The sequence below is a fragment of the Lentzea sp. NPDC036949 genome, assembly GCF_055608075.1.
In genome coordinates this window covers 112,089-221,578 of the sequence record NZ_JBVJRA010000012.1, presented here as the reverse complement: position 1 = coordinate 221,578, position 109,490 = coordinate 112,089, and the positions used below count along the sequence as shown (strand labels likewise).

Sequence of the window (109,490 nt, the reverse complement as noted above, 5' to 3'; positions counted from 1 at the left end):
CACCCGACGTGGATCACCGCCGACGAGGCCATGATCACGCCGGAGCACCGGAAGCTGGAGCTGCGGCTGACGCTGCCGGGCAAGTTCAACCAGGCGAACGCCGTCATGGCCACGGCGGCCGCGCACACGCTCGGTGTGCCGGTCGACGAGGCGGTGCGCCGTTTGCGTGGCGTGAGCAACGTCAGCGGCCGGTACCGCACGATCCAGCGCAACGGCCGCAGTGCGCGGCTGCTGCTGAGCAAGAACCCGGCGGGCTGGAGCGAGACGCTCACCGTGGTCAGGGAGGCGCACCACCCGGCCGTCCTGGTCATCAACGCCCAGGAGGCCGACGGCCGCGACCTGAGCTGGCTGTGGGACGTCCCGTTCGAGAAGCTGCGCGGCCGCCAGGTGATCGCGTCCGGTGAGCGCGCCAGCGACCTGGCCGTGCGCCTGACGTACGCCGAGGTCGAGCACACGATCGTCAAAGACCCGCTGAGGGCCCTCGACCAGCTGCCCGCCGGCGCGGTCGAGGTCATCGCCAACTACACCGCGTTCCGCGACTTGAATGCCAGGGCTGCCGCTGATGAGTGAGTCGACCGTTCAGATCGCCCTCGTGCTGCCGGACCTCCTCGGCACCTACGGGGACTTCGGCAACGCCGTCGTGCTGGAGAAGCGCATGGCGTGGCGCGGGATCAAGGCCGAGGTCGTGCCGATCAACTACGGCCAGCCGGTGCCGGACTCGTGCGACATCTACGTCGTCGGCGGTGGCGAGGACACCGCGCAGACGCTCGCGGTGAAGCACCTGCGCGAGCACCCCGGTCTGCAGCGCGCGGTCACGAAGGGCGCCGTGGTGCTCGGGGTGTGCGCGGGCATCCAGATCTTCGGCGAGAGCTTCACCCGCGCCGACAACGTGACGCACCCCGGCATGGGCCTGATCGATTCGACCTCGCACGCCGGGGGCAGCCGTGCCATCGGCGAGGTGCTGGCCGAGCCGGCGGACGGCCTGTTCTCCGGTGTGCTGACCGGGTTCGAGAACCACCAGGGCCGCACGGTGCTGGGCCCGTCCGCGCGTCCGCTGGCGCACGTGAAGGTCGGCACCGGCAACGACGGCAGCGTCGAGGGCGCGGTGCAGGGCCGGATCGTCTGCACCTACCTGCACGGCCCGGTGCTGCCGCGCAACCCGCAGCTCGCCGACATGCTGATCGAGTGGGCCACCGGCACGAAGGTGGCGCCGCTGGACCTGCCCGCCGTCACGCAGATGCGCGCGGAACGGGTCAAGGCAGCTTCGTGAGCCGGTCGGCGACGCCCGGCCAGACCACGGCCATCACGTAGTCGGTCGCGAGCGCGGGTCCCACACCGGGCCTGCGCTCGCACCACACGGCGAGCCGTTCGCACGCGCCGACGACGATCTCCGCGAACGCCTCCGCCTCCAGCGGGTCGATCTCCGGCGCGAACGACACCAGCACGGACCCGATCATGTCCGTCTGCTGCTGCCGGATCCCCTCGACCTCCTCCTGCGCCGACGGCACCGCGATCGCCGCCTCCTGCCGCAGCAGGGCCCAGGACCGCTGGTGGTCGACGATGAACTCGAAGAACGCGAGCAGCCCCAGCCGCAGGAACTGCTCGGGGTCCTGCGCGCCCGCGATGGCCGCGGCCGTCTTCTCCCGCAGCTCGGCGCGCGCCCGGTGGATGCAGCCGATCAGCAGGCCCTCCTTGGACCCGAAGTACTCGTAGATCATCGGCTTGGAGACGCCGCAGCGTTCGGCGATCTCGTCCATGGAGGTGGCGAGGTAGCCCTGCTCCGCGAAGACCTCCTCGGCGACGGTGAGCATCTGGGCCATGCGCTGCGCCCTGGGCATGCGGCGCCGTGGCGCTGGAGCGGTCACGAATGGAGTCTACCGCTCGTAACTTACTTCGAGTAACCTACTGTGAAGTAGCCAAGCGAGTGGGAGGGTGTCCCCATGCACCGAGAGACGAAAGTGCTCGTCATCGGCACCGGCTTCTCCGGCCTCGGGATGGCCGTCGAGCTGAAGCGCCGCGGTGAGCACGACTTCGTGGTCCTCGAAAAGGCGAGCGACCTCGGTGGCACGTGGCGGGACAACTCCTACCCCGGTTGCGCGTGCGACGTGCCGTCGCACATGTACTCGTTCTCGTTCGAGCTGAACCCGGGGTGGTCGCGGATGTTCGCCCAGCAAGGCGAGATCTGGGAGTACCTGCGCAAGGTCGCCGACAAGCACCGGCTGCGACCGCACATCCGCTTCAACACCAAGGTCTCCGGCGCGCGGTGGGACGACGAGGCCAAGCGCTGGCACGTCACCACCGAGCAGGGCGACACCTACACCGCCACGGCGCTGGTCGCGGGCGTCGGCGCGCTGCACATCCCGAACGTCCCCGAACTGCCGGGCATCGAGAACTTCACCGGCAAGACGTTCCACAGCGCGCAGTGGGACCACGACTACGACCTGACCGGCAAGCGGGTCGCCGTCGTCGGCACGGGCGCGTCGGCGATCCAGTTCGTGCCGAAGATCGCCGGGCAGGTCGGGTCGCTCAAGGTCTTCCAGCGCACGCCGCCGTGGATCATGCCCAAGGCCGACCGCGAGATCACCGGCTGGGAGCGAAAGCTGTTCCGCGCCCTGCCGTTCACGCAGCGGCTCTACCGCGACTTCGTCTACTGGACCCGCGAGTCGTCGGCGCTGGGCTTCGCGGTCAACCCGAAGATCATGCAGTTCGCGCAGGGGATCGCGGTGCGGCACCTGAAGAAGCAGGTGCCGGACCCGGAGCTGCGCAAGGCGCTGAAGCCCGACTACACCATGGGCTGCAAGCGCGTGCTGATCTCCAACGACTACTACCCCGCGCTGTCGCGGTCCAACGTGGACCTGGTGACGGACAAGATCTCCGAGGTGCGCGAGAGGTCCGTCGTGGACAGCGCGGGCGTCGAGCACGAGGTCGACGCCATCATCTACGGCACCGGGTTCCACGTCGTCGACTCGTTCGACTACCTGGACATCCAGGGCAAGGGCGGGGTCGACCTCGCCAAGAAGTGGCGCGAGCAGGGCATCGAGACCTACTACGGCATCACGGTGTCCGGCTTCCCCAACCTGTTCTTCCTGCTGGGCCCCAACACCGGACTCGGGCACAACTCGGTCGTGTTCATGATCGAGTCGCAGATCCGGTACATCTCGCAGTGCCTCCGGCTCCTCGACCGGCACCGCGCGGCGGAGCTGGACGTGCGGCGGGAGGCCCAGCAGGAGTTCAACCGCGAGATCCAGGGCAAGCTGACCAAGGGCGTGTGGACCCAGGGCGGCTGCAAGAGCTGGTACCTCGACGCGCAGGGCGTCAACCGCACCGTGTGGCCGGGCTTCACCTGGCGGTACTGGATGCGGACGAAGCGCGTGCGCGCCGAGGACTACGTGCTCACCGCCGCCGCGCGGACGCCGGCGCCGTGAGTCACGGCTTGACGATGACCTTGAGGGCGGTCCGCTCGTCCATCGCCTGGTAGCCCTGGGCGACATCGGCGAGCGCGACCGTCCGGTCGAACACGGGACCGGGGTCGATCCGCCCGGCGAGCACGTCGGCGAGCAGCTCGGGCAGGTAGGCGCGCGCGGGTGCGACGCCGCCGCCGATGGCGATGTTGCGGCCGAACAGCTTGCCCAGCGGCAGCCCCGGCATCTCGTGCGGCACGCCGACGTACCCGATGCGGCCGCCGTCGCGCACGATGCCCATGGCGGTCTGCCACGACTGCTCCGTGCCCACGCACTCCAGCACCGCGGCCGCCCCGAGCCCGCCGGTCATCTCCTTGATCCGCTCGACGGCGGCGTCACCGCGTTCGGCCACCTGGTCGGTCGCGCCGAACAGGGTCGCGATCTTGGCGCGGTCCTCGTGGCGGCCCAGCGCGATGATCCGCTCGGCGCCGAGGCGCTTGGCCGCGAGCACACCGCACAGGCCCACGGCGCCGTCACCGACGACCGCGACGGTGCTGCCGGGTTGCACGCCCGCGCCCAGTGCCGCGTGGTGCCCGGTGCCCATGACGTCGCTCAGGCTCAGGAACGCGGGCAGCAGCTCCGCCGGCGCGTCGGCCGGGACGCGCACCAGCGTGCCGTCGGCCTGCGGCACCCGCACGGCCTCGCCCTGGCCGCCGTCGCTGCCCTTGCCGCCCCAGAACCCGCCGTTGAGGCACGACGTCTGCAACCCGGCCTGGCAGTAGGCGCAGGTGCCGTCGCTCCACACGAACGGCGCAATGACCCGGTCGCCGGCCTGGACGCTGCGCACGTCCGCGCCGACCTCCTCGACGACGCCGAGGAACTCGTGGCCGATCCGCTGCCCGCTCTCGCGCTTGGCGACACCCCGGTACGCCCACAGGTCGCTGCCGCAGATGCAGGCGAGCTCGACCCGGACGACGACGTCACCCGGCTCCTGGACGCGCGCGTCGGGCACCTCCTCGACGCGGATGTCACGGGTGCCGTAGATCGTCGTAGCCCGCACCTGGGTTCCTCCTCTGCCTCGTGGTCCAACCGGTCCATCGTGCTCCGGGCAGGCCGGTCGCGCCCACTCGGGAGGCTGTGGAGTTGACCACCCGCGCCTACCATCGGGGGCGTGCTGAACACTGCGGAAGGCCTCGTGCGGGCACGTGCGATCCGTTACGCGACGGCGGCCCGGTTCGCCGCGCCCGAGCCGCTCACCTGGGACGGTGTGGTGGACGACACCCGCCGCGGCCCGGCCTGCCCGCAGTCGCCGTCGGCGCTGGCCGCGGTGGTCGGCAACTCGGTCGAGGGGCTGTCGTTCGACGAGCACTGCCAGGTGCTGAGCGTGACGGCACCGGCCGACGCCGACGGCCTGCCGGTGATGGTGTGGTTCCACGGCGGCGCGTACGTGACCGGCAGCGGCGAGTCGGCGAAGTACGACGCAGGGCTCTTGGCCGCGCAGGGCGTCGTGGTCGTGAGCGTCAGCTACCGGCTCGGGATCTTCGGTTACCTGCGGGACGACCTGGGGCTGCTGGACCAGCTGGCGGCGTTGCGGTGGGTGCGCGACACCATCGCGGAGTTCGGTGGCGACCCGGCGAACGTGACGGCGTTCGGCCAGTCCGCGGGCGCTGACTCCGTGTACGCGCTGCTGCTCACCGACACCGAGGGCCTGTTCCAGCGCGCGATCCTGCAGAGCGCGCCGCTGGGCACCCGCAGCCCCGACCGCCCGGCCATGACGGCGGCGCTGCGCGAACACGTCTCCGCCTCCGTCGACGCCGGCACCCCCGTGGCGGACGTGCTGGCCGCCCAGCAGCGCGTCACCGCCGAGCTGGGGCCGAGGTTCACGCCGTCGGGCAGCATGCCGTTCGGCCCGGAGCTGCCGGGCGAGCCCGACCTGACCGCGGTGGCGCCGCGGGTGGAGCTGCTCGTCGGACACACGCGGGACGACGGCAGCCCGTACGTCGCGAACCACCCGGAGGCCTGGGCCGTCGCCACCGAGCTCGTCTTCGCGGGCCCCGCGCGCCGGCTGGCCGCCGACTGGGCCAAGGCCGGTGGCCAGGCCGCCACCTACGACTTCCGCTGGCGGCCGGAGGGCGCTCCGCTGGGGGCCTGCCACTGCATGGAGCTGCCGTTCCTGTTCGACCCGGACGCCTGGACCGGTGCGGGCATGCTGGCCGGGCAGGAGCCGGACCCGGCGCTGGCCGCGGTCGTGCGGCGGACGTGGACCGACTTCGCCCGGAAGGGGATCGACGCGCTGCCCTCGCGCGAGCTCGAGCTCGGCGCATGACCGAACGCGAGCGCCTGCGCGCCACCTTCGGCACGGACGCGGCCCGCTACCACCGGGCCCGTCCGACCTACCCCGCCGAGCTCTTCGCCGCGCTGCACGGCGACCGCATCCTGGAGATCGGCCCTGGCACCGGCCAGGCCACGCTGCCGCTGACCGCGCTCGGTTCCGTGACCGCCGTGGAGCTGAGCCCGGACCTCGCCGCGATCGCCCGCACCCACGCGCCGCGCGCGCACGTCGTGGTGGCGGACTTCGACGAGTGGGAGCCGGACGGGGAGTTCGACCTCGTGGTGTCCGCGACGGCGTTCCACTGGCTGGACCCGGACACCCGCATGGCCCGGTGCGCACGCGCGTTGCGGAACGGCGGGACGCTCGCCGTGATCTCCACGCACCACGTCGCGGGCGGCACCGAGCAGTTCTTCGCCGACGTGCAGGAGCTCTACGAGCGCTGGGACCCGGGCACGCCGCAGGGCTTCCGGCAGCCGGCGGCCGGCACCGTGCCGTTCGAGCTCGACGACAGCCCGTTCTTCGAGCCGCCGGAGTTCCGCAGGTACGAGTGGGAGCGCGACTACACCGCGGAAACCTACGTCGACCTGCTGCTCACGTACTCGAACCACATCACGCTGCCCACCCGCGACGAGCTGGTCGCCGGCATCGGCAGGCTCATCGGCACCCGCTACGGCGGCCGGATCACCAAGCGGTACCTGACCCAGCTGGCCACGGCCGTGAAGGCACCGGCGGACTGACCATCCGATGTGGACTGTCCAGCTCCCTGGCACGATCTTCAGGTTCTCGACAGGTGCCGGAACGGAGTTCCCGGTCCTCTTCCCGGTACCGGCCGCACAGGAGTCGACCGACCACAACACGATCCAACAACCGGGTGCTGCTGCCCCTGCGAGTAGGGCGAGACGCCTAGGATGTCCCGCCAAAGGGGCGGGGAGAACACGCACGAGCCGTGCCCTTGCACTAGGAGGTGGCATGGCCGTGCCGACAGCGGCGCTCAACGAGGGAAGGGCCCCACAGCGGGGCCGGCCTCGCGACGCCAGCAGGGACGACGCATTACGTCAGGCAGCGCTCGAAGTGATGGCCGAGGTCGGATACCGGGCCCTCACCATGGACGCGGTGGCAGCGCGCGCGAGAGCGGGCAAGGCCACGATCTACCGGCGCTGGGAGTCGAAGCTCGATCTGGTGATCGACACGTGCACGCAGCTCGCCACGCAGAACCTCGGCGCACCGGACACCGGCTCGCTCGCCGGTGACCTGCGCGAGTTCCTGTCGTCGTTCGCCGCGTTCCTGTCCGGTCCGATCGGCAAGGCCGCTCAGGCGCTGGTGGGCGAGCTGCCGCACGAGCCGGAGCTGGCGGCGGCGTTCCGGGAGACGTTCCTGATCTCGCAGCGCGACGTGCTGCGCGGAATCCTCGACCGGGCCGCCGACCGGGGTGAGCTGAGGGCCGACGCCCCGCGCGGCATGGCCGTGGAGATCGCGGGCGCGGCGTTGATCTACCGGCTGATGCTCACCGGTGACCCGCTCGACGAGCCGTTCGTGGAGAAGGTCGTCGAGCAGGTCCTACTACCGTTGGTGCACGCCTAGCGCCCCCCGGCTTTGCCGGCATCTGCAAGTACCACCGACTCAACATCACCAAGCACTTTTCTACTGCCAACAGCTCCGCCGGCCGTCCGCGGACCTGGAATCCGGTTCGACGGGCGGCGACCATGTTGGTGGTACTTGCAGACGCCTGATCAGCAACGAGGGGGCGGACGAGACTTCTGGCCAGGTGCTCAGCGGAAGAGCTTGCGCACGAGCGCGAAGCCGACCACGGCACCGACCGCGATCAAGGTGTACTTGACCTTGGGCTGGCTCAGCGTGGCCAGCACGGACGAGCGGCCCTGTTCGACGAGCTTCTGCGGGTTCGCGCGCTCGCTGAGCTCGTCCAGGGTGTTGGCCAGCGCGGCACGAGCCTGTTCGATCTCGCGCTGGATGGTGTCGGGATCGCGTGCCACATGTCCTCCTAGCAGCGGTTCTGGCAGTCACCGTAGTGGACGGCCGTGGGCGGGGCCGCACACGACCCACGTGCGCCCCGGGAGAGCGTGTACATGGCCGCGCTATAGGCTTCCACCCGAGGGGTCGTAGCCCAATTGGCAGAGGCACTGGGTTTAGGTCCCAGCCAGTGGGGGTTCGAGTCCCCCCGACCTCACGATCGTCCTGGGCGCGGTGTGCTCACGGGGCACGTTCGCCCAGGTCAGATCGCATGTTCCTGCGTTCGACCCAGTCCGCGATCTGGGTGCGGCTGGTCAGGTCGAGCTTGCGCCGGACCCGTTGCAGGTGCGTCTCCACCATCCGCTGCGAGATGTGCAGCTCCGTGCCGATGCCACCGTTCGTCCGCCCCGCGGCCACCAGCGCGACGACCTGCCGCTCGCGTGCGCTGAGCTCCTGCTGCTCGATCCGGCCCTCCAGCGCGTAGGCGACCGCTTGCTCACGCGTCATCTGCCGGCCGTCGGCGAGACACGAGTTCCCCACGGCGACCCGTGCGGCCCGCACGACCTCGACGACCTCCCGCTGCCACACGAGGTCGTCGGTGGGCCCGCCTTCCCTCAGGCACGAGGCCGCGCCGACCAGCCTGAGCGCGCGCCTCGGGTCACGGCGCCGGTACGCGATCACGGCCAGCCCCTCCAGCACGTCCGCCACCCAGAAACCCGTGCAGGACGCACGAAGCGACTGCTCGAACCAGTCCGTGGCCTCGTCTGTCTCGCCGCGCTGCAACGCGCGCACGCCGACCGTGTGCAGGAAGACCGCTAGTCGGCGTGGTGGAGCGAACCGCCGGTAGACCGGCAGCACGTCGGCGAGCAGGGCGTCCGCGAACTCCTCGTCACCCGCCCGCAGCGTCGACCAGGCCAGGTTGTGCTCGATGATCGCGAGGTCCAGCGGCCCGGCGACCGGCACCAGCAACGCCAGCGCCTCCTCGTAGTGCTTGCGCGCCTCGCTGGTCCGGCCCGCGCGCACCAGCTCGCCCGCGACCGCGTTCAGGGCCTGGGCGAGCAGCACCGGTGCGCCGAGCTCGCGGGCCAGCGCGACGGCCTGCTCGGCCGTGGGCAGACCGGTGTCGTCGTCGGTGCCGGCCAGGTAGGCGAGGTGGCACAGGGCGAGGCAGCGCACGGCGGGTTCGCTGGGCACCGTGGACCGCACCGCCGCGTGCAGCGACCGGCGCCCCTGCGACACCTGCCCCTGGTCGCGCCAGGCCGTGGCGAGCATCGTCGCGAGCCGCAGGTGGCTCCGATCACCGGTGCGGGCCGCCCAGTCGACGGCGCTCTGCAGCGCGGCGCACTCGGCGATCAGCGGTTCGACGACGGCCGGTGCGCTGAACACGGTCGCCGTGAACGCGGTCCAGCGGCCGGCAAACCAGTGCGCGACCCGCGCCAGCACGACGTCCCGCAGCTCGCCGAGCTTCTCCCTGCCGTACAACCGGAGCGTCTCCAGCTGCTCGAACCGCCCCGCGCCCGTGAACGTGAGCAGCGACTTCGACACGAGCCCCGACAGCAGCGCCAGCACCCGGTCCGTGCGCAGCGCACACGCCGCGACCGCCACCTCCAGCCCGAACCCGCCGGGGAACACCGACAGGCAGCGGAACACGTGCTGCTCGTCGGCGCCGAGGTGGTCGTAGCTCCACTCGACGGCCGCGCGCAGGCTCTGGTGCCGCACGGCTGCGGTCCGGTTGCCGCGGTTGAGCAGCTCCAACCGGTCGTCCAGACGGGCCAGCAACTCGCTGACCGGCAGCACCGTCACCAGCCGCGCGGCCAGCTCGACCGCCAACGGCAACCGGTCCAGCCGCGCACACAGCCCGGCGAGCACCTCCCGCCCCGGCAACCGCACCCCGAGCTGGCTGGCCTCCGCACGGTCGGCGAACAACGCGACCGCCCCCTCGACCGGCAACGGCGGCACCGGCACCAGCACCTCCCCCGGCACCCGCAACGGCTCCCGGCTCGTCGCCACCACCCGCACCCCGGGACAGCCGATCAGCAACGGCTCCAGCAACGCCGCGCACTCCCCGGCGACCCGCTCGCAGTTGTCCAGCACCAGCACCACCGTCCGCCCGGCCAACGCGTGCACCACCGTGCTCAGCACCGTCTCACCGGTGACCTCGCCGATGCCCAAACTCGTCGCACACGCCCGCGGCACGTGGTCGCCTCCCGCGACCGAGGCGAGCTCCACCCAGGCGACCTCGGGCAGGCGGGCGGTGAACTCCTTGGCGAGCCTGGTCTTGCCGACACCGACCGGGCCGGTGAGGGTGAGGACGCGGGCGGTGCCGGTGGTGTGGAGGGCTGCCAGGCGGTTCAGGTCCTCGGTGCGGCCGATGAAGCTGTCAAGGGCTGGGTGGCGGTGGGCGGGCTTGTTCGTCGGGTGGTTCTTGGGCTGGTTCGCTGGGTGGTTCGGCGGCTGGTTGGTGCGTTGGTCGGCTTGGACGTTGGTGGCGCGGTGGATGGTGTGGCCAGTGCTCTGGTGGTTCGCGCGGCCGTTGCTCGGCTGGCCGTTGCTTCGCTGACTGTTGCTTGGTTGGCTGCTGCCTGGCTGGTTGCCGCCCGCCTGCCAGCCGTTGGTCGTTTGCCAGCCGTTGCCGGTCTGCCAGCCGCCGGTCGGCTGCCGGTTGGTGGCCCGCCGCCGGTACGCGCGCTGCCGGCACGCGTTCGAGCAGTACCGGGCCTGACTCCGCCGGGAGGTAGCGGTCGCGGCGCCACACGTCGCACACGTCCCCGCCTGGTCGGTCATCGCACGGAGCCTAACGACCCTGTTCAGCCCCGGAAAGGCCTTTCCACCAGATGTGGCCCAATGGACGTACCCGCACACCGTCCCGCTCCAGTCCACTGTGGACCGCTCGACCCGCCGAACCTCGCCCTCGGTCCGCCCACCGCACCCGGTCGCGTGAGCACTCTCACGCGACATTTCGGACACCACTGTGACCCTCGGAGGCCTCCCGCGTTTCCCCGTCCGCGGCAACGACTTCCCAGCTCACCCCCGGCAGACCCCGACCCCTGGGTGGGGTCACCCCCACCCAGGACCTCGGGTTTCCCCCAATGTCACCGGCCACCCGAATCCGTACCGTCGATCCCATGAACCTCGTCGACTGGGTCACCGACCTGATGCAATCGGCCGGCGCACCCGGAGCGGCACTGGCGATCGCGCTGGAGAACCTCTTCCCGCCCCTGCCCAGCGAGGTCTTCCTCCCCCTGGCCGGTTTCACCGCGGCCCAGGGCAAGATGTCCCTGCTCGACGCGATCCTCTGGACCACCGCGGGTTCGGTGGCCGGCGCCCTGCTCCTCTACTGGCTCGGCCACCTGCTGGGCCGCGACCGGGTCCGGCGCATCGCCGCCCGCATGCCGCTGGTGCGCGTGTCCGACGTGGACAAGACCGAGGCCTGGTTCCTCCGCAACGGCTACCGCGCGGTCTTCTTCGGCCGGATGATCCCGGTGTTCCGCAGCCTGATCTCCATCCCGGCCGGCGTGGAGCGGATGCGACTGGCACCGTTCCTCGGCTACACCGCCGCCGGCAGCCTCCTCTGGAACACCGCGCTGATCCTCGCGGGCTACCTCCTCGGCGACAACTGGCACCTCGTCGAGCAGTACGTCGGCCTGGCCTCCACGGGTGTGCTGGCGCTGGCCGGTGTCGCGCTGGCCGTCTTCATCACCACCCGGCTCGTCACCACCCGGCGCGCCGCCTCCCGACTCGCCACCACCCGGCTCGCCAAGCCCAAGCGCCGGACTCACTCGGACTCCTGACCCGGTCCGGCACCCACGCGTTCCGACACGTTCCGTCCCGCCTCCCCGCGTTCCTCTCCCCCCACGGGGCGAGCGAGCGGCCGATTCCGGACACAAGCCACCCGATCGAGCGACACCACACGAAGTCACCCGGTAAGACGGGCGAACCGCCGGATCAGGACACGCGCCACCCGATCGAGCGACAACGCGAGACCGCCGCAACGCCGCTACCAGCGCCTTCACCCCGCCAAAGCACCCTCAACCCCCGAGCGCCCAACCCCCGAACCCTCAGCCCCCGAGCCCCCAGCCTCAAGACCGAGAAACCGCACCAACTCCCGCACCGCACTCCGCCCCGCCCGGTTCGCCCCGATGGTGCTGGCCGAAGGCCCGTACCCGACGAGGTGGATCCGCGGATCACGCACGACCCGCGTCCCGTCCACCTGCACCCCACCCCCGGCCGCACGCAGACGCAGCGGCGCCAGGTGGTCGAGGTCGTGCCGGAAGCCGGTGGCCCACAGGATCACGTCGGCGGCGTACCGCTCGCCCGACTCCCATTCGACGCCGTCGGGGACGACGCGGGAGAACATCGGCCAGCGCTGGAGCACGCCGTCGGCCAGCGCGGCGAGGGTCCGGTCGTTCAGGGGGAGGCCGGTCACGCTCACCACGCTGCGCGGGATCAGGCCGGCGCGGACGCGTTCCTCCACCAGGGCGACGACCTGGCGGCCGTAGTCCTCGGTGAACGGGCCCTCGTGCCACACCGGTTCGTGGCGGGTGACCCAGCGGGTCGAGGCGGCGAGCGGGGCGATTTCCATCAGCAGTTGGGTGGCTGAGGCGCCGCCGCCGACCACGACCACGCGTTTGCCGGCGAAGGCGGTGGGGCCCTGGTAGTCGGCGGTGTGCAGGTGCAGGCCGCGGAACGTGGACTGGCCGGGGTAGTGCGGCCAGAACGGGCGGCGCCACGTGCCGGTCGCGTTGATCAGGCCGCGGGTGGTCCAGGTGCCCGCGGAGGTCTCGACCCGCAGCAGGGGCGAGTCGGAGGTGACCGCGGAGACGGTCACCGGGCGCAGCACCGGCAGGTCGAACAGGCGCTCGTAGCGCGCGAAGTACGACGGGATCGCCTCGCGGGCGGGGGCGTCCGGGGGTGGTTGTTCGAAGGGCATGCCGGGGAGCTCGTGGATGCCGTGCACGGTGCGCATGCGCAGGCTCGGCCACCGGTGCTGCCACGCGCCGCCGGGTGCGGGGTTCGCGTCCAGCACGACGTGGTCGACGTTCCGCCTGCGCAGGAAGTAGGAGGCCGAGAGGCCCGCCTGGCCCGCTCCGATCACCACGACATCCGTCACACCCACGTCAACCCGCGACCGCCACCGGGTGATTTCGGATGTGACCGAGCAGTCACCAGCACCGCGCGCAGGCTCGGACCGGCGGACGCCCGACGAGTTACCCGGCTCACGGAAGAAGTCGCGAAGTATCGGTGTTGATCGATGTATGAGCCGCCTCAGTGAGATCCCGCTGTCCGTCCTCGACCTCGCCCCGATCGGTTCGGGCTCGGATGCGACGGCCGCGCTGCAGAACTCCAGGGAGCTCGCCCAGCAGGCCGAACGCCTCGGCTACCACCGCTACTGGTTCGCCGAGCACCACAACATGCCCGGTATCGCGAGCTCGGCGCCCGCGGTGTTGATCGGGCACGTCGCGTCGGCGACCGAGCGGATTCGCGTCGGGTCAGGTGGCGTCATGCTGCCCAACCACGCGCCGCTCGTGGTCGCCGAGCAGTTCGGCATGCTGGAGGCGCTGCACCCCGGCCGCATCGACCTGGGCATCGGGCGCGCGCCCGGTACCGACCAGAAGACGGCGCGGGCGCTGCGGCGGACCGAGGCCGGGCTGTCCGCGGAGAACTTCCCGCAGGAGCTGACCGAGCTCATCGGCTACTTCGACGGCACCGCCGAGCTCAACGCCGTGCCCGCCGCGGGCAACAAGCCGCCGATCTGGCTGCTCGGCTCGTCCGGCTACAGCGCGCAGGCCGCGGGGCTGCTGGGGCTGCCGTTCGCGTTCGCCCACCACTTCAGCGCGCAGAACACGCTGCCGGCGCTCGCGTTGTACCGCAAGCACTTCCGGCCCTCGGAGGTCCTCAGCGAGCCGTACGCGATGGTGTGCGCCTCGGTGGTCGTGGCCGACACCGACGAGCGCGCCCGCTACCTCGCGGGTCCGGGTGCGCTGTCGTTCGTGAAGCTGCGCCAGGGCCGGCCGGCTCCGCTGGCCACGCCGGAGGAGGCCGCCGCCTACCCGTACACCGAGATCGACGAGCTCGTGATCGAGGACCGGATGGCCACCCAGGTCATCGGTTCGCCGCAGACGGTCGCCGCCGGGCTGGGCGAGCTGCTGGAGTCGACGGCGGCCGACGAGCTCATGGTGACGACCATCGTGCACGGGCAGCAGGACCGGTTGCGGTCGTTCGAACTGCTGAGCGAGCTTGCCGAACGGACGCCCGCGCTGGGCCGTTCAGCCGCACATACGTGAGTCGGTCACGCCTGAGCTTCACGTTTCGTACGACTGACGTTGGTCTGAACGGGTGATAATCGGCTCCGCTTGTAGCGCGAGGCACACCCTGCGCGATGATCGGTGTGAGCGCGCACGCCCCCCGACGCGCTCCCTAGCTTCACCCGACGGACGGCGTGGGGCCGGCGCTCTCTTGTGGCGCCGCCCACGCCGCCCATCACGAGTCGGCATCGTCCCGGCACCAGGTCCGCTTCAAGGGCCCCTTTCCTCCCCCGCTCGCCCCGCGGCACCGTCACAGTTGACGGGAGTCGTCCACACCCACCGCCGGGGTGGGAAAGGGGAGTTCGTGAAGTTCGCCAAATCGGCAGCGGGTCTCTGCCTGCTGCTGGCCGTGGCGGGATGTGCGGGCCCCAGTGTCGCCGTCACCACGGACGAGAGCCTGACCGTCGAGCAACGGGCCGAGACGCCCGACGCAGCCACCAACGCCGCCTTCGGCACCCAGCGGGTGTGGGGCTCCGGTCTCTCCGTCGTGGTGTCGGCCCCGAGATCGCTCTCACCGTCGGACACGGCCACCCCGCGCGCCGCGCGCACGGCCGTCTTCACGCTCACCGTCTACAACGGCTCGAAGAACGCCTACAAGCCGTCCCAGCTCGCCGTGAAGGCGACGGCGAACGGTGCCGCGGCTCCCGAGCTGGTCGACTCGGTGCAGGGCCTCAACGGCCTCGCCGCGGCCGTCGCCGAGCTGCCGCCCGGCAAGGACACCCAGGTGGTGCTCGCGTTCGCCGTGGCGGAGGGGCCGGTGCAGATGCAGCTGACCGTGCAGCCCGGCGGCCAGGGCCAGGACGCACCGACCGTGTTCGAGGGCCAGGCCTAGTCTCAAGGCCATGAGCACCCGTCTCGAACCAGGGGACACCGCACCCGCCTTCACGCTGCCCGACAGCGACGGCAAGCCGGTGTCGCTGTCCGACTACCTCGGCAGGTCAGTGGTCGTGTACTTCTACCCGGCCGCGAGCACCCCGGGCTGCACCAAGCAGGCCTGCGACTTCCGCGACAGCCTCGCCCAGCTGAACGACCTGGGCTACGCCGTCGTCGGCATCTCGCCGGACAAGCAGGAGAAGCTCGCGAAGTTCCGCGACGCGGAGGGCCTCACCTTCCCGCTGCTCGGTGACACCGAGAAGACCGTCCTCACCGAGTGGGGCGCGTTCGGCGAGAAGCAGAACTACGGGCGCACCGTGCAGGGCGTCATCCGCTCCACGTTCCTCGTCGGCCCGGACGGCAAGGTCGTGAAGGCGATGTACAACGTGCGCGCCACCGGTCACGTCGCGAAGCTGCTGCGCGAGCTCCCGGCCTGAAAAATCACCTGGAAATGTGACACCGCCGCCGCAGGACTTGCGGCGGCGGCCCCTTCTTCGGGTATGGTCGAGGTGAGGGCGTGCAACAACTGCCGCCCCTGTTCCGGTGAGGGTGATACACCGTGTGTCGCTTGACGGCACCTCGCGGCCCCGACATCCCGTCTGATTTCGTCTTGCGCGTCCACTTCCCCACGCGCGGCGGTTGACCAGGGCGTTCTGCCCTCAGTCCACCGTTCGCAAGCAAACACGCATGCCTGGTGCTGCGTGCATTTCGTGCTGGGAAAATTCAATGCTCAAGTGGGTGCTGCTCACCATCGCCGTGGCAGCGGAAGTTTTCGCGACCCTTTGTCTGAAGTACTCCGACGGTTTCACGAAACCGTGGCCCGTCGTCGGTCTCGGCGCCGGGTTCCTCACCGCTCTCTACCTGGAGTCGGTGGTGATCCGGATGGGGCTGCCGGTCGCCATCACGTACGCGATCTGGGCGGGCGCGGGCATCGCGCTGGTCACCCTCACCAGCCGCGTGCTGTTCTCCGACCCGCTGAACCTCGCCATGCTCGGCGGCATGGCGCTCATCGCGGCCGGCGTGTGCGTGGTGTCGGTCGCCTCGCACGCACACGCCGTCACGGCCTAACGCAGCTTGCGCAGGTGCGGGACCAGCAGCTTCAGCGCCCTGCCCCGGTGGGACTGGGCGTCCTTCTCCTCGGCGCTCAGCTCCGCCGAGGTGACCATGTAGCCCTCGGGCAGGAAGATCGGGTCGTAGCCGAAGCCGTTCGTCCCGCGCCGCTCGCGCAGCAGGGAACCCCGCCACTCGCCGCGGACCACGACCTCCTCGCCGCCGGGCACGACCAGCGCGACCACCGACACGAACGCCGCGCCACGGCGTTCGTCCGGCACGTCGCCGAGCTGGCCCAGGAGCAGGTCGAGGTTCGCGTCGTCGTCACCGTGGCGGCCGGACCAGCGCGCGGACAGCACGCCGGGCATGCCGTTCAGCTCGTCGACGGCCAGGCCGGAGTCGTCGGCCACGGACACCAGACCGGTGGCCGCGGCGGCGTCACGGGCCTTGGCCAGCGCGTTGCCCTCGAAGTCCGGCGCGGTCTCCGGTGCCTCGGGGAACTCCGGCACGTCGGCGAGCGACAGCACCTCGATGCCCGACAGCTCCTCGGCCACGACGATGCGCTGCAGCTCGCGGAGCTTCTTGGCGTTGCGGGAGGCGAGCAGGAGCTTCACCGGCGACCACCGGACTTCGGCTCGGGCAGCACGCCGGGGTACGGGGCGGACAGGGCCTCGGCCTGCAGGCGGTTGAGCTGCGCGCAGCCCTCCAGGGCCACGTCCAGCATGCGGTCCAGGGTGGACCGGGCGAACGTGGCGCCCTCACCGGTGCCCTGCACCTCGATCAGCGTGCCCGCGTCGGTGGCGACGACGTTCATGTCGACCTCGGCGCGCGAGTCCTCCTCGTAGGGCAGGTCCAGGCGCACGCGGCCGTCGACCACGCCCACCGACACCGCGGACACCGCGCACGACAGCGGCGACGGGTCGGCCAGGCGACCGGCCGCGCCCAGGTACGTCACCGCGTCGGCCAGCGCCACGTAGGCGCCGGTGATCGCCGCCGTGCGGGTGCCGCCGTCGGCCTGGATCACGTCGCAGTCGATGACGATGGTGTTCTCGCCCAGCGCCGCCAGGTCGATGCACGCGCGCAACGAGCGGCCGATCAGCCGGGAGATCTCGTGCGTGCGCCCGCCGATGCGGCCCTTCACGGACTCCCGGTCGCTGCGGGAGTGCGTGGCGGACGGGAGCATCGCGTACTCGGCGGTCACCCAGCCGAGACCCGAGCCCGACCGCCAGCGGGGAACGCCTTCGGTGACACTCGCGGCGCACAGCACGCGGGTGTTCCCGAACTCGATCAGGACCGAGCCGGCCGGCCAGGTCTGATATCCACGCGTGATCCGGATGTCACGCAACACGTCGTCGTTTCGGCCGTCGCTTCGCACCACGGCCCATACCCTAATGAACCCCGCGGGGCGCACTGGCGTAGGGAGAGACATGCTGACGATCGACGGTATTCCGATCCACCCGTTGCTCGTGCACGCCGTGGTCGTGCTGCTGCCCCTGGCGGCGCTCGGCTCGATCGCGATCGCACTGGTCCCGGCCTGGCGGCGCAGGTACGCCTGGCCCGTTCTCGGGGTCACCCTGGCCGGTGTCGCCGCCGTGCCGGTCGCGAAGCAGGCGGGCGAGGACCTCCAGGCCGCACTCGAACGCGCCACCGGTGCGGCGAACCCGGTCATCCAGGCGCACGCGGACCTGGGCGACCTGCTGCTGCCCGTCGCGCTCGGCTTCGGCGTCGCGGTGATCGCGCTGCTGGTCGCCGGGCGCCTCGCCGACCGGGAACGCGAGGCGGAGGCACCCACCACGAGGACGTGGCGGGTGGTCTCAGTCGTCGTGTCGGTGCTGGTCGTCGTGCTCGCGGCCGGGACCGTGGTGCAGACGGTCAGGGCCGGTCACAGCGGGTCGGAGGCGGTCTGGAGCGGCGTCGGGAGCTGAAGCGGCGCAGTCGCGGACTGCTTCAGCGTGCGGGTGACCGTGCAGAACTGCTCCACGGCCCGCCGCACGACGACCTCCAGGGCCTCCGGGTCGTCCACCGCGGACAGGTCGTAGGACAGCGCCACCGGGATCGACACGACCTCGTTGCCGCTCTCGGACTGGACGGCGTCCGCGACCGCCGACAGCTCCTCACCGCCGGTGCGGCGCAGGATCAGCGTCTCCGACGTCACCAGCGCGCAGCCCGCGGCGGCCGCGACGAGCAACTCCACCGGGCTGAACGAGCCCTCCTGCCCCTTGCGCCCGATCCGCACCGACGCGCCGCGGTCGTTCGTCGCGACGAACTCGTGCTCGCCCACCCGTTCCAGCTCGATCACGCCATCTCCCCCACTTCGTACCGGCCGCCCTCTACGACCAGTTCGCTCGGCCCGGCGAAGGCCGACCTGGCCTCCGCGAGCACGACGTCCCGCGACGTCCACGGCGGAACGTGCGTCACCAGCAACCGTCCCGCGCCGGCCCGCGCGGCCAGCTGTCCCGCTTCGAGCCCGGACAGGTGCAGGTCCGCGACCCGGTCGGGCGCGTGCGTCCAGCTGGCCTCCGCGAGCAGCACGTCCACCCCGTCGGCCAGCGCGTCCAGCGCCGCGCACGGTCCGCTGTCACCGGTGTAGGCCAGTGTCGCGCCACCGCAGGAGATCCGGAACCCGTACGCCTCGCAAGGATGCGCGACCACAGCGGACTCCACGGTGAACGGTCCGATGTGGACGGTGGAGCCCAGCGGGTGGAACTCGAAGACGTCCGTGAGGTCCAGCGACGCGCGTTCCTCCTCGGAAGGCGCGTAGGCGGCGGCGAACCGCGCGTGGGCCTGGGAAGGCGCGTAGACCGGCAGGACGGCGGACGGCGGGCTGGGGTGGTACTTGCGCGCCACGTACAGCGACGACACGTCGATGCAGTGGTCGGGGTGCAGGTGCGACAGCACCAGCGCGTCCATCGAGAACAGCGGGCGCTCCTGCTGGAACCGCCCCAGCACGCCGTTGCCGAGCTCCAGCACCAGCGTGAAGCCGTCCGCCTCCAGCAGGTACCCCGACGCCGCCGCGCCAGGTCCCGGAATGCTGCCGGAGCAGCCCAGCACGGTCAGCAGCACCGTTACCCCCACTGTTCGAACGTCGGCAGGAACCTGGCGGCCAGCTTGGCGAAGCGCTCCGGCGGACCGGTGCACGTCACCCGGTGCACGGGCGGGTCGGCGGCGAAGTCGTCGCGTTCGGTCAGCAGCCGCACCACGTCCTTCACGGTCTCCTCGGCACTGGACACCAGCGTCACGTGCTCGCCCATGACGATCTGGATCACGCCGGTCAGCAGCGGGTAGTGGGTGCACCCCAGCACCACGGTGTCGACCTCGGCGCGCTGCAACGGTTCCAGGTAGGCCTGGGCGAGACCCAGCACCTGCCGGCCGGAGGTGACGCCGCGTTCCACGAAGTCGACGAACCGCGGGCAGGCCGCCGCCGTGACGGTGACGTCCCGCGCGGCCTGGAAGGAGTCCTGGTAGGCGTGCGAGTTGATCGTGCCGACCGTGGCGATCACACCGACCCGGCCGGACCGCGTCGACCTCACCGCGCGGCGCACCGCGGGCAGGATCACCTCGACCACCGGCACGTCGTAGCGTTCCCGCGCATCGCGGAAGCAGGCGGCGGAGGCGGTGTTGCAGGCGATCACGAGCATCTTGGCGCCCTCGTCGACCAGCCGGTCGCACACCTCCAGGGCGTGCTTGCGGGCCTGCGCGATGGGCAGCGGCCCGTAGGGACCGTTCGCGGTGTCACCGATGTAGTGGATCGACTCGCCGGGCAGCTGTTCCATGACGGCTCTGGCGACCGTCAAGCCGCCGACGCCCGAGTCCATGATCCCGATCGTCACGCCGTGAATGTAGCCGGTGCGGCCACCCTGCGGTTGTCGCGAGAAACACCCCACGCGGCCAGGACTCCACCCATTGCGCCGAACAGGTGGCCTTCCCACGACACGCCCGGCTGGCCCGGCAGCACACCCCACAGCGCCGCGCCGTACAGGGCGAACACGCCGACGGCGATCACGAGCTGCAGCCACGACCGCGCGAAGACACCGCGCACCAGCAGGAAGGTGAGGAACCCGAACACGAGCCCGGACGCGCCGATGTGGCTGCCCTCGCTGCCGAACACCCAGACGCCGAGCGTGCTCGTCAACCAGATGACCGCGGTGACCTGGAAGAACTGCTTCAACCCACCGGAGGAGGCCAGGAACCCCAGCAGCAGCAACGGAACCGCGTTGCCGGTGAGGTGGCTCCAGTCGCCGTGGATCAGCGGCATCCACGCCAGGTTGTCCCACTGGCTGAAGTCGCGCGGCCGCACGCCGTCGTCCTCCAGCGAGCCACCGGTGGCGACGTCGAAGGCCTCGACGACGTAGAGGAAGCCGACGAACCCGGCCACCACCAGCAGCGACAGCACGGGGTGCGGCGGTATGACCCGTTTCGCGAGCGCAGTGCGGTCCACGTGTCCAGCCTACGTGCACCTAAGGTGGTCGGGTGTCGATCGAGGTAGCGGTGCGCGTATCGGCCCAGCTCGGCGAGGGGCCGACCTGGGACCACAGCAGCTCCACCCTGCTGTGGGTGGACATCCTGGCGTCCGAGGTGCACCGGTACGCGCCGGCGCGTGACGACGACGCGGTGCTCGCGCTCCCCCAGCACGTGGGCGCCGCGAAGCCGCGTGCGCAGGGCGGCCTCGTCTGCAACCTGCGCGACGGCATCGCGCTGGTCGACCGCGACGGCACCAAGAGCTGGCTCGTCTACTGGGCGCGCGACGGGGTGCGCGGCAACGACGCGGGCGTCGACCCGTCCGGCCGGCTGTGGGCCGGGACGATGCGCTACGACCAGGCGGCGAACGAGGGCTGGCTCGCGCGGGTCTCCGGTGACGGCGCGGCGAAGGTCGTGGTCAGCGAGGTCAACACGAGCAACGGCGTGGGCTGGAGCCCGGACGGCACGCTCATGTACTTCATCGACACGCCCACCCGCCGCATCGACGTGTTCGACTTCGACAACGCCGCGGGCACGGTCTCGAACCGCCGCCCGCTCGCCCACGTCGGCGGCACCGACGGCTCACCGGACGGGCTGACGGTGGACGCCGACGGGTGCGTGTGGGTCGCGCTGTGGGGTGGTCACGCGGTGCGCCGCTACACCCCGGGCGGCGAGCTGGACCGGGAGGTGGCGCTGCCGGTGGACCAGCCGACGGCGTGCTGCTTCGGCGGCAGCGACTTCACCGACCTCTACGTCACCTCGGCCCGCGTCGGGCTGTCCGACGAGACGTTGGTGCAGCGGCAGCTCAACGGGTCCGTGCTCGTGCTGCCCGGGATCGGCGCCGGACTGCCGGGAGTCGCGTTCGCGGGCTGAGGTGCGGTGACCGGAGTGGTCACCGCACAACCGGTCAGGCCCAGAGGTGCCCGTCGAGCCGCGCCGCCGCCTCGTCCAGGGTGCCCGAGTACGCGCCCGTGGACAGGTACTTCCAGCCGGCGTCGCAGACGATGAACACGATCTCGGCGGACTTGCCTGCGACCTCGGCCTTCTGCGCCACGGCCAGCGCGGCGTGCAGGATCGCACCGGTCGAGATGCCCGCGAAGATGCCCTCGGACTCCAGCAGCTGCCGGGTGCGGCGCAACGCGTCGTAGGAGCCGACCGAGTACCGCCCGGTCAGCACCGACTCGTCGTACAGCTCCGGAACGAAGCCCTCGTCGAGGTTGCGCAGGCCGTACACCAGCTCGCCGTAACGGGGTTCCGCGGCGATGATCTGCACGTCCGGCTTGGCCTCGCGCAGGTACCGCCCGACACCGACGAGCGTGCCCGTCGTGCCCAGGCCGGCCACGAAGTGCGTGATCTCCGGCAGGTCGGCGAGGATCTCCGGCCCGGTGCCGCGGAAGTGCGCGTCGGCGTTGGCCGGGTTGCCGTACTGGTAGAGCATCACCCAGTCCGGGTTCTGCTTGGCGAGCTCCTTGGCCGTGGCGACGGCCTGGTTCGACCCGCCGGCCGCCGGGGAGAACACGATCCGCGCGCCGTAGGCCTGCAGCAGCTGGCGGCGTTCGGTCGAGGTGTTCTCCGGCATCACGCACACCAGGCCGTAGCCCTTGAGCTTCGCGGCCATGGCCAGCGCGATGCCGGTGTTGCCCGAGGTCGGCTCCAGGATCGTGGCACCGGGGCGCAGCACGCCGTCCCGCTCCGCCGCCTCGATCATGGCCAGCGCGGGCCGGTCCTTGATCGAGCCGGTCGGGTTGCGGTCCTCGAGCTTCGCCCAGATGCGCACGTTCTCCGACGGGGACAGCCTCGGCAGGCCCACCAGCGGGGTCCCGCCGAGCGCGTCCAGCAGCGAGTCGTAGCGCGCCATGGTGTGGCTCAGCCGCCCGCGACGGCCGGGAGGATGGTGACGTTGTCGCCGTCCTTCACCGCGGCGTCGAGGCCACCGGCGAAGCGCACGTCCTCGTCGTTGACGTAGACGTTGACGAAGCGGTGCAGCGCACCCTCCTTGACCAGGCGGGCCTTGAGGCCGCCGTGGTTGTTCTCCAGGTCGTCGATGACCTCGGCGAGCGTCGCGCCGGTGGCGGACACCGACTTCTCGCCCCCGGTGTGGGTGCGCAGGATGGTCGGGATCGACACGGTGACGGCCATGGTGGTTCTACCTCCGGGAGAAACTTCAGGATTCGATGATCTTGACCGGTTCCTCGGTCACGACGCCGTCGACGATGCGGTACGACCGCAGCTCGTGCTCGATCGGGTCACGCGTGGAGACCAGCACGTAGTGCGCCTCCGGCTCGCCCGCGAACGAGATGTCGGTGCGGGACGGGTACGCCTCGGTGGCGGTGTGCGAGTGGTAGACGACCACCGGCACCTCGTCGTTGGCGTCCATCTCCCGCCACACCTTGAGCTGCTCACCCGCGTCGAAACGGTAGAAGGTGGGCGACCTCTCGGCGTTCTCCATCTCGATGAAGCGCTCGGGGCGGTCCGAGCCCGCGGGCCCGGCGATCACCCCGCACGCCTCGTCGGGGTGGTCACGGCGGGCGTGGGCCACCATCGCGTCCACCAGGTCACGGCGAATCACCAGCACGCAGTCAATCCTACGGGCTGGCGGAAGTTGTCTCGGTATGCGAGATAACACCTCCCGCACCTGGCCTTGCCTGCGCAGATGCGGGCTCCGGGACGGTCACCGCCGCCGGCTGAGCACCACCACGAGGTAGAGCGCCAGCAACGCCACACCGCGCCGCCGCTGCCCCTGGTCCAGGGTGCGCCACGCGGCCAGCTCCGCCCAGGCGGCGAGCGGGGTGGTGAGCACGCCCAGCTTCATCAGCACCTTCCCGACCCCCGGCGGGACCAGGAAGGACGCCACGAAGAGCCCGGCGGGCGCGACCGCCACCAGCTCCCTCCCGGGCACCTCGCGGCCCGCCACGGAGGGCGGTACGAGCTCGGACACGACACCGGCTGCCTGATCGATCACATCGGCCATGCCGGCGGGTTACCCACTCAGAGGTCGCGGAACGCCTGCACGCCGTTCGCGGTCGTCGCCTCGCGCGCACCGGACACCACGGCCTCGGCGAACGCGTCCGCGGCGGCCGCGCAGAGCGCGTCCAACGCGAACGCGCGCGGTTCCGCGAGCGGGCGGGCGCCGGTGGCCAGTGCGAACACCGTGTCACCGTCGAACATGGAGTGCGCGGGGCGCACCGCCCGCGCGAGCCCGTCCTGGGCGGCCATCGCGAGGCGCTGGCACTCCGCTTTGGACAGTTCCGCGTCGACGGCGACCACGCCGATCGTGGTGTTCAGCCCGTCCGGTTTGCGCTGCGGCAGCACCACCGGTGACGTGCCGAGTGACGGCAGCCACGGCAGGCCCGTCGCGCGGTCCACGACCTCACCGGCCGCGTTGACCACGGCGAGCGCCCCGATGTGGTGGTCACCGACCCGGCCGGTGAACGCGCCGATGCCGCCCTTGAGCGACCCGACCCGCGCACCGGCACCCGCGCCGACGCAGCCCAGGGCGAACTCCGCGGCGGCAGCGGCACAGGCTTCGTAGCCGAACGAGGCGTCCGGCCGGTTGCCCCACTCGGACATCGGCAGGTCGAAGATCACCGCACCGGGCACGATCGGCACCACGTGGTGCGGCTGCGCGCCGACCTGGAAGCCGATCGAGCGTTCGGAGAGCCAGCGCATCACGCCGTCCGCCGCCGCGAGCCCGTACGCCGACCCGCCGGACAGGCAGATCGCGTGCACCTGCTGCACCAGGTTCGCCGGGTCCAGCAGGTCGGTCTCGCGGGTGCCGGGGGCGCCGCCGCGGCCGTCGACCGCGCCCACCGCGCCGGCGGGCACCAGCACGACCGTCGTGCCGGTGTTCCAGCCGGGTTCGACGCGGTGGTGGTGCCCGACCAGCACGCCGGGGATCACGCCAGCATCGCCTCGACCAGCGTCTCCTGCACCCAGGTGAGCCAGTGGTAGACGCCCAGGTGCGGCGAGCGCGGGTCCTCCGGGGGCAGCTCGTCCGGCATGTCCTCCTGGACGTCCAGCGCCGTCCCGAGGGCCAGACGCACGTCGTTGAGCGACGCGAGCCAGGCCTCCGCCTCACCGATCGTCAGCCTGATCTCCCCGCCGTCGGGAGAGCAGGTCCGCAGCACGGTCTCGGCGGCACCGGTCTTCTGGTCCAGCAGCTCCGGCTCGTGCAACGACCGCAGAGCCGCCGCGGAGTCCACCTCCGCGGGGTCGGGCGCGTCGTCGTCGAGCCGGTGGAAGTCCGGCAGCAACCGGCCCAGGATCGGGTCGTCGGGTGCCTGCGAGGGTCCGGTCCTGATCCCGGTCAGCTCGGCGAGCTCGTCCTGGGGCGCTTCCTCGGCGCGGGCCATCAGCATGTCCTGGATCTGGCTGACCAGACCCCGCACGACCGCCGCCTCCTGGCGGTCGAGCCTGCCGACGACGACGTCACCGTCGCGGATCCACCGCTTCACGAGGCCCGCTGCATGGTCGCCCAGAGCCCTGCCGCGTGGAGCTTCGCCACGTCGGCCTCCACCTTGTCCTTGGTGCCCGATGTCACGATCGCCTTGCCCTTGTGGTGCACGTCGAGCATCAGCTTGGTCGCTTTGTCCCTGCTGAACCCGAACAGCTTCTGGAAGACGTACGTCACGTACGACATGAGGTTGACCGGGTCGTTCCAGACCACGGTCTGCCATGGCCGGTCCTCGGCTGCGATCTCCGCGCCAATGGGCTCGGCATGCGTCCGTTCCTGTTCGACGGGCGTGGTCATACCGCCAATGGTGTCATGTTCGCCGCAGTCGCGGAGACGGCATGCGGCTAAACCGGATGCGACCTTAGGGTGGGTGACCATGAACTCCACGGCCTTGCTGACCGACCACTACGAGCTGACGATGCTCGCGGCCGCGCTGCGTGACGGCACCGGTGACCGTCCGTGCGTGTTCGAGGTGTTCGCGCGCAGGCTCCCGGACGGCCGCCGCTACGGCGTGGTCGCGGGGGTGAACCGGCTGCTCGACGCCATCGAGGACTTCCGCTTCGGCGAGGAGGAGATCGACCAGCTGCGCCGCAACGCCGTGGTCGACGACGCCACGCTGGAGTGGCTCGCGAACTACCGGTTCTCCGGTGAGGTCGACGGCTACCCGGAGGGCGAGCTCTACTTCCCCGGCTCCCCGGTGCTGACCGTGCGCGCCTCGTTCGCCGAGGGCGTGGTGCTGGAGACGCTGGCGCTGTCGATCCTCAACCACGACAGCGCCATCGCCTCGGCCGCCGCCCGCATGGTCACCGCCGCGAACGGCCGGCACATGATCGAGATGGGCTCCCGCCGCACGCACGAGGAAGCCGCCGTGGCGTGTGCCCGCGCGGCCTACCTGGCGGGCTTCCACGCGACCTCCAACCTGGAGGCGGGCCGCAGGCACGGCATCCCGACGGCCGGCACGTGCGCGCACGCGTTCACGTTGCTGCACGACACCGAGGAAGAGGCGTTCCGCAGCCAGGTCGAGGCGCTGGGCGTCGGCACGACGCTGCTGGTCGACACCTACGACATCACCGAGGGCATCAAGACGGCCGTGGCCGTCGCGGGCCCCGAGCTGGGCGCGATCCGGATCGACTCCGGTGACCTCGGCGTGATGGCCAGGCAGGCGCGCGACCAGCTCGACGCGCTGGGTGCGAAGAACACCCGGATCGTCGTGTCCAGCGACCTCGACGAGTACGCCATCGCCGCCCTGCGCGCGGAGCCCGTGGACGCCTACGGCGTGGGCACCTCGGTCGTGACCGGGTCCGGCGCGCCGACCGCGGGCATGGTCTACAAGCTCGTCGAGGTCGACGGGCGGCACGTGGAGAAGCGCAGCACGTCGAAGCAGTCGCGCGGCGGCTGGAAGAAGGCGCTGCGCCGGCACAAGGACACCGGCACGGCGCTGGAGGAGGTCGTGTTCCAGGCCACCGCGGAACCCGAGCTGGGCCCGCACGACCGGCTCGTGCAGGTCCCGCTGATGCGGGCGGGCAAGCTCGCCGACGGCGTCCCCGGGCTGGAGCAGAACCGCGAACGCCTGCGGGCCGCGCTGGTCAGCGTGCCGTGGGAGGGCCTGAAGCTCTCGCGCGGCGAGCCCGCGATCCCGACGGTCTACCTGGAGGAGTCGAAGTGACCAAGGCACTGATCGTCGTCGACGTGCAGAACGACTTCTGCGAGGGCGGGTCCCTCGCGGTCGCCGGTGGCGCGGCCGTGGCGGAGGCCATCTCGCGGCACATCGCGGCCTCGTCCTACGACCACGTCGTGGCGACCCGCGACTACCACGTGGACCCCGGTGAGCACTTCAGCGAGACGCCGGACTTCGTCGACAGCTGGCCGGTGCACTGCGTGGCCGGCACGGCCGGTGCGTCGTTCCACCCCGAGCTCGACGTCGCCGGGATCGAGCAGGTGTTCTCGAAGGGCCGGTTCGCCGCGGCGTACTCCGGGTTCGAGGCGGAGAACGACCTCGCGGGCTGGCTCACCGCCAAGGGCGTGACCGAGGTGGACGTCGTGGGCATCGCGACGGACCACTGCGTGCGGGCCACGGCGCTCGACGCGCATCGCAACGGGTTCCGCACGACGGTGCTGGCCGGGCTGACCGCGGCCGTGGCGCAGAACACCCGCGACGCCGCTCTGGACGAGCTGCGCGCCGCGGGTGTCGTGGTGTCCTGAGCTGCCCCGACCGCTACGGGGTGGGCGAGCAGGCCGCCGTGCCGAGGGTGATGCTGCCCGTGTAGCCGGACGACGGCTCGAACGTGATCCGCAGCAGGGTCGTGCTGAGGCTGCCGTCGTTCGGCTCCGGGAACGCGGTGTCGGTGAACTTCGCCTTGGCCAGCACGGTTCCGGTGCTGGACTTGACGTCGTGGACGTACCCGGCGGGGATCTGCGCGGGCAGCCCCGGCCAGCCGGACAGGCCCTTGAGCCCCCAGGCCGCCTGCGTGCCCTCCGCGTCGGCGGAGCAGGTGATCGTCCACTCGGCGATCTTGAGCCGCGGGCCCTTCTGCGCCATCAGCGCCGACAGCTCGAAGGCGGTGCCCTTGGCCGTCGACGTCGTCGTGGTGGTGAACTCCGCCTCGTTGACCACGGTGGTCGTGCAGGTGGAGGACGTCGCACCGATCTTGAGCCCGGTCCCGCTCACCGCGGGGCTCGCCCCGGTGACCGTGCCCGCCTGCTCCGGGTTCACGTCGCACACGGCGAGCGGGCCGACCTCGACCGTCTGGCCGCCCTGCTGCGCGAAGTCCGCGGACCCGGACGACGCGCGGCCGGGCGGGTTCGCCGCCAGCGCGGGCGCGGCCGTGGCGAAGGTCAACGCGACCACGACACCGGCGATCACACTCTTGCGCACTTCGGTCCCCTCGGGCTCGGTCATGTTCGGTTCCTGACCCCGATCCTCTCCGCGTCGCACGGCTGAGCCGACGGTTCGCCCCGTACATCACCCGTTCGTGGAAGCCGGACCAACCGACCTGGTGACGCACGAGCTGCTAATACACGCCCGCGAGGGTGGCGAACGGCTCCCGGCGCGGCAGTGCGGTCGGCAGGCCGGCCAGCCGCTCGATCGCCGCGCAGACCCGCACGGCGGCACGCCCGTCGCCGAACGGGTTGCGCCCCGGCGGGAGCCGCAACCGGGAGCCGAGCACCCAGCCCGCCTCGGCGAGGATGCGGGTGGTGTCGGTGCCGACGAGCCAGGCGCACCCGGCGTCGACGGCCAGCACGCGCTCGGTCGTCTCGCGCAGCACCAGCACGGGCACGCCGAACGACGGCGCCTCCTCCTGGAGGCCGCCGGAGTCGGTGAGCACCAGTGCGGCGCGCTTGAGCACCCGCACCAGGTCCGGGTAGTCGAGCGGGCCGGTGATGACGACCCGCTCGTGCCCGCCGAGCAGGGAGACGACCTGTTCGCGCACACCGGGGTTCGGGTGCGCGGGGACCAGCACGTGCAGGTCGGGGTGGCGGTCGGCGAGGGACCGCACGGCGTTGAGCACGCGCATCAACGGCCGGCCCCACGACTCGCGCCGGTGCACGGTGAGCAGCAGCAGCCGGCCGCCGGTGGCGTCCAGGCCGCGTTCCAGCGCGGCGAGGTCGGCGCTGCGGGCAGGGAGGTCGAGGGCGGCGACCCGCTGCACGGCGTCCACGACCGTGTTGCCGGTGACCACGACGTGGCTGTCCGGCAAGGACTCCGCGTGGAGGGCGTTGGCCGCGTCGTCGGTCGGCGCCAGGTGCAGCGAGGTGACGCGGGAGATCATCTGCCGGTTCCCCTCCTCGGGGAACGGGCCGTACAGGTCGCCGGTGCGCAGACCGGCCTCCAGGTGCGCCACGGGGATGCCGCGCCAGTACGAGGCGAGTGCCGCGGCGAGGGCGGTGGTCGTGTCGCCCTGCACCAGCGTGACCGCCGGGTCGCGGCCGGCCAGCACGGCGTCGAACTCGGGCAGCAGCCGGGAGACCAGCTCGGCCTGGGTGCCGCTGGTCCTGGGCACGTCCAGGCGCAGGTCGGGGACGAGGTCGAACGCGCTGAGGGCCTGCTCGACCATGCCGGAGTGCTGTCCGCTGTGGACGATCGTGGGGCGGAGGCCGGGGTGCCCCCTCAACGCGATCGCGACGGGGGCGATCTTCACGGCTTCCGGGCGGGTGCCCGCGACCAGCAGAACTTCCTTGCTCACACCGTTGTCCTCTCGGGGGAGGCGGGCCGGTCCGCCCGGGTGCGGGGGCATCCCCGGGCGGACCGGTGATCAGCCCGCTCGATTCGGTCTGGTTGTGGCCGGGACGGGGACCGCGCGCCGCTTCCTGCGCGCCGAGCGCAGGAGGAACGCGCCCGCGACGAGCAGCACGACTCCCGCGGCGATCCACCACGTCACGTCCGCGCCGGTGACCGCGAGGGCACCGACACCCGTGCCGACGCCCACGCCGGTTCCGGGGACCTTGTACATCGGCCGCTCTCCTAGACCGCGGTGAGCGACGCGCGCCTGCGCAGCGCCACGAACGCGACCGGGACGGCGACGAGACCGAGCAGGCCGAGGCCGATCCACAGGCCGGCGCCCGACGCCATCGGGATGGGCAGGCCGGCGGGGCCGCAGGTGGCGGACGAGATGATCACGTCACCGGTGCCGATCGAGCCGAGCACGCCCTGCAGCAGCCTGATGTGGATCGCGTTGACCGTGAGGCTGCCGTCGGCGTTCTTCAGCTGCTCGTTGAAGACCACCTCGGCGATCTTGACCCCGGCGAGCGCGACGTCGAGCACGGTGTTCGGCGCCGGGTCGGCGTTGACCTGGCCGAGCTCGCCCAGGTCGACGCCCGTGAGCTTCGCCTTGCCGGCCAGGCCCTTCTGGGTGGCCGCGCACTCCGCCTCCACCAGCTCGGCGGAGACCTTGCCGGTGACCCCGGACAGCAGGTCGACCCGGACGTCCGCGGTGCTCGCCCGCGAGGACACGCCGCCGGACCTCTCGTCGCGCGACGCGGAAGCGTTGATCACACCGGTCTTGAGGATGCCGGTGAGGTCGACGCCCAGGAACGTGTTCTGCGTCGGCCCGTTCGCGGTGGCGGCGGCGAACGGCTCGGCGTTGACCGCCGGGCTGCCGAGCAGGGTCACGGTGAGCTTCGCGCCGTGGGCCGAGGCGTCCCCCGGAGCGGCCGAAGCGGGTGCGGCACCGGCCAGAAGTGCTGCGATGGCAGCAACTCCGGCCAGTCCCGTCAGTCGGAAACGCATGAAACTCCCTCCGTCATTCCTCCGGCCCCAGGGCGCGTTCGAACCAAGCTGGTTCACGCTTTCCGGGGGCAGTTACCGGCATCGGCGTTATTCCGGGGGAACTGAGGGTTACTCCCCGTATCGGGCGACATGATCACTCGACTCGCCCAGTCGGTGCCACGGATCGTGGGACTTTTGATCAATTTCCGGTCACGGCATCACTCGATCCGGGGATGAGGGCTGACGTTCCGTCAACCGATGGAAGGTCAAGTAGCCCGTCTGGGCGCTCCCTCATCGGTGGAAAGGATTCTCGGGTGACGCTTGCCCTGCGCCGCGCCGCATTCCCGAGCCGGGTGACGGTGGTCGTCCTGCTCGCACTCGCCGCCGGACTCGTGTTCGCGCACCGCCTCTACCGCACGGTGGAGATCTCGCTGTCCGGTGCGGTGCTGAGCGCCGTCAGCTCCTACGGCGTGGAGGTCGTCGCCGACCGCCAGACCGTCTACTTCGGACTGGGCTCGGACACGCCGCTGGGCCTGCGCATGACGCCCGAGTGCACGTCGGCGTTCCTGGTGCTGCCGCTGGTGGTCGTGGGCGCGGTGATGATCGCGCTGCGGCCGCGGGTCCAGTCGCGCGTGCTGGTCGCGCTGGGCGTGGCCGCGCTGGCGGTCGTGGTGGTCAACCAGTTCCGGGTGCTCACGCTGGTGGGGCTGGTGGACTGGCTGGGCGTGGACACCGGCTACTACTGGGGGCACACGCTGCTGGGGTCGATGGTGAGCGTGTTCGGTGGCGCGGCGGCACTCGTCGCGTTCGTGTGGCTGGCGACGCGGAAGTGAGCCTCGACCTCGTCCTCGGGTTCACGCAGGCGCTCGCCCTGACCATGAGCGTCGCCTTCGTGACGTACGTGTTCGTGATCGTGGTGCCGTACCTGCGGCGCAAGCCCGCGCCCGTCGGTGAGCCGTCGTCGTTGGAGTGGCACTTCTTCGTGCCGTGCCGTGACGAAGAGGCCGTCATCGGTGACACGATCCGCTATCTGCGCGGGACGTTCCCCATCGCGCACGTGTGGGTCATCGACGACGACTCCGACGACCGCACCGCGGGAGTCGTGCGCGCGTTGAAGCGCAACGGTGGCGTTCGCGACCCGAACATCCATCTCGTGCAACGCCAACGCCCGTACGCGCGCACCGGCAAGGGCAACGCGTTGAACGACGCCTACCGCACGGTGAAGCTGTGGATGGGCCGGCGCGCGGACACCGAGAGCGCGATCATCGTCGTGGTCGACGCGGACGGCCGGCCGGCGCCGAACTTCCTGGAGGTGTGCGCGGCCCACCACCTCTTCGGCAACCCGCGGATCGGCGCGGTGCAGGTGGACGTGCGGATGATCAACGCGGGCCAGCGCCAGCCGGGGGTGTCGCGGTGGCGGCGCGCGTTCGGTGCCGGGCTGGTGCGCATGCAGGACCTGGAGTTCCGCACGGCCATCGCGGCGATCCAGCTGTCGCGCGGCGCGACCGGCACGATCTCCATGGGCGGCAACGGACAGGCCACGCGACTGTCCGCTTTGGACTCGATCGCCGGACCGGCGGGCAGCCCGTGGCGCGGGTCGCTGCTGGAGGACTTCGAGCTCGGCGTGCACCTGCTGACCGAGGGCTGGCACACCGGGTTCACGCTCGACACGCACGTGAACCAGGAGGCGCTGTACTCGTTGCGCCGGTTCCTCGCGCAACGCACCCGGTGGGGTCAGGGGACGATGCAGTGCACGCGCTACCTGCGGCGCATCTGGGACTCCGACCACCTGACCACGCTGGGCGCTGCCGAGATGACGTACTACCTCGCCCAGCCGTGGATGCAGCTGCTCGGCACGCTGATCTACCCGATCCCGGTGGCGCTCATGGCCTACCGGTTCGCCGTGTCGCCGTCGGAGGTCGTGTTCTGGTTCTTCGACGGCGCGTGGGTCCTGTTCACCGTGTACGGCGCGTTCGGGCTGTTGCCGTTCGTGCTGTGGGGACCGGTGTACCGCGCGCGTTGCGAACCCGTGGGTTTCTGGAGGTCCATCGGGTACGGGTTCGGTTACGCGTTGTACATCTACACCTTCTACATCACGTCGTGGCGCGCGGTGGTCAGGCTGGCCCGAGGCCACAACGGATGGGCCAAGACCAGGCGCAACACCGAACGCGTGGGCGGCAAGGTCGCACTCGATGTGTGACCGGTCACTTTGTGGAGACCAGACAAAGACGTTCTCGAGTTCCCCTGGTTAATCTCAGGCCCTCTTGCCATTCCGCCTGGGAGGGAACGCTCGTGGCCGCTCTCGCACTCGCGCCCCGTCGCACCGTGCTCGCCGACTTCGTCCCGGGCGCACTCGCCCGCGACCTCACCCTCGTGGTGGCCGGTGCCGCCCTCACCGGTCTCGCCGCGCAGGTGGCGCTGCCGATCCCGGGCAGCCCGGTGCCGCTGACCGGTCAGACGTTCGCCGCGCTGCTGGTCGGTGCCGCGCTGGGCTGGCAGCGCGGCGCGATCTCGATGCTGCTGTACCTGATCGCCGGTGTCGCCGGTGTGCCGTGGTTCCAGGGCGGTTCGTCCGGCGTCCCGGTGTCGCTGGGCTACGTGGTGGGCTTCGTGTTCGCCGGTGCCCTGGTCGGCGCGCTCGCCGCCCGCGGTGGTGACCGCACGCCGGTGCGCACGGCCGGCACGATGGTGCTGGGCAACCTCGCGATCTACGCGGTCGGCGTGCCGTGGCTGATGGCGATGACCGGCATGGGCCTGGTGAAGGCGCTGTCGGTGGGCGTGCTGCCGTTCCTGCTCGGTGACCTGCTGAAGGTCGCACTGGCCGCCGGTCTGCTGCCGGGCGCCTGGGCCCTCGTCCGCCGCCGGTAGCGTGGACCGGGTGGTGACGCCCGGGGAGTACCTGGACCTGCTGGATGCGCGCCTGCCCGGTCTTGTGGCAGGCGCGCATCTTCACGGCTCGCGCGTGCTGGACGACGTGGTCTTCGACTCCGATCTGGACGTCGTCGTCGAGCTCGCCGCTGCTGCTGATGTGCCCGCCGTGGACGGTGTGGACGTTTCCGTGGTGATGGCGGGCGACCTCTCTCGTCCCGTTTCTTCGGTGACGCCTCTTTTCGGCGAAGTCACGCCCGTGTTGTGGCAACAGTTGCGGACCGTCGGTCAGACCGTGCGCGGCACACGGCCCGCATGCCCGGTCACTGCTGCTGAGGTGGCGGCGTACTGCCGTGGGAACCTCGTGTCGTACTGGAAGCCTCAGCTCGACGCCGGCCGTGCCGCGCTGAGGACCGTCGACCAGCGCATCCCGGTGTTCCGCGAGGCCGTGCTGTGGGTCGGTCTGGGTCCCGCGCGCCTGTGGCACACCATCCGCACGGGTGAGATCGTCAGCAAGTCCCGCGCCGGCGTCCTGGCCGCCGAGCAGTGGCCCGACCTCGGCCCGTTGCTCCTGGACCTGGTCGCGGCTCGCCGGGACGCCACCGCCGTGCTGACGCCGGACCACCTCGCGGCGGCACTCGACCTGGGTGACCGCGTCCTCGCCGACGTGACCGCTTGATCTCGTTCGGTGACCGGCGTAACACCGTGCCCCGGCCCGTCGAGAACTCCGTGACGTCCCCTGCTCACGGAGATCCCCCAGTGCAGACCACCCCCGAGGAACTCGCCTGCCTCGCCGGCGGCCCCCGCCGCGCCGCCGAGGTCGCCGTCGCCCGCCTCGCCGACGCGGGTCAGCTGCGCCTGTCCCGTGAAGGCTTCGCCACGGCCACCTCCCGCCACGGCGCCGCCACCCCGCTGGAGGCCCGCGTCCTCGGCGAGCTCCGCCGCTCCGGCCGCTACCTGCCGGACCTGCTGTCCGCGGTGGCCGAGAGCCAGGAGGCCGCAGGCCTGCGCGCCCACCTGGTGGACCGCGGTCTGCTGCGCGCCCGCCGTTCCCTGCGCCCGCGCCTGTACCCGTGGCTGTTCCTGCTGGGCTTCGCCCTGGTCGGTGCGGGTGTTGTGGCGTTCGTGGCACCGGACGTGCTGTCGTTCGTGCCGGTGACCGTGCCGGGCTGGGCGTACTTCCCCGCGGCGGTGGCCCTGATCGCGCTGGCCGCCGTGCTCGGTGCCCGTGACCCCGGCCGCCTGCGCACACGGGCGGCGATGCGGATCGTGCGCCGCGCCGAGGCCCAGGTGTCGTCCGCGCGCAGCACCGAACGCCACACCCCGCACTACCGCCTGCGCGCGGTCGCCGTGGCCGGTCTGGGCGGGCAGGCGGCGTTGTTCGGGCTCACCCCGGCCGTGGTGGGTGCGCGGACCAAGTCGTCGGACGGCGGCAGCAGCTGCGGCGGCGGTTGCTCGTCGAGCAGTTGCAGCAGCAGCGACGGCGGCAGCAGCTGCGGCGGCGGCGGTTGCGGCGGCGGAGGCGGCGACTGACCCAGTCGGTAGTGGAAAAGTGCCTGTTGATGTTGAGTTGGCGGTACTCGCAGATGCGGGTGGAGCAGGAGTGTCGGGGGTGGCGGGTACGGTCTTCCCCGTGCCTGAAGTTCCCCCCACCCTGAGCCTGCTGGAAACCGCCGTCCACGCCGTCGGCGGCGCCGAGCGCCCCGGTCAGGTGGAGATGGCCGAGGCCGTCGACCGCTCCATCCGCACCGGTGAGCACCTGGCCGTGCAGGCGGGGACCGGCACCGGCAAGTCGCTCGCCTACCTGGTGCCGAGCATCCGGCACGCGGTCGCCGAGAGCGAGACCGTGGTGGTGTCGACGGCCACGATCGCGTTGCAGCGGCAGCTGGTGGACCGGGACCTGCCGCGGCTCGCGAAGGCGTTGAAGAAGGAGCTGGGGCGCGAGCCCACGTACGCCATCCTCAAGGGGCGGCGGAACTACCTGTGCATGCACCGGGTGCACAACGGCGCGCCGGAGGAGCCGGAGGACGCGCTGTTCGACCCGTTCGCCGTGTCGAAGCTCGGGCGTGAGGTGAAGCGGCTGCACGAGTGGTCGTCGGACACCGAGACGGGCGACCGGGACGAGCTGGTGCCCGGTGTCAGCGAGCACGCGTGGCGGCAGGTGAGCGTCACGGCCAGGGAGTGCCTCGGGGTGTCGAAGTGCCCGATCGGGTCCGACTGCTTCGCCGAACGGGCACGGGCGCAGGCCGGCAAGGCCGATGTCGTGGTCACGAACCACGCGATGCTCGCCATCGACGCCCTTGAGGGCTACCAGGTGCTGCCGGAGCACGACGTGGTGGTGATCGACGAGGCGCACGACCTGGTCGACCGGGTCACGTCGGTGGCCACGGAGGAGCTCACCGGGGCGTCGATCTCGATCGCGGCACGGCGCTGCGGGCGGCTGATCGACCAGGACGTCGCCGACCGGCTGGCGGAGGCGAGCGACGGGCTCGCGATGATCCTGGAGGACCTGCCCGCCGGCCGGCTGGACGAGCTGCCGCGGGCCTTGGCCGGTGCGCTGGCGGCGACGAGGGACGCGGCGCACATGTGCATGTCGTCGCTCGGGCCGGAGCGCAAGGAGGACGTGGACGGCGCCACGGACCGCAAGCTCGCGATGTCGTTGCTGGAGGAGGTCCACGACTGCGCGGTGCGCATCCTCGACGCGTTCGGCGAGGAGCGCGACGTGGTGTGGGTGTCGGGCGACTTCAACCAGAAGACGCCGGCGTTGCGCGTCGCCCCGCTCGGGGTCGGCGGGCTGTTGCGGGAGCGGTTGTTCGGCAAGCGCACCACGGTTCTCACGTCGGCGACGCTCACGCTGGGTGGCGCGTTCGACGCGATGGCGCGGCAGTGGGGGCTGCCGCCGTCGGAGCAGGTCCGCAAGATCGAGGGTGCGGCCACCGACAAGGAGGTCAGGGACGTCGACGGTCCGAAGTGGAGCGGTCTCGACGTCGGCTCGCCGTTCGAGCACCGGTCGAGCGGCATCCTCTACGTGGCACGGCACCTGCCGCAGCCGGGCCGGGACGGGCTGCCGAAGGAGTACCTCGACGAGATCGAGGGGCTGGTGAACGCCGCCGGCGGTCGCGCGCTGGGGCTGTTCTCCTCGACGCGGGCGGCCAAGGCGGCTGCGGAGGCGTTGCGGGACAAGATCGAGTACCCGATCCTCTGCCAGGGCGACGACGCGACCGGCCTGCTGGTGAAGAAGTTCGCCGAGGACGAGCGCACGTGCCTGTTCGGCACGCTGTCGCTGTGGCAGGGCGTGGACGTGCCGGGGCCGAGCCTGCAGCTGGTGATCATGGACCGCATCCCGTTCCCGCGCCCGGACGACCCGCTGGCCTCCGCGCGCCAGAAAGCCGTCAACTCCCGGGGAGGCAACGGCTTCCTGACGGTCGCGGCGACGCACGCGGCCCTGCTGCTCGCCCAGGGCGCCGGCCGCCTGCTGCGGTCGATGTCGGACAAGGGCGTGGTCGCGATCCTCGACCCGCGCCTCGCCACCGCCCGTTACGGCGGCTTCCTGCGCGCCTCGCTGCCTCCGTTCTGGACGACCTACGACCCGGACGTGGTCAGGGCCGCTCTCCAGCGCCTGGACGCGGCGCAGACCCGGTGACGCGCTCGACCAGCTCGTCGCGGTAGGCCTCCGCCGCCGCCCGTTCCGGATCGTCGGCGGAGGCCCGCTTCAGCGCACCCTCCAGGATCTTCAACGCCTGGCGCTCATCTCCGCGCGCGTCCCCCTGGCGTGCGGCGTTCTCCATCGCCCTGGCCAGCGCGGTCCGTGCCTCGGGTGCGGTGCCGGGCGTGCTGATCCGGATCCAGTTGCCGCCGGGGTCGACGACGGCGAACCCGGTGTACCGGTCGTTGCGCAGCCGGGGCCGGGTCATCCGCGGGATGCCGGAGATGAGCAGTTTTCCGTGCACGGCACGCATTCCCGCCGCGAACGCTTCGAACAACTCGTTGATGTCCGGCACGATGACCACGCACGTGCTGTACGACTGCTCCGGGTCGTAGCCGTCCATGCCGAAGAAGTGCAGGTTGATGTCTTCGCGCCGCAACCCCACATAGGGGTTCGGCTTCGTCTGCCGGTACGTGATCTCGAACCCGAGCATCTCGTAGAACGGCGCGATCTCGTCAATGGAGGGACAGGGCAGAAGTGGAATCGTCAGTTCGTTCGCCACTGCCCGAAGCTAAGCCCGGTCCCGCCGGAACGACACCGAGCTATTTGCTCATGCGAACAGCATGACCACGCCGGCCAGCACGAACAACGCCGACACCACCGCGATCGCCAGCACACGGCCACGCGGCGTCTGCGCGTGCCGCAACGCCATCCCCAACGGTCCGATCCCAGCCACAACAGCTCCCTTCGACGGCATGACGACAACAGTGAGCAAAGCCCCGAACGCCACGCGCACCGGCGACATGCCTAGTTCGCGCGCCCCGGCAACATCCGCTTCCCATTGCTCGCGATAGCGCTCATCGCCCACAACGGCAGCCGCGAGGCGCACCAACAACAACGCGACTCTCATTGCGCCGCCCTCGGCACGAAACGCGGTTCCGGAGCACGCGCCGCGACCACGCGACGAGCCTCCGCCGCACCGTCGGGCGTCAGCACGTACATCCGCCGCCGCGGCCCCTTGCGCGTGTCGTCGTCCTCCCACGACGACGTCACCCAGCCGGCCCGCTCCAACCGGTCCAGCAACGGGTACACACTGCCCGACGGCCGCCCGGTCAGCTTGATGATCTCCAGGCCCCAGCGGGGTCCGGAGGCGCCGAGCAGCACCTCCAGCACGTCCACCGTGGCCTTGCCGATGCGGCGCAGTGGCTCCACGCCAGTAATACTACCTATGTAGATTAAGCCGTTCAAGCAGCTCTTCGCGGAACTCCAGCGCCGACGCCAGGTCGTCCTCCGACGCGTCCCGCTCGCGGGCCAGCGCCCCTTCGAGGATGCGCAACGCCTGCCGTTCCGCCCCGTGCGACCCGGCCAGCGTCTCCGCGCTGTGCAGCGCCCGCGCCAGCCCGTTGCGCGCGGGCTCGCTCTCCTCCACCGCCGGCACGACGCGGATCCAGTTGCCGCCGGGGTCGACCACGAGGAACCCGTCGCGCCGGGGCCGGGTCATCCGCGGGATGCCGGACGACAGCACCTTCCCGTACACCGCCCGCATGCCGTGGGCGAACGCGTCGAACACCTCACGCGTGTCCTCCACCTGCACCAGGCACGAGCTGTACGACGTGGCCGGGTCGAAGCCGCGGATGCCGAAGAAGTGGAGCTGGACGTCCTCGCGCCGCACCGACAGGTAGGGCGTCGGCCGGTACTGCCGGTGCGTGATCGTGAACCCGAGCATCACGTAGAACTCGGCCACCTCGTCGATGGAGGCGCACGGCAGCAGCGGGATCGTCACCTCGTTGGCCACGCAGGCCACGCTAGACCCGGAGATCAGCCGTCGACCAGCAATCCGCGCAACGGTCCTTGCAGCCTTCCAGCCCGTCGCGACACCCCGGGCAGCGGCATCACCCGTGACGGCCGCTTCAGCGCCGGGCGCCAGATCTCGTCCACGACCTCGTGCGCGGGCCCGGACACGTCGGCGTCCAGGTGCTCCGCCCACAGCCGCAGCCGGGTCGAGCGGGCCACCTCGGCGTCGTCGGTCACGACGTTCACCTCGGTGTCGTTGAACAGCGAGTGCTCGTTCAGGTTCGCCGAGCCGATCGACAGCCACTCGTCGTCCACAATGGACAACTTGGCGTGCACGTACACCGGTGCATCGCCGTGGGAGACGAGGGTCGCGGCGATCAGCCGGCCGCCCTCGGGGTCGGCGTCGAGCAGCCTGCCCAGCTGCCCGCGGGTGGTGTCGGCGCCGTTGCTGGGCTTCTGCGGCAGCAGCAGCACCATCCGGAACTCGTCCGACGGCGGGTTGCTCAGCTTCTCCAGCAGCACCTCGGTGATCTCCGGCGACCACAGGAACTGGTTCTCGATGTAGATCAGCGACTTGGCCGCGCGGAACGCCCGCAGGTACGAGTCGAGCAGCGTGAAGTCGCCGTGCGGCGCGAAGTCGTAGGTGCCCTCGGGGATCGTCCGCACCAGCTGCACCGACGACGAGCCCGCCTCCGGTGGCACCTCCGGCGCGGGCAGGGTCTCCCCCGCGATCTCCAGCCACCGGGCGGCGAAGTGGGCGGCCACCTCGGACACCGCCGGGCCGGAGACCTTCGCGATGTGGTCGTGCCAGCCGAGGTCGCGCGGCGGGTGCTCGGGCGAGTCGTGCCGGTCGCCCTCCACCGCGGTCATGTCGAGGCCGCCGACGAACGCCACGTCGTCGACGATCACGACCTTCTCGTGGTGGCAGTGCAACGTCCGCTCACGCGCGTCCAGCTCGCACCGGACCGCACCGCACTCCAGGAACGCGCGCTTCGCGGCCTCCGCGCGTTTGCGGGTCGGCTCGAAGAACGGCACCGGCGGCCCCGCCCACAGCAGCACCCGCACCGGCACCCGTTCCGCGGCGGCGGCCAGCAGCTCGCGCAACTGCGGCGCACCCGGCTCACGGGTCAGCCGGAAGTCCGGCGAGGCGTGCCAGTTCGCGATGTGCACGTACTTCTGGGCGTTCTCGATGGCCTCGGCGATGGCGGGGAACGCCTCGGCGCCGTCGACGAGGACCTGGATCTTGTTGCCGTGCTGGACCGGACGGCGCGGGGTGAACCACCCGGCGCCGTCGCCGTCCAGCACCTCGCCCCAGCCGAGCCGGCGGAGCCTGCGCGTGTGGTGCGAGCACAGCAGGTTCTCCAGGCCGTCACCCAGCCTGGAGTCGAGCACGTCGAGTAGGCCCACAGAACGTGGATTTACCCGAATTACGCGGTTCTAACCCGAAATGTCAGCCCAGAGGTGCGATCACAGTTGTCGTCCCCGGCTCCACCTCGGTGAAACCGGCGTCCCGCACCGCCATGACGTCCGCGCTGTGCACCAGCGCGTCCCACTCGGCCACCGACGGTGTGCGCACGGCGCAGCGGTAGTCGATCGCCGCCCACGCCTTCAGCTCGTCGTCGGACAGGTGCGGTGCGAGCAGCATCGACGCGTGGCCGACCTGGGCCGCGAGCTTGCCGGCGGACATCTCCACGCGAGGGTTCGTGTACAGCACGTGGGCCCCCTCGGGCACCGCACCCGGCTCGTCGAGGGGCAGGTCCGACCCGGAGATCTGCAGCTTGGCGACCTCGCGGGGCGTCTCGGAGACCAGCACCGGCAGCAGCGAGCGGACCGACGCGCCCTCCACGGTGACCGTCACCCCCGGCAGCGCCTGCACGGCCTCCCACTGCACGCCACGGGCCCGCCGCGACACCTTCCGGATCCGCCCGGCCACCCACGCCCGCACGGCCTCGTGCCACTCCCCGCCCTCGTCGGCACGCGGGTCGAGGCACACCGCGACCGCCGACGCGGCCGCGGCCTCCAGCAACGCGGTGCGGCCCGGCGGGTCGACGCGTTCGATGCGCATGACCATCGGCATCGCGCGGACTTCCGACTCCTCGGCGTAGTTCCGGGAGGCGATCAGGTCGAGGATCGTCACAGCCGGGTCGACTCCAGGCCGTCCGCGGCGTCCGCGGCCTCCACCTCGGCGCGGGTGACGCCCAGGATGAACAGCACGGCGTCCAGGAACGGGTGCGACAGCGCCGTGTCGGCCACCTCGCGCAGCGCGGGCTTGGCGTTGAACGCGATGCCCAGGCCCGCCGCGTTCAGCATGTCGATGTCGTTCGCGCCGTCACCGACCGCCACGCACTGGGCCAGCGACACGCCGGCCTCCTCGGCGAACCGGCGCAGCGCCACGGCCTTGCCCGGCCGGTCGACGATCTCGCCGACGACCTTGCCGGTCAGCTTGCCGTCGACGACCTCCAGCGTGTTCGCCGCGCAGAAGTCCAGCTGCAGCTCGTCCGCGAGGCCGGTGATCACCGACGTGAACCCGCCGGACACCACACCGCAGTAGAAGCCGAGGCGCTTGAGCGTCCGGATCGTCGTGCGGGCACCGGCCGTGAGCTCCAGCGACGCCCCGACCTCGTCCAGCACCGTCGCGTCGAGGCCCTCCAGCAGCGCCACCCGCCGCCGCAGCGACTCGGCGAAGTCGAGCTCGCCGCGCATCGCGGCCTCGGTGATCTCGCGGACCTGCTCCTCGCACCCGACGTGCGCGGCCAGCATCTCGATCACCTCGCCCTGGATCAGCGTGGAGTCGACGTCGAACACGACGAGCCGCTTCGCCCGGCGGGTGAGCCCGGCCCGTTCGACCGCGATGTCGAGGCCGACCCGCACGGAGACGTCCGCGAGCGCCGACCGCAGCTCCGAGTCGTTCTCCAGCGTGTCGTCCGCGACGGACACGCGCAGCTCCAGGCCCGTGACCGGGTAGTCGGCCACACCGCGGATCGCGTCGATGTTGACGCCCAGCGAGGCGAGCCGGCGGGCGACCTCGGTGAACGCCTTGGCGGTCACCGGGCGGCCCAGGACGATCAGCACGTGCGAGGACTCCAGGCGCGCGCTGCGCTTCGAGTCGGCGCCGACCTCGATCTCCACCTGCATCGAGACGGTCGCCATGGCCTGCTCGACGGCCTCCTGCAGGCCCTCCGGGTCGTGGTCGGTCGACACCAGCGCACCCAGCACCAGCCGGCCCCGGATCACGACCTGCTCGACGTCGAGCACCTCGACCCCGTGCCTGGTCAGCACGGCGAACAGCACCGAGGAGACACCGGGCTTGTCGGGACCGGTCACGGTGATCAGCACGGGCGTTTTCACGTCGTCGTCTCCTCGCAGCACGCGTAGTACGCGACGAGCCCCGGCCGCACGCGGCGGCCGGGGCTCGTCGTTGAACCTGTGACGTGCAGGTTACTTGTGGTCGGAGTCGTCCTTCTCGGAGGCCGTCCCCGACTTCAGCGCGGAGGCCGCCAGCTCCGACAGGGCGGGCGGCGCGTCCTCGTGCCGGATCGCCTTGCCGGTGAAGGTCACGTGACCCTCGTTGCGGATGCGCTCCACCATGTGCGGGTAGTGCAGCTCGAACGCCGGGCGCTCCGAACGGATACGGGGCAGCTCGGTGAAGTTGTGCCGCGGCGGCGGGGACGAGGTCGCCCACTCCAGCGAGTTGCCGTAGCCCCACGGGTCGTCCACGGTCACGACCTCGCCGTACCGGTACGACTTGAAGACGTTCCAGATGAACGGCAGCGTCGACGCGCCCAGGATGTAGGCACCGATCGTGGAGATCATGTTGAGCGTGGTGAAGCCGTCGGACGCCAGGTAGTCGGCGTACCGGCGCGGCATGCCCTCGTTGCCCAGCCAGTGCTGGACGAGGAACGTCGCGTGGAAGCCGAGGAACGTCGTCCAGAAGTGCAGCTTGCCCAGCGGCTCGTCCATGAAGCGACCGGTGATCTTCGGGAACCAGAAGTAGATGCCCGCGAAGGTCGCGAAGACGATCGTGCCGTAGAGCACGTAGTGGAAGTGCGCCACGACGAAGTACGTGTCGGACACGTGGAAGTCGATCGCGGGCGCGGCCAGCAGGATGCCGGAGAGACCACCGAAGAGGAACGTGACGATGAAGCCGATGCTGAACAGCATGGGCGTCTCGAACGTCAGCTGGCCCTTCCACATCGTGCCGATCCAGTTGAAGAACTTCACACCGGTCGGGACCGCGATGAGGAACGTCATGAAGGCGAAGAACGGCAGCAGCACGGCGCCGGTCGCATACATGTGGTGCGCCCACACGGCCACCGACAGGGCGGCGATGCCGAGCGTCGCGTAGACCAGGCCGTTGTAACCGAAGATCGGCTTGCGGCTGAACACCGGGAAGATCTCCGACACGATGCCGAAGAACGGCAGCGCGACGATGTAGACCTCGGGGTGGCCGAAGAACCAGAAGAGGTGCTGCCACAGGATCACGCCGCCGTTGGCGGTGTCGAACACGTGGGCACCGAGGTGGCGGTCGGCCAGCAGGCCGAGCAGTGCCGCGGTGAGGATCGGGAACGCGAGCAGCACCAGCACCGACGTCACCAGGATGTTCCAGGTGAAGATCGGCATCCGGAACATCGTCATGCCGGGCGCGCGCAGGCAGACCACGGTGGTGATCATGTTCACCGCGCCGAGGATCGTGCCGAGACCACCGATCACCAGACCGGCGATCCACAGGTCGGCGCCGACACCGGGCGAGTGGATGGCGTTGCTCAGCGGCGTGTACGCGAACCAGCCGAAGTCGGCGGCACCACCGGGGGTGATGAAGCCCGACATCACGATCAGGCCGCCGAAGAGGTACAGCCAGTACGAGAACGCGTTCAACCGCGGGAACGCCACGTCGGGCGAACCGATCTGCAACGGGAGGACGAAGTTCGCGAAGCCGAACACGATCGGCGTCGCGTACAGCAGCAGCATCACGGTGCCGTGCATCGTGAAGAGCTGGTTGAACTGCTCCTGCGAGAGGAACTGCATGCCGGGCCTAGCCAGCTCGGTCCGCATCAGCATGGCCATCGCGCCGCCGACCATGAAGAAGGCGAACGAGGTGACCAGGTACATGATGCCGATTTGCTTGTGGTCCGTGGTGCGGAACATCCGCAGCAGGAAGGACCCCTTGACCGCAGTGCGCGTCGGAAAAGGACGCGTTGCGATCGGCTGCGGGGCTACGGCCGTCACGGTGCCTCCAGGCCTTGGTGGGACCAGTCGTTCGGGAAACTCCCCGGATATTAGACGCAGCCGATCAGCTCCACTCGGGTGGGCCATGGCCCGTGGCCAGCGGCGTAGCGCAGGTCACACGTAAGGTGACCCCCGTGCTTCGTACGTTCGCCGTAGCCGCGACCCTTCTGCTGGGTATGTCCCCTTTGGCCGCGTGCGGCTCGCCCGCCACGCACAACTCGGCGGACGTCGCGTTCGCGCAGGGCATGGTCCCGCACCACGAGCAGGCCGTGGAGATGACCGGTCTGGTGGCCGAGCGCACGGACAGCGCGCACGTCGTCGACCTGGCCGAGCGCATCGCGCGGCACCAGCAGCCGGAGATCGACCGCATGAACGGCTGGCTCAAGGCGTGGGGCGCCCCGGTGAAGGCCTCCTCGCACGCGGACCACGGGCACGCCGCCGACCACGGCATGGTCGACCTCGGCACCCTCGCCGACCTGCGCGGGACCGACTTCGACCGGCAGTGGCTGTCGCTGATGATCCAGCACCACCGCGGCGCCGTGGAGATGGCGCGCAAGCACCTCGACGCCGGTACCGACCCGGGCGCGCGCTCGCTCGCGCAGGACGTCGTCGCAGCTCAGGAGAAGGAGATCGCGGAAATGGAGTCGCTCCTGCCCCAGGGGTGATGTGACCCTCGTCCCATGAGCGCCTCCGCCGCCGTGAGGGCCGCCGTGTCACTGGCCGCCGCGCACGGCATCACCGCCACGGACCCGGCCGTGCTGAAGGACGGCAGCAACGTCATCGTCCACCTGCGCCCGGCACCGGTGGTGGCCCGTGTCGCCGCCCGCACGGCCCTGGTGCGCCCGTCCGTGGCCGATCACTTCGCGCGTGACCTGGCGATTTCCGCGTTCCTGGCCGCTCGTGGCGTGCCGGTCGTGATGCCCTCGGCGGAGCTTCCCGCGGGGCCGCATCCGTACGACGGGTTCGTGGTGTCGTTCAGCACGTTCGTGCCGCACGACCCCGGCTACGAGTTCTCACGCCTTGACGTGCTCAAGCTGCTGCCCGCCCTGCACGCCGAGCTGCGGTCCTATGACGGCCCTCTGCCCGTGCGCGGCCCTGTGGACGACGTCGACAACACGCTGGCCTATCTGAATGGCATAGGCGTGCCGGATCTTGAACCGTTCCGTGAACGTCGTGCCGAGCTCATGGCGTCGTGGGACGCCCACTACCGCGATGTCCAGCCTCTGCACGGCGACCCGCACTGCGGCAACCTGCTGATGGGCCCGCACGGTCCCGTGTGGCTCGATTTCGAGGACACCTGGCGCGGCCCGGTCGCCTGGGACCTCGCCTGCCTGGCCGGTGCCGAAGGCGCGGAAGCCGCCCGGCGCACCGTGGAGACCTACGGCGGCGGGGCGGCTCCCGAGGACGTGGAGTTCCACGTCCGCACACGCATCCTGTTCGGCACGCTCTGGGGCGTGCTGATGCAGAACTCCTAGGCGCGGCGCCTGCGCAGCACGAACAGCACGGCGGCACCGGCGGCGAGCAGGGCGGCGCCCAGGCCGATCAGCCAGGCGGACCCGAAGCCCGTGGAGGCCAGGTCGTCGTCCTCGTTCACCGGCACGACGGCGGCGTTGGTGGTGGTGACGGCCGGCGCGGACGTGACGGCGCCGGAGGACGAGGTGGTCGTGGTCGTCACCGGCGAGGTCGTCGTCGTGGTGGTGCCACTGCTCGACGTGGTCGTGACCGTCGTGGTCGTCGTGGTGGTCGAGCTGCTGCTGCTCGACTGCTGCGTGGTGGTCCCGCACGCGTACCAGTGGCTGATCGCCGGCACCTGCCCGCCGTTGTTCTGCGGCGCCCGCAGGTCGTTCCACGGCAGCGAAGCGAGCTTGGGGGCCAGGTAGACGTTGTAGGCGTCCCCGCCCTTGACCACGACACCCGTGATCGTGGTGCCGGCCGGGACGGCGGTGATGTCGACGTCCTGCTGGTTCGCGCCACCGGTGAAGGTGAACTGGCCGGGCGCGATCGGCGTGCCGCTGAGCCCACCGACGGTGCAGGCGTCCCTGTGGTTGATGTCGACGTTGCCGTCGTAGGCGACCGCACGCTCGTCACCGGACACCGGCGCCGGCGCCGGCTTGGCAGTGGCGGCGGTCGTGAGCGCGAACAGGGCCGCCACGGCGGAGGCGGCGAGGCCGGCGGTTCTCAGGGGCGTCATGCGCATCGGGTTGCTCCATTGGGGTCGGCGGGTTGCCGAGATCTAAGACCATCGGCGTGCGCTTGACGGACCAGTAACCAACTCACAGTAGGCCTTGTGGCCCAGTTGTTATACGACCACGAGGAGGTGTGCACCCGAACGAGGAAAGGGCCGGCTGGTGGCCGGCCCTCCTCCGTCGATCACGACTCAGTCGTTCTGCGCGCCCTCGGAGGGCCTCAGGAACACGGTGCCACCGTTCGGCATCCGCCTGAACCAGTCGACCGGGGTGACGGGCTGACCGATCACCGGACCCGCACCGGTCGGGAGGTGCGGAACAGGGACGCCGGGAGTCTGCGGCCGGCGAAGAGGCTGGTTCGGGGTGGTCATCGTTCCTTCTCGAGAAGTGAAGCGGAACCCTGTGATGATCTTCAGATGGTGCCGCACCGCACCGGTGCGGAACTCGAACCGGAACGTGCGTCGCCGAAAACTAGCGGACCGGGCTTCGTGGGCCGTCAACCGCCGCTTCCCGCGGAACGGGATTCGGCAGCCTACATCGGACCGCAAACCCCTTTCACCAGCAGTTTTCCCGACACGGACGAGCCCGGCGCGAGCAGCTTTGCATTCTCACCCGATCGGGTTCGCGCGGCGGAACCTTCGGTAAGCCGCACCGCTTCACCGGGACGAACGGCACCCGGCGGGAGCGCCAGCCGCGGACCGCTCAGGACACCCGTTCGACGATCGAGCTCGCCAGGAGCGAGGCCAGCGCGGCCCTCGAACGCCGCGCCGCGGTCTCCCCGTCCACCGTCCACGACCTGCTCGCCCCCGCAACGATGTCGTCGTACGCCACCGGACCGCCGTCGTGCGGCAGCCGGCCGATCACCCGGCCCGCGTCCTCGTCCAGGAAGAAGATCTCCGGCAGCGGGGCCACCCGGCCCACCACCGCGCGTCCCGACGCGGCACGCCGGTGGCGGACGCCCGCGCCGAGGCGGAACCGGTCGCCGGCGCCGATCCCGGCACCGCCGTCGTCCACAACGGACGGAGCGCCGCCCGGCTCGCCCGCGAGAGCGCGCAACAGCCAGCGCGCGTCCGGACGCAGGTCCTGTTCATGGGTGAGCAGCCACGCGCCGATCTCCTCGGCCCGCTCGCGCGCCTTCGGCAGCAGCGAGTCGGGGCCGGGCTCGACGCCCGCGCAGGCCTGCGCGAACTGGGCGAGGCAGCTGTAGGCGTGCCAGGCCGCGAACGTCTGCTCCAGCGGCCACCGCGCGTGCGACCAGGACGTCTCGAAGAGCTCGACGTCCTCGGCGTGCGCGTCGAGGAACTCGCGAGTGATCGCCAGGTCGAAGAACTTCTCGTGCGCGCCCTCGTGCACGAGGGCCTCGGCCACCTCGATCGGCAGCGCGGGCTCGTCGACCAGCACGATGCCGGGCACGTACCGCGACGACGCGGAGACGACTCCCCCGGACGTCTCCCGCTTGAGCACGGCGAGCATCGACACGTGGGCGAGCAGGTCGCCGGCGGTGTCGGGGGCGAGGGCGCGGAACAGCCGGACGCCGTCGGTGACGACCCGCAGCGCCGCCGAGAAGCGCTCCCCGTCCGCCTCGGTCAGCGGCTCCACGACCACACCGGGCGGCGCGATGATCCGCAGCGGTGCTTCGAGCAGCACGGCCGACCTCGGGTCCGCGGCCACCGGCACACCGGCGTCCCGCACGCGCAGGCCGGCCGCCTCGTGCAGGCGAGCGAGGTCCAGGTCGCCGGCACCGGCGAGGGCGCGGCCGATCTCGTAGCGGACGACCGGGTGGTCGGCGAGGTTGTCCGACAACTCGGTGCCCGGCGCGAACAGGTCGGCCGCGAGGCGGTAGAGCGTGCGCCGTTCGTCGACCAGGACGGCTGCGGGCGCGATGCGCGCGTGCAGCGTGTGAGCAGTGGCCACCGCCGAGACCCTAGAGCACCCGGTGGCCCTTTCCCGAAACGGCGCCCGGAAGAGGAGGTGCCCGGCCTGCGGGCGGCGCAGACCGGGCACCCTGGTTCTGCTCATCAGCCGAACATGATGCTGGTGACGTTCACGAAGCCGACGACGGCCAGCGCGACGACCGAGACGGCGACCATCGTGAGCACGGTGCGCCATCCGATCGCGGTGACGGCGACTGCGACGGCTGCTGCGATTCCGAGTGCACTCCCTGCGGACATCTCGTTCCCCTCCCGACTGGGCGAGCCGGGGCTCCTCGGTGTGGGCGGTCCGAGGCCTCTCGCCCCAGTGCAAGGATCGCCTAGTTGTAGGTTGTCTGTCAACTGCGGACAGGTTGCCAGACAAGTTGCAACCAGACCGCCAGCGCCCTACGCTGGGCCAATGCCCGCCGACGACTCCCATCTGGGCGAGAGCTGGGCGCTCTCGCCCGACTCGCGACGGCCGCTTCCGGAGCTCATCGAGCAGAAGCTCCGGGAGCAGATCATCGGCGGCACCCTCAGGGCGGGTGATCGACTGCCCACCGAGCCGGAGCTGGCCCGCAAACTGGACGTCGCCCGCTCGTCGTTGCGCACGGCTCTGCAGCGCCTCCAGCTCCAGGGCATCGTCGAGGTCCGCCGCGGCCTGGGCTGGTACGTCCGCCGCACCGACCTGACCGCTGTCGAGGAGCACCTGGAGGGCCGCCTCGCCGCCCGCCAGTTCACGCACACCGACCTGCTGGAGGTGCGCATCGCCCTGGAGACCACGGCCGCCTCGCTGGCCGCGGTCCGCGCGGGTGACGGCGAGCTGGACGAGCTCGCGAAGCTCAACCACCGCTACCAGCGCGCCGAGGTGGAGGACGTGCAGGAGGTGATCGAGGCGGACGAGGAGTTCCACTCGGCACTGATCCGCGCGGCGCACAACGAGCTGCTGGAGCAGATGTACCAGGCCCTCGTGCCCGGTCTGCAGGACTGCAAGCGCCACGCGCACCCGTCCCGCGAGGTGCACAACCGCTCGGCGAACGAGCACGAGCAGGTCATCTGGTTCCTGCGCCGCCACGACGAGGTGGGCGCGAAGAGCGCGATGACCACGCACCTGCTCGGGTTGTACGACGACCTGACGTCCGACGACACCAAGCCCCGCGCCGGCCTGAGCACCTACGTCGGCGTGCACGACGAGCCGATGTGGGACCGCTCCCGCTAGTACGGCGTCCACCGAACGGGTCTGGTGCCGCTGCCCCGTCACTCCCACCATGTATGGACGAGCCGGTGGAGTGAGGGGGCGGCGGGAAGGTGGCGCACAGGCGGGTACAGGCGCTGGCCCTCGCACTTTTCTTGGTCCTGCTGGCCGCCCTCGACCTGAGCGTCGTCCTGCTCTGGCAACCCGCCACCCGCTCGGTGCTGCACGACGTGCTCGTCGTCGCCTGGCCGCTGCCCGCGCTGGCCGGGTTCCTGCTCGGCGCCTACGAGCTCTTCTTGCACCAGCGCCTGGTCGCCGAGGTCGGCCGGCTGACCGGTCCCGTCTTCCTGGAGCACCTGCTCCCCTCCGAGGTGCTGCGCACGTTCCTGGCCTCCGTCTACGGCCCGAACGTCGCCAACGACGACGTGGTCGCCGGCGTCCTGGGCGGCAGCGGCATGCTCCCCCGCGGCGACGACCTCACGATCAGCACCGGCACCACCGTGAAGCTGGAGCTGCAGGGCATCGACACCAAGACCTACCACCTGATGACGACGCAGCGGTACCAGTTCCGCAACAGCGTCCCCGTCGACCGCTTCGTCATCTTCGCGACCTCCAACGCCCTGCTGCGCGACACCATCAGCGCCGCCTGCCGCTACCCGCTCTTCGAGCTGTACTTCATCCCCGACTCGTCGCTGTTCCTGGAGTCCGTCGACGACCTGCGCCGCTCCACCCAGATCGCCATCGACTACCTCGACCACGAGGGCCAGCGCCGTTCGGCGGAACCGAGCCAGATCCCGCCGGTCGAGGTGAGGTTCGGCGAGTGGGCCACCTACCTGACGTTCTTCCGCGAGGCGATGGGCCCGCTGCCCAAGCTCAGCCCGATGAGCCACATGAGCGACCTGCGGATCTTCGAGTGCGACCTCTCCGGCATCGCCGACGACCACGTGGTGCGCGCGATCTGCGGCCTGACGGTGTGGTCGCGCACCTTGCAGCGCACCAACGACGGGTTCTGCTACTGGCAGTCGCCCTACCCGTCCTTCGTGGACACCATCAGCTTCGACGCGACGGGGCTCGCGGTCGCCGAGTCGCCGCCGCACGAGTTCCGGGTCATGCCGTTCACGTTCCGGTCGGCGACGGCGTCCGCGCAGTGGCTGCAGGCCGGGGAGCTGCGGGACCTGGACGTGCGGTCGTGGTTGTTGCCGGGGCACGGGGTGGCGTTGCTGTGGCGGGAGGCGCTGGGCTGACCGCCGGCCGCGGTCACCAGATGGCCGCGATGCCCTGCCGCCCTTGGTGTCGAGGATGAGCGAGCCGACGCCGTCGAGGAACGGCTGCACCCACACCTGCAGCTCACCGTCCTGCGTGAGCTCGCGCAGGACCATCGCGACCGTCCGGACGAACATCGGCCTGACAGCGGACCAGAACAGGAAGTGGTCGGCGAGCGTCTGCGACCACCGGTAGTGGTGCCGCACGCGAACGAGCTCCGACGTCTCCCGGCTCAGGTCGGCGATGAAGAGCACAACGTCGGCGTCCGTCATCCCGACCGGCAACGAGATGTGCCGGCGCAGAGCGCTGGCCGGCACCCTGCGGAACTCGGCTTTGCGCACCGCGCCGTGCTCCGGTCCCGCATAGCACTCGAGCCGCTCCTCGAACGCGTTCGCCGCCTCCCGGAAGGTGTCGAGCGCGCGGGATCTCTTGCAAGGGTCAGGGACGCCGGTAGACCGTGCCGCCGCCGTTCGGCATCCGCCGGAACCAGTCCACGCCGCTCACCTTCGGCTGCGGCCGGCCGAACCGGTCCGGCTCGGCCGGCGCGGGCACCATCGGCGCGGGCACGCTCGGAACAGGTTCGGAAGCCATGACGTCTCCCCTCGCCCGGGAACGGCCCTCCAGCGTAGCCACGAGCCACCCCGGCGGCCTCCCGCCAGCCGGGTGAGCGTGGCGCGCAAATGAACGCAAGAACTTGCGTACACTTGCGCCATGACGCAACGGAGGCTGGCCGAGGTCGCGGCCAAGGTCGGGGTCAGCGAGGCCACCGTCAGCCGGGTGCTGAACGGCAAGCCCGGCGTGTCGGACGCCACCCGGTCGGCGGTGCTGACAGCGCTGGACGTGCTGGGGTACGAGCGGCCCACCCAGCTGCGGGGTGAGCGGGCGCGGTTGGTCGGGCTGGTGCTGCCGGAGCTGCAGAACCCGATCTTCCCGGCGTTCGCGGACGTGGTGGGCAACGCGTTGGCCCAACGGGGCTTCACGCCCGTGCTGTGCACGCGGACGGCCGGTGGGGTCACGGAGGCGGAGTACCTGGAGCTGCTCCTCGAACAGCACGTCAGCGGGATCGTGTTCGCCGGCGGGCTGTACGCGCAAAGGGATGCAAGCCACGGGCACTACCAGCAGATGATGGCCAGGAAGCTGCCCGCGGTGCTGGTCAACGCCGCCATAGACGACCTGGCGTTCCCGCGGGTCAGCTGCGACGACACGGTGGCGGTGGAGCAGGCGTACGGGCACCTGACCTCGTTGGGGCACAAGCGGATCGGTGCGGTGCTGGGGCCGCCGGACCACATGCCGAGCCAGCGCAAGCTGGAGACGATCCAGCGGTGTGGCGGGGCGGACGTCGAGCACGCCATGTTCAGCCTCGAAGGCGGGCAGGCGGCGGCGACCAAGCTGGTGCAGCGCGGCGTCACGGCGATCATCTGCGCCAGTGACCCGCTGGCGCTCGGCGCCATCAGGGCCGTCCGGCGGGCGGGGCTGGACGTGCCCAAGGATGTGTCGATCATCGGGTACGACGACAGCGCCTTCATGACCTGCACCGATCCGCCCCTCACCACGGTGCGGCAGCCGATCGAGGCCATGGGGCGGGCGGCCGTGGAGCTGCTGGCGAACCAGATCAGCGGCAACGCCGTCGCGCCCGACGAGCTGCTGTTCGAGCCGGAACTGGTGGTGAGGGCCTCCACGGCACCGGCCAGGTAGGTCAGTCAACTTCTTGCGAGTTTCAGTCTGGATATTGCGTTCAGATGTAACGGAGACTTATGGTCGCCGTCACATCGACGCGCTCGCGAGAAGGGCGGCCCCACCATGAAGAAGTCCGCTGCCGTGTTGTTGGGCTGCGTGCTCGTTGCCGGCTGTGGGAGCGGTACCACGGCTGACACGGGCGGCAAGGTCGTGATCAACATCAACGGTCAGCCGCCGCAGACGCAGGCGTTCGACCGCAAGGTGTTCGACGAGGACGTCGCGGAGTTCGAGCAGCAGAACCCCGACGTCGACCTCGTGCCGCACGAGGGGTTCATGGACCCGAAGACGTTCTCCGCCAAGCTCGCCGGCGGGCAGCTGGAGGACGTCTTCTACGTCTACTTCACCGATCCGGCGGCGCTCATCGCGCGCAAGCAGGCCGCCGACATCACCGACCACGTCAAGGACGTCCCGCATTACGGCGACCTCAAGCAGGAGCTCAAGGACGTCTTCACGGTCGACGGCAAGGTCTACGGGCTGCCCACCGCCAACTACACGATGGGTCTGCTCTACAGCCGCGCGAACTTCACCAAGGCGGGCCTCGACCCGAACACGCCGCCGCGGACGTGGGACGAGGTCCGCGCGGCCGCCAAGAAGCTCAAGGACGCCGGTGTCACCGGGTTCGCCGAGTACAGCAAGAGCAACCAGGGCGGCTGGCACTTCACCACGTGGATGAAGTCCGTCGGCGGGGACGTCGCGCGCAAGGACGGCGAGAAGTACAGGGCCGACTTCAACAACGACAAGGGCAAGGAAGTCCTGCGCCGGCTCAAGGAGATGCGCTGGGACGACGGCTCCATGGGCGAGAAGCAGCTCCTGGAGATCGGCGACGTGCAGAACATGATGGGCGCCGGGCAGCTCGGCATGTACCTGGCCGCGCCGGACAACGTCGCCGCGATCGTCAACCAGTTCAAGGGCAAGTACGACGACTACGGCCTCGCCGCGATCCCCGGTCAGCAGGGCACGCTGCTCGGCGGCGAGGGCTACATGATCAACCCGAAGGCCACGCCGGAGAAGATCAAGGCCGGTCTCAAGTGGGTGCAGTGGAAGTACCTCAACCCGGACCGGCTCGAAGCGAACCTGCAGAAGTACAAGGACCGCGGCCAGCCCGTCGGCCTGCCGATCCCGCCGATCGCCGACATCTGGACCGGTGAGCCGCGCAAGCGGCAGGAGGAGCTCAAGGGCAGGTACGCCACCATGCCGGTGCAGAACTTCCAGGCCTACGTGGACGGTTCGGAGAAGACCAGGGGCAGCCTCGAACCGCCGCAGGCGCAGCAGGTCTACGCGATCCTCGACAACGTCGTGCAGGCGGCCCTCACGAACAGGGACGCCGACCACGCGCAGCTGCTCGCGGACGCGGAGACCAAGGTCAACGCCGTTCTGGCGCAGGTGAAGTAGGTTGCGGCGGCACGTCACCGCGTACGGCTTCCTCAGCCTCGCGCTCGTCGTCTTCGCGGTGTTCTCCTGGTACCCGATCGTGCGCGGGGTGGTCCTGAGCTTCCAGCAGGTCAACTTCGTCTCCGACCCCGAGTGGGTCGGCTGGGAGAACTTCCGGCGCCTGTTCGACGACCCGCTGTTCGCGGTGGCGTGGCGCAACACGGCCTACTACACGGTCCTCGCGCTGCTGATCGGTTTCGGCGTCCCGTTCCTCACCGCCGTGGTGCTCAACGAGCTGCGGCACGCCAAGGGCTACTTCCGGCTGCTGGTCTACCTGCCGGTGATGCTGCCGCCGGTCGTCACGGCCCTGCTGTGGAAGTGGTTCTACGACCCGGGACCCGGCCTGTTCAACTCGGTCCTGCGCGGAGCCGGGCTGCCGGGCCTGCAGTGGCTCGACTCGGCGGACACCAGCCTGATCAGCATCGTCCTGCTCACCACGTGGGCGAACATGGGCGCGGCGACGCTGATCTACCTGGCCGCGCTGCAGACGATCCCCGGCGAGCTGTACGAGGCCGCGGAGCTCGACGGCGCGGGGATCTTCAGGAAGGTCTGGAACGTCACGATCCCCCAGACCAAGTTCGTGCTGCTGATGTTGTTGCTGCTGCAGGTCGTCGCGACCATGCAGGTCTTCACCGAGCCGTTCATCATGACCGGCGGCGGCCCGGAGGACTCGACCGTCACGGTCCTGCTCCTGCTCTACCGCTACGCCTTCGTCTACAACGACTTCGGCACCGCCAGCGCGCTCAGCCTCATCCTGTTCGCGGTGCTCGGCGTCTTCTCCTTCCTCTACCTCAAGCTCACCAGGAGGGCGGACGCGTGAGGACCCTCACCAAACCCGGCGGCAAGCTCTACTGGGTCGTCCTCGCGCTCACCCTCGTCCTGTTCACGGTCGCGTTCCTCGTGCCGCTGGTGTGGGTGCTGCTCGGTGCGTTCAAACCACCGGCCGAGCTCGCCCAGCAGCCGCCGACGGTCCTGCCGCGGACGTGGGAGCCGGGTGCGTACGCCGACGCCTGGAACTACATGGACCTCGGCAAGTTCTTCCTGAACACCGTCGTCGTCGCGTTCGGGGCGTGGGCGGTGCAGATGGTCGTGATCATCCCGGCCGCGTACGCGCTGTCGAAGCTGAAGCCGTTGTTCGGCAACGTGGTCCTCGGCCTGATGCTGGCCACGATGATGCTGCCCGCCACGGCCTTGCTGGTGCCGGTCTACCTCACGCTCACCGACCTGGGCCTGCTGAACAACCCGGCCGGCATCTGGCTGCCGGCCGCGGCGAACGCGCTGAACGTCTACCTGCTCAAGCGCTTCTTCGACCAGATCCCCGAGGAGCTGCTGGAGGCGGCCAGGATGGACGGTGCGAGCACCTGGACGGTCCTCACCCGCATCGTCCTGCCGATCTCGCGCCCGATCCTCGCCGTCGTCTCCATCTTCACGGTCGTGGCGGCGTGGAAGGACTTCATCTGGCCGCTGCTCGTGTTCCCCGACCCGGCGAAGCAGACGCTCAGCGTCGCGTTGCAGCGCTTCGCACCGGACACCCCGATCAACCTCCTGCTCGCCGGGCTGGTGCTGGCGAGCCTGCCGATGGTGGCGCTGTTCCTGGCGTTCCAGCGGCACATCCTCGCGGGGCTCACCGCGGGATCTATCAAGGGCTGAAAGGACACCGCGCATGAGCTGGTGGCGCAACGCATCCATCTACCAGGTCTACCTCCGCAGCTTCGCCGACGGCAACGGTGACGGCGTCGGCGACCTCGCCGGCCTCAGGCAGCGTCTCCAGCACATCGCCGGACTCGGGTTCGACGCGATCTGGCTCAACCCCTGGTACCCCAGCCCGCTGGCCGACGGCGGGTACGACGTGGCCGACTACCGCGACATCGAGCCGGTGTTCGGCACGCTGGCCGATGCCGAGGAGCTCATCGCCGACGCGCACGACCTCGGCATCCGGATCATCATCGACCTGGTGCCGAACCACTGCAGCGACCAGCACCCGTGGTTCAGGGACGGGTTGTGGGACCGCTTCCACATCCGGGACGGCGAGGAGCTGCCGAACGACTGGAAGTCGCGGTTCGGCGGGCCCGCGTGGAGCAAGCTCGACGACGGGCGGTGGTACCTGCACCTCTACGCCGCCGAGCAGCCGGACTTCAACTGGGAGAACCCGGTGGTCCACGCCGAGTTCGAGGACATCCTGCGGTTCTGGCTCGACCGGGGTGTCGACGGGTTCCGCATCGACGTGGCCGACGGGCTGGTCAAGGACTTCTCGAAACCGGACGCGGACCTGCCCTACTCCGACCAGGACGGCGTGCACGAGATCTACCGGCACTGGCGCAAGGTCGTCGACGAGTACGACGGCGACCGGATCCTCGTCGGGGAGATGTGGCTGCCGGACCCGGAGCGGTTCGCGCGGTACCTGCGCAACGACGAGATGCACAGCGCGTTCAACTTCGACTTCCTGTGCTGCCCGTGGAACGCGGCCGAGCTGCGCAAGGTCGTCGACAGCACGCTCGCGGCGCACGAACCCGTGGGCGCGCCGCCGACCTGGGTGCTGTCCAACCACGACGTCACGCGGCACGTCACGCGGTACGGGCGGGAGAAGACCGGGTTCTCGTTCGCGGACCGGCAGCACAGGGCGCCCACGGACTTCGAACTGGGCACGAAACGGGCCCGCGCGGCGATCATGCTCACGGCGGCGCTGCCCGGTGGGGTGTACGTCTACCAGGGCGAGGAACTGGGGTTGTGGGAGGTCGAGGACCTGCCGGACGAGCTGAGGGAGGACCCGGTGTGGCACCGGTCGGGGTTCACCGACCGCGGGCGCGACGGGTGCCGGGTGCCGCTGCCCTGGTCCGCTGACGACGGTCCGAGCTGGTTGCCGCAGCCGGAGAACTGGCAGGAGTTCTCGGTCAGCGCGCAGACCGGCGAGCCGGGGTCCATGCTGGAGCTGTACCGGCGGGTCTTCGCCCTGCGCAAGGCCGTCGAGGGCGACCTGGAGTGGCTCGACCTGGGCGAGGACGTGCTGGCGTTCCGGCGCGGCGACCACACCTGTGTCGTCAACCTGTCCGGCCACCCGGTCGCGCTGCCCGGGACACCGGTGGTGACCAGCGTGCCGCTCGACGACGACGGCAGGCTGCCGGTCGACGCGGCTGCCTGGTTGGGCTAGAAACGGGCCATTCGGATACCCGAAACGGGCATGCCCGAAAGCCGCGTCCCAGGTGGGCGCGGCTTTTGCCATGTGAAACGGGCTGAAACCGGGCAAGATGTCACTCTGTTGTGGTACCGACCACAACGTTTCAGGGGTGTTTCATCTATGCACAGCCCGAACGGGCATCAGCAGATCCGAACGGGCAGGTGACATGCGAGCCGAGGACCGCAAGCGCCGCATCCTGGCCAGGGCTCGCGCCGACGGGCGCGTCGACGTGGTGGAGATGGCCCAGGAGCTCCAGGTCGCACCGGAGACCGTCCGGCGTGACCTGCGGTTGCTCGACGAGCACGGGCTGGTGCGGCGCACGCACGGTGGCGCGGTTCCGGTCGAGAGCGCCGGCTTCGAGACCGGTCTGCGGTTCCGGGCCGGGTCGCACGTGCCGGAGAAGCGGCGCATCGCGAAGGCCGCGGCCGAACGGCTCGACGACGCCGAGACGGTCTTCATCGACGAGGGTTTCACGCCGCAGCTCGTCGCGGAAGCGTTGCCGACCACCAACCCGCTCACGGTCATCACCGCGTCGCTGCCGACCGCGGCGGCGATGTCGGAGCACCCGTCGTGCGTCGTCCTGCTGCTGGGCGGCCGGGTCCGCGGCCACACGCTGGCCACCGTGGACCACTGGGTGCTGCGGATGCTCGGCGAGATGGTGATCGACCTGGCTTACATCGGTGCGAACGGGATCTCCCGCGAGCACGGTCTGACCACGCCCGACCCGGTGGTCGGCGCGGTGAAGGCCAAGGCGCTCAGCGTGTCCCGGCGGAAGATCTTCGTCGGGGTGCACACGAAGTTCGGCGTGTCGAGCTTCAACCGGTTCGCCGAGATCGGCGACCTGGAGGCGATCGTCACGGACTCGGGCCTGTCCGCCCACGAGGCCCACCGCTACTCCTTGCTCGGCCCCAAAGTGATCAGAGCCTGAGGGCGTCTGCAAGTACTGCCAACAGCCAGTTGGCGGTACTTGCAGACGCCAGGACAAGCCCCCTGACGGGTACGCCTGGTGTCTTCGCCGTGCCCGAAATCCCCCGAAAGGAACCGACGATGTCGTCGATCCGCACGCTCGGCGCCGCGACCGCTGTGCTGCTCCTCGCTTCCGCCTGCGCGGGCGCCGGCGGTGGCGGAGGCGGCGGTGCCGACTCCGTGAACGTCCTGATGGTGAACAACCCGCAGATGCAGGACCTGCAGAAGCTCACCGCGGACAACTTCACCAAGGACACCGGCATCAAGGTGAACTTCACCGTGCTGCCCGAGAACGACGTCCGCGACAAGATCAGCCAGGACTTCTCCAGCCAGGCCGGTCAGTACGACGTCGCCACGATCTCCAACTACGAGACGCCGATGTTCGCCAAGAACGGCTGGCTGGCGCCGATGGACGACTTCGTGGCCAAGGACAGCGCCTTCGACCAGGCCGACATCCTGGAGCCGATCAAGCAGTCGCTGACCGCTGCGGACGGCAAGGTGTACGCGCAGCCGTTCTACGGCGAGTCGTCGTTCCTCATGTACCGCAAGGACATCTTCGAGGCCAAGGGCGTCACGCTGCCGGAGAAGCCGACCTGGCAGCAGGTCGCCGAGGCCGCGCAGAAGGTCGCGACGCCCGAGGTGCGCGGCATCTGCCTGCGCGGCCAGCCGGGCTGGGGCCAGGTCATGGCGCCGCTCACCACGGTCGTGAACACCTTCGGCGGCACGTGGTTCACCAAGGACTGGCAGGCGCAGGTCAACGCGCCGGAGTTCAAGGAGGCCACCAAGTTCTACGTGGACCTCGTCCGCAACTACGGTGAAGCGGGCGCCCCGCAGGCCGGGTTCGCCGAGTGCCTGAACAACATGACGCAGGGCAAGGTCGCGATGTGGTACGACGCCACGGTCGCCGCCGGTCTGCTGGAGGCCGCCGACTCGCCGGTCAAGGGCAAGCTCGGCTTCACCCAGGCGCCGGTCGTGAAGACCGACAGCTCCGGCTGGCTCTACACCTGGGCGTTCGGCATCCAGAAGGCCTCGAAGAAGCAGGACGCGGCCTGGAAGTTCGTCTCGTGGGCGTCCGGCAAGGGCTACGAGGAGCTGGTCGGCAAGAACCTCGGCTGGTCGAAGCTGCCCGACGGCAAGCGCGCGTCGACCTACCAGCGCGCCGAGTACAAGCAGTCGTCCGGCTCGTTCTCCGCGATGGCCGAGGCCGCGATCAAGAGCGCGAAGCCGCTCAACCCCGGTGTGCAGGAGCGCCCGGCGCCCGGCATCCAGTTCGTCGGCATCCCCGAGTTCACCGACCTGGGCACGCAGGTGTCGCAGCAGATCAGCTCCGCCATCGCGGGTGCGGTGAGCGTCGACGAGGCGCTGAACAACGGTCAGGGGCTCGCTGAGAAGGTCGCCGCGAAGTACAAGGGCCAGTGAAGGGGCCGTTGACATGGCAGTCATGACGCAGGCGCGGCCGGACACCGACGACCGGCCGCCGCCCGTCCCCCGCAAGAAGACCAACCGGTGGGTCACGCGGGCACCGCTGCTGCCCGCGCTGATCTTCCTGATCATCGTGACGCAGCTGCCGTTCGTCGCCACGCTGGTCATCTCGTTCATGAAGTGGAACTCGCTCGACCCCGCCAACCGCGGGTTCGCCGGGTTCGACAACTACGTCAACGTCTTCACCGACCCCGACCTGCGCTCGTCGGTCGTCAACACCATCGTGCTGACGGCGTCGGTCGTGCTCATCAGCCTCGTCCTCGGGCTGGGGCTGGCCCTGTTGCTGGACAAGAAGTTCGCCGGCCGCGGGCTGGTGCGCACGCTGCTGATCGCACCGTTCCTCGTGGTGCCGGTGGCGGCGGCGCTGATCTGGAAGCACGTGCTCTACAACCCGGAGTACGGCCTGTTCAACGGCATCCTGAACTGGCTGGGGTTCGACGCCCAGCCGGACTGGATCTCCAGCATGCCGATGACGGCGGTCGTGCTGTCGCTGGTGTGGCAGTGGACGCCGTTCATGATGCTGATCCTGCTGGCGGGCCTGCAGTCGAAGCCGGTCGAACCGGTCGAGGCCGCGACGATCGACGGCGCGTCGTCGTTCCAGATCTTCCGGTACCTGACGTTCCCGCACCTGCGGCAGTACCTGGAGCTCGGCGGTCTGCTCGGCTCGATCTACGTCGTGCAGAACTTCGACGCCGTCTTCACCATCACGTCCGGTGGTCTGGGCACGGCGAACCTGCCGTACATGATCTACCAGACCTTCTACCAGGCCCACGAGTACGGCGAGGCCTCCGCGGCCGGCGTGATCGTGGTGGCGGGGTCGATCATCATCGCGACGTTCGCGCTGCGCACGGTGTCCTCGCTGTTCAAGGAGGAGAAGCGATGACCGCCAAGTGGATCGGCCGCGCTTGGGGCGCGCTCGCCTGGTTCTGCGGCCTGGTGTTCTTCGCGCCGGTGGCGTGGATGTTCCTGACCTCGCTGCACAGCGAGTCGGACGCCGCGACCAACCCGCCGTCGCTGCTGGCGCCGCTGACGCTGGACGGGTACGGCGAGTTCTTCGACGCCGGCGCGTGGCCGCCGCTGCTGAACTCGTTCAGCGCGTCCATCGGCTCGACGATCATCGTGCTGCTGCTGGCGATCCCGGCCGCGTACGCGTTGTCGATCAGGCCGGTGGAGAAGTGGACGGACGTCCTGTTCTTCTTCCTGTCCACCAAGATGATGCCGGTCGTCGCGGCGCTGCTGCCGATCTACCTGTTCGCGCAGTTCTCCGGGATGCTCGACAACATCTCGTTCCTCACGCTGCTCTACACCTCGATGAACCTGCCGATCGCGGTGTGGCTGATGCGGTCGTTCCTGTCCGAGGTGCCGAAGGAGATCCTGGAGGCCGCGTCGATCGACGGTGCCGGCCTGCTGACGATCCTGCGCAGGGTCGTGGCGCCGATCGCGATGCCGGGCATCGCGGCGACGGCGTTGATCTGCTTCATCTTCAGCTGGAACGAACTGCTGTTCGCGCGGGTGCTGACCGGTGTCGTCGCCGGTACCGCGCCCGTCTACCTCACCGGGTTCGTCACCTCGCAGGGCCTGTTCCTCGCGAAGGTGTGCGCGGCCGCGGTCGTGGTGTCTCTGCCGGTGCTCATCGCCGGGTTCGCCGCCCAGGACAAGCTGGTCCAGGGCCTTTCGTTGGGAGCGGTCAAGTGAAAGCAGCAGTGATCACGGGCGTCGGGTCCGTCGAGGTGACCACTGTGGACGATCCCAGGTGCGGTCCGCGCGAAGTGGTCGTGGACGTGGCGGCGTGCGGCCTGTGCGGCACTGACCTGCACATCCTGCAGGGCGAGTTCGCACCCACCCTGCCGGTCGTGCCGGGCCACGAGTTCGCGGGCACGGTCGTGGAAATCGGTGCGCAGGTCAACGAGGTGAAGGTCGGCGACCGCGTGGCCGTCGACCCGTCGCTGTACTGCCACGAGTGCCGGATGTGCCGCAACGGCAAGAACAACCTGTGCGAGCGCTGGGCGGCCATCGGCGTCACGACGGCCGGTGGCGCGGCGGAGTACGCGGTGGCGCCGGTGGCGAACTGCGTGAAGCTGCCCGACCACGTGCGGACCGAGGACGCGGCGCTGATCGAGCCGCTGTCGTGCGCGGTGCGCGGCTACGACGTGCTGCGCTCGCAGATGGCGTCCCGGGTGCTGATCTACGGCTCGGGCACGATGGGCCTGATGATGCTCCAGCTCGGCAAGCTCACCGGCGCGTCGTCCATCGAGGTCGTCGACCTCAACGCCGATCGGCTCAAGACGGCGCAGCAGCTGGGCGTCACGGCCACGGCGGCGTCGCCGGACGAGCTGGACCGGCCGCAGGGCTGGGACCTCGTCATCGACGCGACCGGCAACGAGAAGGCCATCCAGGACGGGCTGGGCCGGGTCGCGAAGGGCGGCACGTTCCTCCAGTTCGGCGTCTCGGACTACTCGGCGCGGGTCACGATCGAGCCGTACAAGATCTACAACCAGGAGATCACGATCACCGGCTCGATGGCGGTGCTGCACTCCTTCGAACGGGCGGCCGACCTGTTCGCGACCGGGGTGCTCGACCCGGAGGTGTTCATCAGCGACCGGCTGCCGCTGGCCGACTACGCCGGCGCGCTCGACCAGTTCAAGGCCGGGAAGGGCCGCAAGATCCAGGTCCTGCCGTAGCAACCGCGGGTTCTGCCTGCTCTGCGCAGGCAGAACCCGTGCTCAGTCCTCGACCTCGTGCAGCGCGGCGAAGTCCGGTGGGATGAACCCGTCGTGTTCGAGATAGGCCGACAGCACAGCCCGCACTGCCGCAAGCGGCACGACGTGGCGCGACGGGATCTCCTGCACGTGACCCGCGTAGTCGAACAGGACGGTGCCGTCGGCGTCCGACGCGCCGATCGTCGCCCGCGGAACTCCACAGCTCGTAGACGAAACCGGACTCCGGCCCGATGCCCGCTTGAAGCGCGGGAAAGGCGTACGGGTTCTCGTCGTCGACTCCGATCTCCACGATCGAGGCGATCGATTCGCCTTCCGACAGCGCGATCACCTGAGCGATCAGCTCGGCCAGCTCGTCGTGAGTGCTGACGAGGAGCGGAGACATGCCGGTTTCGTGGTCGAAAACGGCTCTGAGTGTCACCACGGCGCCTTCTCACCTCCTGTGATCATCTGCTCATACCGTTGTTGCGCATGCGCACCGCGAGCTTCGTTTCAACATGCGAGGCCACGAACGGCACACCGCGACGGGGCATGTCGAGGCTCTTGAGGAACTCGGCGGCAGCATCAGCCTCCGCTCCCCCGCCACTCACGATTTCCTGATCAGGGGAATCTGGTGTGAACCACCGCCCGTACGTCTTCTGGCCTCGTTCCTGCCCAGGTGGTGGCAGCCGACCCCGAAGTCGTGCGATGTGTTCTGAGGTGAGCCCAACCGGCGACACCGACCAGGCGCCGGGCATCTTCGGCCAGGTCCGCCGCGGTGTGCGCCGCGCCGATCGCCTGGCTGATCTTGTCGAGCACCAACCGGAGCTTTTCCCCGACTTCGCCGAGTGTCGGCACGGCGCCACCTCCACCGCAGCCGATGATGGCACGGGGGGACAACCGGAAAAGCGGTCATCGCGATGCAGGTCCTACCCTGAGTCACCAGCGCAACCCCGCGTGGCCCCGATCGTCGCAACGATCGGGGCCACCCGTGTATCTGGGGTGCGCACGACGGCTCCTACTGGGCATGTCGAAGTCCGAGCAGAAAGCCGGGCAGGAAGTACAGCTGCCGCCCTACTTCTCGACCATGTCAGACGAAGAGCTCCTGTCCTGGTACGCGGAGCTTCAGGCGCGGGCGATGAGCCCGCAGCCTGGTGACGTCGATTTCGACCACGCCCATCGACCGGGCAAGCCGATGACCGTGGAGCAGCTGCGGCACCGACTGCTCACGTTCCAGGGCTGGCCGGGCGGGTCCGGGCTCAGCACGATGGACTCCGGTTCTCCGTTCCACAACCTGTGGCACTGGCTCAGCGCCTGACCCGCGGCGAGGTCGCCCTCGCCAGGGTCGTCGGCGCGCTGGTGGCCGCCTGTGTGCTCTACGCCGTGGTGCACACGGCGCTCACCGGCGCGGTCTCGCATCCCCGCAACTGGCTCGTGGCCTTCGCCTGCACCCTGCTCGGGGTGCGGGTGATCGGTCACGTGGAACGGTCGGCCGTCGGCTGGTTGCTGCTCGTCATGGGCCTGTTCGGCGGGATCACGGTCGCCGTGGCGGGCCAGCCGGTCGAGCACCCGGCGCGGTGGGTGGAGGCGTGGGTCTGGTGGCCGACCTACGCGCTGCTGCCCGCTGTGGCGCTGGTCTTCCCGAACGGCAGGCCGTTGGGGCACCGGTGGTGGTTCGCCATCGGCGCGAGCCTGGTGAGCGCCGTCCTCGGCACGGTCGGGCTCGCCTGGGGGTCGTGGGGTGACCCGGCGGGTTTCTGGGAGCACGCGGGTGGCGGGCTGGCCAAGGGCATCACGGTGGTCGCCGTGCTCGCGGCCGGGGTGTCGGTGGTCGCGGCGGTGGCGGCGTTGTTCCTGCGCTGGCGGCGGGCCGAGGGGGACGAACGCCGGCTGCTCGTGTGGGCGTTCGCGTTGCTGGCGCTGGCGGTCGTCGCGACGGCGCTGGAGACCACGGACGGGCACTTCGCGTGGGTCATCGGGGTGCTGGCGTTCCCGGCGGCCGCGGTGATCGCGATCGTGCGGTACGGGCTGTACGACATCAGCCTGCTCATCCACCGGTCGTTGCTCTACGGCACGCTCACGGTGGCGTTGCTGCTCATCTACCTGGGTGTGATGCTCGCGGCCGGGCAGCTGTTCAGCAGTGACGCCGAGGTCATCGGGGTCGTGGCGGCGGGGCTGGTGTTCGCGCCGTTCCGCAGCTGGGTGCAGAAGAAGCTCGACCGGTGGCTTTATGGCGAGCGGTCTGATCCCTATGCCGCGCTGTCGACGTTGAGCGAGAAGCTCGAACGGTCCCAGGACGTGCTGCCGACCGTCGCGCAGACGGTCGCCGAGTCGTTGAAGCTGCCGTACGTCGCGATCCGCGGCGGGTCGGTGCTGGCCGAGCACGGGCGCAGCCGCGGGTGGCCGCAGCTGCGGTTCCCCATGACCTACCGCGGTGCCGCGGTCGGTGACCTGGTGGTCGAGCCGCGTGCGCCGGACGAGCGGTTGAGCGACAAGGAGCTCAGCCTCCTGGTCGACCTGGCGCGGTCCACCGCCCCGGCCGCCCAGTCGATGAAGCTGACGGCCGATCTGCAACTCGCTCGCGAACGGCTCGTGCGTGCGCGCGAAGAAGAACGACTGCGGCTGCGGCGCGACCTGCACGACGGCGTGGGACCGGCGTTGGTGGGCATCCGGTTGCAGCTCAAGGCATTGCGGCGGTCGATGGGTGAGGCGCTGGACCCGGTGCTCGGTGACGTCGACTCCACGGCGGGCGAGGTGCGCAGGCTGGTGGACGGGTTGCGGCCACCGATCCTCGACCAGGGCTTGGCGCTGGCGGTGCGGGACGAGGCCGCGCGGTTCCACGGCGAGCTGGCGGTGCGCGTCGAGGCCGATGAGGTCGAGGGCCTGTCCGCCGCGGTCGAGGTCGCCGCCTACCGGATCGTCGCGGAGGCGTTGACGAACACCGCACGGCACTCGGGTGCACGGCACTGCGTCATCACGGTCCGGCACGACGGCGACCTGGTCGTGGAGATCACCGACGACGGCCGCGGCGTGGCACCGGACGCGACGCCCGGCGTCGGGCTGGACTCCATGCGAGAACGCTGCGCCGAACTGGGCGGATCGTGCACAGTGGGACCCGCACAACCACACGGCACTCGGGTGGTCGCGCGGCTTCCGCTGGAAGTCCGCTGACGCGGGAGGTTCTCGATGGCGCGGGTCGTGATCGCCGACGACCACCCGGTGTTCCGGCGCGGCATGAAGGCGTTGCTGGACGGCGAGGACGGCATCGCGGTGGTCGGCACGGCGGCCGACGGCGTCGAGGCCGTGGAGGTCGTGCTCGCCACCCGCCCGGACGTCGTCGTGCTCGACCTGCACATGCCGCGGCTGGGCGGTGTCGAGGCCGCGAAGCAGATGCTGGCGGCCCTGCCGGAGGTCGGCGTGCTCGTGCTGACGATGCACGAGGACGACGAACTCGTCTTCGCCGCGATGCGGGCCGGCGCACGCGGATACCTCGTCAAGACCACGGACGACGACGAGATCGTGCGCGCGGTGCAGGCCATAGGAGCCGGTGAGGCGATCTTCAGCGCGACCATCGCCCAGCGCATGATGGGCTACTTCACGGCGATCTCGTCGTCCAAGGCGGTGGCGTTCCCGCAGCTGACCGACCGCGAACGCGACGTGCTGGAGCTGATGGCCTCCGGCAAGGACAACGCCTCCATCGCGCACCGGCTCAGCCTCTCGCAGAAGACCGTCCGCAACCGGGTCTCCGCCATCTTCACGAAACTCCAGGTCGCGGACCGCGCGCAGGCCATCGTGGCGGCACGGGAAGCAGGCCTAGGCAGCTCGTGAGCAACCGCCGTCCCGGCCGGTTCGGGACACCGGTCACCTGACAGCGGGACACCTCCCCGGCTTCGATCGGCGCATCCGCCGAGCCTTCAGGGAGCCCTGCCCATGGACATCACCTGGGACGTCGCACACGCGCGGCTCAGCCACGACCGCATGCTGCACATCGCCAAGGCGCTCATCTCCATGCGCCCCGACGCGGTCACGCTCGGAGGGGGCGAACCCCTCGGCGTGCCCGGCCTGTTCGAGATCGTCGAGAAGTTCCGCCGAGCCGGCATCGACGTCGTCCTGCGCACGTCCGGCAAGTCGCTGCACCCGTCGATGGTGCGCACGCTCCTGGCGTCGTGCGCCCGCATCGAGGTGTGCGCGATGGCGTTCACCCACGCCCTGCACGCGTTGCACCTGCTCGACGTGGGCGCCGCCAAGCTCGACCGGCACGCCGTCTTCGGCCTCGACGCCACCGGCATCCGGCGCGGCTTCGACCGGCTGGAGGACTTCTGCGCCACCACGGCGTTCGACCTGCCGCGCCTCGCGTTCATCGCGCTCGGCGACACCATCGGCCGCGACCACGCCCAGTACCTGCAGTCGCTCGCCCCTCAGACCGTCCGCGTGACGGTCGAGACCGCGAACACCTCGGTCGCCGTCAGCCGATCCAGCTGACGAGCGCGCGCCACGCGGGAGTCGAGAACGTGAGCACGTCACCGCTCACGTTCTTGGTGTCCCGCACGAGCGCGTCCTGGGCCAACGACACCTCAACGCAGCTGCCGTTGCCGTTTCCTGTGCTGTAGCTGCTCTTACGCCAAGCCCGATCCGGGATCATGGAGGTCCTCTCGCAGTCCGCTGACGTACTCCATCAGCTTGCTCCGCGATTGTTCCTCATCCAAGGCAACGGCATCCAGCCGCTGAAAGAGCCTCCTGGCTCGTGCGACAGCGGTCTTCTCCTGGGCGAACACCTGTGCCATCTCGGTCTCGGTGAACACCACCGGAGCCGCCTTCGGGAACTCGTACAGCGTGCACGCCGAGCGGAAGCTGGTGATGTGCGCAGGCACGATGCGCAGGATGTGGGTGTTGAACAGGAGACGCAGGTATTGGTCCTCGCGAATCTCGGCGTTGCCCAGCCTCATCCGCAACGCGAGTTCGTGCACGTAGAACACGCACTCAGGGCGGTTGTGCCGCCTCATGATCGTCTGCCGTTCCATGCGCGCCTTGACGTACGCGTCGATGTCCGACGGGGCTTCGATGTGCGAGTCAACGAACAACTCCCGGGCATAGCGTTCCGTCTGCAGCAGACCGTGAATGACGATCAGGTCGTAGGACATGATCCGCGTGGCCATCGTCTCGGTCATCGCCAGCGTGCGCAGATTGCTGTTGTCCTGCGCGAAGTACAGGTCGAACGCGTGGTGGTACCGGCGGCGGAAGGACTCGACGAACTCCAGGTTCTTCCCGCAGGTCGCCAGGTACTGAACGAGGTCGATGTCGCTCGCGCGGGCTTTGCCCAGCTCGATGTCGGACACCTTGCTCGGGTCCCAGCCGAGGTGCAGTGCCATCGCGCGGCCGTGGAACGGCGTGCAGGACTCCCTTATCCGGCGGAGCTCGTCGCCGAGGTCCCGGCTGTACGGCGTGGAGGTGATCGCGGTCATTCCGGGGACGCTATGGCGTGGAATGAAACCAAGTAACTGGCTCGTTCGGGTGAAAACAGAGCTAGAAAACCCCGCCGCGAGCTGCGAATACGTCGTTGATAGGCACCATCGCGCCGAGGGCGAGCCGCAGCAGCACGCGTGCCTTACGGGGACATAGCCAGCCGGCCATCACCGCGCCGCGCTGGATGAGGTCGGACTCGGAGCCGGTGAAGCCGTAGGTGTTCTGGAACGTGGTGCCCGCGCCCGTCCGCGTGGCGACGACGACCGGGAACCGAGCCCGTGAGATCGCCGCGGCCATGCCTGCCGATACGTGCCCGACGCCCGTCGCGGCGATGACCACTCCCCCGACGTTGAGCCAGTCGAGCAGGGTGCCGTCGTCGTCGATCGTGGCCTCGACGAGCGGGACCGGTGGCACGGTGCGGGGCCGTGGCAGGGCGGGCAGCCGGTGGGCGGGGTGGAAGTAGTGCGGGGCGCCCTCCACGACGAGACCGAGCGGGCCGGGGAAGGAGCTGAACGCGCTGGGCAGGCTGCTGTGCGTCTTGCGGACCCAGCGGGCGGCGTGGACCTCGTCGCCCAGCACCAGGAGTGCGCCGCGACCGCGGGAGTTCTCGGCCCGGGCCACGGCGACGGCCGCCGCGAGGTTCGCCGGGCCGTCCGCGCCGGGCAGGCCGGGGTGGCGCATGGCGCCGGTGACGACGAGCGGGTGGTCGTGCGGCCACAGGCAGTCGAAGAAGTACGCGGTCTCTTCGAGGGTGTCGGTGCCCTGGACGATCACCACACCACTCGCGCCCTCGGCGACCTGCCGGTCGGCCCAGTCGAAGGTCTCCAAGAGCACGTCGAACGTCAGCGAGGCGCCGGGGGTGGTGGCGAGGGTGGCGATCTCGCCGACCTCCAGGCCGCCGACGAGGTCCCGCGCGCCCAGGGTCGGTGACACCGCGCCGGAGCCCGTCATCGTGATCGTGCCGCCGAGCGATGCCACCGCCACCTGTGAGCCCATGCGCTCACGATAAGGGCATCTCGTGTTCGAGCCAGTCCGTGAGGGACGGACGCGAGGGGCGCCAGCCGAGGGCGCGGGCGCGGGTGGCGCGGACCCGGCTGTTGGCGCCGAGCGCGTAGCGGGCGAACCCCTCGCCCCACGCGGCACCGGCTTCCTCCAGGCCCCACGGCCGCACCGGGCCGAGGCCGAGGCGGCGGGCGATGGCCTGGCCGATGTCGGCGAACGAGACGTCCTCACCGCCCGCCACGAAGTACAACCCGGTGGCCGCGGGCTCGGTGAGGGCCAGGAGGTAGAGGTCGGCCATGTCGTCGAGGTGCACGGTGGACCAGCGGTTGAGGCCGCGGCCGACCACGCGGACCACACCGCTGCTCCTGGCCTGCTCGACCAGCGGCGGGACCAGGACGGTCTGCGGGCGGGGGCCGGTGCCGGTGCCGTAGACCAGCGAGTTGCACAGGACGACCGAGCGCAGGTCCGCGTCGACCACGGCGCGGTCGAGGTCGTAGCGGGCACGCCGGACCGGGTGATCCCCCGGGGTGAACGGCACGGCGTCGTCGACGACGGTGCCGGACGGCCCGCCCTGCGCGTCGTCACCGACCACGCTGGTGCCGCTGGTGTGGACCAGCACCTTGTCCGTGCCGCGCAACGCCTCCACGAAGGTGTCCACCGCACCGCGGTGGTCGCTGTTCGCGGTGTTGACGACCGCGTCCGCCCGCCGGGCCTCCCGGTCGAGCAGGGCGGTGTCGCCGAGGTCGCCGACGACCGGGTCGATGCCCGCCGCGGCCAGCTCGCCGACGACGCCGGGGGTGCGGGTCAGGCCGCGCACGGTGTGGCCGGCGCCGATGAGCCGCCTGGCGACGGCGCCGCCGATGTAGCCGCCGGCGCCCGTGAGGAAAACGTGCATGGGTGAAACCTGCCAGCCGCGACCCGACCCGCACCACTTCCGTTGCCGTTCCGGCAAAGGATCACTGGCGCCAGTAGGTGATGTTGCGGAAACGGGCCTCCGCGCGGCCGCTGCCGTGGTGGTAGACGCCGTTCTTGAAGTACCGCGTGGCCGGGCCCTCGTCCTGGTGGGTGAGTTTGAGGGTGCCGTTGTAATAGGTCTTCACGGTGCCACGCCCGCCCGCGACAGCGGTGTGCTCCACGCGAATGCGGAACCACTTGTTGTAAATGCCGGTCGCGATGACCTGGTCGCTGTCCTTGCGCAGGGTGCCGCCGTTGATGTTGGCGACGTTGAGCATCACGTCGGTGGCGCGGGTGCCGTCCGGGCGGCTGCCGCGCAGGATCTGCACGACCGTCGGGCCGCTGACGCCGGACGGGATGTAGACCTCGCCCTCCCACGCGCGCGACCCGCTGGAGTACTCCTGGTTGAAGCGCAGCTCGGTGCGGGGATCAGTTGGGCTGCCGGGGGTGTGCGGCTCGTCGTAGTCGTAGACCCACATGGTGTGGACGCCGCCTTCGAACTTGTAGCGCGCGCTGGTGGCGAGGTTGTGCGGCTTCTGCACGGTGTAGGTGTACGGCGCCGAAACCCATTGGGCAGAGGGCGGCTGGGCGAGGGCATGACCGGCCGGCGCGACGAGCAGGGGTGCGGTGAGGGCGAGGGCGAGCACGGAACGGCGTGGGTGGAGCGCAGGGGTTTCCACGGTGAATCCCTCCGACCTTCGACAAGTGGTCTGCACCACTTTGGGGGCACGAAGGCGGAGGGATCAACAGTTCTCCGGAATTCCGGGACAACATTCAGATGGGCGAACTTTTCACATTCCTGAACCGGCGACCAGTTCGTCGAAGGTGGGGAACTTCGTGGCGATGTCGCTGCCGGTGAAGTTGCCGACCCAGCCGTCGTCGTCGTGGAAGAACCGCACCGACACGTAGTCCGGCTTCGTGCCCATGTCGAACCAGTGCGTGGTGTTCGCCGGGACGCTCAGCAGGTCGCCCTCGGTGCACAGCACGCCGTACACCCTGTCGCCGATGTGCAGGTAGAAAACACCGGCGCCACGGGCGAAGTAGCGGTCCTCGTCGTCGTCGTGCGTGTGCTCGGCGAGGAACCGGTTGCGGAACTCGACGGCCTTCGCGCGGTACTCGTCGGTGTCGGCGGGGGTCATCTCCATCGCGTCGACGTAGGTGTAGCCCTCCGTCTCGCTGACGCGGGCGATGTCCTTCTCGTACGCCTGCAACGCGTTCTCGGCCGTCACACCGTCCACGACGGACCAGCGGGAGAACCGCACGCCGTGCTCCTTGAGCGCGGTGGCGACCTCCTCGGGGTCGCTGGTGCGGAGCAGGGTTTCCTCGGGGCCGGAGTCCGGCCACACCGTCAGCAGCGTCATGCGTGCCTCCCCGTGAAGGTTTCCGTGCGCGTCTCCACCTTGAAGCGCAGCAACCACTCCAGGCATTCCAGCCGGTGCCGGGCCTGCACCAGGTCGTCGCCCCAGACGTAGACGCCGTGCCGTGCCACGATCAGCGCGGGCGTGCGCGGGTCGAAGCCCTTCTCGAAGGCGTCGCCCAGCTCGACCATGTCCTGCGAGTTCGGCACGACCGGGACGACCACCTCCTCGTGCGCGTACCGGCCGAAGCCCTTGAGCATCTCCAGGTCCTTGAGCACCACGCCGTCCGGCCAGTGCTCGGCCGCCACGACCGGTGCCAGCGCGTGGACGTGGACGACCGCGCCCGCCCCGGCGACCTTCGCGATGCGGGCGTGCAGGCCCGCCTCGGCGCTCGGGACCTTGTCGCTGTCCACGGCGGCGCCGTTCTCGTCGATCACGACGCTGTCCTCGGCGGTGATCTCGCCCTTGTCGACGCCGCTGACCGTGACCGCGAGCCGCAGCGGATCGCGTTGCAGGACCACGGAGAGGTTGCCCGAGGTGCCGCGCATCCAGCCCATCGCGGCGAACCGGGCGCACTCGCGGGCGAGCTCCGCGGTCACGACAGCTCCCACACCGTCGGGTGCGGCGCGAAGTCGGCGTTGGCGTACGGCTCGCCCGCGCGCGCGACACCGACCGTCTTCCAGCCCGCCTCCTGCGCGGCGTGCAGCTCCGCGGGAACGTCGCTGTAGAAGGTGATGTCGTCGGACCGCAACGTCTCGGCGATCTTGTGGTACGACGCGGCCTCGCGCTTCGGGCCGGCGTTGACCGTGTCGAAGTGGTGCTCCAGCAACGGGGTCAGGTCGCCGTCGGTGGTGTGCCGGAAGAACGCGACCTGGCCCGCGACCGAGCCGCTGGAGAAGATCGCGAGCTTCACGCCCTCGCCGTGCCACTTGCGCATGGCGGGCACGACGTCCGGGAAGAACTCCGCCACCAGGTCGCCCTGCGCGTAGCCCTGCTGCCAGATGAGGCCCTGCAACGTCTTGAGCGGCGTGACCTTCTGGTCGGCGTCCATCCAGTCGTGCAGCGCCTTGACGACGTCGTCGTGACCGGACAGCTCCTTGACCTGCGCGACCGCGTCGGCGACCACGGGGTCGTCACCGTGCTGCTCGATCCACGGCCCGAGCCGCGGGCGCGCGTAGTCGTAGAGGACGACCAGCACCTGGTCCGTCGCGCTCAGCGTGCCCTCGATGTCGAGCACGACCCACTTGCTCACCGCTGTTCTCCCTCGTAGTACTCGTCCAGCTCCCCGGCGCGGAAGACACCGCGGTCGGTCACCACGTCGGTGACGAACCGCGGCGGCGTCACGTCGAACGCCGGGTACAGCCCCTTCGCCCGCGGCGTGGCACTCGGCCGGCCGAGCACCTGCAGCACCTCGGCGCCATCGCGGTACTCGATCTCCACGTCCTCCGCCGTCGGCGCATCCAGGTCGGGCGCCTGCACCTGGGCGTGGAACGGCACGCCGAACGCGTGCGCGGCCACGGCCAGGCCCAGTGTGCCGACCTTGTTCACCACGTGCCCGTCCATGGTCACCCGGTCGGCCGCCGTGACCAAGGCGTCGACCTCACCGCTCTGCAACACCGCCGCGCCCATGCCGTCGGTGATGAGCGTGGTGTCGACGCCCATCTCGATCAACGTCTCGGCGGTGAGCCGGGCGCCCTGCAGGTACGGGCGGGTCTCCGTGCAGAAGAACTTGAGCCGCTTGCCCCGCCGCTGGGCGGCTTTGACCGTCTCCGTGAGGTAGAGGTCGGCCCAGCAGTGGGTGAGGACGGTCGCGTCGTCGGGCAGCAGGGCCGCGGTGTGCTCGCCGAGCGCGCGGCTCTTGCCGCGGTAGCGCTCGTCCCCGGTGCGGGCGCCGTCGAGCGCCCGGCTGACGTCCCGGTGCTCGTCGACCGCCTCTAGGACGACCGCGGTGGCCTTGCGCAGGGCGTTGTTGGTGCGCCGGGTGTTCTCCAGCACGTGCGCGGTGGCGGCGAGCTGCTGCCTGGCCTGCTCGAACGGCAGGTGTTCGAGGGTGCGGGCCTTGAGCACCATGCCGTAGAGGACGGCGAAGTACGGGCCCGAGGACTGGGTGACCATGTCCTCGACGGCCTTCGCGACCTCCTCGGCCGTCCGGCACAGCACCCACTCGCGTTCGAACGGGAACCGGCGGCGGTCCAGGACCAGCACGCCCTCGTCGGTGAGCCGGACCGAGTCGGCGAGAACGGGTTCCATCAGCTGTACCCGGTGTGCGCGGGACGGGCGCCGGTGAGGAAGTGCTCGCCGACCTCACGGGCCTTGTAGACGACCGGGTCGTGCAACGTGAGCGTGCGCGCGTTGCGCCAGAACCGGTCAACGCCGTACTTGGCCGCCGTGCCGCGCGCGCCGACCTGTTCGAAGATGCGGCTGGTGACGTCGTTGACGAGCTTGGTGCTGACCACCTTGGCGGCGGAGATCTCGACGGCCACCTGCGCGCGCTTCTGCGGCGTGAGGTGCCGACCCAGCTCACTGGCCTCCCAGAGCAGCTCGGCCGCCCTGTCCGCGAGCAGCCCGGCCGCCTTCGTCTGCGCCACCATCTCGCCGTAGGCGGCGACGACGTACGGGTCCTCGGTGGCGGCGTCGACCCCGCTGACGAACCACGGGCGGGTCTTCGTGCGGGTGTAGTCGGCGGCCTCCTCCAGCGCGCCCTCGGCGATGGCGACGTAGAGCTGCGCGAGCACGAGCTGGAACCCGATCGCGGCGAGGCTGAGCCGCGGGTCCTCGTTCGCCGGCTGCACGCCCAGGACCTCGGAGACCTCGACGTTCTCGAACACGACCCCGCCGGACGCGGTGAGCCGCTGACCGATGTTGTCCCAGTCGTCCAGGTAGGTGATTCCCGTCGCTTTTCCGTCGAGCAGGAAGGTCAGCTTCTCGCCGTTGTCGGTGCGCGTCGCGCTGACCACGATGCGGTCGGCGACGCTCGCGCCGGTGGCGAACGTCTTGCGCCCGTTGAGCAGGAACCCGGAGCCCGTGGGCGTCAGTTCGAGCGCGGCGTCGAGCGGGTTGCTGACCCCGGCCCAGAACTGGTCGTCGTGGCGGGAGAAGGACGTGTCGAACAGGCCGGAGCGCCAGACCTGCAGGTAGTGGTACCCGAGGAGGTGCCCGGCGTTGGCGTCGGCGGCCCCGATGACCCGGGTGACGCGCTGCTGCACGGCCCAGTCGCCGACGTTCAGCAGGCCGCTCTGCCGGAGCAGCTCCACCTCCTTGGTGGGCGGCTGGTTGGCCCGGTCCCGGTCCGCCGCGTCGGACCTGAGCGTCGCCGCGACGTCCCGCGCGACGTCCAGCCAGTTCGTCATCCCTGCTCCTCTCGGTGGCACCCGTGCCAACTTACTTCTTCACACCACCGGGCTAACCACGATGTGAGAAGGACGCGGACCTGGCACACTGGGTCCTACCCCGGTCTCCGGGGTTGGCAGACTTTAGGGAGCATTTCGCATGGCGCAGGGCACCGTTAAGTGGTTCAACGGCGAAAAGGGCTTCGGATTCATCGCCCAGGACGGCGGCGGACCGGACGTTTTCGTTCACTACTCGCAGATCTCCGGCAACGGCTTCAAGTCGCTGGACGAGCAGCAGCGCGTGGAGTTCGAGATCGGGCAGGGTCAGAAGGGACCGCAGGCGCAGGACGTCCGCGTCATCTGATTTCGCTCTTGGTGTGACGAAGGGCCCGTTCAGCTCCGCTGGACGGGCCCTTTCGCATGCTCAGGCCTCGGCCGACGACGAGGATGACGGCGAGGACGAGCGCGCCGCCGTCCGTGACCAGCGACGGCAGCATGCCCACCAGGCCGAACTCCTCTCTCGCGGCCGCCCACATCTCCGGCGGCACCATGAACACCCCGGCGGCTTGGGTGACGTTGACCGCGAGGACCGGCCAGAAGAGCCACCTCGGCGGGCTCTTGAGCAGGGCGAGGACGCCGAGGGCGTTGCCGGCGACGTAGAGGCAGCCGACGACGCGGAACGTGGTCAGGAACTGGCCGGCGGTGGCGGGGTCGGCGTTCGCCTTCACCATCATCAGGGTGAGCGTGTGGTGGTTGACGACCACGAACGCGTGCAGTGCCGTGCCGGTGGTGAAGATGATCGAGGCGATGCCGGTCAGCCTCCGCAGCCCGTCGTCCATGGTTCTGATGGTGGCGAGGGGCGGGGTGGGGGCATCCGGGACGTCCCTGAGGTTTCCCGCGGCTCTGACCTGCGGTTCCCGGAAATGTCAGACCTCGTCGTCATCCTGGGTTCTCCACGACTTCGCGTCCGAGGAGGACCAGTGATCGACAGCACGCACCTCGCCTCCGCCGTCAACGCCAGGGTCGTCCAGCTCGCCCGCTGGACGTGGCGGCACCCGCGGGAGGTGAACCGCCGGGTCGGCGTGAGGTCGCGCCGGGGTGCGACCGAGGGGCAGCTGCGGGAGGCGCTGCGGTACGTGGAGGAGCGGCTGCGTGCCGTGCTGGCCCCGTCGGGACGAGGAGGTCCAGGAGGGGCGCTGGAGTGAGAAGGCGCTGGAAGGTGGTCGCCGGGCTGAGGAGGCGCCTGGAGGTGGGCCGCCGGGCTGACGCGTAGCCCGGCGAGGTCTGTGCCGCGCGGAACCCGCGCCGTGCGGCGAGCGGCACCGCGGCGAGCGACACCGCGGCGAGCGGCACCGCAGCGAGCGGCGACCGAGGGAGTCGAACCCTGCGCGGCTTGTGGAGGCGGCGCTCCACCCTGGCCCTGACCCTTCGCCTGAGCGACGGCTGCCTCGCTCGCAACCAAACCCGCAGGCCCGTGACCAGGCCCTCAACCGGCCCCGCAACCAGGTGCGGCGGGCGGTCCGACGCGCGGAACATCCACAGTGTTAAACGTTCACACTGCTGAAGATGTTTCATGTTTCGCTCATCTAAGTGACGCTGTTCACCATGCGATACCTCCCTGCCATCGCAGCCGCGCTGCTACTGCCCCTGGTGCCCGTCGTCACCGCCTCCCCGGCGGTGGCGGCCCCGAGCGGCACGTTCTACGTCACCGGTGTGCGCACCGGGCTCAACGTCGCCCAGAGCGGCACCGGACTCGCCCTGCACCGCCCGAAGGGCAACGAGGACCACCAGCAGTGGCGGCTCGCCGACGGGAGGTTCGAGAACACCGACTCGCCGGGGCAGTGCATCACCCGCCAGCTCAGCATGGCGCCGTGCTCACAGGGGGACACGGTCCACTCGCTCACGCAGTTCGGTGACCAGTGGGAGGTCTTCGGCCTCGGCGGGGAGACGCGGTGGTACCTCACGCCCGTCACCGGCCGGCAGAACCCGATGCCGGCTGACCCGCGGCTCGACCAGATGACGTTCCTGACGGCCCACAACGCGTATGCGAACGGGGTCGACGGCGGGTTCGCGCCGCCGTTCGTCAACCTCGCCAAGAACCAGACGCGCGGCATCGTGCAGCAGCTGAACGACGGCGTGCGCGGGTTCATGCTCGACATCCACCAGACGCCGGACGGCGCGATCCTCTGCCACAACAGCTGCACGCTCGTCAGCCGGCCCGTGGCGCTCAACGTCGACCTGCAGCGCATGGTCGACTTCCTGCGGAACAACCGCCAGGAGATCATCACGGTCTTCCTGGAGGACTACGTCGACGCCGCCACGCTGCGCGCCGAGCTGCGCAAGGTCAACGGGCTCAACGACGTGCTGTACCGGGCCGAGGGCGTGAAGGAGAACGGCTGGCCGACGCGCAGCCAGCTCCAGAGCGCGAACAAGCGGTTGATCGTCTTCACCGACCACGACAAGGACGGGCGCGAGGACACCGGTGTGCTGTACCAGCGGGACTGGACCGTCGAGAACTACTGGTCGATGGGGCCGGGGGTGGGCGCGTCCGACTGGTCCTGCTACAGCCGATGGGCTGAAAAACCGCTCACGGCCACCGACCGGTTCCAGCCGCTGTTCGTCATGAACCACTTCCGGGACGTGCCGTTCACGAACACCGCCACGACGGACAACGAGAAGGTGCTGAACCGGGCGCAGCAGTTCTGCCAGCCCGCGGCGCGGAAGAAGCCGAACTACCTGTCGGTCGACCTCTACCACCTCGGTGGCGCGAAGAGCGCGGTCGACCAGCTCAACGCATACGCATACGCGCCGTAGCCCAAATAGTGGGAGTTGTACGCTCCGCGCATGGCCTCGATCCTGTTCACGCGCGGAGCGCCCTCTCTCGACATCATCGACCAGGAAGGTCTGCGCGAAGCAGCGCAGAAAGCCTTCACGGACGACCCCGGCGGCACCTTCGCGTACGGAACGAGCGTCGGCTACGTGCCGCTGCGGACCTGGCTCGCGGAGCAGCACGGTGTCGAGCCGGAGCAGGTGCTCGTCACCAACGGGTCGATGCAGGCCGACGCGTTCCTGTTCGAGCTGCTCGTGGGCGAGGGCGACGACGTCGTGGTCGAGGCGCCGACCTACGACCGCACGCTGCTGAACCTGCGCCAGCGCGGCGCGAAGGTCCACGCGATCGAGCTGCAGACCGACGGCATCGACGTCGACGCGCTGGAGAAGCTGCTGGAGAGCGGTGTGCGGCCGAAGCTCGCGCACATCATCCCGAACTTCCACAACCCGGCCGGCTACACGCTGTCCGCGGCCAAGCGGGCGCGGCTGCTGGAGCTCGCGGCCCGGTACGACTTCGTGCTGTTCGAGGACGACCCGTACGTGAAGGTGCGGTTCGAGGGCGAGCCGCTGCCGACGATGCTGTCGCAGGACGAGAACGAGAAGGTCGTCTACGCGTCGTCGTTCTCGAAGACCATGGCGCCCGGCATCCGCTGCGGGTACCTGGTGGGGCCGAAGTCCGTCATCAAGGCGGTCCAGGACATCGCCACCACCACGTACATCTCGCCGAACATGGTGGCGCAGTCGATCGTGAACTCGTACTGCCGCTCCGGTCGCCTCGACGAGTCGGTCGTCAACGTGCGCACCGCGCTGCGCGCCCGCCGGGACGCGCTCGTCGCGGCGTTGCGGCGGGAGCTGCCCGAGGCCGTGTTCACGGCGCCGCAGGGCGGCTACTTCATGTGGGTCGAGCTGCCGGGCGTGTCGATCGAGGAGCTGTTCCCGGTCGCCAAGGAGCACGGCGTCGAGTTCGTGAAGGGCTCCGACTTCCTGCTGGAGGGCGGCGACAACGAGATGCGCCTCGCGTTCTCGGGTGTCACGCCGGAGCAGATCGACGAGGGCATCACGCGCCTCGCCGCGGCGGTCCGCTCGCTTTCCTGATCTGCGCCTCCAGGTGCTCCGGCAACGCGCTGCGCTGCCGGAGCGCCTGGCGCAGGCGGGGCACGGCCGCGCGGAACGCCACCGGGTCCCGCAGCGAGTCCGCCAGTGCCCGGCTCACGGGCCTGCGCATCCACGACGTCAGCACGGCGTTGCGCCGTTCGACGATCTCCCCTCCCTGCTCGCGGTGCGGTGACGGGTGGTGGTGCGCCACCACGTCCTCGACGTAGCAGAGCGCCCAGCCCGCTGCCGCGAGGTCCCACGCCAGCAGCGTCTCCTCGCCGCGGAAGAACAGCAGCGCGCTGAACCCGCCGACCTCCTCGAACGCCTGCCGCCGCACGATCGCCGAGCAGGCCAGGAACCCCAGCACCGCGGGCCCCGCCACGCCCTGACCGAGCGGGCTGTCGCGCAGCAGCGGTGTGATCGGGTCCGGTCTCTCCTCAGGACCGACGAGCGTGCGGCCCGCGATCACGGCGAGGTCCGGGTGGTCGTCGAAGATCCGCTCGGCCCGCTCGAACGCCCCCGGCGCCCACCACGAGTCGTCGTCCGCGAACGCCACGTACGGCGTGCGCGCGGCCAGCACCCCGGCGTTGCGACCGGCCGCACCGCGGTTGACCGGCGACTGCAACACCCGGACCAGCGGGAACTCGGCCCGCACGCGTGCGGCGGTGTCGTCGGTGGAGGCGTTGTCGACCACGATCACCGGTACCCGCGACGGGCTGAGGTGCGCGAGGGTGCGCAGCAGGCTGTCGGCGCGGTTCCGCGTGGCGATGACGACGGTCGTGCGGGGCATGCAGGTCGTCTACCCCAGAACCCGCACCCCACACTCTGACAGTTCCTGCCAGAAAATCTGGCAGTTGCTGACATTCCGCGCTAGGTTGAGCCGCGTGGAGACGCTCACCGGCCGCGCCGCGAAGGACCTGCGCACCCGCCTCGCCATCCAGCAGGCGGCCATCGAGCTGTGCCTGGAGCACGGGTTCGCGGCGACCTCGACCAAGGCGATCGCCGACCGGGCCGGGGTGTCCGAGCGGACGCTGTTCCGCACGTTCGGCAGCAAGGCCGCGATCTTCTGGTACGACGCGTTCCTCAGCCGGGTCGTCCGCGCGCTGCGGCCGGGCCCGGACCCCGTCGCGGCACTGGTGGACGCAGTTCGCGCCGCGGTCGGCACGATCACGCCGGAGCAGTGGGCGCTCAAGCTCGGCCGCCGCGAGGTGATCCTGCGGGAACCGGACCTCATCGCCACCGGTACCCGGGAGCTGAACGCGGGTGCCGAGAGCATCGCCGCGCTGCTCACACCCCCGCTCGCCTCCCCCGCGCAGGCCTTCGACCTGCTGCTCTTCGCGCGGTTCGCGGTGGCGGGGTTCGGCGTCGTGCCGTTCCACGCGGACACGACTCCGGCAGAGTGGGGTGCGGAACTGGAACGCGTGGCGCACAAGGCCGCGCACGGCGCGTTGGAGCGGTCATGACCTTGCCGAACCTGATCACCGACCCGAACTCGCTCGTGAACCTGAGCCACGACGAGGCCGAGTGGGCGCCCGCGGGCACGCCCTGGGCCGCGTTCCGGCCGCAGTCCACGGCGGAGGTCCAGGAGGCGGTGCGGCACTGCGCCGCCCACAACGTCCCGATCGTGCCGCGCGGTGCGGGCACCGGGCTGTCCGGCGGGGCGAACGCCGTCGACGGCTGCCTCGTGCTCGACCTCAGCCGGATGGACCGGGTGCTGGAGATCGACCAGGAGAACCTGCTCGCCGTCGTGCAGCCCGGCGTGGTGAACGACGACCTCAAGAAAGCCGTTGCCGCGCAGGGGCTCTGGTACCCGCCGGACCCGGCCAGCTCGCCGTGGTCGACCATCGGCGGCAACGTCGCCACGAACGCCGGCGGCCTGTGCTGCCTGAAGTACGGCGTGACCCGCGACTACGTCCTCGGCCTGGAGGTCGTGATGGGCGGGCCCGTCGAGTACGGCACGGCGGTCCGGCTGGGGCGGCGCACCACCAAGGGCGTCGCCGGGTACGACCTGACCAGCCTGCTGGTCGGCTCGGAGGGCACGCTCGGCGTCGTCACCGAGATCACCCTGCGGCTGCGCCCCGCGCCCGCACCGCAGGCCACCGTCGTCGGCGCGTTCGCCGGACTCGTCGCCGCGGGTGACGCGGTCGCGCTGTGCACCCGCCGCGGCCTGCAACCGGCGGCGCTGGAGCTGGTCGACCGCGCGTGCCTGCGGGCCGTCGAGGACTGGAAGCGCCTGGGCATCGAACCCGACACCGAGGCCATGCTGCTGGCCCGCGCCGAGACCGCCGCGGACGCCGACGGCCTGGCCAGCGCGTTCACCGAGGCCGGAGCCGTGTGGACCGAGCGGTCGACCGACTCGACCGAGGCCGAGGCGCTGTTCGCCGCCCGCCGCCTCGCCTACCCGGCACTGGAACGCCTCGGGCCGCTGCTGACCGAGGACGTGTGCGTGCCGCGGTCGGCCGTGCCCGTGATGCTCGCGCGGATCGTGGAGATCGGCGCGCGGCACGGCGTCCAGGTGGCGACCATCGCCCACGCCGGCGACGGCAACCTGCACCCGATGCTCGTCACCCCGCCCGGCGACGACAACGCGCGCATCGCCGCGCAGGCCGCGTTCACCGACATCATCGACGCCGCGCTCGCACTCGGCGGCACCGTCACCGGCGAGCACGGCGTGGGCCTGCTCAAGCGCGACGGCATGATCCGCGAGCTCGGCCCCGACGTGTGCGCCGTGCAGGACGCCGTCAAGCACACCCTCGACCCGTTGCGCATCTTCAACCCGGGCAAGGCCTGAGAGGAGCTCCGGCACATGCTGCACCACGTCCCCGTCACCGGCGGGACCCTGACCGTCGAGGTGGTGGACGGCGACACCGCACCCGTGCTCGCCGTCCACGGCCTGACCAGCAACCGCAAGCTGTGGAGCTGGGTCGCCGCGCACGGCTTCACGCTGGTGGCACCCGACCTGCGCGGCCGTGCCGACAGCGTGGCACTGACGGGCTCGTCGCTCCGGCAGCACACCGACGACATGGTGCGCGTGCTGGACGCGTTGGAACTCGACGCGGTGACGGTGTGCGGCATGTCCATGGGCGCGTACGTCGGCGTCGACCTCGCCGTGCGCCATCCGGACCGGGTGCGCGCGCTCGTTCTCGTGGACGGCGGTCTGCCCATGCCCGCGCACGCCGCCATGACCCCCGAGCTGATCGAGGCCGCGTTCGCTCCGCAGCTCGCCGTCCTGGACCGGACCTGGACACCGGACGGCTACCTCGCCGCGAACGCCGCCGCGAACCCGCTCATCGACCCGGCCGACCCGGTGCAGCGCGCGTACTTCGCCCACGACCTGTCCCCCGACGGCCACCGCAGGCTCGACCGGGCCACCGTCCTCGCCGACGCGCGTGACACAGTCCTCGGCACCTCGCCCTGGCGCTCGCTGACCGTGCCGACGTGGTTCGTGCACGCCGGGTGGAGCACCGGGCCGGACACCCCGCCCGCCTACTCGGCGCAGGACGCGGCCGGGTTCCGCGCGGCGCTGCCCGTGCTGCACGAGCCGGTGCTGATCCCCGAGGTCGACCACGGGGGCACGGTGATGACGGCCGCCGGTGCCGCGGTGACGGCCGGGGTGCTGACCGAAGCGCTGAGGTAGGGCCTGGAGCGGGGAACGTCTCCCCCGCCACACCCGCTGGACCGCAGGCACGCCCCCGAGATACTGTGTGCACAAATGATTAGCACACCAAGTATCCCGGAGAACCCCCTTGAGCTGGAGCGGCAGGTCTGCTTCGGGCTCGCGGTGGCCAGCCGCACGGTGATCGCGGTCTACCGGCCGATCCTCGAACCCCTCAACCTCACCCACCCGCAGTACCTGGTGATGCTGGCCCTGTGGGAGCGGTCGCCGCGCACGGTGAAGGACCTCTCCACGGCCCTGCAGCTCGACCCCGGCACCCTCAGCCCGCTGCTGAAGCGACTGGAGGCCATCGGGTACGTCGAGCGGCAGCGCGACAAGGCCGACGAGCGCGCGCTGGCGCTGACCCTCACCGAGCAGGGCCAGGAGCTCAGGAACGAGGCGCTGAAGATCCCCTTCAAGGTCGTCGAGCAGCTCGGCATGTCGTTCGAGGAGCTCGCCCAGCTGAACGAGGTGCTGCGCAAGGTGATCGCGAAGGCCACGGCATGAACCCCGCGCTGAAGCTCTGGTACTACGCCGGTGGGCGCGTGCCGCAGAAGCACCGCGCGTTCGTCTACGACGACGTGACCGGTCCGAAGTGGTTGCTGCGCTTCACGCTCCGCAGCCTGGTGCAGGTCACGCCGCTGACGACGGCCATCACGCTGGCGCTCGTGTTCGGGCTCGGGTCGCCGTGGCCGCTCGCCATCGCGTGCGGTGCGCTGGGATTCGTTGTGGGCCTTTACTTCGCGTTGTCCTACGCACCCGAAAGCGTGGATTACCGCCTCACGAAGTACGGGTATCCCAGAGGAACAGCGACCGCAGGCCGTCGAGAGCGCAACGCCGCGCAGGACCGCGAAAGCCAAGCGAAGTACGACGCGGTGTGGCGGCGATCCGAAGGGTAGGGCGACCATGGCCTTGGCGACGACCGACCGCTTCCGGTTCACCAGGCCACAGGCGCTCACCCTCACGGCCGGGGTGTTCCAGCTCGTCTTCGGGTGGCTCGACCTGTTCGGGCTCGACCCGAACTACCACGTGCTGCAGATCGGCGTCGGCGCGCTCGGCGTCGTGATGGCGTGGCGGCTCGACCTGGCGCGGATGTACGGCCTCCTGCTGCTCGTGTCGTTCGGGTTGCTGGCGTTCTACGTCGACGACATCACGGCCGAGAGCTTCCTGGAGGTGCGGACCGCGCTGATCGGGCTCGTGATCACGCTGGCCAGGGCGGCAAAGGGCGCTCGACGCTAGTGTCGCGCTCCACCGAGCGCAGCGCGGTCAGCGTCGCGTAGCCCTCGCCGAGCAGCGCGGCGTCCGTGCCGGGTGCGGGTGACTCCTCGGAGTACACGGCGACGAGCTCGACCTCGTTCTCGCCGGCCTCGTCCACGCGGCTCTGCACCGTGCCGAACCGGGCCAGCTCCGCCCAGCGGAGTCCGCGCACGTCACCGGCGTTCGGCACGTTGAGCGAGAGCACCGTCGCATCGGGCATCTCCCCCAGCAGCGGCAGCACGACGCGTGCCAGCTCGCCCGCCTTGTCCCACAGCGGTTCGGGGTGGTCCAACCCGACGTCGAGCGACACCGCGAGCGCGGACACGTCGTTCACGTGCGCGGTCAGGGCGGCGCCGACGGTGCCGGAGTGCAGGACGGCGCGTCCGACGTTCGCGCCCAGGTTGATGCCGGAGAGCAGCACGTCGGGCTTGCCGCCCAAACCGCCCTGGCAGGCGATCAGCGAGATCAGGCCGGGGTGGGCGGCGACCGCCCACGCCTCGACGTCGAGACCGGGCAGGTCACGGCGTTCGCTGACCACCCTGCCGGTGTCGCCGACCGCCGCCACCGAGGCGCTGGTGCCGCTGGCCTGCTGGGCCGGTGCCGCGACGACCACCTCGTAGCCCAGTGAGACCGCGGCCTGCGCCAGCACCAGCAGGCCGGGCGAGTCGATTCCGTCGTCGTTGGTGATCAGCGCGCGCATCCGCTCATTCCTCGATCGGCTCCAGTTCCACGCGTTTGCTCAGCTCCCGCACCGCGTCGCCGCTCCCGCTGCCGAGACCGTGGCGCGTCACGTTGACCGCGCCCGCGGCGGCGCCGAGCTTCACCGCGTCCTCCAACGACATACCCAGTGCGAGGCCCGCTGAAATCCCCGCGGTCATGGAGTCGCCCGCACCCCGCGTGTCGACCGGCTGCAACTGGGGCATCTTCACGAAGTACAGCTTGTCCTCCAGCAGGGCCAATGCCGGTTCGTCCGCACGGGAGACCACCACGCCGTGGACGCACGACTCGGCGAGCTCGCGGCACTTCGCGATGAGCTTGGGCACGTCCTCCTCGCCCAGCTCCTCGTGGCTGACCTTCACGACGTGCGGGCCGCCGCGCACGGCCTCGGCCAGCCGGTCGCCGGCGAGGTCGACGATCACGCGGCAGCCGTTGCTGGTGAGGTCGGCGGTGAGGCGGTGGTAGACGTCGTGCGGCAGCACCCGGTCGTCGGACGGGCCGCTCAGCACGGCCGTGCCGGCGCGGATGCCCTCGATCAGGGCCAGCTCGTAGACGTCGTCGAGCTCGTGGCGGGACAACGCGTCCGGGAGCATCTCGACCACCTCGGACCGGCTTCCGTCGCGGCGGTCGTGCACGTAGGCGCCGTTGCGCGCGGCGACATCACGTGCGCGCAGGTCGACGTGCTCGCCTTCCAGCAACGTGCGCAGCACACGTCCGGTCTCGCCGCCGAAGGTCGCACACACGACGGCTTCGACACCCAACGCGGCGATCATCCTGGACTGCCAGAAACCCTGGCCGCCCGCGTGCAGGTGCACGTCGGGCTCACCGTCGAGGTCCTCGACGGTGACGGTCAGTTGAGGGGACGGGGCGAATACGGCAACTCGGGCATCCACGGCATCCTGGTACCCGGTGCGGGCGAACACTATTCACCCGCACCGGATAAATCGGACATCACGCGCCGGAACCGCCGGTCGGGTCGTCGCCGTCCTGCGGTGCGGGCGCGCCACCCGGTGCCATCTTCTCGTCGGCGCGCCACTCGCCCGGTTGCGTCATCTCGCGGTACTCGTCCACCTCCTGCGGGGTCGGGTCGACACCGACCTCTTCGGCGAACTCCTCGGCTTCTTCCGGATCAGTCATGTCCGGCGGAGTACCCAGAAGCGCTCAACACACGCCGCCGTCGCGCCACGCACCCCACTGCCCGGTGGTTCCCGGCTCCTCGCCCCGCGTCCACCACTGCGCGGTCCACCTGTGGCCGCCGTGCGAAACGACGTTGCCGCCGCTGTAGGCCTTGTCGCGGTCCCACGCGGGCTCCGCGCACGGGCCGGGCCCAGGGCCACCGGCGTCCCACGGGACCTGGGCGGACCGGTAGAAGTTGATGCCCATGGTGGTCCAGCGCGGGCCGTGGCTGCCCAGGCGCACCTTGAACTGGTCCCAACTGTGCGTCGACCACGGCGACCAGGCCAGCTCGGCAATCGCCGCGAGCCGCGGGAACGCCAGGTACTCGACGTCGTTCGAGGTCGCGACCGTCTCGGTCCACAGTGGAGTTTCAACGCCGTGCACGGCGGTCTCGGGGACGCCGCTCAGGTGCGTGCCGGGGTTCCAGTCGTACGCGGTCTGGACCTCGATCAGGCCCGCCCACGTCAGGCCGATCGGCGTGCTGGAGTTGTACTTCATGTCCAGGTACGCCTTGTTCGCGGGCGACATGACGACCTTGTTGCCGCGCGCGACCGCCGCCTGCACCGTCGCGTTGGCCGTGGAGGTGCCCCAGTACTGCGGGATCGCGGCGGTGTCGGTCGTCGTCTTCACGAACTCGTGCCAGCCGAGCACGGTCTTGCCGTACTTCTTGACGATCGGCAGGGCGCGGTCCATGAACGCCTTGTAGTCGGCGTCGGTGGTCGCGTGCGCCTCGTCGCCGCCGATGTGGAAGTACGGGCCGGGGGTCAGCGCCGCGATCTCGCGGACCACGTCGTCGACGAACCTGTAGGTGATGTCCTTGTTGACGCACAACGAGGAGTAGCCGACCTCGATGTCGGTGCGCAGCGGCGGGGCCTGGCCGGTGCAGTTGAGCTCCGCGTACGAGGAGAGCGCCGCGTTGGTGTGGCCCGGCAGGTCGACCTCCGGGATGACCGTGATCTTGCGGGCCGCCGCGTACTGCACGATCTCGCTGTACTGGGCCTTGGTGTAGAAGCCGCCGGGGCCGCCGCCGACCTGCGTGCTGCCGCCGTGGGAGGTGAGCCGCGGCCAGCTGTCGACCACGATCCGCCAGCCCTGGTCGTCGCTCAGGTGCAGGTGGAGGTAGTTGATCTTGTAGAGCGCGAGCTGGTCGAGGTAGCTCTTGACCGAGGCGACGGGGTGGAAGTGCCGTGCCACGTCCAGCATCGCGCCGCGGTAGGAGAACCGCGGGTGGTCGACGATCAACGCACCCGGCACGGTCCACGGACCGGGCTGCGCGGTCGTGCTCTCCACCTTGGCGGGCAACAGCTGCCGCAACGTCTGCACACCCGCGAACAGACCCTCGGAGGTGTTGGCGCGAATGGTGATCGCGGACGCGGCCACGTCGAGCTGGTACCCCTGCTGCCCCACGGTGCCCGGCGCACCGGAGAGCAGGAGCGCGATGCCGTCGGCGGGCGTGCCGGTCGTGTCGGACACCGGCAGCGCGAACCCGGTCGACGGCCGCAGCACGCCGGCCAGGAAGTCGCCCACGTCCCGTGCCGCCGGAGCGGTGTAGACCTTGGTGGCGGCGGTCAGCGCGTGCGTGACGCCGGCACGTGCCTGCACGGAGACCGGGACCGGCACCAGGCCCTGCAACGGTTCCGCGGCCTGCGACTGCGCACTGACGGAGAGCGCGGCGGTCACGGTGATGACCGCGGCGAGAACACGAGTTCTCACGACTCCTCCTCCGAGTCGGGGGCGGCGGCCCGACTCACAGGGTGGTCACACCTCCCGATTGCCGTCAATGGTCTGAGCCAATTCCGGCCGGTCGCGACCGGGCAGGAAGGCCGCCTTCCGCGCCGCCCGGCGCAACGTCCTGAGCAGCACCGGCCCCGTCACCGCGACCAGCACGGCGGTGGTGGCGGCGCGCCCGAGGTCCCAGCCGAGCGAGGTGGCGAGGGTGAACGCGGCGAGCTTCACGAGGTTCTGCGCGGCGGAGGCCTCCGGGTCGAAGCTGACGCTCGTGCCCTCGCCGGCCGCGAACGGCCAGAACGACAGGTTCAGCAGGAACCCGTAGACCAGCGAGCTGACCACCCCGTACCCGGCGAGCAGCGCGATCTCCGCCTTGCCGCGCCACTGCGGCAGCAGCCCGGCCCCGAGCGCGACCCAGGCCGCGCCGAGCATCTGGTACGGCAGCCACGGCCCGACGCCGCCGGTCAGCAGGGCGGAGGCGAACAACGTCGTGTTGCCCAGCACGAACCCGAACCCCGGCCCGAACACCCGCCCGCCGAGAACCATGAGGAAGAAGACCGTCTCGATGCCGGCGGTGCCCGCGCCGAGCGGCCGGATGGCGGCACCGAGCGCCGACAGCACGCCGAGCATCGCGACCGCCTTGGAGTCCATGCCGCGGTCGCTGATCTCCGCGAGCACCACGGCCAGCACCACCGGCAGCAGCAACGCGAACGTCCACGGCGCGTCACCACCGCGTGCGAGGTCGCTGGTCGGCGCGATGAACAACGGCCACGTGAACGCGGCCAGCCCGAGAACCCCGGAGATCGCGAGCGCGACGGCCGAGCGGGTGCGGAGGGCGATCATCGCGCTGCCTCGACCTCCTCCACGGTCAACCACGGCCCGAGGACCTTGCTGACCTGCGGCGCGAACACCGGCGACGACGTGACCACCGCACGCGCGGGCCCGTCCGCGACGACCTCGCCGTCGGCCAGCACCACCACGCGCGTCGCGAACTCCGCGACGAACTCGACGTCGTGGGTGGCCAGGACGACCGCGCTCCCCAGACCTGCGAGCACCCGCGCGAGCGCGGCCTTGGCCGGGTAGTCGAGACCGCGGGTCGGTTCGTCGAGCAGCAGCACCCGCGGGGTGCCGGTCAGCATGACCGCGAGCACGAGCGCGAGCCGTTGCCCCTCGGACAGATCACGCGGGTGCGTCCCGTCGGGGACGTCGGCCAGGCCGTCCAGCACAGCGCGGCACGTCCCCGCGGGGCGGCCGGACTCGCGGTCGGCCTGGGCGCACTCGTCGGCGACGGTCTCCAGGTAGAGCAGGTCGCTCGGCTGCTGGGGGACCAGGGCGACGGTGCGGCGGCGCTCGGCGGGCTTGAGGGTCTTCGGGTCGGTGCCGGCGACGGTGACGGTGCCGGAGGTGCGGCGGCCGCTGCCCTGGGCGGCCCACAGGAAGGTGGACTTGCCGGAACCGTTGCGGCCCATCAGCGCCACGCGTTCGCCGTGCGCGACCTGGAGGGAAACGTTGCGCACGGCGTGGACGTCGCCGTACTTGACGACGACCTGGTCGACCGCAAGGGCGGTGTCACCGCGTGGTGCCGTTGCAGCAGGTGGTTCGGTGAGCCGGGCCCTGAAGTCCTTGGCCATGCGGCGCGCGTCCCGGACCGAGACCGGCACCGGCGTCCACCCCGCCAGCTGCGCCAGGCGCACCACGGGTGGGGCGACCGGGGCCTTGGCCAGGGTCGCGCCCACGTCCCCCAGCTCGCCGCCCGGCAGGAGCAGCGCGGAGTCGGCGTACTGGGCCACGCGTTCGAGGCGGTGTTCGGCGATCACGACGGTCATGCCGAGGTCGTGCACCAGGCGTTGCACGGCTGCCAGGACGTCCTCGGCGGCGCCGGGGTCGAGGGCGGAGGTGGGTTCGTCCAGCACCAGGACGCGCGGGTGGGCGGTGAGGGCGGCGCCGATGGCGACGCGTTGTTGCTGGCCGCCGCTCAGTGTCGCGAGTGGACGGTCGCGCAGGTCCGCGATGCCCAGCAGGTCCAGGGTTTCCTCCACCCGCTTGCGCATGACGTCGCCGGGCAGGCCGAGGGACTCCATGGAGTAGGCCAGCTCGTCCTCGACGTTGTCCGCCACGAAGCCCGCCTGCGGGTCCTGGCCGACGAAGCCGACCACGTCGGCGAGTTCGCGGGGTGGGTGGTGGGCGGTGTCGCGGCCGTCGACGAGGACGCGGCCCTCCAGGGTGCCGCCGCTGAAGTGCGGGACGAGGCCGTTGATCGCGCGCAGGAACGTCGACTTGCCCGCGCCGGTGCGGCCGACGACCAGGCAGAGCTCTCCCTCGGGGATCTCCGCGGACAGGCCGGTGAGCACCGGGGTGCCGGTGTAGGTGATGGTGACGTCCTCGAACCTGATCATCGTTCCCTCGCGATCCCCAGCGGTGCCAGCGCCACCAGCACGGCCAGCGCCGGTGCGAGCGGTAGTTCGGGTGCCTGCAGCGGGACCGTCGCCGGCGACAGCGCCGGGTCGGTCGAGAGCACCAGTGCCGCGGCGCTCGCCACGCCGCTCAGCGCCACGGCGACCGCGCGCGGGGTCCAGCGGTCGGGGCGGTAGCGGGTGCGCGGCACCCGGCGGGCGCCGACCAGCAGGCCCGCGACGGCCAGCAGCACGCCGAGCGCGAGCAGGGGCCAGCCGGAGTAGGCGTCGGCGAGCAGGCCGTACGTGCCGATGCAGAGGCCGAAGAGGCCCGCCAGGACCAGTGCGCCGGTCACCGCGCGGTCGCGGCGCGAGATGCCGGCGGTGCGGCCGTAGCCGCGCGAGTCCATGGAGGCGGCGAGGACGAGCGAGCGGTCCAGCGCGTCCTCCAGCACCGGCACCAGCAGCGTGCGGATCGCGCGCACGCCACGAGCCGCGTCACCGCGCAACCGGCGGGCCCTGCGGACCGAACGCGCCGACGACACCAGTTGCGGCGCAACGGTCAGCGCCACCACCGCGGCCACGCTCACCTCGTACAGCGCGGCGGGCAGGGAACGCAGGAGGCGTTTCGGGTTGGCGAGGGCGTTCGCGGCGCCGACACAGCTCAGGATCGTGGCGAGCAGCAACCCCTGGTACAGCGCGAAGACCAGCCCCTCCGCGGTCACCGGTCCGCCGATGCGGATGCCCTGCGCCCAGTCCGGCAACGGGACCTGCGGCAGGGTGAACAACGTCGTCGGGCCCGCGATGCCGCCGAGGAACACGTGCAGCAGCACCCGCAGGCCGATGACCAGCAGACCGAACCTGAGGAACACGCCGTAGGTTCCCGCCCACGGCGTGTTCGCGCGGCACGTCACGACCACGACCCCCGCCACCGCCAGGACCAGGCCCAGCAGCAACGGGTTCGTGGTGCGGCTGGCGGCGGTGGCCAGGCCCAGGGCCCACAGCCACCACGCGCCGGAGTGGAGCCTCACGCCGCGAACCCCCGCCGAGCGCTCACTCTTCCGCGCTGCGCCGGCGACGGGCCACGAGCAGTCCCGCCACGACCAGCGCGCCGATCGCCAGCACGCCGAGCACCGTCCACAACGGACTACCCGGCTCCTGGTCCTGCTGCTGCGCCTTCTCCTCGACCGCGGCCGAGGTCACGGCGGCGGACGTGCTCGAAGACGGCTCCGAAGCCGACGCCGAAGTCGTCGCGGCAGAGGACGAGGGCGGTGCAGTGGTGGACGGCTGCCCGGCAGGCGGGGTCACGGGGACCTGCGGCGGTGCGGGCGGTTGCTGGGCCGGAGGCTGCTGGGCAGGCGGTTGCTGAGCGGGCGGCTGCTGGACCGGTGGCTGTGGGGCGGGTGCGGCCGGCGGGGCGATCCCCGGCTGCTCCCCCGCCCCGAACGCCCACCCCTCGACGCTGCCGCGGGCCGGCACGTAGGTCGCCGCGCCCTGGTTGCTGTAGGACCACGAACCACCGGGTGGCGCGTGCCAGTACGACCAGTACGCGGTGGCGGGCGAGGTGGTGACGCACCTGTCGGTGTCGGTGCCCGGCCTGCCGTTGATGCGGCAGACGAACCCCTGCTGCCGTGACGCGTAGGCGTAGCTGAACCCGGCCGCCGCCAGCGCCGCCACCCCGGAGCCCGGACTGCCCGCCGCGCACCCCTGCTGCACACCACCGCCGAGACCGCGGAAGTCGACGACGACGGTCACGCCGTCACAGCCCGCCGCCTGAGCCGGCACCGGGACCGCCGCGGCGATCACCAGTGCCAGCACGCAGAAGAACCTCGTCACGGGGTGGCGCCGGGGGCGGTGCCGGCACCGAACGCCCAGCCCTCGACGCTGCCGGGCGCCGGGTCGTAGCTGCCCGCACCCGCGGAGCTGTAGGCCCAGGAACCGCCGGGCGAGGCGTGCCAGTACGACCAGTAGGCGCTGGTCGTGGGCGCGGTGCACGGGTTCGGCAGCGCGTTGATCCGGCACACGAAACCGGCCTGGCGCGGCACGAACGAGTACGTGAAGCCCGCGCCGGTCAGCGCGGCGAGACCGGTGGCCGGGTCGCCGGGAGCGCAGCCGGTCTGGACGCCGCCGCCCAGCGCGGTGAAGTCCACCACGACCTTCACGCCCGCGCAGTCCGCGGCGGAGGCGGGTGCGACGACGAACGAGCTCGCGACCAGGGCGAGGACAGCGAGGATGCGGCGCATCACGCACCAACCTTCCGACGACGGGACACGAGGACGAGCACGGCGCCGGCGAGCAGCGCGGAGGAACCGAGCAGGGTCAGCGCGACGGCCTCCTCGGGGCCGGTCGCGGCGAGCCGCTGAGTGGCCGGGGGCGTCGGACCGGCCGGCGCGGGAGCGACCGGGGTGGCCGTCGACGAGGTGGTCACCGGAGCGGTCGTCGTCGGCGGCACGGTCGGCTGTGCGGTGGTCGACGGGGGCGTGGTGGTCGGCGGGGTCGCGCAGTCGACCGCGGGCACACCGGGCGTGGCACCGGCGAACGACACGTCGGCGAGGCCCTTGCGGGCCAGGCCGAGCATCGCCTGGGTGGTCGCGCGCACGGCGCCGTAGACCTCGAAACCCGTGCTGTCGTAGGCGATCGCGCCGCGAGCGGCCTCCGGTCCGGCACAGCCGACCTGCAACGACCGCAGGTACGCCACGGCCCGGTCCGCGACCACCGTCCGGCCGCCCCCGACGAGCGCGCCGACCGCGAGGCCGGTGCTGTTGGCGTTCGAGCCCTGCAACGCCGACGGGAACCCGCCGTCCGCCTTCTGCTGCGCCACCAGCCAGTCCAGCGCCCGCGCGGACGCCGTCGGCTCCCCCGCCGCCTGCAACGCCTGCAGCACGATCGCCGTCGCGTCCACATCGGACTTGCAGACCGGCTGCCCGAACGAGATCGGGAACCCGCCGTCCGCGCACTGCGTGGACACCTGGAACGCGACCGGCTGCGCCACCGGCTGGTCGGCGCGGGTCAGCACGATGATCGCCAGCGCCTGCGTGAACGCGTTGGTCTGGTCGTAGTCGGGGTCGGTGCGGTCGCGGTAGCGGCCGGACTCCTCCCGCAGCGCCGCAAGGCGTTCGAGCAGGTCGGCACCGGCGAACGCGTGCGGGTCGGTGCCCAGCGCCTGCGCGACCAGCGCGAGCTTCACCAGGCCACCGACGTAGGACTCGGCCTCGCCGTCGCCTGCGAAGTACTGGAACTGCTCGGGTTCGGCGAGCCACGCCGCGGCCCGCACCGCCGTCGACCGGCCGACACCGGCGGCCGCGAGCCCGTACACGCCGTCCGCGGTCAGGCCGTGGTCGACGAGGTCCGGCCCCTTCACCAGGTGGTCGCCACCGACGAACTGGCCGGCCAGCCACGTTCCCGCTGACGGCGGCTCGGCCGCCTGAGCGGCCGGTGTCACGACGAGCGCGGCCGCTACCACTGCGGCCAGCGCGGATGTCCGGATCACTGCTCTTCCCCCTGCCCCGCTGTCCTCGACGGGTCGATGGAGCCACCGCGCGCCACGGGCATTCGGACTGTCACCGTTGCGGGTCAGCGCCGGAGTTCCACCGGCTTCCCCCGCGGCGTGCGGATGCTGTTGTCCACCCGATCGTGCGGGAGGGATCACCCCGAGTCAAATGGCTGTGAGCCGGGCCATCAGCGGCCGGGGAGCTGGAAGGAGCTCACGACCGCGGCGAACTCCTCGGTCGGCTGCCCGCCGTTGGCCTGGTTCTTCAGCGCCATGTCCTGGTTGGCCGTCACGTACGGGCGCAGCAGCTCCTCGTAGCGCTGGAACGCGGTCTCGCGGTTCACGCTCAGCTCGCCAGCCAGCACGTACGCACCGACGAGCGCCAAGCTCGTGCCCTGACCGGACAACGGCGAACCGCAGTAGCCGGCGTCGCCGAGCAGCACGACGCCGCCGCGCGACCAGGACGGCATCCGGACCTGCGCCATGGCGTCGAAGTGGAAGTCCGGCGCCTCCCACATGTGCTTGAGCGCGGTCTGCCACTCCCACCCGGCGTCGGCGAACTTCTCCGCCACCAGCCGCCGCTGGGCCTCGACGTCGCGGTGGTCGAAGTCCACCTCGCCGTAGAACCCCATGTAGACCCGGCACTCCGCGTTGGCGCGGGCGCTCATGACCCCGCCGCCGACGACCTCGCCCTGCTGGAACACCTGCCAGTGGTCGAGGCCCAGGAAGTTCGGCGCGGTGAACACGGCGAGGTTCGTGCCCAGGTGGCGGACGAACTGCGCCTCGGGACCGAACACGAGCCGCCGGACGTTCGAGTGCAGCCCGTCCGCGCCCACGACCACGTCGAAGTCCCGCGGGGCGGCCCGCTCGAACGTGACGCGGGTGCCGTCGATCGCGGTGATGGTGTCGTCGAAGAGGTACTCGACGCCCTCCACCGCGTCGAACAGCAGGCGTGCCAGGTCGTCGCGCATGACCTCGACGTCGGGGCTGGCGAGGTCGCCGCCGGTCAGCGTGTGCTCGGTGGAGCGGTGGAGCTCGGTGCCCTCCTCGTCGACCACGCTCATGCCGCGCATGCCCGTGGTCATGGACCGCAACCGGTCCCCCAGGCCCATCCGCTCCACCACGTCGAGCGCAGGACCGCGGACGTCGACGGCCTGGCCGCCGGGGCGCAGGCCGCGGTGGCGTTCGACGACGGTGACGTCGAAGCCGTGGTGGCGCAACCAGTAGGCCAGCGCCGGACCGCCGATGCTGGCGCCGGAGATGAGGACGTTCGTCATGGTGCTCCCCCTGTGGAGTGGCCGATGCGCACACCGTGGCGGGGTGCGCTGACCGGGGGCTGACCAACGGCTGTCAGTGGCTGACCGGGGCTGACCGGGGGCTCAGCCCGGCGTTCGGGAGGTGAGCCGGGCGGCCGCGGTGCCCAGACCGGTGGGACCGCGGTGGAAGACCGGGAGCCGGCCCACCGGCAGCGCGCCGGCCTCGTCGTACCGGCTGGTCTCCTCGTGCCAGTGGATGATCCCGGCGATCCAGTCCTTCAGCTCGTCGGCGTACCGCGTCAGGCCGGCCCGCGCGCCGGCGTCCAGGGCCAGGTCGTCGAACATCTTCGGCAGGTCGGTCTCGACGGACCGCACGAACTGGCCGAGCCGGGCGTCCATCAGCGCGTAGGTCAGCTCGAAGGCACGGCTCTGCGGCACGCCGAGGAAGTTCTCGACGACGCGCACCATGTTGTGCACCTCGCCCTCGTGCTGGATCTCCTTGCGGTACGAGAAGACGTCGTTGAGCATCGTGCAGTAGTCCATGGCCGACCGCTCCATCGTCTGCACGACCCGCGTCTGCCACAGCTGCTCGGGAACGATCGCGGAGTGCGAGAAGCGGGACAGCGACGTCGTCAGCTCGGAGCCGAACGTGCTGCGCCGCATCTCCACGTAGTCCACCGGGTCCGGGATGCGGTTGTGGTGCATGTTGACCACCTCCCACACCCACGCGTCGAGCATGGCGTCGACGGTCTGGCGGAACGTGGCGCGGAAGGCCGGGTTCATCGGCGCCGCGGTCCGCTGCCAGAGCTCGGCCAGCGAGCGCTCCATCGCGTTGGCGGGCACCACGGTCTGCACGAGGTCGACCGGCATGCACGCCTTGAGGCGGGTGGTCTGCGTCTTCACGCCGAGCAGGTCGCGGGTCCGGCCGAACCACAGCGGGTAGGCGTCGTCGGCGTAGGTGCCCCAGGTGAGCCAGCAGCCGGACAGGTACAGCTCCTGCGCCGTCGCGTCCGGGTCGATGCCCGCCGAGCACAGCGGGAAGTCGAACCCGCGGACCTGGGCCTCGTCCCAGACGCCCTCACCGGTCATGCCCTGCTCGACCGCCCACGCGACCACCTGGTCGCGGGCCTGGTCCAGGTGCGGTGCCAGGGAGAGGGTGAACGGCACCTCGAACGCCGGCAGCGCGTACGGCTCGACGACCCTGGGCGTGCTGGAGAACTGCCTGAGCCGCTGCGGCAGGGTCTTGGCGAACGAGCCCAGGACGCCGAGCTGCGGCGGCGGACCGGAGTTCATGTACCGCGAGGACCGCAGGTGCCACTCGTGACCGCCCGCCTGCCAGTCCTGCAGGCCCTTCACGTAACCCAGGACGGCCGCGCGGCCGACGGGGTCGATGCCGTGCTCGTCGAGCAGGATCGGCACCTCGGTGAGCGCGGTGTGCTCGAACTGGTGCAGGCGCGAGGTCAGCAGGTCGTTGACGGCGTCCGCGGCGGCCTGGGTGGACAGGCCGAGGAACTTCTCGAACACCAGCACGCCGTTGGACAGCTCGCCCTCGTCGAGCACCTCGCGCTCGTAGGAGAACAGGTCGTTGCGCAGGTGCACGGCGTCGCTGAAGGTGTCGCGCAGCACGCCGATCGGCCGGGACAGCGCGATGCGCGCGGGCACCTCGAGGCCGACGGCGTGCTCGACGAGGTTCGCCGACCACGGTGCGCCACCGACCTTGCGGCGCATCTCCACGTACTCGATCGGGTTGGCGAGCCGGGCCGCGCTGATGTTGTGCAGCTCCCACATCGACTCGTCGAGCAGGTGCTTCGTGTTGGCGGCGAACCGCTCCCGCCAGTCGAGCGAGTGCCGGCCGACCGTGCGGCGCCACAGGTCGGCGAGGCCCTTCTCCACCGGGTTCGCCGGGTGTGCGGTGATGTGGCCGTCGACCGGCATGAACAGCGGCAACCGGTCGAGGTGGGCCTGCGCGCCCGGGACGTCCCTGGTGCGCTTGTACAGCTCGACGAAGTGGTCGTCGAAGTAGAAGACCCAGACGTACCAGTCGGTGATCAGGTCGAGCGCCTCCCCGTCGCAGTCGGGGTGCGTGTACGCGCAGAGCAGCGCGTAGTCGTGCGCTTCGAGGTCAGCGGCGGTCCAGATCACCGTGCCGTGCTGCGGCGCGTCGACCATGTCCATCTCGCGCGCCCAGGCCCGCGTGTGGACGCGGGCGCGTTCGAGGTTCGGGTTCAGCCGGGCCGGGTGGGGCGTGTAGAACTCCGGCAGCTGGAACGGCTGCATGGGCGTGGGACCTCCGCGCGGTGGACGTGATGCCCCGAACGCAACCAGTCCGGTGCCCGACGGCGCCAGATGGTGCGACCTTGATCCACACTTTGGCGGTGGGACGTCGCCCGATCAGATCAACCGGACGTTCACGGCGCACACTCAGCGCACCACTGCGCGCACGCAGTCCCGTCACCACCGTTCCGCCGGGTGAGCCGGTGTGACCGCGGTGGGGACGAGGTGTGGGCGGTGCCGCGCACCCTCGGTGGCCACACCACCGAGGGGAGCCGGGAATGCGCAGGACGAGGGACGTCGTGGAGCAGTGGGTGGCCGTGGCGGTCGTGGCCGCGGCCGTCACCGCGCTGGTGCTGCTGGGGCTGTGGTTGTAGCCGCGGCGAGGAGCGCGCGGGCGACGGCGACCGCCCTGGGCTGGTTCAGGCCCTCGGCGGCGCGGACCGCCCGTTCCCCGAAGGCGACGGCGGTCCCGTGGTCGCCGAGCGCCGCGTGCAGCCGGCACAGCTGGCCCAGCACGCGGTCACCGGCCCAGTGGCGGCCGGACCGCGTGATCGCGTCCACGCACCACCGCGCGTACCGGACGGCGTCGTGCAGCCGTCCCTCGACCTCGGCCGCGATGGCCAGCGCGAACGACAGGCCGAGCTCGCCGTAGCCGTCCTCGGCGTCGACCAGGCCGCGCAGCACCGCGTCGTCGTCGGCCAGCCCGGTTCCGGTGCGGCACAACGCCGCCGCCGTGCGTGCCATCTCCAGCGCCTTGGCCGGCCTGCCGAGCTCCAGCGCGGTGTGGGCGAAGTCGGTGCGCGCGAACGCCTCACCGCGCCAGTCGCCCGCCTCGTGGAACGCCGCGAGCGACAGCTCCAGGTGGGCGACGCACTCGTCGTCGTCGCCCAGGTTGTAGTGCACGAAGCTGATGTCCTGCAACGCCATCGCGGCCCGGTTGCGGTCGCCGTGCTCCTCCAGCAGCGCCAGCGCCGCCCTGATATGTGTCATGGCCCGGTCGTTGTCGCCGCGCAGCGCGTGCATCACGCCGACGTGGTGCAGCGCGCTCGCCTCACCGGTGGGCGCACCTACCTGGCGCATCAGCTCCAGGCCGCGTTCGAAGTGCCCCTGTGCCGCGTCGAGGTCGTTCGCCTCCCGCGCGGTGATGCCGAGCAGCCCGAGGACCGAGGCCTCCCCGCGCACGTCACCGATCTGGCGCATGAGGTCGAGCGCCGCGTGCAAGTGCTCGGCCGGGTTGCCACCGGGACGGGCGAAGTGCGCCCTGCCCAGGCCCTTCAACGCCTCCGCGCGGGCACGGAGGTCGCCGAGCTGGTACGCGGCGGCGAGCGCGAGGCTGTGCACCTCCACGCGGTCACGGCCGTGGCCGCGGTTCAGCAGGTACTGCGACAGGTGGTGCGGCAGCTGCCAGGCGTGCTCGTAGTGGCCCTGGTAGGCGGCCAGGTACACGGCGGCCCGCAGGTTGCGGCGCTCGGTGTCGAGCCACGCCGCGGCTTGGCGGGCGTTCGCGAGCGGCGGCGGGTCGAGCGGCGGGTACCGCACCGCCAGCGGGATCCGCGGGTTGCCGGGCGACATCAGGACCTCCGCCGCGGCGGCGTTGTGCAGGTAGTGGTCGAGGACGCGCACGACGCCCTCCTCCCGTTCGTCCGGGAGGACGCTCGCCTTCGCGTGGTCGGCCAGCAGGTCGTGGAAGCGGTAGCGGCCGTTGTCCCGTTGCTGCACCAGGTGTGCGTCCAGCAGCGCGTCCAGCAACCGTTCCGCGTCGGGCCGGGTCGTGCCGATCAGCGCGGCGGCGAGGGACGCGTCCCAGTCGTCGCCGGGGTGCAGCCCGAGCAGCCGGAACAACCGCTGCTGCTCGCCGGTGAGCTGGTCGTAGCTCATCGCGAACGCCTTCGCGACGCTGCGCTCCCCCGCCGCCAGCTCGGTCAGCCGCTGCTCGCCGAGCCGGCGCCTCAGGTCCTGCGCGGTCCACGCCGGCCGCGTCCGCCACCGCGCACCGGCGATCCGCACCGCCAGCGGCAGGCACCCGCACAGCCGGACGATCTCGCGGGCCGCCCGCGGGTCCTGGCCGGCGCGCGGGCCGACGATGCCCGTCAGCAGGTCCAGCGCGTCCTGCTCGGGCAGCACGTCCAGTGAGATCGTGTGGGCCGCGTCCAGGTCCACCAGCCGGTGCCGGCTCGTGACGAGCACCAGCCCGCTGCCCGGCAGCAGCGGCCGGACCTGCGCCGCGCTGACCGCGTTGTCCAGGACCACCAACGCCCTGCGGTGCGCCATCTCCGCACGCCACAGCGCCGCTCGCGCGTCCAGCTCGTCCGGGACGTCCCTCGCGGGCACCCCGAGGGCGGTCAGCAGCGCGTGCAACGCGTCCAGCGGCGTGCGCGGTTCGACGCCGTCGGTGTGCGAGTGCAGGTCCACGAACAGCTGCGCGTCCGGGAACCGGTCCTTGAGCCGGTGTGCCGCCCGCACCGCGAGCGTCGTCTTGCCGATGCCCGCCATGCCGTCGATCGCCGTGATCGCCACGCACCCCGGCGGCACCGCGGCGAGCACCCGGTCCAGGTCGTCCTGCCGTCCGGCGAAGTCCGCGATGTCGCCCGGCAGGTCGTTGCGCGCCCTGGGCCGGTTGTCCGCCCGCAGCACCTGCTGGTGCGCCTGCTGCAGCTCGGCGCCCGGATCGACGCCGAGCTCGTCGGCGAGCCTGCGGCGCACCTCCTCGTAGGCCCGCAACGCCTCGGCCGGCCGGCCGCTGCGGTGCAGGGCGTGCACGAGCTGGGCCCACATCCGTTCCCGCACCGGGTGCTGCCGGGTGAGCGCCCGCAGCTCCGGCACCAGCTGCTCGGGCCGGCCCCGGCGCAGGTCCCCCTCGATCCGCGCCTCCAGCGCCGCGAGGTGGGTCTCGACGAGCGCGGGCCCGTGGTCGCGTTCCAGCCGGTCGCTGCCGATGTCGGCGAACGGCCGCCCGCGCCACAACCCCAGCGCCACCTCCGGTTCCGCGTGCCCGAACAGGTGCAGGTCGACCTCGGCGGGGTCGACGTCGAGCAGGTACCCGCCCGGTCGCGTCCTGATCAGCTCCGGGTCGCCGAGGTCCTCCCGCAGCCGTCCGACCGTCGTCTGCAGCGCGTTGCGGGTGCCGCCGACCAGGTCGACGAGCTCGTCCACCCCGACCACCTGCCGCACCCGCACCAGCAGCGCGGCCAGCACCACCCGGCGCTTGCCCGGTGGCACGTGCACGTGCCGTCCGCCGAGCACGACCTCCAGCGGCCCGAGCAGCCGGAACGCCGTCGTCACCCCCACTGCCCCCAGCGCACGACCTCCTCGAACGCCGAACGCTTCCGCGTCCGCGGCGACGCCCCCGGCGACACCTCGGTCTCCGCCGGGTGCCCGATGGCGATGGCTCCGATCGGCTCGTGCGTGTCCGGCACGCCGAACTCCGCCCGGAACGCCGGCCACTCCTCCCGCGGTATCCCGAAGAACACCGCGCCCAGCCCCTCGTCGACCGCGGTCTGCAGGATCAGCAGCGCCGCCATGCCGGTGTCGACGTGCCAGTACGGCACCGGCCAGTGGTCCTCGCTGCGGTCGGTCCAGCCCTTGTCCGGCTGCGCGTACCGGTCGAGGTAGGTGTCCTTGACCGACATCGGCACCACCAGCACCGGCGCGGCCTTCGTGTCGTCGGTGGCCCAGACCTGGCACCGCTCCCGGAACCGTCGCAGCGACTCCCCCTGCAGCACCAGGAACCCCTGCCCCTGCGAGAACCCGGCCGACGGCCCGCGCACCGCGTTGCGCATGATCCGCCGCAGGCTCTCGTCGCTGACCGGCTCGTCGGTGAACTTCCGCACCATGCGCCGCTTGCGCACGACGTCCTGGAACTCCACGGCCCCTCCCCACAGATCGCCCGGCCCCCCGACCGTAGCGGACCCCCTGCTTGCCCCCGCATCTGCAAGTACCACCAACTCAACATCAACCAGCACTTTTCTACTACCAACAGCGCTTCCGGCTCCCCGCCGCGCCCGGCCAGGTTCGGTGTACGGCGAACAAGTTGGTGGTAGTCAGCGGCGGTTTGATCAAGGGTTGGTGGTACTTGCAGATGCCGTCGGCAAGGAGGGTCAGAGGCGGCGCAGGCCGGCCAGCACGCGTTCCATCAACGCGCCGTCGGGACGGTCGTCGCCGTACGACGACGCGGTGCGGTGCACGTCGATCAGGCCGTGGCCCGCCATGTCGCCGAGCAGCACCTTCGTGACGCCCAGGGGCAGGCCGCGCAGTGCGGCGATCTCCGCCACCGACCGCGGCTGCGAGCACAGCGCCAGCACCTCCTGGTGCTCCGGCCGGACCGCGGTCACCGACCGCTCGTTCACCGAGACCAGCGTCTCGATCTCGAGGTGCACCTCGGAGGTGGTCCGGCCACCGGTCCACGCGTAGGCGCGCACGATCGACGCCGACTCGATCGGCGGCAGCGGCGGCACCGGCTCGAACACCGTCGTGGCGTACGGGTCCGGCTGGGCGTACAGGTCGGGCCGGGGGAACACCGGCGGTGCGGGGCGGTCCGGTTCCGCCACCGGCTCGGGCGCGGGTTCCCGCTTGGCCCTGTGCTTGCGGCCACGGCGTCTGATCCGGTCGCTGTCCAGGCTGAAGCCGCTCATCAGGTCGCCGAAGCTGACCTGCTGATCGTCGTCGCCGCTCATGCCAGCTCTGCCCGCAGCTCCGGCGTGAGCAGCTGACCCACCTGCCGCACGACCACCGTCATCTCGTACGCGACCTGCGCGACGTCGCAGCCGGCGGCGGCGAGCACCGCGAGGACCGAGCCGTCGCTGATCGACATCAGCAGCATGACGCCGCGGTCCATCTGGACCACCGTGCGCACCACGGCCTCGCCCGCGAAGCACGAGGACGCGGACTCGGCGAGCGAGACGACGCCGGCGACGATCGCCGCGAACTGCTCGGCCGACTCCGGTGGGAGCTTCGAGGACGAGACCAGCACCAGGCCGTCGGCGGAGATCACCACCGCGTGCTCGATGCCGGGCGTGCGTTCGGCGAAGTTGGTGACCAGCCAGCCGAACTGGTCCACCTGCGTGCTCATCGACTCTCCTGCCGGTCGGGAAGGCCCTTCTGCACGCCGCGCTGGAAGGCGTCGAGGAAGCCTCGGGCCGACTCGGGCGTCTGGCGTGCGGGGGGCGGCGGGGTGCTCGCAGCGGGTGCGGCGAACCAGGACGCGTGCTGTCCAGGAACGCGCATGGGCGTCTGCAACGTCTGCTCCTCGATCGCCTCCCCGCGGAAAGACTCCCAGGACTCGTCCCGCCGTGGTGCCAGTTCGGCGGGAACCAACACGATCGCGCGAGTCCCCTTGCCTTGTTTCGCATCGAGACGTACCACGATCTGGTGGCGCGCCGCGAGCCTGCCGACGACGAAAAGTCCCATTTCGCGGAACACCTGCACGTCTGCGCCCTCGCCGGCGGCCTCCAACCGGCCGTTGACGGCACCCAGCGCCTCGGCGTCGAGGCCGATGCCCTGGTCGACGACGTCGATCTGCACGATGTCGCCGGCCTCGATGGACGCGCTGATGCTGACCTGGGTGTGCGGCGGCGAGAACGCCGTCGCGTTGTCGAGGAGCTCGGCGAGCAGGCGGACGAGGTCGCTCGCCACGTAGCCGACGACCTCGGCACCGGGCGCGGTGTGCACCACGACCCGCTGGTACTGCTCGATCTCCGCGGCCGCCGCGCGCAGCACGTCGGTCAGCGGGATCGGGCGGGTGAAGCGCCTGGCCACGTCACCGCCGGAGAGCACCATCAGGTTCTCGTTGTTGCGGCGCATGCGGGTGGCCAGGTGGTCGAGCTTGAACAGGTTCGCGAGCTGCTCCGGGTCCTCCTCGAACTTCTCCAGCTCCTCCATCAGCCTGAGCTGGCGTTCGACGAGGCTCTGGCTGCGCCGCGAGAGGTTCACGAAGATGTTGCGCATGTTCGCGCGCAGACCGGCCTGCTCCACGAGCGAGCGGACGGCCTGCCGGTGCACCGCGTCGAACGCGCGCGCCACCTGGCCGAACTCCTCGGTCGTGTGCACCGGCACCGGTTCGACCTCGGTGGTGCCGCGCCCGGTCGCCACCATCTCCGGCAGCTTCTCCCAGGCCACGTCCAGCGCGGAGCGGCGCAGCGCGTTGAGCGAGCGCAGCAGGTAGCGGCCGACGACGAACCCGACGGTCGCGGCCAGGATGAGGCTCGCGAACAGCAGCGCCGACGCGGCACCCGCGGCGTCGCTGGTCTCGTCGCGCAGCCGGTTCGCGGTGTCGCGCAGGTCGGTCTGCAGGCCGCGGACGACGCCGTCGAGCGACTCGGCGACCGCCCCGGAGGCCTTCGTCCAGTCCGCGGCCGCGATCGGCAACGGCCTGGGCCGCGCGCCGCCGGACGCCGCGGAGTCCGAGGTCGGGTGCAGCAGCGCCGCGCTCAGCATCTTGCGGTGGGCCTCGATGTCGGGGCCGTTGAAGCCCTGCCAGTACGAGTTCAGCTGCTCCGGCGTCGCGAGCGCGGCGAACTGGCCGGCGATGTAGCTGAGCTTCACGTTCGACTCGACCAGCGACCGCACCTCAGCCTGCGCGAGCAGCCCGCGGTCCAGGCCCGACAGCACGACCGCCTGCTGGTAGAGGACCTCCTCCTGCACGTGGAGCGCGTGGTGCAGGCCCATCGCGGTCTTCGACAGCGCCGGGTCGCCGAAGTCGCTCGCGAGCACCTCGTCGACGTCGAGCATCGACTCGGTCAGCGAGGTGTACTCCTTGACCGCGGCCGGCACGTCGGAGGTCTGCTCCCGCAGCGCGGGCAGCCGGGCGACCTTGGCCTCGACGTCGTTCATGCGCGCGGTGACGACCTCGCTGAGCGAGGCCTTCCCGATCGCGGTGCGCAACGCCTCCCGTGCGTCGTCGGTGCGGCGGACCTGGTCCCGCAGGACGTCCTGGCCGCCGCCTTCCGCGACGACCCGCCGTTCCGCCTGGACGCCTTCGACGACCGGGATCAGCGCGGTGCGGACCTTCTCCAGCCGCTGCAGTGCGGCGTAGGAGTCGGCCCGCTCCATGTGCGACTGGATCTGCAGGACGCCGGAGACCACCGCGATGGTGACCGGGACGATCAACACCGCGGCGAGCTTCACCGGCAGGCGCCAGTTGCGCCAGTTGACGAGCGTGGTGAACATCGGCTCAGACGAAGAGCTTCGCCGCGTTCAGGAAGAGGCGGTACAGCCCGTAGGCGAGTGGGATGCCCACCCACAGCCACGCGCCGACCAGCAACAGCAGCTGCGACTTCTCCCCTTGGGCAGAGTTCACTTCCGCGCTCACTTCTGCACCACGCCTTCCGACTTGTCCGCGTCTTCGGCCTTCTCGGCGGCGGTGTCCGCAGCCTCGGCCTCGTTCCACCTGGCCACGGTGGTCTGGTCACCTGCCGCGTCCCCGGTGGCCGCGGCCGCGGCCTTCGGCTCGTGGAACCTCGGGTCGACCGGGCGGATCAGCTCGTTCGCGACGAAACCGACGACCAGCAGGCCGATCATGATGTAGAACGACGTCGCGTACAAGTCCGGTCCGGTGTGGCCGGCCTTCTTGCCCGCGTCCGCGATGGCGTTGACGATCAGCGGCCCGAGCACGCCTGCCACCGACCACGCGGTGAGCAGGCGGCCGTGGATCGCGCCGACCTGGTAGGTGCCGAAGAGGTCGCGCAGGTAGGCGGGGACGGTCGCGAAGCCCGCGCCGTAGAACGACAGGATCACCATCGCGCCGATCACGAACAGCGGGACGCTGGTCGAGCCCATGGTCAGCAGCAGCAGGTACAGCAGCGCGCCGACGCCCAGGTAGAGGCGGTAGATGTTCTTGCGCCCCACCAGGTCCGAGGTGGACGACCAGACGATCCGGCCGGCCATGTTCGCGGCGCTGAGCAGTGCGACGAAACCGGTGGCGGCCGCCGTGGCGACCGGCGTGGACGACTCCTTGAAGAAGTCGACCAGCATGGGCGCGGCCTTCTCCAGGATGCCGATGCCCGCGGTGACGTTGAAGCACAGCACGACCCAGAGCAGCCAGAACTGCGGCGTCTTGATCGCGTTGTTCGCCGAGACGTTGTGGGGGACGACCGCCTTCGGCCGATCCTTCGCCAGCTCGGCCTTCGCCGCCTCGAACTCCTTGGAGGGCAGGCGGATCAGCAGCACGCCGACGGTCATGAAGACCGCGTAGGCGATGCCGTGGACCAGGAAGGCCTTGCCGATGCCCGAGGTCGAGGTGTTGCCGAACGCGGTGAGCATGGAGGTCGACCACGGGGAGGCGATCAGCGCTCCACCGCCGAAGCCCATGATCGCGATGCCGGTCGCCATGCCCGGCCGGTCGGGGAACCACTTGATCAGCGTCGAGACCGGCGAGATGTACCCGATGCCGAGGCCGATGCCGCCCACGAGGCCGTAGCCGGCCACGACGACCCAGTACTGGCCGGCCCACACGCCGGCGGCCGAGATCAGCAGGCCGGAGCAGAAGCACACCAGCGACATGAACATCGCCCAGCGCGGTCCGCGGCGCTCCACGGTCGTGCCGAGCACCGCGGCCGACAGGCCCAGCATCACGATGCCGAGCTGGAAGGGCAGGGCGCTCTGCGTCCCGGTGATGCCCAGCGATTTCTCCAGCGGCGTCTTGAAGACGCTCCAGGCGTAGGCCTGGCCAATGGAGAGGTGAATCGCGAGAGCCGCGGGCGGAACGAGCCAGCGGTTCCAACCGGGAGGCGCGATCGTGCGTTCGCGCGCTAAGAACCCCACTTTATCCCCAACCGTCACGAAAACGCGGACCGGACGATCCTAGGCCAGCCGCACACGTGCGACAACGGTCCGAACCAGTCGCGGTGATGTTGCGCATCTCGCAGCTCCGGTGCTGCCGAACCAGAAGATCCCTGCTGGACAACCATTTGAGACGAATGGACCTGTCCGATTTTGTCCTGTTCCCGGTACTCGCGCAGCTCCCAGCGGCGTTGACTGGACACGTGCGGGCGCTAGAGTGTGCCCGCACGCAGGAGGGGCGGGAGCAGATGACCAAGGCGATGTGGTCGCCTGGCGAAACACAGCACGGACAACCGGAAATCAGGGGTTTCGCGTCGTTCGACGACCCCGAGGCCTTGTCGTACGTCGATTCGAACGGCAAACCGAACTTCGCGCTGATTCAACAGAGCGATGAATTCCGGACCCTGCGCCGCCGGCTCACGACGTTCATCTTCCCGATGACCGCTTTGTTCCTGGCTTCGTACCTGACGTTCGTGCTGCTGTCCGCGTATGCGAAGGACTTCGTCAGCACGAAGGTCATCGGAGTGATCAACCTCGGGATCCTGCTGGGTCTCGGCCAGTTCGTCGTGTCCATCGTCATCACGCTCTCCTACGCGCGTTACGCCAAACGGAGGCTGGACCCGCAGCGCAGGCTGCTCGCCGAGAAGACCGGCGTCGAGGAGTAAGGCATGCCCACCACCGGCAACCCGGTGCTGAACCTCAGCGTCTTCGCGGTGTTCGTCCTGATCACCCTCTACATCGTCTACCGCTTCAGCAGCCGCAACGTGACGGCGTCGGACTACTACGCCGCGGGCAGCTCGTTCACCGGCGCGCAGAACGGCGTGGCGCTGTCGGGCGACTTCCTGTCCGCCGCGTCGTTCCTCGGCATCTCCGGCGGCATCGCGGCGCACGGCTACGACGGCTTCCTGTACTCCGTCGGCTGGGTCGTCGCGTGGCTCGTCGGCCTGCTGCTGATCGCGGAGGGCCTGCGCAACACCGGCCGCTTCACCGTCGGCGACGTGCTGGCGTTCCGGATGCGGCAGCGCCCGGTCCGCGCGGCGGCGGCGAACGCGACGCTGGTGATCTCGTTCTTCTACATGATCGCGCAGATGGCGGGCGCGGGCGGCCTGATCGCGTTGCTGCTCAACGTGTCCTCGAAGTGGGGCCAGGCGCTGCTGATCGCGGTCGTCGGCATGGTCATGGTGCTCTACGTGCTGGTCGGCGGCATGAAGGGCACGACGTGGGTGCAGATCATCAAAGCCGTCCTGCTGCTGCTCTGCGTGACGCTGATGAGCGTCTTCCTGCTCGGCAAGTTCGGCTTCAGCCTGTCCGCGATCATGGAGCAGGCCACCGAGCACAACGAGCTCGGGGCGGCGGTGCTCGACCCCGGCGCCAAGTACGGCTTCAGCGCGATGTCCAAACTGGACTTCGTGTCACTGGCGCTGTCGCTGGTGCTCGGCATCGCGTCGCTGCCGCACGTGCTGATGCGCTTCTACACCGTGCCGAACGCCGCCGAGGCGCGCCGTTCCGTGGTGTGGGCGACCTGGACGATGGTCATCTTCTACCTGTGCACGCTGGTGATCGGCTTCGGCGCGATGGCACTGGTGGGCACCGACAAGATCGCCGCGGCACCGGGCGGTGAGAACTCGGCGGCGCCGCTGCTCGCGTTCGAGATCGGTGGCGCGGTGCTGCTCGGCATCGTGTCGGCCGTGGCGTTCGCGACGATCCTCGCGGTGGTCGCCGGTCTGACCCTCGCGGCGTCGGCCTCGTTCGCGCACGACGTGTACGCCAACGTCATCAAGCGCGGCAACGTGGAACCGCGGCGCGAGATCAAGGTCGCCCGCCTCACCGCCGTGGTGGTCGGCGTGCTGTCGATCATCGGCGGCATCGCGGCGAACGGCCAGAACGTGGCGTTCCTGGTGTCGCTGGCACTGGCGCTGGCGGCGTCGGCGAACCTGTCGACGATCCTCTACACGATCTTCTGGCGGCGCTTCAACACCACCGGCACGCTGTGGAGCATCTACGGCGGCCTCGGGTCGTGCCTGGTGCTCATCATCTTCTCGCCGGTGATGTCCGGTGCGAAGACGTCGATCTTCCCGGACGTCGACTTCGCGTGGTTCCCGCTCGGCAACCCCGGCCTGGTGTCGATCCCGTTCTCGTTCCTGTGCGGGTTCCTGGCGACGATCTTCTCGAAGCGGGAGCCGGAGAACGCGGCACTGGCCGCGGAGATGGAAGTCCGCGCCATCTCCGGCATCGGCGCCCGCACCTGACCTTTTCCGGCGTCTGCAAGTACCACCAACTGCGAGTTGGTGGTACTTGCAGACGCCGGTCAGGCAGGGATGATGCCGGACTCGTGGGCGATGATCGCGGCCTGCACGCGGTTGCGGACGCCCAGCTGCCGGAAGATCGTGCTGACGTAGACCTTCACGGTGCCCTCCACGACGTGCAGGCGGGACGCGATCTCGGCGTTGGACAGGCCGGCACCGAGCAGGCCGAGCACCTCGCGTTCGCGGGCGGTGAGGACCTCGATGCGCTGCTGCGCCAGGGGTCGCGGGTGCGCGCGGGAGAGGCGGTCGACGACCCGCTTGGCCACCAGCGGCGACAGGTACGCGCCCCCGCTCGCGACCGCCCGCACACCGGCGATGATCTCCTGCGGGTCACCGGTCTTGAGCACGAACCCGGCCGCGCCCTCCCCCAGCGCCCTGCTGATGTACGCGTCGTCGGCGAACGTGGTCAGCACCAGCGTCTTCGTGCCGGGGTGGCACTCGCGGACCACCTTCGCCGCGTCCAGCCCGTCGAACACCGGCATGCGGATGTCGAGCACGGCCACGTCCGGCCGGTGGCGGGCCACGAGGTCGATCGCCTGGCTGCCGTTCTCCGCCTCCGCGACCACCTCGACGTCCCCCGCGGTCGCGAGCACGGCCTTCACGCCGAACCTGACCACCGGCTCGTCGTCCGCGAGCACGACCCTGATCAACCGCTCCTCCTCGCGAGCCACAGCTTGGACACGAGCCGATCATCCCGGAAGCACAGCTGGTGCAGGTCGTGGCGGTCGCCGTCGAACGGGTTGGGGTGCGTGCTGTAGTAGCGGCAGTCGGTGCCCGGCGGTGCGGTGACGCCGAGCGGGTTGTCGACGCGGGTGCGCAGCGGCAGGTCCAGGTCGTCCTCGCGCTGCCCCGGCTGGGCGCGGTCGAACTGCTGCGGGGTGAGCACGGACGTCGCCGCGTCGAACACCATGTAGCCCGGCACGCCGATCGCGATGCCCGCGCACACCACCGACGTGATCAGCACGGTTCGGCGGGCGGTCCGGCGGATCTCCTCCTCCGTGCCTTCGCGGCGCACGTGCGTGGGCGTGGTGCGGGCGCGCGGGCGTTCCGGGAGCTTCGCCCTGACCTCGAACCCGCCGTCGTCCGACGGGCCCGCCTCGAACCAGCCGCCGACGAGCGCGACCCGTTCGGCGAGGCCCACCAGGCCCTTGCCGCTGCCGACGGCCTGCGTCCGCGGCGCGGGACCGTTCGTGACGCGCAGCTCCAGGTTCGCGGTGAGGCGCACGCTGACGTCGGCGCCGGGGGCGTGCTTGATCACGTTCGTCAGCGCCTCGGCGACGACGCGGTGCACGGTCCGCGCGATGATCCCGTCCAGCGGCTCGGTGCGGTCGTTGACGAGCGCCACCCGCAGGCCGGAGCGGCTGACGACCTCCTCGACCGACGTGACCGGTTCGTCCGCGTCGGCGCGCAGCACCTGCATGACGTCCGCGAGGCGTTCCGCGGCGGCGGTGACGCTGGCCCGCGCGGTCCTGGCGGCCTCGCGTTGTTGTTGTGAGAGCGCCGGTTCCAGCTCCAGCGCACCGACGAGCAGTGCGGCTCTGGCCAGTTCGTGGCCCACGAGGTCGTGCATCTCACCGGCCAGGCGCGCGCGTTCGGCGTTACGTGCGTTCTCGGCGTCGCGTTCCAGCAACGCGGCGTGCTCCCAGCCGACCTCCTGCAGCTCGGCGTACCGGCGGCGGAACCGCCCGAACGCCCACGGCACCACGCCCAGGACGCCGATGCCGGACGTGACGGCGAGGGCGGTGTCGGAGCCACCGCGGTCGACCAGCGCCACGACCACACCGATGACCTCCGCGACGGTCAGCGTGATCGCGCCGACCCTCGGGTCACGCGCGTACCGGCCGGCGAAGAAGCTGGTGGCCGCGAGCGCGGGGGCCAGCGCGAGGACACCGGTGGCGCTGTCGAGCTCGACGCGCACGAGGTAGCAGACCAGCCACGCGCTGAGCGCCGAGCCCAGCGCGACAGCGGGTCTGCGGCGCACCGCGGCGAACGCCGCCGCGAGCACCGCGAGGTAGAGCAGGACCTCCCACCCGGCGAGGCGCCCTGCCCTGGTGGTCACGCCCGCCGCGACCACCGGCAGCGCCGCGCACACCCACAGGACCAGCCTCAGCCACACGGGGCCCATCATCCCAGCCGGCTCATCACCACGGTCGGCGCGTCGTCGGGCAGTGCCCGCCGCTTCGGCAGCACCCTGGTCAGCAGCACCGCGATCCCCCACGACACCAGCGCACCGAGGGTCAGCCCGGCCAGCACGTCGTGCACGTAGTGGACTCCCACGACCACCCGCGACGCCGCCGCTGCCAGCGCGCACACCGCCGCGATCCAGCCCAGCGCGCGGTGCATGGCCCAGATCGCCATCGCCGCCGCACCCGCGATCACCGAGTGGTTGCTGGGGAACGACCAGTCGCCCACCTCGGGGCACTCCGCGAGCGACGGCCTGGTCCGGCACGGCCGGTCCTCGCGCACCAGCAGCTTGACCACCTCGCTGACCGCGTAGGCCAGCACCACCCCCGCTCCGGCCAGGACGGCCCGCAACCGGAAGCGGAACCACAGGAACGCGAACATCAGAGCGAACACACCGAGCACCGCGTCGGTGCCCACAGTCAGCCAAGTCACCCGGTCGAACCTACGAAGCCCGGCGCCCGCGCACCTCTGGCGTTCGGAACCGGTGCACCTTAACTTTCGGCAAGGGTGGCCGTCAGCGCGTCTGCGCCGCCATGCGCTCCACCAGGGCGAAGTACTCCGGCGGGTTGCCGGCGCCGGTGCGGCCGTCGACCAGCTCGCGCACGACGTCGCAGTGCCCGGCGTGGTG

At 70.8% G+C, this 109,490-nt stretch carries 123 protein-coding genes, 1 tRNA gene, 2 pseudogenes and 1 riboswitch (2 of these 127 cut by a window edge); of the genes and pseudogenes, 53 read left to right on the top strand and 73 right to left on the bottom strand.

What is annotated here, in order from left to right; genetic code table 11:
- Nucleotides 1-570 carry the 3' portion of a MurT ligase domain-containing protein gene (locus tag ACZ7CD_RS30560; protein ID WP_470380235.1) on the top strand. 678 nt of this gene lie to the left of the window's left edge, so 570 of the gene's 1,248 nt are visible here — the last part of the coding sequence; its start codon lies beyond the left edge, outside the window; it ends in the stop codon at nt 568-570.
- Nucleotides 563-1,270 (top strand): type 1 glutamine amidotransferase, encoded by a 708-nt coding sequence (locus tag ACZ7CD_RS30555; RefSeq protein WP_360398246.1) that lies wholly within the window; start codon nt 563-565, stop codon nt 1,268-1,270. Before ACZ7CD_RS30560 ends, ACZ7CD_RS30555 begins: the two co-directional genes overlap by 8 nt.
- Here ACZ7CD_RS30555 and ACZ7CD_RS30550 read toward each other — a convergent pair.
- Nucleotides 1,254-1,865 (bottom strand): TetR/AcrR family transcriptional regulator, encoded by a 612-nt coding sequence (locus ACZ7CD_RS30550; protein WP_360398244.1) that lies wholly within the window; start codon nt 1,863-1,865, stop codon nt 1,254-1,256. The two genes, ACZ7CD_RS30555 and ACZ7CD_RS30550, sit on opposite strands and share 17 nt — an antisense overlap.
- A gap of 75 nt (nt 1,866-1,940) precedes the next feature.
- Between ACZ7CD_RS30550 and ACZ7CD_RS30545 the strand changes: the two genes are divergently transcribed.
- Complete coding sequence (locus ACZ7CD_RS30545; RefSeq protein ID WP_458434095.1) at nt 1,941-3,425, top strand: flavin-containing monooxygenase; 1,485 nt, start codon at nt 1,941-1,943, stop codon at nt 3,423-3,425.
- 1 nt (nt 3,426) lies between these two features.
- Here ACZ7CD_RS30545 and ACZ7CD_RS30540 read toward each other — a convergent pair whose 3' ends face one another.
- A complete protein-coding gene (locus tag ACZ7CD_RS30540; RefSeq protein WP_458434096.1) occupies nt 3,427-4,461 on the bottom strand; it encodes a zinc-dependent alcohol dehydrogenase family protein in 1,035 nt (344 codons plus the stop codon).
- A 111-nt stretch (nt 4,462-4,572) separates the two neighbouring features.
- On the opposite strand from ACZ7CD_RS30540, the gene ACZ7CD_RS30535 reads away from it, so the two are divergent.
- From ACZ7CD_RS30535 to ACZ7CD_RS30525, 3 genes are all read left to right on the top strand, one after another.
- Nucleotides 4,573-5,727 carry a carboxylesterase family protein gene (locus ACZ7CD_RS30535; protein WP_470380234.1) on the top strand — a complete coding sequence of 385 codons (1,155 nt, stop codon included), beginning with the start codon at nt 4,573-4,575 and terminating at the stop codon, nt 5,725-5,727.
- The gene (locus ACZ7CD_RS30530) at nt 5,724-6,470 is read left to right on the top strand and encodes a class I SAM-dependent methyltransferase (protein ID WP_470380233.1); all 747 of its coding nucleotides are present in this window, start codon (nt 5,724-5,726) and stop codon (nt 6,468-6,470) included. The genes ACZ7CD_RS30535 and ACZ7CD_RS30530 overlap by 4 nt, the downstream gene beginning before the upstream one ends.
- A gap of 232 nt (nt 6,471-6,702) precedes the next feature.
- Nucleotides 6,703-7,314: a TetR/AcrR family transcriptional regulator gene (locus tag ACZ7CD_RS30525; protein WP_360398234.1), complete on the top strand. Its 612-nt coding sequence runs from the start codon at nt 6,703-6,705 to the stop codon at nt 7,312-7,314.
- Nucleotides 7,315-7,502: 188 nt separating this feature from the next.
- Here ACZ7CD_RS30525 and ACZ7CD_RS30520 read toward each other — a convergent pair whose 3' ends face one another.
- Nucleotides 7,503-7,724 (bottom strand): DUF3618 domain-containing protein, encoded by a 222-nt coding sequence (locus ACZ7CD_RS30520; RefSeq protein ID WP_360398232.1) that lies wholly within the window; start codon nt 7,722-7,724, stop codon nt 7,503-7,505.
- Nucleotides 7,725-7,844: 120 nt separating this feature from the next.
- On the opposite strand from ACZ7CD_RS30520, the gene ACZ7CD_RS30515 reads away from it, so the two are divergent.
- A tRNA-Leu gene (locus ACZ7CD_RS30515) sits at nt 7,845-7,918 on the top strand.
- Nucleotides 7,919-7,941: 23 nt separating this feature from the next.
- Here ACZ7CD_RS30515 and ACZ7CD_RS30510 read toward each other — a convergent pair.
- Nucleotides 7,942-10,485 (bottom strand): LuxR C-terminal-related transcriptional regulator, encoded by a 2,544-nt coding sequence (locus ACZ7CD_RS30510; protein WP_470380232.1) that lies wholly within the window; start codon nt 10,483-10,485, stop codon nt 7,942-7,944.
- Nucleotides 10,486-10,826: 341 nt separating this feature from the next.
- Between ACZ7CD_RS30510 and ACZ7CD_RS30505 the strand changes: the two genes are divergently transcribed.
- Nucleotides 10,827-11,492 (top strand): DedA family protein, encoded by a 666-nt coding sequence (locus ACZ7CD_RS30505; RefSeq protein WP_470380231.1) that lies wholly within the window; start codon nt 10,827-10,829, stop codon nt 11,490-11,492.
- A gap of 218 nt (nt 11,493-11,710) precedes the next feature.
- On the opposite strand, the gene ACZ7CD_RS30500 is transcribed toward ACZ7CD_RS30505, so the two are convergent.
- Nucleotides 11,711-12,811: an NAD(P)-binding domain-containing protein gene (locus ACZ7CD_RS30500; protein WP_470380230.1), complete on the bottom strand. Its 1,101-nt coding sequence runs from the start codon at nt 12,809-12,811 to the stop codon at nt 11,711-11,713.
- A gap of 145 nt (nt 12,812-12,956) precedes the next feature.
- On the opposite strand from ACZ7CD_RS30500, the gene ACZ7CD_RS30495 reads away from it, so the two are divergent.
- From ACZ7CD_RS30495 to ACZ7CD_RS30480, 4 genes are all read left to right on the top strand, one after another.
- Nucleotides 12,957-13,985, top strand: coding sequence for an LLM class flavin-dependent oxidoreductase (locus tag ACZ7CD_RS30495; RefSeq protein WP_458434106.1), 1,029 nt, complete (start codon nt 12,957-12,959; stop codon nt 13,983-13,985).
- A 325-nt stretch (nt 13,986-14,310) separates the two neighbouring features.
- Nucleotides 14,311-14,838 (top strand): hypothetical protein, encoded by a 528-nt coding sequence (locus ACZ7CD_RS30490; protein WP_458434107.1) that lies wholly within the window; start codon nt 14,311-14,313, stop codon nt 14,836-14,838.
- 10 nt (nt 14,839-14,848) lie between these two features.
- Nucleotides 14,849-15,316, top strand: coding sequence for a thioredoxin-dependent thiol peroxidase (bcp, locus tag ACZ7CD_RS30485; RefSeq protein WP_360398220.1), 468 nt, complete (start codon nt 14,849-14,851; stop codon nt 15,314-15,316).
- A gap of 289 nt (nt 15,317-15,605) precedes the next feature.
- The gene (locus tag ACZ7CD_RS30480) at nt 15,606-15,947 is read left to right on the top strand and encodes a DMT family transporter (RefSeq protein WP_360398218.1); all 342 of its coding nucleotides are present in this window, start codon (nt 15,606-15,608) and stop codon (nt 15,945-15,947) included.
- Here the strand turns inward: ACZ7CD_RS30480 and rdgB are convergent.
- Both rdgB and rph read right to left on the bottom strand, forming a co-directional pair.
- Nucleotides 15,944-16,543: an RdgB/HAM1 family non-canonical purine NTP pyrophosphatase gene (gene rdgB, locus ACZ7CD_RS30475; RefSeq protein ID WP_458434108.1), complete on the bottom strand. Its 600-nt coding sequence runs from the start codon at nt 16,541-16,543 to the stop codon at nt 15,944-15,946. The genes ACZ7CD_RS30480 and rdgB overlap by 4 nt on opposite strands.
- On the bottom strand, nt 16,540-17,307 hold the full coding sequence (rph, locus tag ACZ7CD_RS30470; RefSeq protein ID WP_360398214.1) for a ribonuclease PH: 768 nt from the start codon (nt 17,305-17,307) through the stop codon (nt 16,540-16,542). Before rph ends, rdgB begins: the two co-directional genes overlap by 4 nt.
- Before the next feature lie 49 nt (nt 17,308-17,356).
- Between rph and ACZ7CD_RS30465 the strand changes: the two genes are divergently transcribed.
- The gene (locus ACZ7CD_RS30465) at nt 17,357-17,854 is read left to right on the top strand and encodes a DUF2231 domain-containing protein (RefSeq protein ID WP_360398212.1); all 498 of its coding nucleotides are present in this window, start codon (nt 17,357-17,359) and stop codon (nt 17,852-17,854) included.
- Here ACZ7CD_RS30465 and ACZ7CD_RS30460 read toward each other — a convergent pair.
- The 4 genes from ACZ7CD_RS30460 to ACZ7CD_RS30445 are packed head-to-tail and all read right to left on the bottom strand — an operon-like array spanning nt 17,812 to nt 20,367.
- A complete protein-coding gene (locus tag ACZ7CD_RS30460; protein ID WP_360398210.1) occupies nt 17,812-18,228 on the bottom strand; it encodes an OsmC family protein in 417 nt (138 codons plus the stop codon). The two genes, ACZ7CD_RS30465 and ACZ7CD_RS30460, sit on opposite strands and share 43 nt — an antisense overlap.
- Nucleotides 18,225-18,992 carry an MBL fold metallo-hydrolase gene (locus ACZ7CD_RS30455; RefSeq protein WP_470380249.1) on the bottom strand — a complete coding sequence of 256 codons (768 nt, stop codon included), beginning with the start codon at nt 18,990-18,992 and terminating at the stop codon, nt 18,225-18,227. The genes ACZ7CD_RS30460 and ACZ7CD_RS30455 overlap by 4 nt, the downstream gene beginning before the upstream one ends.
- A 2-nt stretch (nt 18,993-18,994) precedes the next feature.
- Nucleotides 18,995-19,744: a glutamate racemase gene (gene murI / locus ACZ7CD_RS30450; RefSeq protein ID WP_360398268.1), complete on the bottom strand. Its 750-nt coding sequence runs from the start codon at nt 19,742-19,744 to the stop codon at nt 18,995-18,997.
- A gap of 11 nt (nt 19,745-19,755) precedes the next feature.
- Entirely contained in the window at nt 19,756-20,367 is a 612-nt protein-coding gene (locus tag ACZ7CD_RS30445; RefSeq protein WP_470380229.1) for a rhomboid family intramembrane serine protease, read from the bottom strand.
- 32 nt (nt 20,368-20,399) lie between these two features.
- On the opposite strand from ACZ7CD_RS30445, the gene ACZ7CD_RS30440 reads away from it, so the two are divergent.
- Nucleotides 20,400-21,260 (top strand): SMP-30/gluconolactonase/LRE family protein, encoded by an 861-nt coding sequence (locus ACZ7CD_RS30440; RefSeq protein ID WP_470375596.1) that lies wholly within the window; start codon nt 20,400-20,402, stop codon nt 21,258-21,260.
- A gap of 34 nt (nt 21,261-21,294) precedes the next feature.
- Here ACZ7CD_RS30440 and ACZ7CD_RS30435 read toward each other — a convergent pair whose 3' ends face one another.
- From ACZ7CD_RS30435 to clpS, 7 genes are all read right to left on the bottom strand, one after another.
- Nucleotides 21,295-22,245 carry a PLP-dependent cysteine synthase family protein gene (locus ACZ7CD_RS30435; RefSeq protein WP_458434112.1) on the bottom strand — a complete coding sequence of 317 codons (951 nt, stop codon included), beginning with the start codon at nt 22,243-22,245 and terminating at the stop codon, nt 21,295-21,297.
- An 8-nt stretch (nt 22,246-22,253) separates the two neighbouring features.
- A complete protein-coding gene (locus tag ACZ7CD_RS30430; RefSeq protein WP_053735880.1) occupies nt 22,254-22,526 on the bottom strand; it encodes a MoaD/ThiS family protein in 273 nt (90 codons plus the stop codon).
- Between the two features lie 25 nt (nt 22,527-22,551).
- Nucleotides 22,552-22,962 (bottom strand): M67 family metallopeptidase, encoded by a 411-nt coding sequence (locus ACZ7CD_RS30425; protein ID WP_053735881.1) that lies wholly within the window; start codon nt 22,960-22,962, stop codon nt 22,552-22,554.
- A 96-nt stretch (nt 22,963-23,058) separates the two neighbouring features.
- The gene (locus tag ACZ7CD_RS30420; RefSeq protein WP_053735882.1) at nt 23,059-23,358 is read right to left on the bottom strand and encodes a hypothetical protein; all 300 of its coding nucleotides are present in this window, start codon (nt 23,356-23,358) and stop codon (nt 23,059-23,061) included.
- Between the two features lie 17 nt (nt 23,359-23,375).
- The gene (locus tag ACZ7CD_RS30415; RefSeq protein WP_360398201.1) at nt 23,376-24,287 is read right to left on the bottom strand and encodes a P1 family peptidase; all 912 of its coding nucleotides are present in this window, start codon (nt 24,285-24,287) and stop codon (nt 23,376-23,378) included.
- Nucleotides 24,284-24,841 carry a DUF2017 domain-containing protein gene (locus ACZ7CD_RS30410; RefSeq protein WP_360398199.1) on the bottom strand — a complete coding sequence of 186 codons (558 nt, stop codon included), beginning with the start codon at nt 24,839-24,841 and terminating at the stop codon, nt 24,284-24,286. The genes ACZ7CD_RS30415 and ACZ7CD_RS30410 overlap by 4 nt, the downstream gene beginning before the upstream one ends.
- Nucleotides 24,838-25,137: an ATP-dependent Clp protease adapter ClpS gene (gene clpS / locus ACZ7CD_RS30405; RefSeq protein WP_053736042.1), complete on the bottom strand. Its 300-nt coding sequence runs from the start codon at nt 25,135-25,137 to the stop codon at nt 24,838-24,840. Before clpS ends, ACZ7CD_RS30410 begins: the two co-directional genes overlap by 4 nt.
- 79 nt (nt 25,138-25,216) lie before the next feature.
- On the opposite strand from clpS, the gene ACZ7CD_RS30400 reads away from it, so the two are divergent.
- A complete protein-coding gene (locus ACZ7CD_RS30400; RefSeq protein WP_360398197.1) occupies nt 25,217-26,506 on the top strand; it encodes a nicotinate phosphoribosyltransferase in 1,290 nt (429 codons plus the stop codon).
- Nucleotides 26,503-27,042 (top strand): isochorismatase family protein, encoded by a 540-nt coding sequence (locus ACZ7CD_RS30395; protein WP_360398195.1) that lies wholly within the window; start codon nt 26,503-26,505, stop codon nt 27,040-27,042. The genes ACZ7CD_RS30400 and ACZ7CD_RS30395 overlap by 4 nt, the downstream gene beginning before the upstream one ends.
- Nucleotides 27,043-27,055: 13 nt before the next feature.
- Here ACZ7CD_RS30395 and ACZ7CD_RS30390 read toward each other — a convergent pair whose 3' ends face one another.
- The 4 genes from ACZ7CD_RS30390 to ACZ7CD_RS30375 form a co-directional block, all read right to left on the bottom strand.
- On the bottom strand, nt 27,056-27,739 hold the full coding sequence (locus ACZ7CD_RS30390) for a hypothetical protein (protein WP_470380228.1): 684 nt from the start codon (nt 27,737-27,739) through the stop codon (nt 27,056-27,058).
- Between the two features lie 112 nt (nt 27,740-27,851).
- Nucleotides 27,852-29,024 (bottom strand): non-hydrolyzing UDP-N-acetylglucosamine 2-epimerase, encoded by a 1,173-nt coding sequence (gene wecB / locus ACZ7CD_RS30385; RefSeq protein ID WP_360398191.1) that lies wholly within the window; start codon nt 29,022-29,024, stop codon nt 27,852-27,854.
- A gap of 69 nt (nt 29,025-29,093) precedes the next feature.
- Entirely contained in the window at nt 29,094-29,291 is a 198-nt protein-coding gene (locus ACZ7CD_RS30380; RefSeq protein WP_360398189.1) for an LPXTG cell wall anchor domain-containing protein, read from the bottom strand.
- A gap of 11 nt (nt 29,292-29,302) precedes the next feature.
- The gene (locus tag ACZ7CD_RS30375; protein WP_470380227.1) at nt 29,303-30,067 is read right to left on the bottom strand and encodes a choice-of-anchor P family protein; all 765 of its coding nucleotides are present in this window, start codon (nt 30,065-30,067) and stop codon (nt 29,303-29,305) included.
- 293 nt (nt 30,068-30,360) lie between these two features.
- Here ACZ7CD_RS30375 and xrtP point away from each other — a divergent pair, with 293 nt between their 5' ends.
- The 6 genes from xrtP to ACZ7CD_RS30345 all read left to right on the top strand — a co-directional run bounded on the left by xrtP (nt 30,361) and on the right by ACZ7CD_RS30345 (nt 36,557).
- Entirely contained in the window at nt 30,361-30,879 is a 519-nt protein-coding gene (xrtP, locus tag ACZ7CD_RS30370) for an exosortase P (RefSeq protein ID WP_458434116.1), read from the top strand.
- Nucleotides 30,880-30,923: 44 nt separating this feature from the next.
- On the top strand, nt 30,924-32,246 hold the full coding sequence (locus ACZ7CD_RS30365) for a glycosyltransferase (protein ID WP_470380248.1): 1,323 nt from the start codon (nt 30,924-30,926) through the stop codon (nt 32,244-32,246).
- A 92-nt stretch (nt 32,247-32,338) separates the two neighbouring features.
- The gene (locus ACZ7CD_RS30360; protein ID WP_470375588.1) at nt 32,339-32,914 is read left to right on the top strand and encodes a biotin transporter BioY; all 576 of its coding nucleotides are present in this window, start codon (nt 32,339-32,341) and stop codon (nt 32,912-32,914) included.
- 10 nt (nt 32,915-32,924) lie between these two features.
- Nucleotides 32,925-33,593 carry a hypothetical protein gene (locus ACZ7CD_RS30355; RefSeq protein ID WP_470380226.1) on the top strand — a complete coding sequence of 223 codons (669 nt, stop codon included), beginning with the start codon at nt 32,925-32,927 and terminating at the stop codon, nt 33,591-33,593.
- 26 nt (nt 33,594-33,619) lie between these two features.
- On the top strand, nt 33,620-34,447 hold the full coding sequence (locus tag ACZ7CD_RS30350) for a TIGR04222 domain-containing membrane protein (protein WP_470380225.1): 828 nt from the start codon (nt 33,620-33,622) through the stop codon (nt 34,445-34,447).
- A 100-nt stretch (nt 34,448-34,547) separates the two neighbouring features.
- Nucleotides 34,548-36,557 (top strand): ATP-dependent DNA helicase, encoded by a 2,010-nt coding sequence (locus ACZ7CD_RS30345; RefSeq protein WP_360398177.1) that lies wholly within the window; start codon nt 34,548-34,550, stop codon nt 36,555-36,557.
- Here ACZ7CD_RS30345 and ACZ7CD_RS30340 read toward each other — a convergent pair.
- The 8 genes from ACZ7CD_RS30340 to ctaD form a co-directional block, all read right to left on the bottom strand.
- A complete protein-coding gene (locus ACZ7CD_RS30340) occupies nt 36,514-37,122 on the bottom strand; it encodes a VOC family protein (RefSeq protein ID WP_470380224.1) in 609 nt (202 codons plus the stop codon). The genes ACZ7CD_RS30345 and ACZ7CD_RS30340 overlap by 44 nt on opposite strands.
- A gap of 48 nt (nt 37,123-37,170) precedes the next feature.
- Complete coding sequence (locus tag ACZ7CD_RS30335; protein ID WP_470380223.1) at nt 37,171-37,470, bottom strand: hypothetical protein; 300 nt, start codon at nt 37,468-37,470, stop codon at nt 37,171-37,173.
- The gene (locus ACZ7CD_RS30330) at nt 37,467-37,772 is read right to left on the bottom strand and encodes a PadR family transcriptional regulator (protein ID WP_470371334.1); all 306 of its coding nucleotides are present in this window, start codon (nt 37,770-37,772) and stop codon (nt 37,467-37,469) included. The genes ACZ7CD_RS30335 and ACZ7CD_RS30330 overlap by 4 nt, the downstream gene beginning before the upstream one ends.
- 10 nt (nt 37,773-37,782) lie before the next feature.
- Complete coding sequence (locus ACZ7CD_RS30325) at nt 37,783-38,355, bottom strand: VOC family protein (protein WP_458434121.1); 573 nt, start codon at nt 38,353-38,355, stop codon at nt 37,783-37,785.
- Nucleotides 38,356-38,378: 23 nt separating this feature from the next.
- A complete protein-coding gene (locus tag ACZ7CD_RS30320; RefSeq protein ID WP_470380222.1) occupies nt 38,379-39,761 on the bottom strand; it encodes a phospholipase D-like domain-containing protein in 1,383 nt (460 codons plus the stop codon).
- A gap of 43 nt (nt 39,762-39,804) precedes the next feature.
- A complete protein-coding gene (locus ACZ7CD_RS30315; RefSeq protein WP_470380247.1) occupies nt 39,805-40,431 on the bottom strand; it encodes a peptidyl-tRNA hydrolase in 627 nt (208 codons plus the stop codon).
- Nucleotides 40,432-40,487: 56 nt separating this feature from the next.
- Nucleotides 40,488-41,702 (bottom strand): phosphoserine phosphatase SerB, encoded by a 1,215-nt coding sequence (serB, locus tag ACZ7CD_RS30310; RefSeq protein WP_470371336.1) that lies wholly within the window; start codon nt 41,700-41,702, stop codon nt 40,488-40,490.
- 90 nt (nt 41,703-41,792) lie between these two features.
- Nucleotides 41,793-43,580 (bottom strand): aa3-type cytochrome oxidase subunit I, encoded by a 1,788-nt coding sequence (gene ctaD, locus ACZ7CD_RS30305; RefSeq protein WP_360398163.1) that lies wholly within the window; start codon nt 43,578-43,580, stop codon nt 41,793-41,795.
- Nucleotides 43,581-43,756: 176 nt separating this feature from the next.
- On the opposite strand from ctaD, the gene ACZ7CD_RS30300 reads away from it, so the two are divergent.
- On the top strand, nt 43,757-44,245 hold the full coding sequence (locus ACZ7CD_RS30300) for a DUF305 domain-containing protein (protein WP_360398161.1): 489 nt from the start codon (nt 43,757-43,759) through the stop codon (nt 44,243-44,245).
- A gap of 15 nt (nt 44,246-44,260) precedes the next feature.
- On the top strand, nt 44,261-45,055 hold the full coding sequence (locus ACZ7CD_RS30295; RefSeq protein ID WP_470380221.1) for a phosphotransferase: 795 nt from the start codon (nt 44,261-44,263) through the stop codon (nt 45,053-45,055).
- Here the strand turns inward: ACZ7CD_RS30295 and ACZ7CD_RS30290 are convergent.
- From ACZ7CD_RS30290 to ACZ7CD_RS30275, 4 genes are all read right to left on the bottom strand, one after another.
- Nucleotides 45,052-45,771: an LPXTG cell wall anchor domain-containing protein gene (locus tag ACZ7CD_RS30290; protein WP_470380220.1), complete on the bottom strand. Its 720-nt coding sequence runs from the start codon at nt 45,769-45,771 to the stop codon at nt 45,052-45,054. The two genes, ACZ7CD_RS30295 and ACZ7CD_RS30290, sit on opposite strands and share 4 nt — an antisense overlap.
- Before the next feature lie 186 nt (nt 45,772-45,957).
- A complete protein-coding gene (locus tag ACZ7CD_RS30285; RefSeq protein ID WP_458434125.1) occupies nt 45,958-46,137 on the bottom strand; it encodes a hypothetical protein in 180 nt (59 codons plus the stop codon).
- Between the two features lie 331 nt (nt 46,138-46,468).
- On the bottom strand, nt 46,469-47,680 hold the full coding sequence (locus ACZ7CD_RS30280; RefSeq protein ID WP_458434126.1) for an aKG-HExxH-type peptide beta-hydroxylase: 1,212 nt from the start codon (nt 47,678-47,680) through the stop codon (nt 46,469-46,471).
- 104 nt (nt 47,681-47,784) lie between these two features.
- Complete coding sequence (locus tag ACZ7CD_RS30275; RefSeq protein WP_360398153.1) at nt 47,785-47,937, bottom strand: hypothetical protein; 153 nt, start codon at nt 47,935-47,937, stop codon at nt 47,785-47,787.
- 160 nt (nt 47,938-48,097) lie between these two features.
- Between ACZ7CD_RS30275 and ACZ7CD_RS30270 the strand changes: the two genes are divergently transcribed.
- The 3 genes from ACZ7CD_RS30270 to ACZ7CD_RS30260 all read left to right on the top strand — a co-directional run bounded on the left by ACZ7CD_RS30270 (nt 48,098) and on the right by ACZ7CD_RS30260 (nt 50,329).
- Complete coding sequence (locus ACZ7CD_RS30270; RefSeq protein WP_470380219.1) at nt 48,098-48,895, top strand: FadR/GntR family transcriptional regulator; 798 nt, start codon at nt 48,098-48,100, stop codon at nt 48,893-48,895.
- An 89-nt stretch (nt 48,896-48,984) separates the two neighbouring features.
- Nucleotides 48,985-50,115, top strand: a complete 1,131-nt coding sequence (locus ACZ7CD_RS30265; protein WP_470380218.1) for a hypothetical protein — start codon at nt 48,985-48,987, stop codon at nt 50,113-50,115.
- 55 nt (nt 50,116-50,170) lie between these two features.
- Complete coding sequence (locus ACZ7CD_RS30260; protein ID WP_458434128.1) at nt 50,171-50,329, top strand: hypothetical protein; 159 nt, start codon at nt 50,171-50,173, stop codon at nt 50,327-50,329.
- A 243-nt stretch (nt 50,330-50,572) separates the two neighbouring features.
- Here the strand turns inward: ACZ7CD_RS30260 and ACZ7CD_RS30255 are convergent, their stop codons facing one another.
- Nucleotides 50,573-50,725 carry a hypothetical protein gene (locus ACZ7CD_RS30255; RefSeq protein WP_470371343.1) on the bottom strand — a complete coding sequence of 51 codons (153 nt, stop codon included), beginning with the start codon at nt 50,723-50,725 and terminating at the stop codon, nt 50,573-50,575.
- Nucleotides 50,726-50,845: 120 nt separating this feature from the next.
- Here ACZ7CD_RS30255 and ACZ7CD_RS30250 point away from each other — a divergent pair, with 120 nt between their 5' ends.
- The 10 genes from ACZ7CD_RS30250 to ACZ7CD_RS30205 all read left to right on the top strand — a co-directional run bounded on the left by ACZ7CD_RS30250 (nt 50,846) and on the right by ACZ7CD_RS30205 (nt 61,606).
- Nucleotides 50,846-51,829 (top strand): LacI family DNA-binding transcriptional regulator, encoded by a 984-nt coding sequence (locus ACZ7CD_RS30250; protein ID WP_360398145.1) that lies wholly within the window; start codon nt 50,846-50,848, stop codon nt 51,827-51,829.
- 105 nt (nt 51,830-51,934) lie between these two features.
- On the top strand, nt 51,935-53,263 hold the full coding sequence (locus ACZ7CD_RS30245; protein ID WP_470380217.1) for an ABC transporter substrate-binding protein: 1,329 nt from the start codon (nt 51,935-51,937) through the stop codon (nt 53,261-53,263).
- 1 nt (nt 53,264) lies between these two features.
- Nucleotides 53,265-54,122, top strand: coding sequence for a carbohydrate ABC transporter permease (locus tag ACZ7CD_RS30240; RefSeq protein WP_360398141.1), 858 nt, complete (start codon nt 53,265-53,267; stop codon nt 54,120-54,122).
- Nucleotides 54,119-54,952, top strand: coding sequence for a carbohydrate ABC transporter permease (locus ACZ7CD_RS30235; RefSeq protein ID WP_470371345.1), 834 nt, complete (start codon nt 54,119-54,121; stop codon nt 54,950-54,952). Before ACZ7CD_RS30240 ends, ACZ7CD_RS30235 begins: the two co-directional genes overlap by 4 nt.
- A 13-nt stretch (nt 54,953-54,965) precedes the next feature.
- Nucleotides 54,966-56,450: a glycoside hydrolase family 13 protein gene (locus tag ACZ7CD_RS30230; protein ID WP_470380216.1), complete on the top strand. Its 1,485-nt coding sequence runs from the start codon at nt 54,966-54,968 to the stop codon at nt 56,448-56,450.
- Nucleotides 56,451-56,643: 193 nt separating this feature from the next.
- Nucleotides 56,644-57,405, top strand: a complete 762-nt coding sequence (locus ACZ7CD_RS30225; protein ID WP_360398135.1) for a DeoR/GlpR family DNA-binding transcription regulator — start codon at nt 56,644-56,646, stop codon at nt 57,403-57,405.
- Nucleotides 57,406-57,524: 119 nt separating this feature from the next.
- Complete coding sequence (locus ACZ7CD_RS30220) at nt 57,525-58,862, top strand: ABC transporter substrate-binding protein (protein ID WP_470380215.1); 1,338 nt, start codon at nt 57,525-57,527, stop codon at nt 58,860-58,862.
- 13 nt (nt 58,863-58,875) lie between these two features.
- Nucleotides 58,876-59,808: a carbohydrate ABC transporter permease gene (locus tag ACZ7CD_RS30215; protein ID WP_360398131.1), complete on the top strand. Its 933-nt coding sequence runs from the start codon at nt 58,876-58,878 to the stop codon at nt 59,806-59,808.
- Nucleotides 59,805-60,620, top strand: coding sequence for a carbohydrate ABC transporter permease (locus tag ACZ7CD_RS30210; RefSeq protein ID WP_360398129.1), 816 nt, complete (start codon nt 59,805-59,807; stop codon nt 60,618-60,620). The genes ACZ7CD_RS30215 and ACZ7CD_RS30210 overlap by 4 nt, the downstream gene beginning before the upstream one ends.
- Entirely contained in the window at nt 60,617-61,606 is a 990-nt protein-coding gene (locus ACZ7CD_RS30205; RefSeq protein WP_360398127.1) for a zinc-dependent alcohol dehydrogenase family protein, read from the top strand. Before ACZ7CD_RS30210 ends, ACZ7CD_RS30205 begins: the two co-directional genes overlap by 4 nt.
- 42 nt (nt 61,607-61,648) lie before the next feature.
- Here the strand turns inward: ACZ7CD_RS30205 and ACZ7CD_RS30200 are convergent.
- The 3 genes and pseudogenes from ACZ7CD_RS30200 to ACZ7CD_RS30190 all read right to left on the bottom strand — a co-directional run bounded on the left by ACZ7CD_RS30200 (nt 61,649) and on the right by ACZ7CD_RS30190 (nt 62,479).
- Nucleotides 61,649-62,027: pseudogene (locus tag ACZ7CD_RS30200) on the bottom strand (Imm1 family immunity protein).
- 61 nt (nt 62,028-62,088) lie between these two features.
- Entirely contained in the window at nt 62,089-62,310 is a 222-nt protein-coding gene (locus ACZ7CD_RS30195) for a DddA-like double-stranded DNA deaminase toxin (protein ID WP_470380246.1), read from the bottom strand.
- Nucleotides 62,243-62,479 (bottom strand): hypothetical protein, encoded by a 237-nt coding sequence (locus ACZ7CD_RS30190; protein WP_470380252.1) that lies wholly within the window; start codon nt 62,477-62,479, stop codon nt 62,243-62,245. Before ACZ7CD_RS30190 ends, ACZ7CD_RS30195 begins: the two co-directional genes overlap by 68 nt.
- A gap of 169 nt (nt 62,480-62,648) precedes the next feature.
- Here ACZ7CD_RS30190 and ACZ7CD_RS30185 point away from each other — a divergent pair, with 169 nt between their 5' ends.
- From ACZ7CD_RS30185 to ACZ7CD_RS30170, 4 genes are all read left to right on the top strand, one after another.
- Entirely contained in the window at nt 62,649-62,939 is a 291-nt protein-coding gene (locus ACZ7CD_RS30185) for a hypothetical protein (protein ID WP_360398121.1), read from the top strand.
- On the top strand, nt 62,918-64,792 hold the full coding sequence (locus ACZ7CD_RS30180) for a sensor histidine kinase (protein ID WP_470380214.1): 1,875 nt from the start codon (nt 62,918-62,920) through the stop codon (nt 64,790-64,792). Before ACZ7CD_RS30185 ends, ACZ7CD_RS30180 begins: the two co-directional genes overlap by 22 nt.
- Before the next feature lie 15 nt (nt 64,793-64,807).
- The gene (locus tag ACZ7CD_RS30175) at nt 64,808-65,449 is read left to right on the top strand and encodes a response regulator transcription factor (protein ID WP_360398117.1); all 642 of its coding nucleotides are present in this window, start codon (nt 64,808-64,810) and stop codon (nt 65,447-65,449) included.
- Between the two features lie 102 nt (nt 65,450-65,551).
- Nucleotides 65,552-66,103 (top strand): radical SAM protein, encoded by a 552-nt coding sequence (locus ACZ7CD_RS30170; protein WP_360398115.1) that lies wholly within the window; start codon nt 65,552-65,554, stop codon nt 66,101-66,103.
- Here ACZ7CD_RS30170 and ACZ7CD_RS30165 read toward each other — a convergent pair.
- The 10 genes from ACZ7CD_RS30165 to ACZ7CD_RS30120 all read right to left on the bottom strand — a co-directional run bounded on the left by ACZ7CD_RS30165 (nt 66,087) and on the right by ACZ7CD_RS30120 (nt 73,748).
- Nucleotides 66,087-66,194, bottom strand: coding sequence for a DUF397 domain-containing protein (locus ACZ7CD_RS30165; RefSeq protein ID WP_470380213.1), 108 nt, complete (start codon nt 66,192-66,194; stop codon nt 66,087-66,089). The two genes, ACZ7CD_RS30170 and ACZ7CD_RS30165, sit on opposite strands and share 17 nt — an antisense overlap.
- A gap of 43 nt (nt 66,195-66,237) precedes the next feature.
- Entirely contained in the window at nt 66,238-67,083 is an 846-nt protein-coding gene (locus tag ACZ7CD_RS30160; RefSeq protein WP_470380212.1) for a DUF5753 domain-containing protein, read from the bottom strand.
- A gap of 61 nt (nt 67,084-67,144) precedes the next feature.
- Nucleotides 67,145-68,080: an asparaginase gene (locus ACZ7CD_RS30155; RefSeq protein ID WP_470371348.1), complete on the bottom strand. Its 936-nt coding sequence runs from the start codon at nt 68,078-68,080 to the stop codon at nt 67,145-67,147.
- A 4-nt stretch (nt 68,081-68,084) separates the two neighbouring features.
- Nucleotides 68,085-68,981 (bottom strand): NAD-dependent epimerase/dehydratase family protein, encoded by an 897-nt coding sequence (locus ACZ7CD_RS30150; protein WP_360398107.1) that lies wholly within the window; start codon nt 68,979-68,981, stop codon nt 68,085-68,087.
- 61 nt (nt 68,982-69,042) lie between these two features.
- On the bottom strand, nt 69,043-69,720 hold the full coding sequence (locus ACZ7CD_RS30145; protein WP_470380211.1) for a polysaccharide lyase family 7 protein: 678 nt from the start codon (nt 69,718-69,720) through the stop codon (nt 69,043-69,045).
- Nucleotides 69,721-69,831: 111 nt separating this feature from the next.
- On the bottom strand, nt 69,832-70,401 hold the full coding sequence (locus tag ACZ7CD_RS30140; protein ID WP_470371349.1) for a 1,2-dihydroxy-3-keto-5-methylthiopentene dioxygenase: 570 nt from the start codon (nt 70,399-70,401) through the stop codon (nt 69,832-69,834).
- Nucleotides 70,398-70,997 carry a methylthioribulose 1-phosphate dehydratase gene (gene mtnB, locus ACZ7CD_RS30135; protein WP_360398101.1) on the bottom strand — a complete coding sequence of 200 codons (600 nt, stop codon included), beginning with the start codon at nt 70,995-70,997 and terminating at the stop codon, nt 70,398-70,400. Before mtnB ends, ACZ7CD_RS30140 begins: the two co-directional genes overlap by 4 nt.
- Nucleotides 70,994-71,650, bottom strand: coding sequence for an acireductone synthase (gene mtnC / locus ACZ7CD_RS30130; protein WP_360398099.1), 657 nt, complete (start codon nt 71,648-71,650; stop codon nt 70,994-70,996). The genes mtnB and mtnC overlap by 4 nt, the downstream gene beginning before the upstream one ends.
- Entirely contained in the window at nt 71,647-72,648 is a 1,002-nt protein-coding gene (locus ACZ7CD_RS30125; protein ID WP_458434146.1) for a s-methyl-5-thioribose-1-phosphate isomerase, read from the bottom strand. Before ACZ7CD_RS30125 ends, mtnC begins: the two co-directional genes overlap by 4 nt.
- Nucleotides 72,648-73,748: an acyl-CoA dehydrogenase family protein gene (locus ACZ7CD_RS30120; RefSeq protein ID WP_360398095.1), complete on the bottom strand. Its 1,101-nt coding sequence runs from the start codon at nt 73,746-73,748 to the stop codon at nt 72,648-72,650. The genes ACZ7CD_RS30125 and ACZ7CD_RS30120 overlap by 1 nt, the downstream gene beginning before the upstream one ends.
- A gap of 139 nt (nt 73,749-73,887) precedes the next feature.
- Between ACZ7CD_RS30120 and ACZ7CD_RS30115 the strand changes: the two genes are divergently transcribed.
- Nucleotides 73,888-74,091, top strand: coding sequence for a cold-shock protein (locus ACZ7CD_RS30115; protein ID WP_360398093.1), 204 nt, complete (start codon nt 73,888-73,890; stop codon nt 74,089-74,091).
- On the opposite strand, the gene ACZ7CD_RS30110 is transcribed toward ACZ7CD_RS30115, so the two are convergent.
- The gene (locus ACZ7CD_RS30110) at nt 74,084-74,566 is read right to left on the bottom strand and encodes a hypothetical protein (protein WP_470380210.1); all 483 of its coding nucleotides are present in this window, start codon (nt 74,564-74,566) and stop codon (nt 74,084-74,086) included. The two genes, ACZ7CD_RS30115 and ACZ7CD_RS30110, sit on opposite strands and share 8 nt — an antisense overlap.
- 141 nt (nt 74,567-74,707) lie before the next feature.
- Between ACZ7CD_RS30110 and ACZ7CD_RS30105 the strand changes: the two genes are divergently transcribed.
- From ACZ7CD_RS30105 to ACZ7CD_RS30095, 3 genes are all read left to right on the top strand, one after another.
- Entirely contained in the window at nt 74,708-74,932 is a 225-nt protein-coding gene (locus tag ACZ7CD_RS30105; RefSeq protein ID WP_470380209.1) for a hypothetical protein, read from the top strand.
- A 400-nt stretch (nt 74,933-75,332) separates the two neighbouring features.
- The gene (locus ACZ7CD_RS30100) at nt 75,333-76,541 is read left to right on the top strand and encodes a PI-PLC domain-containing protein (RefSeq protein ID WP_458434150.1); all 1,209 of its coding nucleotides are present in this window, start codon (nt 75,333-75,335) and stop codon (nt 76,539-76,541) included.
- Nucleotides 76,542-76,571: 30 nt separating this feature from the next.
- A complete protein-coding gene (locus ACZ7CD_RS30095; RefSeq protein ID WP_470371354.1) occupies nt 76,572-77,651 on the top strand; it encodes an aminotransferase-like domain-containing protein in 1,080 nt (359 codons plus the stop codon).
- On the opposite strand, the gene ACZ7CD_RS30090 is transcribed toward ACZ7CD_RS30095, so the two are convergent.
- Complete coding sequence (locus tag ACZ7CD_RS30090) at nt 77,614-78,441, bottom strand: glycosyltransferase family 2 protein (protein WP_360398085.1); 828 nt, start codon at nt 78,439-78,441, stop codon at nt 77,614-77,616. The two genes, ACZ7CD_RS30095 and ACZ7CD_RS30090, sit on opposite strands and share 38 nt — an antisense overlap.
- A gap of 94 nt (nt 78,442-78,535) precedes the next feature.
- Here ACZ7CD_RS30090 and ACZ7CD_RS30085 point away from each other — a divergent pair, with 94 nt between their 5' ends.
- The 6 genes from ACZ7CD_RS30085 (at nt 78,536) to ACZ7CD_RS30060 (ending at nt 82,545) form a co-directional block, all read left to right on the top strand.
- Nucleotides 78,536-79,114 (top strand): TetR/AcrR family transcriptional regulator, encoded by a 579-nt coding sequence (locus tag ACZ7CD_RS30085; protein ID WP_360398083.1) that lies wholly within the window; start codon nt 78,536-78,538, stop codon nt 79,112-79,114.
- Nucleotides 79,111-80,442 (top strand): FAD-binding oxidoreductase, encoded by a 1,332-nt coding sequence (locus ACZ7CD_RS30080; protein ID WP_470380208.1) that lies wholly within the window; start codon nt 79,111-79,113, stop codon nt 80,440-80,442. Before ACZ7CD_RS30085 ends, ACZ7CD_RS30080 begins: the two co-directional genes overlap by 4 nt.
- A gap of 15 nt (nt 80,443-80,457) precedes the next feature.
- Complete coding sequence (locus ACZ7CD_RS30075) at nt 80,458-81,288, top strand: alpha/beta fold hydrolase (RefSeq protein ID WP_470380207.1); 831 nt, start codon at nt 80,458-80,460, stop codon at nt 81,286-81,288.
- Nucleotides 81,289-81,363: 75 nt separating this feature from the next.
- The gene (locus tag ACZ7CD_RS30070; RefSeq protein ID WP_360398077.1) at nt 81,364-81,813 is read left to right on the top strand and encodes a MarR family winged helix-turn-helix transcriptional regulator; all 450 of its coding nucleotides are present in this window, start codon (nt 81,364-81,366) and stop codon (nt 81,811-81,813) included.
- Entirely contained in the window at nt 81,810-82,205 is a 396-nt protein-coding gene (locus ACZ7CD_RS30065) for a DUF5313 family protein (RefSeq protein ID WP_360398075.1), read from the top strand. Before ACZ7CD_RS30070 ends, ACZ7CD_RS30065 begins: the two co-directional genes overlap by 4 nt.
- A 7-nt stretch (nt 82,206-82,212) precedes the next feature.
- On the top strand, nt 82,213-82,545 hold the full coding sequence (locus ACZ7CD_RS30060; protein WP_360398073.1) for a hypothetical protein: 333 nt from the start codon (nt 82,213-82,215) through the stop codon (nt 82,543-82,545).
- Here ACZ7CD_RS30060 and surE read toward each other — a convergent pair.
- The 19 genes and pseudogenes from surE to ACZ7CD_RS29965 form a co-directional block, all read right to left on the bottom strand.
- Nucleotides 82,508-83,263 (bottom strand): 5'/3'-nucleotidase SurE, encoded by a 756-nt coding sequence (gene surE, locus ACZ7CD_RS30055; RefSeq protein ID WP_458434154.1) that lies wholly within the window; start codon nt 83,261-83,263, stop codon nt 82,508-82,510. The two genes, ACZ7CD_RS30060 and surE, sit on opposite strands and share 38 nt — an antisense overlap.
- 4 nt (nt 83,264-83,267) lie before the next feature.
- Nucleotides 83,268-84,173, bottom strand: a complete 906-nt coding sequence (locus tag ACZ7CD_RS30050; protein WP_360398069.1) for a 1-phosphofructokinase family hexose kinase — start codon at nt 84,171-84,173, stop codon at nt 83,268-83,270.
- A 58-nt stretch (nt 84,174-84,231) separates the two neighbouring features.
- Nucleotides 84,232-84,417: a hypothetical protein gene (locus ACZ7CD_RS30045; protein WP_360398067.1), complete on the bottom strand. Its 186-nt coding sequence runs from the start codon at nt 84,415-84,417 to the stop codon at nt 84,232-84,234.
- Nucleotides 84,418-84,441: 24 nt separating this feature from the next.
- A complete protein-coding gene (locus tag ACZ7CD_RS30040) occupies nt 84,442-86,169 on the bottom strand; it encodes a family 20 glycosylhydrolase (RefSeq protein ID WP_470380206.1) in 1,728 nt (575 codons plus the stop codon).
- Between the two features lie 45 nt (nt 86,170-86,214).
- Nucleotides 86,215-87,027, bottom strand: coding sequence for an ECF transporter S component (locus ACZ7CD_RS30035; RefSeq protein WP_360398065.1), 813 nt, complete (start codon nt 87,025-87,027; stop codon nt 86,215-86,217).
- Nucleotides 87,024-88,580, bottom strand: coding sequence for an ABC transporter ATP-binding protein (locus ACZ7CD_RS30030; RefSeq protein WP_360398063.1), 1,557 nt, complete (start codon nt 88,578-88,580; stop codon nt 87,024-87,026). The genes ACZ7CD_RS30035 and ACZ7CD_RS30030 overlap by 4 nt, the downstream gene beginning before the upstream one ends.
- Nucleotides 88,577-89,608, bottom strand: coding sequence for a CbiQ family ECF transporter T component (locus ACZ7CD_RS30025; protein WP_470380205.1), 1,032 nt, complete (start codon nt 89,606-89,608; stop codon nt 88,577-88,579). The genes ACZ7CD_RS30030 and ACZ7CD_RS30025 overlap by 4 nt, the downstream gene beginning before the upstream one ends.
- A gap of 22 nt (nt 89,609-89,630) precedes the next feature.
- A complete protein-coding gene (locus ACZ7CD_RS30020; RefSeq protein WP_470380204.1) occupies nt 89,631-90,395 on the bottom strand; it encodes a hypothetical protein in 765 nt (254 codons plus the stop codon).
- Between the two features lie 14 nt (nt 90,396-90,409).
- On the bottom strand, nt 90,410-90,823 hold the full coding sequence (locus tag ACZ7CD_RS30015; protein ID WP_360398057.1) for a hypothetical protein: 414 nt from the start codon (nt 90,821-90,823) through the stop codon (nt 90,410-90,412).
- Complete coding sequence (locus tag ACZ7CD_RS30010; protein WP_470380203.1) at nt 90,820-92,067, bottom strand: LPXTG cell wall anchor domain-containing protein; 1,248 nt, start codon at nt 92,065-92,067, stop codon at nt 90,820-90,822. Before ACZ7CD_RS30010 ends, ACZ7CD_RS30015 begins: the two co-directional genes overlap by 4 nt.
- A 48-nt stretch (nt 92,068-92,115) precedes the next feature.
- A riboswitch (adenosylcobalamin-variant (AdoCbl-variant) riboswitch) is annotated at nt 92,116-92,187 on the bottom strand.
- Nucleotides 92,188-92,255: 68 nt separating this feature from the next.
- Nucleotides 92,256-93,344 carry an FAD-dependent monooxygenase gene (locus tag ACZ7CD_RS30005; protein ID WP_458434159.1) on the bottom strand — a complete coding sequence of 363 codons (1,089 nt, stop codon included), beginning with the start codon at nt 93,342-93,344 and terminating at the stop codon, nt 92,256-92,258.
- Nucleotides 93,345-93,446: 102 nt separating this feature from the next.
- Complete coding sequence (locus tag ACZ7CD_RS30000) at nt 93,447-95,600, bottom strand: terpene synthase family protein (protein WP_458434160.1); 2,154 nt, start codon at nt 95,598-95,600, stop codon at nt 93,447-93,449.
- A 336-nt stretch (nt 95,601-95,936) separates the two neighbouring features.
- Entirely contained in the window at nt 95,937-98,879 is a 2,943-nt protein-coding gene (locus tag ACZ7CD_RS29995) for an AfsR/SARP family transcriptional regulator (protein ID WP_470380202.1), read from the bottom strand.
- Nucleotides 98,876-99,463, bottom strand: coding sequence for a nitroreductase family protein (locus ACZ7CD_RS29990; protein WP_360398047.1), 588 nt, complete (start codon nt 99,461-99,463; stop codon nt 98,876-98,878). Before ACZ7CD_RS29990 ends, ACZ7CD_RS29995 begins: the two co-directional genes overlap by 4 nt.
- Before the next feature lie 231 nt (nt 99,464-99,694).
- The gene (locus ACZ7CD_RS29985; protein ID WP_458434162.1) at nt 99,695-100,270 is read right to left on the bottom strand and encodes a DUF742 domain-containing protein; all 576 of its coding nucleotides are present in this window, start codon (nt 100,268-100,270) and stop codon (nt 99,695-99,697) included.
- A complete protein-coding gene (locus ACZ7CD_RS29980; protein WP_360398043.1) occupies nt 100,267-100,665 on the bottom strand; it encodes a roadblock/LC7 domain-containing protein in 399 nt (132 codons plus the stop codon). The genes ACZ7CD_RS29985 and ACZ7CD_RS29980 overlap by 4 nt, the downstream gene beginning before the upstream one ends.
- Nucleotides 100,662-102,761 carry a sensor histidine kinase gene (locus ACZ7CD_RS29975; protein WP_470380201.1) on the bottom strand — a complete coding sequence of 700 codons (2,100 nt, stop codon included), beginning with the start codon at nt 102,759-102,761 and terminating at the stop codon, nt 100,662-100,664. The genes ACZ7CD_RS29980 and ACZ7CD_RS29975 overlap by 4 nt, the downstream gene beginning before the upstream one ends.
- Before the next feature lie 4 nt (nt 102,762-102,765).
- The gene (locus ACZ7CD_RS29970; RefSeq protein WP_360398039.1) at nt 102,766-102,903 is read right to left on the bottom strand and encodes an MFS transporter small subunit; all 138 of its coding nucleotides are present in this window, start codon (nt 102,901-102,903) and stop codon (nt 102,766-102,768) included.
- A 116-nt stretch (nt 102,904-103,019) separates the two neighbouring features.
- Nucleotides 103,020-104,354: pseudogene (locus tag ACZ7CD_RS29965) on the bottom strand (OFA family MFS transporter); the annotation flags it as partial.
- A gap of 155 nt (nt 104,355-104,509) precedes the next feature.
- On the opposite strand from ACZ7CD_RS29965, the gene ACZ7CD_RS29960 reads away from it, so the two are divergent.
- Entirely contained in the window at nt 104,510-105,037 is a 528-nt protein-coding gene (locus ACZ7CD_RS29960; protein WP_360398035.1) for a DUF485 domain-containing protein, read from the top strand.
- A 3-nt stretch (nt 105,038-105,040) separates the two neighbouring features.
- Complete coding sequence (locus ACZ7CD_RS29955; protein ID WP_360398033.1) at nt 105,041-106,621, top strand: solute symporter family protein; 1,581 nt, start codon at nt 105,041-105,043, stop codon at nt 106,619-106,621.
- A 59-nt stretch (nt 106,622-106,680) separates the two neighbouring features.
- Here ACZ7CD_RS29955 and ACZ7CD_RS29950 read toward each other — a convergent pair whose 3' ends face one another.
- The 4 genes from ACZ7CD_RS29950 to ACZ7CD_RS29935 form a co-directional block, all read right to left on the bottom strand.
- Nucleotides 106,681-107,328 carry a response regulator transcription factor gene (locus ACZ7CD_RS29950; RefSeq protein WP_360398031.1) on the bottom strand — a complete coding sequence of 216 codons (648 nt, stop codon included), beginning with the start codon at nt 107,326-107,328 and terminating at the stop codon, nt 106,681-106,683.
- Nucleotides 107,325-108,794, bottom strand: a complete 1,470-nt coding sequence (locus ACZ7CD_RS29945; protein ID WP_470380200.1) for a sensor histidine kinase — start codon at nt 108,792-108,794, stop codon at nt 107,325-107,327. The genes ACZ7CD_RS29950 and ACZ7CD_RS29945 overlap by 4 nt, the downstream gene beginning before the upstream one ends.
- An 8-nt stretch (nt 108,795-108,802) precedes the next feature.
- Nucleotides 108,803-109,294 carry a phosphatase PAP2 family protein gene (locus tag ACZ7CD_RS29940; RefSeq protein WP_470380199.1) on the bottom strand — a complete coding sequence of 164 codons (492 nt, stop codon included), beginning with the start codon at nt 109,292-109,294 and terminating at the stop codon, nt 108,803-108,805.
- Between the two features lie 82 nt (nt 109,295-109,376).
- Nucleotides 109,377-109,490, bottom strand: the 3' portion of a protein-coding gene (locus ACZ7CD_RS29935) for a DinB family protein (protein ID WP_470380198.1). Its footprint extends 426 nt past the window's final position; only the last 114 of its 540 coding nucleotides appear in the window; its start codon lies beyond the right edge, outside the window; it ends in the stop codon at nt 109,377-109,379.

What these genes read in the sequence shown, in the direction of transcription:
- ACZ7CD_RS30100 (WP_458434150.1), top strand. Translation starts at nt 75,333, where the DNA reads ATGCGATACCTCCCTGCCATCGCAGCCGCGCTGCTACTGCCCCTGGTG.
- ACZ7CD_RS30400 (WP_360398197.1), top strand. Translation starts at nt 25,217, where the DNA reads ATGAACTCCACGGCCTTGCTGACCGACCACTACGAGCTGACGATGCTC.
- ACZ7CD_RS30285 (WP_458434125.1), bottom strand. Translation starts at nt 46,137, where the DNA reads ATGACCACCCCGAACCAGCCTCTTCGCCGGCCGCAGACTCCCGGCGTC.
- ACZ7CD_RS30060 (WP_360398073.1), top strand. Translation starts at nt 82,213, where the DNA reads ATGGCCTTGGCGACGACCGACCGCTTCCGGTTCACCAGGCCACAGGCG.
- ACZ7CD_RS30155 (WP_470371348.1), bottom strand. Translation starts at nt 68,080, where the DNA reads ATGGGCTCACAGGTGGCGGTGGCATCGCTCGGCGGCACGATCACGATG.
- ACZ7CD_RS30375 (WP_470380227.1), bottom strand. Translation starts at nt 30,067, where the DNA reads ATGCGTTTCCGACTGACGGGACTGGCCGGAGTTGCTGCCATCGCAGCA.
- ACZ7CD_RS30220 (WP_470380215.1), top strand. Translation starts at nt 57,525, where the DNA reads ATGTCGTCGATCCGCACGCTCGGCGCCGCGACCGCTGTGCTGCTCCTC.
- ACZ7CD_RS30110 (WP_470380210.1), bottom strand. Translation starts at nt 74,566, where the DNA reads ATGGACGACGGGCTGCGGAGGCTGACCGGCATCGCCTCGATCATCTTC.
- ACZ7CD_RS30315 (WP_470380247.1), bottom strand. Translation starts at nt 40,431, where the DNA reads ATGCCGATGGTCATGCGCATCGAACGCGTCGACCCGCCGGGCCGCACC.
- ACZ7CD_RS30125 (WP_458434146.1), bottom strand. Translation starts at nt 72,648, where the DNA reads ATGGAACCCGTTCTCGCCGACTCGGTCCGGCTCACCGACGAGGGCGTG.
- ACZ7CD_RS30255 (WP_470371343.1), bottom strand. Translation starts at nt 50,725, where the DNA reads ATGGCTTCCGAACCTGTTCCGAGCGTGCCCGCGCCGATGGTGCCCGCG.
- ACZ7CD_RS30555 (WP_360398246.1), top strand. Translation starts at nt 563, where the DNA reads ATGAGTGAGTCGACCGTTCAGATCGCCCTCGTGCTGCCGGACCTCCTC.
- ACZ7CD_RS30245 (WP_470380217.1), top strand. Translation starts at nt 51,935, where the DNA reads ATGAAGAAGTCCGCTGCCGTGTTGTTGGGCTGCGTGCTCGTTGCCGGC.
- ACZ7CD_RS30525 (WP_360398234.1), top strand. Translation starts at nt 6,703, where the DNA reads ATGGCCGTGCCGACAGCGGCGCTCAACGAGGGAAGGGCCCCACAGCGG.
- ACZ7CD_RS30070 (WP_360398077.1), top strand. Translation starts at nt 81,364, where the DNA reads ATGATTAGCACACCAAGTATCCCGGAGAACCCCCTTGAGCTGGAGCGG.
- bcp (WP_360398220.1), top strand. Translation starts at nt 14,849, where the DNA reads ATGAGCACCCGTCTCGAACCAGGGGACACCGCACCCGCCTTCACGCTG.
- ACZ7CD_RS29960 (WP_360398035.1), top strand. Translation starts at nt 104,510, where the DNA reads ATGGACCTGTCCGATTTTGTCCTGTTCCCGGTACTCGCGCAGCTCCCA.
- ACZ7CD_RS30290 (WP_470380220.1), bottom strand. Translation starts at nt 45,771, where the DNA reads ATGACGCCCCTGAGAACCGCCGGCCTCGCCGCCTCCGCCGTGGCGGCC.
- ACZ7CD_RS30030 (WP_360398063.1), bottom strand. Translation starts at nt 88,580, where the DNA reads ATGATCAGGTTCGAGGACGTCACCATCACCTACACCGGCACCCCGGTG.
- ACZ7CD_RS30480 (WP_360398218.1), top strand. Translation starts at nt 15,606, where the DNA reads ATGCTCAAGTGGGTGCTGCTCACCATCGCCGTGGCAGCGGAAGTTTTC.
- ACZ7CD_RS30275 (WP_360398153.1), bottom strand. Translation starts at nt 47,937, where the DNA reads ATGTCCGCAGGGAGTGCACTCGGAATCGCAGCAGCCGTCGCAGTCGCC.
- ACZ7CD_RS30510 (WP_470380232.1), bottom strand. Translation starts at nt 10,485, where the DNA reads ATGACCGACCAGGCGGGGACGTGTGCGACGTGTGGCGCCGCGACCGCT.
- ACZ7CD_RS30035 (WP_360398065.1), bottom strand. Translation starts at nt 87,027, where the DNA reads ATGATCGCCCTCCGCACCCGCTCGGCCGTCGCGCTCGCGATCTCCGGG.
- ACZ7CD_RS30295 (WP_470380221.1), top strand. Translation starts at nt 44,261, where the DNA reads ATGAGCGCCTCCGCCGCCGTGAGGGCCGCCGTGTCACTGGCCGCCGCG.
- ACZ7CD_RS30065 (WP_360398075.1), top strand. Translation starts at nt 81,810, where the DNA reads ATGAACCCCGCGCTGAAGCTCTGGTACTACGCCGGTGGGCGCGTGCCG.
- clpS (WP_053736042.1), bottom strand. Translation starts at nt 25,137, where the DNA reads ATGACCACGCCCGTCGAACAGGAACGGACGCATGCCGAGCCCATTGGC.
- ACZ7CD_RS30435 (WP_458434112.1), bottom strand. Translation starts at nt 22,245, where the DNA reads ATGGCGCGCTACGACTCGCTGCTGGACGCGCTCGGCGGGACCCCGCTG.
- ACZ7CD_RS30465 (WP_360398212.1), top strand. Translation starts at nt 17,357, where the DNA reads ATGCTGACGATCGACGGTATTCCGATCCACCCGTTGCTCGTGCACGCC.
- murI (WP_360398268.1), bottom strand. Translation starts at nt 19,744, where the DNA reads ATGGACTCGGGCGTCGGCGGCTTGACGGTCGCCAGAGCCGTCATGGAA.
- ACZ7CD_RS30120 (WP_360398095.1), bottom strand. Translation starts at nt 73,748, where the DNA reads ATGACGAACTGGCTGGACGTCGCGCGGGACGTCGCGGCGACGCTCAGG.
- ACZ7CD_RS29975 (WP_470380201.1), bottom strand. Translation starts at nt 102,761, where the DNA reads ATGTTCACCACGCTCGTCAACTGGCGCAACTGGCGCCTGCCGGTGAAG.
- ACZ7CD_RS30270 (WP_470380219.1), top strand. Translation starts at nt 48,098, where the DNA reads ATGCCCGCCGACGACTCCCATCTGGGCGAGAGCTGGGCGCTCTCGCCC.
- ACZ7CD_RS30210 (WP_360398129.1), top strand. Translation starts at nt 59,805, where the DNA reads ATGACCGCCAAGTGGATCGGCCGCGCTTGGGGCGCGCTCGCCTGGTTC.
- ACZ7CD_RS30545 (WP_458434095.1), top strand. Translation starts at nt 1,941, where the DNA reads ATGCACCGAGAGACGAAAGTGCTCGTCATCGGCACCGGCTTCTCCGGC.
- ACZ7CD_RS30225 (WP_360398135.1), top strand. Translation starts at nt 56,644, where the DNA reads ATGCGAGCCGAGGACCGCAAGCGCCGCATCCTGGCCAGGGCTCGCGCC.
- ACZ7CD_RS30095 (WP_470371354.1), top strand. Translation starts at nt 76,572, where the DNA reads ATGGCCTCGATCCTGTTCACGCGCGGAGCGCCCTCTCTCGACATCATC.
- ACZ7CD_RS30005 (WP_458434159.1), bottom strand. Translation starts at nt 93,344, where the DNA reads ATGACGAACGTCCTCATCTCCGGCGCCAGCATCGGCGGTCCGGCGCTG.
- ACZ7CD_RS30495 (WP_458434106.1), top strand. Translation starts at nt 12,957, where the DNA reads ATGAGCCGCCTCAGTGAGATCCCGCTGTCCGTCCTCGACCTCGCCCCG.
- ACZ7CD_RS30175 (WP_360398117.1), top strand. Translation starts at nt 64,808, where the DNA reads ATGGCGCGGGTCGTGATCGCCGACGACCACCCGGTGTTCCGGCGCGGC.
- ACZ7CD_RS30505 (WP_470380231.1), top strand. Translation starts at nt 10,827, where the DNA reads ATGAACCTCGTCGACTGGGTCACCGACCTGATGCAATCGGCCGGCGCA.
- ACZ7CD_RS30380 (WP_360398189.1), bottom strand. Translation starts at nt 29,291, where the DNA reads ATGTACAAGGTCCCCGGAACCGGCGTGGGCGTCGGCACGGGTGTCGGT.
- ACZ7CD_RS30075 (WP_470380207.1), top strand. Translation starts at nt 80,458, where the DNA reads ATGCTGCACCACGTCCCCGTCACCGGCGGGACCCTGACCGTCGAGGTG.
- ACZ7CD_RS29980 (WP_360398043.1), bottom strand. Translation starts at nt 100,665, where the DNA reads ATGAGCACGCAGGTGGACCAGTTCGGCTGGCTGGTCACCAACTTCGCC.
- ACZ7CD_RS30260 (WP_458434128.1), top strand. Translation starts at nt 50,171, where the DNA reads ATGAGCGAGCCGACGCCGTCGAGGAACGGCTGCACCCACACCTGCAGC.
- ACZ7CD_RS30185 (WP_360398121.1), top strand. Translation starts at nt 62,649, where the DNA reads ATGTCGAAGTCCGAGCAGAAAGCCGGGCAGGAAGTACAGCTGCCGCCC.
- ACZ7CD_RS30420 (WP_053735882.1), bottom strand. Translation starts at nt 23,358, where the DNA reads ATGGCCGATGTGATCGATCAGGCAGCCGGTGTCGTGTCCGAGCTCGTA.
- ACZ7CD_RS30150 (WP_360398107.1), bottom strand. Translation starts at nt 68,981, where the DNA reads ATGCACGTTTTCCTCACGGGCGCCGGCGGCTACATCGGCGGCGCCGTC.
- ACZ7CD_RS29955 (WP_360398033.1), top strand. Translation starts at nt 105,041, where the DNA reads ATGCCCACCACCGGCAACCCGGTGCTGAACCTCAGCGTCTTCGCGGTG.
- ACZ7CD_RS30250 (WP_360398145.1), top strand. Translation starts at nt 50,846, where the DNA reads ATGACGCAACGGAGGCTGGCCGAGGTCGCGGCCAAGGTCGGGGTCAGC.
- ACZ7CD_RS30000 (WP_458434160.1), bottom strand. Translation starts at nt 95,600, where the DNA reads ATGCAGCCGTTCCAGCTGCCGGAGTTCTACACGCCCCACCCGGCCCGG.
- surE (WP_458434154.1), bottom strand. Translation starts at nt 83,263, where the DNA reads ATGCGCGCGCTGATCACCAACGACGACGGAATCGACTCGCCCGGCCTG.
- ACZ7CD_RS30080 (WP_470380208.1), top strand. Translation starts at nt 79,111, where the DNA reads ATGACCTTGCCGAACCTGATCACCGACCCGAACTCGCTCGTGAACCTG.
- ACZ7CD_RS30170 (WP_360398115.1), top strand. Translation starts at nt 65,552, where the DNA reads ATGGACATCACCTGGGACGTCGCACACGCGCGGCTCAGCCACGACCGC.
- ACZ7CD_RS30140 (WP_470371349.1), bottom strand. Translation starts at nt 70,401, where the DNA reads ATGACGCTGCTGACGGTGTGGCCGGACTCCGGCCCCGAGGAAACCCTG.
- ACZ7CD_RS30230 (WP_470380216.1), top strand. Translation starts at nt 54,966, where the DNA reads ATGAGCTGGTGGCGCAACGCATCCATCTACCAGGTCTACCTCCGCAGC.
- ACZ7CD_RS30365 (WP_470380248.1), top strand. Translation starts at nt 30,924, where the DNA reads ATGAGCGTCGCCTTCGTGACGTACGTGTTCGTGATCGTGGTGCCGTAC.
- ACZ7CD_RS30300 (WP_360398161.1), top strand. Translation starts at nt 43,757, where the DNA reads ATGTCCCCTTTGGCCGCGTGCGGCTCGCCCGCCACGCACAACTCGGCG.
- ACZ7CD_RS30430 (WP_053735880.1), bottom strand. Translation starts at nt 22,526, where the DNA reads ATGGCCGTCACCGTGTCGATCCCGACCATCCTGCGCACCCACACCGGG.
- ACZ7CD_RS29985 (WP_458434162.1), bottom strand. Translation starts at nt 100,270, where the DNA reads ATGAGCGGCGACGACGATCAGCAGGTCAGCTTCGGCGACCTGATGAGC.
- ACZ7CD_RS30045 (WP_360398067.1), bottom strand. Translation starts at nt 84,417, where the DNA reads ATGACTGATCCGGAAGAAGCCGAGGAGTTCGCCGAAGAGGTCGGTGTC.
- ACZ7CD_RS30215 (WP_360398131.1), top strand. Translation starts at nt 58,876, where the DNA reads ATGGCAGTCATGACGCAGGCGCGGCCGGACACCGACGACCGGCCGCCG.
- ACZ7CD_RS30530 (WP_470380233.1), top strand. Translation starts at nt 5,724, where the DNA reads ATGACCGAACGCGAGCGCCTGCGCGCCACCTTCGGCACGGACGCGGCC.
- ACZ7CD_RS30390 (WP_470380228.1), bottom strand. Translation starts at nt 27,739, where the DNA reads ATGACCGAGCCCGAGGGGACCGAAGTGCGCAAGAGTGTGATCGCCGGT.
- ACZ7CD_RS30335 (WP_470380223.1), bottom strand. Translation starts at nt 37,470, where the DNA reads ATGAGAGTCGCGTTGTTGTTGGTGCGCCTCGCGGCTGCCGTTGTGGGC.
- ACZ7CD_RS30160 (WP_470380212.1), bottom strand. Translation starts at nt 67,083, where the DNA reads ATGACCGCGATCACCTCCACGCCGTACAGCCGGGACCTCGGCGACGAG.
- ACZ7CD_RS30090 (WP_360398085.1), bottom strand. Translation starts at nt 78,441, where the DNA reads ATGCCCCGCACGACCGTCGTCATCGCCACGCGGAACCGCGCCGACAGC.
- ACZ7CD_RS30115 (WP_360398093.1), top strand. Translation starts at nt 73,888, where the DNA reads ATGGCGCAGGGCACCGTTAAGTGGTTCAACGGCGAAAAGGGCTTCGGA.